General features: G+C 61.5%; 110 protein-coding genes and 1 pseudogene (2 of these 111 running past the window's edge). 58 read left to right on the plus strand and 53 right to left on the minus strand.

The genetic code is table 11. The annotated features are described in order from the left end of the window. From ACQKKX_RS02590 to ACQKKX_RS02625, 8 genes are all read left to right on the plus strand, one after another. Positions 1-991: the 3' portion of an NAD(P)/FAD-dependent oxidoreductase gene (locus tag ACQKKX_RS02590; protein WP_427568497.1), read on the plus strand. The gene continues 188 nt to the left of window position 1, outside the view; 991 of the gene's 1,179 nt are visible here — the last part of the coding sequence; its start codon lies off the left edge, out of view; the stop codon is at positions 989-991. 102 nt (positions 992-1,093) lie between these two features. Next, on the plus strand, positions 1,094-1,801 hold the full coding sequence (locus ACQKKX_RS02595) for a DUF1045 domain-containing protein (RefSeq protein ID WP_427568498.1): 708 nt from the start codon (positions 1,094-1,096) through the stop codon (positions 1,799-1,801). A gap of 122 nt (positions 1,802-1,923) precedes the next feature. Continuing rightward, complete coding sequence (gene puuE, locus ACQKKX_RS02600) at positions 1,924-2,853, plus strand: allantoinase PuuE (RefSeq protein ID WP_427568500.1); 930 nt, start codon at positions 1,924-1,926, stop codon at positions 2,851-2,853. Beyond that, positions 2,850-3,347 carry a 2-oxo-4-hydroxy-4-carboxy-5-ureidoimidazoline decarboxylase gene (gene uraD, locus ACQKKX_RS02605; RefSeq protein WP_427568502.1) on the plus strand — a complete coding sequence of 166 codons (498 nt, stop codon included), beginning with the start codon at positions 2,850-2,852 and terminating at the stop codon, positions 3,345-3,347. The genes puuE and uraD overlap by 4 nt, the downstream gene beginning before the upstream one ends. Positions 3,348-3,474: 127 nt before the next feature. Then, entirely contained in the window at positions 3,475-3,975 is a 501-nt protein-coding gene (locus ACQKKX_RS02610; protein ID WP_427568504.1) for an ureidoglycolate lyase, read from the plus strand. Continuing rightward, a complete protein-coding gene (uraH, locus tag ACQKKX_RS02615; protein ID WP_427568506.1) occupies positions 3,972-4,328 on the plus strand; it encodes a hydroxyisourate hydrolase in 357 nt (118 codons plus the stop codon). Before ACQKKX_RS02610 ends, uraH begins: the two co-directional genes overlap by 4 nt. 366 nt (positions 4,329-4,694) lie before the next feature. Continuing rightward, on the plus strand, positions 4,695-6,032 hold the full coding sequence (locus ACQKKX_RS02620; protein ID WP_427568508.1) for an MFS transporter: 1,338 nt from the start codon (positions 4,695-4,697) through the stop codon (positions 6,030-6,032). 238 nt (positions 6,033-6,270) lie between these two features. Further along, positions 6,271-6,552, plus strand: coding sequence for a hypothetical protein (locus ACQKKX_RS02625; protein ID WP_427568510.1), 282 nt, complete (start codon positions 6,271-6,273; stop codon positions 6,550-6,552). Between the two features lie 66 nt (positions 6,553-6,618). Here ACQKKX_RS02625 and ACQKKX_RS02630 read toward each other — a convergent pair whose 3' ends face one another. The 4 genes from ACQKKX_RS02630 to ACQKKX_RS02645 all read right to left on the minus strand — a co-directional run bounded on the left by ACQKKX_RS02630 (position 6,619) and on the right by ACQKKX_RS02645 (position 11,635). Further along, a complete protein-coding gene (locus ACQKKX_RS02630) occupies positions 6,619-7,770 on the minus strand; it encodes an alpha-hydroxy acid oxidase (RefSeq protein WP_427568512.1) in 1,152 nt (383 codons plus the stop codon). A gap of 130 nt (positions 7,771-7,900) precedes the next feature. Next, the gene (gene guaD / locus ACQKKX_RS02635) at positions 7,901-9,211 is read right to left on the minus strand and encodes a guanine deaminase (protein ID WP_427568514.1); all 1,311 of its coding nucleotides are present in this window, start codon (positions 9,209-9,211) and stop codon (positions 7,901-7,903) included. A gap of 8 nt (positions 9,212-9,219) precedes the next feature. Beyond that, on the minus strand, positions 9,220-10,461 hold the full coding sequence (gene puuD, locus ACQKKX_RS02640; RefSeq protein ID WP_427568516.1) for a urate hydroxylase PuuD: 1,242 nt from the start codon (positions 10,459-10,461) through the stop codon (positions 9,220-9,222). Positions 10,462-10,717: 256 nt separating this feature from the next. After that, positions 10,718-11,635 carry a LysR substrate-binding domain-containing protein gene (locus tag ACQKKX_RS02645; protein ID WP_427568518.1) on the minus strand — a complete coding sequence of 306 codons (918 nt, stop codon included), beginning with the start codon at positions 11,633-11,635 and terminating at the stop codon, positions 10,718-10,720. Between the two features lie 151 nt (positions 11,636-11,786). Between ACQKKX_RS02645 and ACQKKX_RS02650 the strand changes: the two genes are divergently transcribed. Continuing rightward, positions 11,787-12,014 carry a hypothetical protein gene (locus ACQKKX_RS02650; protein ID WP_427568520.1) on the plus strand — a complete coding sequence of 76 codons (228 nt, stop codon included), beginning with the start codon at positions 11,787-11,789 and terminating at the stop codon, positions 12,012-12,014. A gap of 13 nt (positions 12,015-12,027) precedes the next feature. Here ACQKKX_RS02650 and xdhC read toward each other — a convergent pair whose 3' ends face one another. Continuing rightward, positions 12,028-12,855, minus strand: coding sequence for a xanthine dehydrogenase accessory protein XdhC (gene xdhC, locus ACQKKX_RS02655; RefSeq protein ID WP_427569329.1), 828 nt, complete (start codon positions 12,853-12,855; stop codon positions 12,028-12,030). Positions 12,856-13,057: 202 nt separating this feature from the next. On the opposite strand from xdhC, the gene ACQKKX_RS02660 reads away from it, so the two are divergent. Together ACQKKX_RS02660 and ACQKKX_RS02665 are read left to right on the plus strand one after the other, a co-directional pair. After that, entirely contained in the window at positions 13,058-13,972 is a 915-nt protein-coding gene (locus ACQKKX_RS02660; RefSeq protein ID WP_427568522.1) for a DMT family transporter, read from the plus strand. Positions 13,973-14,045: 73 nt separating this feature from the next. Further along, positions 14,046-14,309 carry a hypothetical protein gene (locus tag ACQKKX_RS02665; RefSeq protein ID WP_427568524.1) on the plus strand — a complete coding sequence of 88 codons (264 nt, stop codon included), beginning with the start codon at positions 14,046-14,048 and terminating at the stop codon, positions 14,307-14,309. A gap of 3 nt (positions 14,310-14,312) precedes the next feature. Here the strand turns inward: ACQKKX_RS02665 and xdhB are convergent, their stop codons facing one another. From xdhB to ACQKKX_RS02685, 4 genes are all read right to left on the minus strand, one after another. Then, positions 14,313-16,649: a xanthine dehydrogenase molybdopterin binding subunit gene (gene xdhB / locus ACQKKX_RS02670; protein ID WP_427568526.1), complete on the minus strand. Its 2,337-nt coding sequence runs from the start codon at positions 16,647-16,649 to the stop codon at positions 14,313-14,315. Between the two features lie 2 nt (positions 16,650-16,651). Beyond that, the gene (xdhA, locus tag ACQKKX_RS02675) at positions 16,652-18,124 is read right to left on the minus strand and encodes a xanthine dehydrogenase small subunit (protein ID WP_427568528.1); all 1,473 of its coding nucleotides are present in this window, start codon (positions 18,122-18,124) and stop codon (positions 16,652-16,654) included. A gap of 154 nt (positions 18,125-18,278) precedes the next feature. After that, positions 18,279-19,124, minus strand: a complete 846-nt coding sequence (locus ACQKKX_RS02680; RefSeq protein ID WP_427568530.1) for a glycosyl transferase — start codon at positions 19,122-19,124, stop codon at positions 18,279-18,281. A gap of 218 nt (positions 19,125-19,342) precedes the next feature. Further along, on the minus strand, positions 19,343-20,446 hold the full coding sequence (locus tag ACQKKX_RS02685) for a methyl-accepting chemotaxis protein (protein WP_427568532.1): 1,104 nt from the start codon (positions 20,444-20,446) through the stop codon (positions 19,343-19,345). Between the two features lie 256 nt (positions 20,447-20,702). Here ACQKKX_RS02685 and ACQKKX_RS02690 point away from each other — a divergent pair, with 256 nt between their 5' ends. Further along, the gene (locus tag ACQKKX_RS02690) at positions 20,703-20,912 is read left to right on the plus strand and encodes a hypothetical protein (protein WP_427568534.1); all 210 of its coding nucleotides are present in this window, start codon (positions 20,703-20,705) and stop codon (positions 20,910-20,912) included. A 104-nt stretch (positions 20,913-21,016) separates the two neighbouring features. Continuing rightward, the gene (gene glpK, locus ACQKKX_RS02695) at positions 21,017-22,522 is read left to right on the plus strand and encodes a glycerol kinase GlpK (RefSeq protein ID WP_427568536.1); all 1,506 of its coding nucleotides are present in this window, start codon (positions 21,017-21,019) and stop codon (positions 22,520-22,522) included. 28 nt (positions 22,523-22,550) lie between these two features. Here glpK and ACQKKX_RS02700 read toward each other — a convergent pair whose 3' ends face one another. Both ACQKKX_RS02700 and ACQKKX_RS02705 read right to left on the minus strand, forming a co-directional pair. After that, on the minus strand, positions 22,551-23,141 hold the full coding sequence (locus ACQKKX_RS02700; RefSeq protein WP_427568539.1) for an SH3 domain-containing protein: 591 nt from the start codon (positions 23,139-23,141) through the stop codon (positions 22,551-22,553). 19 nt (positions 23,142-23,160) lie between these two features. Next, complete coding sequence (locus tag ACQKKX_RS02705) at positions 23,161-23,655, minus strand: invasion associated locus B family protein (RefSeq protein ID WP_427568541.1); 495 nt, start codon at positions 23,653-23,655, stop codon at positions 23,161-23,163. Positions 23,656-23,993: 338 nt separating this feature from the next. Between ACQKKX_RS02705 and ACQKKX_RS02710 the strand changes: the two genes are divergently transcribed. After that, positions 23,994-25,316 (plus strand): serine hydrolase, encoded by a 1,323-nt coding sequence (locus ACQKKX_RS02710; protein ID WP_427568543.1) that lies wholly within the window; start codon positions 23,994-23,996, stop codon positions 25,314-25,316. Between the two features lie 179 nt (positions 25,317-25,495). Here the strand turns inward: ACQKKX_RS02710 and ACQKKX_RS02715 are convergent, their stop codons facing one another. Next, positions 25,496-25,939, minus strand: a complete 444-nt coding sequence (locus ACQKKX_RS02715; RefSeq protein ID WP_427568546.1) for a DUF5330 domain-containing protein — start codon at positions 25,937-25,939, stop codon at positions 25,496-25,498. Positions 25,940-26,404: 465 nt separating this feature from the next. Here ACQKKX_RS02715 and ACQKKX_RS02720 point away from each other — a divergent pair, with 465 nt between their 5' ends. Next, a complete protein-coding gene (locus ACQKKX_RS02720) occupies positions 26,405-27,994 on the plus strand; it encodes a sensor histidine kinase (RefSeq protein ID WP_427568548.1) in 1,590 nt (529 codons plus the stop codon). Continuing rightward, positions 27,966-29,000 carry a peptidoglycan-binding protein gene (locus ACQKKX_RS02725; protein WP_427568551.1) on the plus strand — a complete coding sequence of 345 codons (1,035 nt, stop codon included), beginning with the start codon at positions 27,966-27,968 and terminating at the stop codon, positions 28,998-29,000. Before ACQKKX_RS02720 ends, ACQKKX_RS02725 begins: the two co-directional genes overlap by 29 nt. Before the next feature lie 30 nt (positions 29,001-29,030). On the opposite strand, the gene ACQKKX_RS02730 is transcribed toward ACQKKX_RS02725, so the two are convergent. Next, positions 29,031-29,261, minus strand: a complete 231-nt coding sequence (locus ACQKKX_RS02730; RefSeq protein ID WP_427568553.1) for a hypothetical protein — start codon at positions 29,259-29,261, stop codon at positions 29,031-29,033. Between the two features lie 199 nt (positions 29,262-29,460). On the opposite strand from ACQKKX_RS02730, the gene ACQKKX_RS02735 reads away from it, so the two are divergent. Then, positions 29,461-29,814: a DUF1491 family protein gene (locus ACQKKX_RS02735; protein WP_427568555.1), complete on the plus strand. Its 354-nt coding sequence runs from the start codon at positions 29,461-29,463 to the stop codon at positions 29,812-29,814. A gap of 49 nt (positions 29,815-29,863) precedes the next feature. Here ACQKKX_RS02735 and ACQKKX_RS02740 read toward each other — a convergent pair whose 3' ends face one another. Next, positions 29,864-30,787, minus strand: coding sequence for a DUF2336 domain-containing protein (locus tag ACQKKX_RS02740; protein WP_427568558.1), 924 nt, complete (start codon positions 30,785-30,787; stop codon positions 29,864-29,866). 221 nt (positions 30,788-31,008) lie between these two features. Between ACQKKX_RS02740 and ACQKKX_RS02745 the strand changes: the two genes are divergently transcribed. Continuing rightward, positions 31,009-31,482, plus strand: coding sequence for a hypothetical protein (locus tag ACQKKX_RS02745; RefSeq protein ID WP_427568560.1), 474 nt, complete (start codon positions 31,009-31,011; stop codon positions 31,480-31,482). A 47-nt stretch (positions 31,483-31,529) separates the two neighbouring features. After that, on the plus strand, positions 31,530-31,715 hold the full coding sequence (locus tag ACQKKX_RS02750; RefSeq protein ID WP_427568561.1) for a hypothetical protein: 186 nt from the start codon (positions 31,530-31,532) through the stop codon (positions 31,713-31,715). A gap of 52 nt (positions 31,716-31,767) precedes the next feature. Here the strand turns inward: ACQKKX_RS02750 and ACQKKX_RS02755 are convergent, their stop codons facing one another. After that, the gene (locus tag ACQKKX_RS02755; protein WP_427568563.1) at positions 31,768-32,310 is read right to left on the minus strand and encodes a DUF1254 domain-containing protein; all 543 of its coding nucleotides are present in this window, start codon (positions 32,308-32,310) and stop codon (positions 31,768-31,770) included. Continuing rightward, on the minus strand, positions 32,303-32,890 hold the full coding sequence (locus ACQKKX_RS02760; RefSeq protein ID WP_427568564.1) for a DUF1214 domain-containing protein: 588 nt from the start codon (positions 32,888-32,890) through the stop codon (positions 32,303-32,305). The genes ACQKKX_RS02755 and ACQKKX_RS02760 overlap by 8 nt, the downstream gene beginning before the upstream one ends. 306 nt (positions 32,891-33,196) lie before the next feature. On the opposite strand from ACQKKX_RS02760, the gene ACQKKX_RS02765 reads away from it, so the two are divergent. After that, entirely contained in the window at positions 33,197-33,559 is a 363-nt protein-coding gene (locus ACQKKX_RS02765; RefSeq protein ID WP_427568566.1) for a hypothetical protein, read from the plus strand. Positions 33,560-33,784: 225 nt separating this feature from the next. Here the strand turns inward: ACQKKX_RS02765 and ACQKKX_RS02770 are convergent, their stop codons facing one another. Continuing rightward, the gene (locus tag ACQKKX_RS02770; protein WP_427569330.1) at positions 33,785-35,989 is read right to left on the minus strand and encodes a transglycosylase domain-containing protein; all 2,205 of its coding nucleotides are present in this window, start codon (positions 35,987-35,989) and stop codon (positions 33,785-33,787) included. A 297-nt stretch (positions 35,990-36,286) separates the two neighbouring features. On the opposite strand from ACQKKX_RS02770, the gene ACQKKX_RS02775 reads away from it, so the two are divergent. The 5 genes from ACQKKX_RS02775 to ACQKKX_RS02795 all read left to right on the plus strand — a co-directional run bounded on the left by ACQKKX_RS02775 (position 36,287) and on the right by ACQKKX_RS02795 (position 41,153). Next, positions 36,287-36,745, plus strand: a complete 459-nt coding sequence (locus tag ACQKKX_RS02775) for a YcgN family cysteine cluster protein (RefSeq protein WP_427568568.1) — start codon at positions 36,287-36,289, stop codon at positions 36,743-36,745. A gap of 146 nt (positions 36,746-36,891) precedes the next feature. Next, positions 36,892-37,998 carry a helix-turn-helix transcriptional regulator gene (locus ACQKKX_RS02780; protein ID WP_427568569.1) on the plus strand — a complete coding sequence of 369 codons (1,107 nt, stop codon included), beginning with the start codon at positions 36,892-36,894 and terminating at the stop codon, positions 37,996-37,998. A 145-nt stretch (positions 37,999-38,143) separates the two neighbouring features. Then, positions 38,144-40,516 carry a heavy metal translocating P-type ATPase gene (locus tag ACQKKX_RS02785; protein WP_427568571.1) on the plus strand — a complete coding sequence of 791 codons (2,373 nt, stop codon included), beginning with the start codon at positions 38,144-38,146 and terminating at the stop codon, positions 40,514-40,516. Then, a complete protein-coding gene (gene cueR, locus ACQKKX_RS02790; protein WP_427568573.1) occupies positions 40,513-40,959 on the plus strand; it encodes a Cu(I)-responsive transcriptional regulator in 447 nt (148 codons plus the stop codon). Before ACQKKX_RS02785 ends, cueR begins: the two co-directional genes overlap by 4 nt. Then, positions 40,956-41,153, plus strand: a complete 198-nt coding sequence (locus tag ACQKKX_RS02795) for a heavy-metal-associated domain-containing protein (protein ID WP_427568575.1) — start codon at positions 40,956-40,958, stop codon at positions 41,151-41,153. The genes cueR and ACQKKX_RS02795 overlap by 4 nt, the downstream gene beginning before the upstream one ends. A gap of 40 nt (positions 41,154-41,193) precedes the next feature. Here ACQKKX_RS02795 and ACQKKX_RS02800 read toward each other — a convergent pair whose 3' ends face one another. Continuing rightward, positions 41,194-41,415 carry a hypothetical protein gene (locus ACQKKX_RS02800; RefSeq protein ID WP_427568577.1) on the minus strand — a complete coding sequence of 74 codons (222 nt, stop codon included), beginning with the start codon at positions 41,413-41,415 and terminating at the stop codon, positions 41,194-41,196. A 162-nt stretch (positions 41,416-41,577) separates the two neighbouring features. Then, complete coding sequence (locus tag ACQKKX_RS02805; RefSeq protein ID WP_427568579.1) at positions 41,578-42,615, minus strand: AbrB family transcriptional regulator; 1,038 nt, start codon at positions 42,613-42,615, stop codon at positions 41,578-41,580. 396 nt (positions 42,616-43,011) lie between these two features. Between ACQKKX_RS02805 and ACQKKX_RS02810 the strand changes: the two genes are divergently transcribed. After that, positions 43,012-43,620, plus strand: coding sequence for a DUF2026 family protein (locus tag ACQKKX_RS02810; RefSeq protein ID WP_427568581.1), 609 nt, complete (start codon positions 43,012-43,014; stop codon positions 43,618-43,620). Between the two features lie 159 nt (positions 43,621-43,779). Here the strand turns inward: ACQKKX_RS02810 and ACQKKX_RS02815 are convergent, their stop codons facing one another. Continuing rightward, a complete protein-coding gene (locus ACQKKX_RS02815) occupies positions 43,780-44,445 on the minus strand; it encodes an outer membrane protein (protein WP_427568583.1) in 666 nt (221 codons plus the stop codon). Positions 44,446-44,855: 410 nt separating this feature from the next. On the opposite strand from ACQKKX_RS02815, the gene ACQKKX_RS02820 reads away from it, so the two are divergent. Further along, entirely contained in the window at positions 44,856-45,749 is an 894-nt protein-coding gene (locus ACQKKX_RS02820) for a DMT family transporter (protein WP_427568585.1), read from the plus strand. Positions 45,750-45,855: 106 nt separating this feature from the next. Here the strand turns inward: ACQKKX_RS02820 and ACQKKX_RS02825 are convergent, their stop codons facing one another. After that, positions 45,856-47,814 (minus strand): methyl-accepting chemotaxis protein, encoded by a 1,959-nt coding sequence (locus ACQKKX_RS02825; RefSeq protein WP_427568587.1) that lies wholly within the window; start codon positions 47,812-47,814, stop codon positions 45,856-45,858. Between the two features lie 385 nt (positions 47,815-48,199). On the opposite strand from ACQKKX_RS02825, the gene ACQKKX_RS02830 reads away from it, so the two are divergent. The 7 genes from ACQKKX_RS02830 (at position 48,200) to sbmA (ending at position 55,256) form a co-directional block, all read left to right on the plus strand. Next, complete coding sequence (locus ACQKKX_RS02830) at positions 48,200-49,243, plus strand: SMP-30/gluconolactonase/LRE family protein (protein ID WP_427568590.1); 1,044 nt, start codon at positions 48,200-48,202, stop codon at positions 49,241-49,243. A 314-nt stretch (positions 49,244-49,557) separates the two neighbouring features. After that, the gene (locus ACQKKX_RS02835; RefSeq protein WP_427568592.1) at positions 49,558-50,019 is read left to right on the plus strand and encodes an SRPBCC family protein; all 462 of its coding nucleotides are present in this window, start codon (positions 49,558-49,560) and stop codon (positions 50,017-50,019) included. Between the two features lie 216 nt (positions 50,020-50,235). After that, positions 50,236-51,297 carry an LLM class flavin-dependent oxidoreductase gene (locus ACQKKX_RS02840; RefSeq protein WP_427568595.1) on the plus strand — a complete coding sequence of 354 codons (1,062 nt, stop codon included), beginning with the start codon at positions 50,236-50,238 and terminating at the stop codon, positions 51,295-51,297. A 60-nt stretch (positions 51,298-51,357) separates the two neighbouring features. After that, positions 51,358-52,113, plus strand: coding sequence for a type I methionyl aminopeptidase (map, locus tag ACQKKX_RS02845; RefSeq protein WP_427568597.1), 756 nt, complete (start codon positions 51,358-51,360; stop codon positions 52,111-52,113). Positions 52,114-52,210: 97 nt separating this feature from the next. Then, positions 52,211-53,392, plus strand: a complete 1,182-nt coding sequence (locus ACQKKX_RS02850) for a YbfB/YjiJ family MFS transporter (protein WP_427568599.1) — start codon at positions 52,211-52,213, stop codon at positions 53,390-53,392. After that, positions 53,389-53,766 (plus strand): DNA/RNA non-specific endonuclease, encoded by a 378-nt coding sequence (locus ACQKKX_RS02855; RefSeq protein WP_427568601.1) that lies wholly within the window; start codon positions 53,389-53,391, stop codon positions 53,764-53,766. Before ACQKKX_RS02850 ends, ACQKKX_RS02855 begins: the two co-directional genes overlap by 4 nt. Before the next feature lie 215 nt (positions 53,767-53,981). Next, a complete protein-coding gene (gene sbmA / locus ACQKKX_RS02860) occupies positions 53,982-55,256 on the plus strand; it encodes a peptide antibiotic transporter SbmA (RefSeq protein WP_427568603.1) in 1,275 nt (424 codons plus the stop codon). A gap of 272 nt (positions 55,257-55,528) precedes the next feature. On the opposite strand, the gene ACQKKX_RS02865 is transcribed toward sbmA, so the two are convergent. Then, a complete protein-coding gene (locus ACQKKX_RS02865) occupies positions 55,529-56,569 on the minus strand; it encodes a polysaccharide deacetylase (RefSeq protein ID WP_427568605.1) in 1,041 nt (346 codons plus the stop codon). 230 nt (positions 56,570-56,799) lie between these two features. On the opposite strand from ACQKKX_RS02865, the gene ACQKKX_RS02870 reads away from it, so the two are divergent. The 4 genes from ACQKKX_RS02870 (at position 56,800) to ACQKKX_RS02885 (ending at position 59,865) form a co-directional block, all read left to right on the plus strand. Continuing rightward, on the plus strand, positions 56,800-57,471 hold the full coding sequence (locus ACQKKX_RS02870) for a tetratricopeptide repeat protein (protein WP_427568607.1): 672 nt from the start codon (positions 56,800-56,802) through the stop codon (positions 57,469-57,471). Positions 57,472-57,514: 43 nt separating this feature from the next. Beyond that, positions 57,515-58,939 (plus strand): ribosome biogenesis GTPase Der, encoded by a 1,425-nt coding sequence (gene der / locus ACQKKX_RS02875; RefSeq protein ID WP_427568609.1) that lies wholly within the window; start codon positions 57,515-57,517, stop codon positions 58,937-58,939. 340 nt (positions 58,940-59,279) lie between these two features. Further along, positions 59,280-59,633, plus strand: coding sequence for a hypothetical protein (locus ACQKKX_RS02880; protein ID WP_427568611.1), 354 nt, complete (start codon positions 59,280-59,282; stop codon positions 59,631-59,633). Positions 59,634-59,742: 109 nt separating this feature from the next. Next, entirely contained in the window at positions 59,743-59,865 is a 123-nt protein-coding gene (locus ACQKKX_RS02885) for a hypothetical protein (RefSeq protein WP_427568613.1), read from the plus strand. A 91-nt stretch (positions 59,866-59,956) separates the two neighbouring features. On the opposite strand, the gene ACQKKX_RS02890 is transcribed toward ACQKKX_RS02885, so the two are convergent. The 7 genes from ACQKKX_RS02890 to ACQKKX_RS02920 form a co-directional block, all read right to left on the minus strand. Next, positions 59,957-60,997 carry a glycosyltransferase family 4 protein gene (locus ACQKKX_RS02890; protein WP_427568615.1) on the minus strand — a complete coding sequence of 347 codons (1,041 nt, stop codon included), beginning with the start codon at positions 60,995-60,997 and terminating at the stop codon, positions 59,957-59,959. Between the two features lie 269 nt (positions 60,998-61,266). Next, complete coding sequence (locus tag ACQKKX_RS02895) at positions 61,267-62,190, minus strand: sugar kinase (RefSeq protein ID WP_427569331.1); 924 nt, start codon at positions 62,188-62,190, stop codon at positions 61,267-61,269. Between the two features lie 239 nt (positions 62,191-62,429). Continuing rightward, positions 62,430-63,425 carry an ABC transporter ATP-binding protein gene (locus tag ACQKKX_RS02900; protein ID WP_427569332.1) on the minus strand — a complete coding sequence of 332 codons (996 nt, stop codon included), beginning with the start codon at positions 63,423-63,425 and terminating at the stop codon, positions 62,430-62,432. A 7-nt stretch (positions 63,426-63,432) separates the two neighbouring features. Beyond that, a complete protein-coding gene (locus ACQKKX_RS02905; protein ID WP_427568617.1) occupies positions 63,433-64,440 on the minus strand; it encodes an ABC transporter ATP-binding protein in 1,008 nt (335 codons plus the stop codon). 1 nt (position 64,441) lies between these two features. After that, complete coding sequence (locus ACQKKX_RS02910) at positions 64,442-65,359, minus strand: ABC transporter permease (protein ID WP_427568619.1); 918 nt, start codon at positions 65,357-65,359, stop codon at positions 64,442-64,444. Next, positions 65,356-66,279 carry an ABC transporter permease subunit gene (locus ACQKKX_RS02915; RefSeq protein ID WP_427568621.1) on the minus strand — a complete coding sequence of 308 codons (924 nt, stop codon included), beginning with the start codon at positions 66,277-66,279 and terminating at the stop codon, positions 65,356-65,358. Before ACQKKX_RS02915 ends, ACQKKX_RS02910 begins: the two co-directional genes overlap by 4 nt. A gap of 146 nt (positions 66,280-66,425) precedes the next feature. Continuing rightward, positions 66,426-68,018, minus strand: coding sequence for a peptide ABC transporter substrate-binding protein (locus ACQKKX_RS02920; RefSeq protein ID WP_427568623.1), 1,593 nt, complete (start codon positions 68,016-68,018; stop codon positions 66,426-66,428). 282 nt (positions 68,019-68,300) lie between these two features. Here ACQKKX_RS02920 and ACQKKX_RS02925 point away from each other — a divergent pair, with 282 nt between their 5' ends. Further along, positions 68,301-69,944: an alpha-glucosidase family protein gene (locus tag ACQKKX_RS02925; protein WP_427569333.1), complete on the plus strand. Its 1,644-nt coding sequence runs from the start codon at positions 68,301-68,303 to the stop codon at positions 69,942-69,944. Between the two features lie 9 nt (positions 69,945-69,953). Here ACQKKX_RS02925 and ACQKKX_RS02930 read toward each other — a convergent pair whose 3' ends face one another. Further along, positions 69,954-70,859, minus strand: a complete 906-nt coding sequence (locus tag ACQKKX_RS02930) for an AraC family transcriptional regulator N-terminal domain-containing protein (RefSeq protein ID WP_427568625.1) — start codon at positions 70,857-70,859, stop codon at positions 69,954-69,956. 226 nt (positions 70,860-71,085) lie between these two features. Here ACQKKX_RS02930 and ACQKKX_RS02935 point away from each other — a divergent pair, with 226 nt between their 5' ends. Further along, positions 71,086-71,208, plus strand: coding sequence for a hypothetical protein (locus ACQKKX_RS02935; RefSeq protein WP_427568627.1), 123 nt, complete (start codon positions 71,086-71,088; stop codon positions 71,206-71,208). 176 nt (positions 71,209-71,384) lie between these two features. Here the strand turns inward: ACQKKX_RS02935 and ACQKKX_RS02940 are convergent, their stop codons facing one another. From ACQKKX_RS02940 to ACQKKX_RS02955, 4 genes are all read right to left on the minus strand, one after another. Beyond that, a complete protein-coding gene (locus ACQKKX_RS02940; protein WP_427568629.1) occupies positions 71,385-72,626 on the minus strand; it encodes a saccharopine dehydrogenase family protein in 1,242 nt (413 codons plus the stop codon). Positions 72,627-72,694: 68 nt separating this feature from the next. Then, complete coding sequence (locus tag ACQKKX_RS02945) at positions 72,695-73,792, minus strand: carboxynorspermidine decarboxylase (protein ID WP_427568631.1); 1,098 nt, start codon at positions 73,790-73,792, stop codon at positions 72,695-72,697. A gap of 108 nt (positions 73,793-73,900) precedes the next feature. Continuing rightward, positions 73,901-74,155 carry a type II toxin-antitoxin system RelE family toxin gene (locus ACQKKX_RS02950; protein WP_427568633.1) on the minus strand — a complete coding sequence of 85 codons (255 nt, stop codon included), beginning with the start codon at positions 74,153-74,155 and terminating at the stop codon, positions 73,901-73,903. Further along, positions 74,152-74,352 carry a hypothetical protein gene (locus ACQKKX_RS02955; protein WP_427568635.1) on the minus strand — a complete coding sequence of 67 codons (201 nt, stop codon included), beginning with the start codon at positions 74,350-74,352 and terminating at the stop codon, positions 74,152-74,154. The genes ACQKKX_RS02950 and ACQKKX_RS02955 overlap by 4 nt, the downstream gene beginning before the upstream one ends. A 187-nt stretch (positions 74,353-74,539) precedes the next feature. Here ACQKKX_RS02955 and ACQKKX_RS02960 point away from each other — a divergent pair. Then, positions 74,540-75,111 (plus strand): annotated as a pseudogene (locus ACQKKX_RS02960) (alpha/beta fold hydrolase); the annotation flags it as partial. 139 nt (positions 75,112-75,250) lie between these two features. On the opposite strand, the gene ade reads toward ACQKKX_RS02960, so the two are convergent. Then, positions 75,251-76,945: an adenine deaminase gene (ade, locus tag ACQKKX_RS02965; protein WP_427568637.1), complete on the minus strand. Its 1,695-nt coding sequence runs from the start codon at positions 76,943-76,945 to the stop codon at positions 75,251-75,253. Positions 76,946-77,086: 141 nt separating this feature from the next. On the opposite strand from ade, the gene ACQKKX_RS02970 reads away from it, so the two are divergent. Next, a complete protein-coding gene (locus ACQKKX_RS02970; protein ID WP_427568639.1) occupies positions 77,087-77,512 on the plus strand; it encodes a thiol-disulfide oxidoreductase DCC family protein in 426 nt (141 codons plus the stop codon). Between the two features lie 60 nt (positions 77,513-77,572). Here ACQKKX_RS02970 and ACQKKX_RS02975 read toward each other — a convergent pair whose 3' ends face one another. From ACQKKX_RS02975 to choX, 7 genes are all read right to left on the minus strand, one after another. Then, positions 77,573-78,676, minus strand: a complete 1,104-nt coding sequence (locus tag ACQKKX_RS02975; protein ID WP_427568641.1) for a branched-chain amino acid ABC transporter substrate-binding protein — start codon at positions 78,674-78,676, stop codon at positions 77,573-77,575. A gap of 280 nt (positions 78,677-78,956) precedes the next feature. Continuing rightward, a complete protein-coding gene (locus ACQKKX_RS02980; protein WP_427568643.1) occupies positions 78,957-80,678 on the minus strand; it encodes an ABC transporter ATP-binding protein in 1,722 nt (573 codons plus the stop codon). Positions 80,679-81,164: 486 nt separating this feature from the next. Then, positions 81,165-81,482, minus strand: coding sequence for an ArsR/SmtB family transcription factor (locus ACQKKX_RS02985; RefSeq protein ID WP_132271970.1), 318 nt, complete (start codon positions 81,480-81,482; stop codon positions 81,165-81,167). A 137-nt stretch (positions 81,483-81,619) separates the two neighbouring features. Continuing rightward, the gene (locus ACQKKX_RS02990; RefSeq protein ID WP_427568646.1) at positions 81,620-82,354 is read right to left on the minus strand and encodes a HugZ family protein; all 735 of its coding nucleotides are present in this window, start codon (positions 82,352-82,354) and stop codon (positions 81,620-81,622) included. Between the two features lie 52 nt (positions 82,355-82,406). Continuing rightward, on the minus strand, positions 82,407-83,513 hold the full coding sequence (gene choV, locus ACQKKX_RS02995) for a choline ABC transporter ATP-binding protein (protein WP_427568648.1): 1,107 nt from the start codon (positions 83,511-83,513) through the stop codon (positions 82,407-82,409). Next, positions 83,510-84,352: a choline ABC transporter permease subunit gene (gene choW, locus ACQKKX_RS03000; protein ID WP_427568650.1), complete on the minus strand. Its 843-nt coding sequence runs from the start codon at positions 84,350-84,352 to the stop codon at positions 83,510-83,512. The genes choV and choW overlap by 4 nt, the downstream gene beginning before the upstream one ends. Positions 84,353-84,430: 78 nt before the next feature. Next, positions 84,431-85,384 carry a choline ABC transporter substrate-binding protein gene (choX, locus tag ACQKKX_RS03005; protein ID WP_427568651.1) on the minus strand — a complete coding sequence of 318 codons (954 nt, stop codon included), beginning with the start codon at positions 85,382-85,384 and terminating at the stop codon, positions 84,431-84,433. A gap of 346 nt (positions 85,385-85,730) precedes the next feature. Between choX and ACQKKX_RS03010 the strand changes: the two genes are divergently transcribed. Both ACQKKX_RS03010 and ACQKKX_RS03015 read left to right on the plus strand, forming a co-directional pair. Further along, positions 85,731-86,678: a hypothetical protein gene (locus ACQKKX_RS03010; protein WP_427568653.1), complete on the plus strand. Its 948-nt coding sequence runs from the start codon at positions 85,731-85,733 to the stop codon at positions 86,676-86,678. Next, positions 86,671-87,825, plus strand: a complete 1,155-nt coding sequence (locus tag ACQKKX_RS03015) for a DUF2333 family protein (RefSeq protein WP_427568654.1) — start codon at positions 86,671-86,673, stop codon at positions 87,823-87,825. Before ACQKKX_RS03010 ends, ACQKKX_RS03015 begins: the two co-directional genes overlap by 8 nt. A gap of 177 nt (positions 87,826-88,002) precedes the next feature. On the opposite strand, the gene ACQKKX_RS03020 is transcribed toward ACQKKX_RS03015, so the two are convergent. After that, complete coding sequence (locus tag ACQKKX_RS03020) at positions 88,003-88,725, minus strand: response regulator transcription factor (protein ID WP_427568656.1); 723 nt, start codon at positions 88,723-88,725, stop codon at positions 88,003-88,005. A 348-nt stretch (positions 88,726-89,073) separates the two neighbouring features. Between ACQKKX_RS03020 and ACQKKX_RS03025 the strand changes: the two genes are divergently transcribed. Genes ACQKKX_RS03025 through ACQKKX_RS03035 form a run of 3 tightly spaced genes read left to right on the plus strand, consistent with a single transcriptional unit; the run spans position 89,074 to position 91,589 of the window. Beyond that, positions 89,074-90,753, plus strand: a complete 1,680-nt coding sequence (locus ACQKKX_RS03025; protein WP_427568659.1) for a formate--tetrahydrofolate ligase — start codon at positions 89,074-89,076, stop codon at positions 90,751-90,753. 57 nt (positions 90,754-90,810) lie between these two features. After that, positions 90,811-91,236: a HEPN domain-containing protein gene (locus tag ACQKKX_RS03030; RefSeq protein WP_427568660.1), complete on the plus strand. Its 426-nt coding sequence runs from the start codon at positions 90,811-90,813 to the stop codon at positions 91,234-91,236. Continuing rightward, the gene (locus tag ACQKKX_RS03035; protein WP_427568663.1) at positions 91,215-91,589 is read left to right on the plus strand and encodes a hypothetical protein; all 375 of its coding nucleotides are present in this window, start codon (positions 91,215-91,217) and stop codon (positions 91,587-91,589) included. The genes ACQKKX_RS03030 and ACQKKX_RS03035 overlap by 22 nt, the downstream gene beginning before the upstream one ends. Here the strand turns inward: ACQKKX_RS03035 and ACQKKX_RS03040 are convergent, their stop codons facing one another. After that, positions 91,590-92,807: an extensin family protein gene (locus ACQKKX_RS03040; protein ID WP_427568666.1), complete on the minus strand. Its 1,218-nt coding sequence runs from the start codon at positions 92,805-92,807 to the stop codon at positions 91,590-91,592. 313 nt (positions 92,808-93,120) lie between these two features. On the opposite strand from ACQKKX_RS03040, the gene ACQKKX_RS03045 reads away from it, so the two are divergent. Both ACQKKX_RS03045 and ACQKKX_RS03050 read left to right on the plus strand, forming a co-directional pair. Beyond that, entirely contained in the window at positions 93,121-95,310 is a 2,190-nt protein-coding gene (locus ACQKKX_RS03045; RefSeq protein ID WP_427568668.1) for an anthranilate synthase, read from the plus strand. Beyond that, entirely contained in the window at positions 95,264-95,812 is a 549-nt protein-coding gene (locus tag ACQKKX_RS03050; RefSeq protein WP_427568670.1) for an N-acetyltransferase family protein, read from the plus strand. The genes ACQKKX_RS03045 and ACQKKX_RS03050 overlap by 47 nt, the downstream gene beginning before the upstream one ends. A 22-nt stretch (positions 95,813-95,834) precedes the next feature. On the opposite strand, the gene ACQKKX_RS03055 is transcribed toward ACQKKX_RS03050, so the two are convergent. Further along, entirely contained in the window at positions 95,835-96,401 is a 567-nt protein-coding gene (locus ACQKKX_RS03055) for a dual specificity protein phosphatase family protein (RefSeq protein WP_427568672.1), read from the minus strand. A 266-nt stretch (positions 96,402-96,667) separates the two neighbouring features. Between ACQKKX_RS03055 and ACQKKX_RS03060 the strand changes: the two genes are divergently transcribed. After that, positions 96,668-97,546 (plus strand): cation diffusion facilitator family transporter, encoded by an 879-nt coding sequence (locus ACQKKX_RS03060; RefSeq protein WP_427569334.1) that lies wholly within the window; start codon positions 96,668-96,670, stop codon positions 97,544-97,546. Beyond that, the gene (queF, locus tag ACQKKX_RS03065; protein ID WP_427568674.1) at positions 97,543-98,007 is read left to right on the plus strand and encodes a preQ(1) synthase; all 465 of its coding nucleotides are present in this window, start codon (positions 97,543-97,545) and stop codon (positions 98,005-98,007) included. The genes ACQKKX_RS03060 and queF overlap by 4 nt, the downstream gene beginning before the upstream one ends. A 160-nt stretch (positions 98,008-98,167) precedes the next feature. Here queF and ACQKKX_RS03070 read toward each other — a convergent pair whose 3' ends face one another. Both ACQKKX_RS03070 and ACQKKX_RS03075 read right to left on the minus strand, forming a co-directional pair. Next, the gene (locus ACQKKX_RS03070; protein WP_427568676.1) at positions 98,168-98,974 is read right to left on the minus strand and encodes a DUF2076 domain-containing protein; all 807 of its coding nucleotides are present in this window, start codon (positions 98,972-98,974) and stop codon (positions 98,168-98,170) included. A 105-nt stretch (positions 98,975-99,079) separates the two neighbouring features. Next, complete coding sequence (locus ACQKKX_RS03075; protein WP_427569335.1) at positions 99,080-99,667, minus strand: HupE/UreJ family protein; 588 nt, start codon at positions 99,665-99,667, stop codon at positions 99,080-99,082. Positions 99,668-99,893: 226 nt separating this feature from the next. Here ACQKKX_RS03075 and ACQKKX_RS03080 point away from each other — a divergent pair, with 226 nt between their 5' ends. Further along, positions 99,894-100,478 carry an ATP-dependent Clp protease proteolytic subunit gene (locus ACQKKX_RS03080; RefSeq protein WP_427568678.1) on the plus strand — a complete coding sequence of 195 codons (585 nt, stop codon included), beginning with the start codon at positions 99,894-99,896 and terminating at the stop codon, positions 100,476-100,478. Between the two features lie 81 nt (positions 100,479-100,559). Here ACQKKX_RS03080 and ACQKKX_RS03085 read toward each other — a convergent pair whose 3' ends face one another. After that, the gene (locus ACQKKX_RS03085) at positions 100,560-102,854 is read right to left on the minus strand and encodes a bifunctional diguanylate cyclase/phosphodiesterase (RefSeq protein ID WP_427568680.1); all 2,295 of its coding nucleotides are present in this window, start codon (positions 102,852-102,854) and stop codon (positions 100,560-100,562) included. A gap of 202 nt (positions 102,855-103,056) precedes the next feature. Between ACQKKX_RS03085 and ACQKKX_RS03090 the strand changes: the two genes are divergently transcribed. After that, positions 103,057-104,235 (plus strand): benzoate/H(+) symporter BenE family transporter, encoded by a 1,179-nt coding sequence (locus tag ACQKKX_RS03090; protein ID WP_427568682.1) that lies wholly within the window; start codon positions 103,057-103,059, stop codon positions 104,233-104,235. Positions 104,236-104,241: 6 nt separating this feature from the next. On the opposite strand, the gene ACQKKX_RS03095 is transcribed toward ACQKKX_RS03090, so the two are convergent. Then, positions 104,242-104,805 carry a hypothetical protein gene (locus ACQKKX_RS03095; RefSeq protein WP_427568684.1) on the minus strand — a complete coding sequence of 188 codons (564 nt, stop codon included), beginning with the start codon at positions 104,803-104,805 and terminating at the stop codon, positions 104,242-104,244. A 106-nt stretch (positions 104,806-104,911) separates the two neighbouring features. On the opposite strand from ACQKKX_RS03095, the gene ACQKKX_RS03100 reads away from it, so the two are divergent. After that, positions 104,912-105,037 (plus strand): hypothetical protein, encoded by a 126-nt coding sequence (locus ACQKKX_RS03100; protein WP_427568686.1) that lies wholly within the window; start codon positions 104,912-104,914, stop codon positions 105,035-105,037. A 156-nt stretch (positions 105,038-105,193) separates the two neighbouring features. Next, a complete protein-coding gene (gene leuA / locus ACQKKX_RS03105; RefSeq protein WP_427568687.1) occupies positions 105,194-106,900 on the plus strand; it encodes a 2-isopropylmalate synthase in 1,707 nt (568 codons plus the stop codon). Between the two features lie 70 nt (positions 106,901-106,970). Here the strand turns inward: leuA and ACQKKX_RS03110 are convergent, their stop codons facing one another. The 3 genes from ACQKKX_RS03110 to ACQKKX_RS03120 form a co-directional block, all read right to left on the minus strand. Further along, positions 106,971-107,801 (minus strand): anti-sigma factor family protein, encoded by an 831-nt coding sequence (locus tag ACQKKX_RS03110; RefSeq protein ID WP_427568689.1) that lies wholly within the window; start codon positions 107,799-107,801, stop codon positions 106,971-106,973. Positions 107,802-107,805: 4 nt separating this feature from the next. Beyond that, positions 107,806-108,270, minus strand: a complete 465-nt coding sequence (locus ACQKKX_RS03115; RefSeq protein WP_427568691.1) for a sigma factor-like helix-turn-helix DNA-binding protein — start codon at positions 108,268-108,270, stop codon at positions 107,806-107,808. Between the two features lie 87 nt (positions 108,271-108,357). After that, positions 108,358-109,350: a metallophosphoesterase family protein gene (locus tag ACQKKX_RS03120; protein WP_427568693.1), complete on the minus strand. Its 993-nt coding sequence runs from the start codon at positions 109,348-109,350 to the stop codon at positions 108,358-108,360. A 42-nt stretch (positions 109,351-109,392) separates the two neighbouring features. On the opposite strand from ACQKKX_RS03120, the gene ACQKKX_RS03125 reads away from it, so the two are divergent. Together ACQKKX_RS03125 and ACQKKX_RS03130 are read left to right on the plus strand one after the other, a co-directional pair. Next, the gene (locus ACQKKX_RS03125; protein ID WP_427568695.1) at positions 109,393-109,881 is read left to right on the plus strand and encodes an NUDIX domain-containing protein; all 489 of its coding nucleotides are present in this window, start codon (positions 109,393-109,395) and stop codon (positions 109,879-109,881) included. Positions 109,882-109,969: 88 nt separating this feature from the next. Beyond that, positions 109,970-110,128 carry a hypothetical protein gene (locus ACQKKX_RS03130; RefSeq protein ID WP_427568697.1) on the plus strand — a complete coding sequence of 53 codons (159 nt, stop codon included), beginning with the start codon at positions 109,970-109,972 and terminating at the stop codon, positions 110,126-110,128. Positions 110,129-110,156: 28 nt separating this feature from the next. On the opposite strand, the gene ACQKKX_RS03135 is transcribed toward ACQKKX_RS03130, so the two are convergent. Beyond that, positions 110,157-111,146: a glutathione S-transferase family protein gene (locus ACQKKX_RS03135; RefSeq protein WP_427568699.1), complete on the minus strand. Its 990-nt coding sequence runs from the start codon at positions 111,144-111,146 to the stop codon at positions 110,157-110,159. A 254-nt stretch (positions 111,147-111,400) separates the two neighbouring features. Between ACQKKX_RS03135 and ACQKKX_RS03140 the strand changes: the two genes are divergently transcribed. After that, a protein-coding gene (locus ACQKKX_RS03140) for a GNAT family N-acetyltransferase (RefSeq protein WP_427568701.1) crosses the window boundary here: on the plus strand, positions 111,401-111,693 show its 5' portion. Its footprint extends 223 nt past the window's final position; the window shows 293 of its 516 coding nt (coding positions 1-293); it begins with the start codon at positions 111,401-111,403; its stop codon lies off the right edge, out of view.

The following is a 111,693-nucleotide window of genomic DNA, read 5'->3' on the forward strand; positions in this document are numbered from 1 at the left end:
GCCGCATATGCCCGACAAGTGGAATGAAAAGAAACAGTTCCAGTTCGAAGCGCTGGTGCGACTGGAGGACGAGGTCGCCCGTCTGGAACGCGAAACCGGTCTTTCCTGCGGCTATCGCCGCTGCGGCCGTCTGATCCCGCTGCCGAAACCGCATCTGGTCGATATCGCCCGCCGCCATGCGCAGGATGCCGAGGCCCGCTGGCGCACTGAAGGCCGGCAGTTTCACTGGCGCCTGTTGGAGAGGACGCCGCATCCCGGCTGGCTGGATCCCGCCATGGCTGAGGCGGGCGTGGTCGAGGACACGCTTGCGGGGCGCGCATCGCCGCGTCGCTTCTGCGCGGCCCTTAGCGCTTCGTTGAAGGCGGCACGCCATGTGCGCATCATCGAAAACAACGGCGTCGTTCGTCTCGACCCGGATGCGGCAATCCTGGCCGACGGCCACCGCATTGCCTTCGGTCACGCCATCGTCGCCAGTGGCCACGAGGCCTTTCCCTTATTGACAAGCCTTGGACCCGCATTGCCGCGCCCGCTGGGCCTGCCCGTGAAGGGCCAGTCGGCCCTGTTGAGGGCGGATGTCGATATCGCTCTTCCCGTCGTCTTCCTGAAAGGCCTCTATGTGGTTCCGCACGAGGGCGGGACGGTTGCGATCGGCAGTACCAGCGAGGATACCTTCGACGACCCGGTCTCCACCGACGCGCAACTCGAGGCCCTGATCGAGCGTGCGCGGCAGATTTCGCCGATGCTGACCGATGCGCCGGTCGTGGAGCGCTGGGCGGGCTTGCGACCGAAGGCGATCGATCGCGATCCCATGGTCGGGCGGCATCCCGACCATCCCCGCATCCTGGCACTGGCCGGCGGCTTCAAGGTCAGTTTCGGCTTGGCCCACAGGCTGGCCGATTCGGTTCTTTCCGCGCTCAATGGCTGTCCGCTGGGGGTGCCGGACAGCTTTTTGTTAAGCAATCATCTCACAGTCGCGCGAACAGGCGCCTGAACCTTCCGAATCGTCGTCTTCCTGTTACGCAAATCACCTAACCCGGCATTCGGGGATGATTGAGCAATGCGTGAAAAGCAACCGAAGCCAGGAACATGACGCATGCGCTATTCGATCAATTTTACGCCGCCGGCGCACGACCCGCTGACGCTCGGTGCCGCCCAATGGCTGGGTCGTCACGTCTTTTCCGGCGCGGCGCTTGATCATCCGGCGCTGCGCGGCTTGAGCATCCATGATATCGCCTTCAACACGGCCCTGCCGCGCCGCGCCGGCTTCCACGGCTGCCTGCGCCCCAGTTTCCGCCTGGCGCCGGGAACGAGCGAGCAGGAATTGCTGCGCGAACTGATGCGTTTTGCCGGTCGGCACCAGCCCTTCACCCTGCCGCAGCTCGAAGTGGTGCGGATCGCCAGCCAGTTCGCGCTGGCGCCCGTCATTCCGTCGCAAGCCATGCATCTGCTCGCCGGCGCTGTTGTCACCGAGTTCGAACGATTTCGCCTGCCGATGCCGGATGACGAGATCGAACGGGCGGATCCCGGCAATCTGTCGGCCGGCCAATTCGCCAACATGCTACGCTGGGGCGACCCCTATGTGATGGATGAATTCCGTTTTCACATGATGCTGACGGGGCCGCTGGCGCCCGCCGATCTCGGGCGGTTCGAAACTGCGCTGCGCAGCTATTTCTCGCCACTCCTGTGCGACCCCGTCGAGGTCACCAACCTTGCCTTGTTCGTGGAAACGGAACAGGGTGCGCCGCTGACTGTGCATTCGCTGCATCCGCTCGGCCGCGTCTCTGCCCGCAAGACCGCCTGACACGGTTGCCCGATAAGACCGCGCTATGAAACTGTCCGACAGGTCCGCTTGGCGCAAAACATCCATCTCGACAGCGATGCCGGACGGCTGATACCGTTCAGAAAAAGCATCGAGGGGATGCCATGCTGCTGCCGATCGAAACGCCGCGCAATTTCGTCGGGTACGGGCGCACGCCCCCCGATCCCCAATGGCCTGGCGGCGCCCGTATCGCCGTCCAGTTCGTGATCAATTACGAGGAGGGCGGCGAAAGCTGCATTCTCGATCAGGACAAGGCCTCGGAAAACCTGCTGTCGGAAATCGTCGGTGCGGTGGCCTGGCCCGGTCAGCGCAATCTCAACATGGAATCGATCTATGAATACGGCGCGCGTGCCGGGTTCTGGCGGCTGTGGCGGCTGTTCACCGAGTTGAACGTGCAGGCCACCGTCTATGGCGTGACATTGGCCATGGCGCGCAACCCGGAGGCGGTTGCCGCCATGCGCGAGGCCGGGTGGGAGATTGCCAGTCACGGCTATCGCTGGCTGGAATACAAGGATTTTTCCGAGGCGCAGGAGCGCGCCCATATCCACGAGGCGGTACGCCTGCACACCGAGCTGACCGGCGAGCGGCCCTATGGGCTCTATCAGGGAAAGCCTTCGGAAAACACGCTCCGGCTTGCCATGGAGGAGGGCGGATTTCTCTATTCTTCAGATAGTTACGCCGACGACCTTCCCTATTGGGTCAAGCGTGCTGATGGCAAACCCTTTCTCATCATCCCCTATACGCTGGATGCCAATGACATGCGATTTGCAACGCCGCAGGGGTTCAATGCTGGCGACCAGTTCTACACCTATCTCAAGGACACGTTCGACACGCTCTATCGCGAAGGCTTGGACGGTGCGGCGAAGATGATGTCGGTCGGGCTGCATTGCCGCCTGATCGGTCGTCCCGGCCGGATGGCGGCGCTGCGGCGGTTTGTCGATTATGTTCTGGGCCATGACAAGGTCTGGATCCCGCAGCGGGTGGAAATCGCCAGGCACTGGCACCAGCATCATCAGCCGGCAGGTAACCCATGACGGCGCGCGCGGACTTCGTTCGGATCTTCGGCGGCGTGTTCGAGCACTCCCCCTTCATCGCCGAGCGGGCTTATGACGCGGGCTTCATCACCGTGCCACTGACCGCCAGGCGGCTGCATGACGGCATGGTGCTGGAGTTTCGCAATGCATCGCGGGAGGAGCGGCTTGGCGTGCTGCGCGCCCATCCCGATCTCGCCGGCCGGCTCGCCATCGCCGGCGATCTTACCGAGGACAGTCGCCAGGAACAGGCGGGGGCAGGGCTCGACCGGCTGACGGCAGAGGAATACGCCCGGTTCAACGAACTCAACGACGCCTATCGGCGCAAATTCGGGTTTCCCTTCATCATCGCCGTAAAGGGGCTGGACCGAAACGATATTCTTGCCGCCTTCGAACGCCGTATCGGCAACGGTTTTGACGAGGAATTCGATACGGCGGCGCAGCAGGTGGAGCGGATCGCGCTGCTGCGCCTTCAAGCCCTGCTGCCCGGACCATGAACCGCATGGCAGACGCTGCAACCGCGCCGCCCGCGTTTACGATCATCTCGGCGGCGCCGTGCCATCGATCTGGGGCAAAGGCGCGTAGGCTGGTAGAGCATACGAGAGCCAGAAGCGAGATCGTCGATTGACCGAGACCCTTCCCATCCATCCGTTGACGCGTGACGCCTTCGCCCCCTTCGGCGATGTCATCGAGGCCGATCCCGCCAGAAGGCGGCTCATCAACAACGGCACCACCGAGCGTTTCCATGCGCTTGCCGAAGCCGTCATGTTGGGCAGGGCGGACCGGCTGATCTTCAACATCTTTCGCGGACAGGCCCGGACTTTCCCGCATGTCATCGACATGATGGAGCGCCATCCATTCGGCAGCCAGAGCTTCGTGCCCTTGTCGGGCCGGCCGTTTCTGGTGGCGGTGTCGAAGGACGAAGACGGGGTCCCAAGCAGGCCACAGATTTTCCTCGCGCAAGCCCATCAGGGGGTGAACTACTTTGCCAATTGCTGGCATCATCCGCTGATGGCGCTCGGCCAGACCAGCGATTTCCTGGTGGTCGATCGCGACAATCCGCAGGACAATCTCGTCGAATTCTTCTTCGAGACCCCTTATATGATCGAGGATCCGCACCTATGACTGGCCTCACCACCCATGTGCTCGACACCGCCCGCGGTGCGCCTGCCGAAGGTCTGGCAATCACGCTTTATCGCCTCGACGGCGAAATCCGAGAAAAGGTCACCGAGGTCGTGACCAACGGCGATGGCCGTATCGACGGCGGCCCGATCCTGAGTGGCGACGCGTTTGTTGCCGGCACCTATGAACTTGTCTTTTACGCGGGCGATTATCTGCGTCGGCACGGTGTGATGCTCGCCGACCCGGCCTTTCTCGATGTCATTCCAATCCGTTTCGGGATATCAGACAGTGCGGCGCATTATCATGTGCCACTACTTCTTTCGCCCTACGGCTATTCCACTTACAGGGGCAGCTGACGCGTTTCCCGCGATTGCCGATATTCATGGAAATTGCGCCGCGCTGGAAGCGGTGCTCGCGGATATCGCGGCGCTTGCCATCCGCGACGATGCGCGACAATCAGGATCGGCCAGCCGCCTACGACCATATGGCGATGTCGCGGATGGCGGCCGACAACGGCTGGCCGGGCTAGACAAGAGCGTTGGCAACCCGACGGATGGCCTCATGGATGGTTTGAAATCGCCCAAGGCAGGGAAATTATGCGAGGCGCCTGTGGGTTGGCGCTTGTTTAGGCTTGTCAATGGCCCTTGAATGACGCAATGCGGGAAAACGCCCTTGCGCCCGCGCAAGCCGGACTTCCTGCAGTCAAACGACCGGATCATGCCATGTCCCCGACATCCCCCGGCGCCGCACCGCGCCGCCTAACCCGCCAGGATTTTCGCACGCTGGCTCTGGCCGCGCTCGGTGGCGCGCTGGAATTTTACGATTTCATCATTTTCGTCTTTTTCGCCGCCGTGATCGGCAAGCTGTTCTTCCCGGCCGACATGCCGGAATGGCTGCGCCTGATCCAGACTTTCGGCATTTTCGCGGCCGGCTATCTGGTGCGCCCGGTCGGCGGCATCCTCTTGGCACATTTCGGCGATCTCTTTGGCCGCAAGCGGGTGTTCGCCTTCTCCATCCTTCTGATGTCGCTGTCGACGCTCGGCATGTCAGTCATGCCGACCTACGCGACGATCGGCGTGCTGGCGCCGATCCTTCTTATCGTCATGCGCATCTTGCAAGGTGCGGCAATCGGCGGCGAAGTGCCCGGGGCCTGGACCTTCGTGGCCGAACACGTGCCCTTGCGTCGGGTGGGCTTTGCCTGCGGCTTTCTCACCTCGGGCTTGTCGCTAGGCATTCTTCTCGGGTCCTCGATCGCCACAGTGATCAACACCGTGTTCACGCCCGAGACGATCGAAGCCGGCGCGTGGCGCATCCCCTTCCTGCTCGGCGGCGTTTTCGGCCTTGTTTCGGTCTGGATGCGTCGCTGGCTGCAGGAAACGCCTGTTTTCACCGAGATGAAGGAAAGCCGGGTTCTGGCGCCGGAACTGCCTTTGAAGGCGGTGCTTCGCGATCATACGCGCGGTGTCATCGTCTCGATGCTGCTGACCTGGGTTCTGTCTGCGGCCATTGTGGTCACCACGCTGATGACCGCGACGCTGCTGCAGAAGCTCTACGGCTACACGGCCCAGCAGTCGCTGGCAGCCACCAGTTTCGGCACATTGTTCCTGATCGTTTCCACCCCGGCGGCCGGCGCGCTTATCGACCGTATTGGTTCGGGCCGTTTCTTCGTGATCGGCGGCGTGCTGTTCGGCGCGGCGACCTGGGCCTTCTACAGCTATGCCGGCACCTCTCTTGCTCTGATGTTTGCGCTTTACGCCGTCATGGGCCTGGCGGTCGGCTTTGTCGGCGCCGTGCCCTATGTCATGGTGCGCGCCTTTCCCGCGCATGTGCGTTTTTCCGGACTGTCCTTCTCCTACAACGTGGCCTATGCGATTTTCGGCGGCCTGACCCCGATCGCCGTCACGTCCATGCTGGCCGTCAACCCGATGGCGCACGCTTACTACCTGCTGTTCATCGCAGCTCTGGCCATCGCGCTTGGCATCTATCTGAGCCTGCGCGGCAGCGCGGTGGAAGCAAGCGCCGGGATCGAGGAACTGACGCTGCGGGTGGCCGGTTCCTGACCGGGCCCTGACCGGCCCCTGACCGGTCGCCGGGTGTCCCTGATTGCGCAGGGCCGGCTCTAGGCCGGCCATGCGCGCGGGAGGGGATGTCGTGCCCTTTCCGCTCTGCTCACGCAGCGATCATAGTCGTTCAGGACCGCACCGTCCCAGCCGTTTCGCCGTTCGCCCATGGTGGAACCAAGCCGACGTTTCAGCGTTTTCCGGTCTCTTCCAGTCATTTTGAGAGAAGGAAAGCGTTTTGGCACGAGATCTCAACTCCACCGTAGAAGCCCTGCAGGACCAGCTGTCGCAGATCCGGTCCATCCTGCAGCGGCAGGCCCGTGACACGGCATCCGAAGCGTCGTCCTTCCTCGCACCGCGCGCCAACCGCCTGTCGAAGGAATTGCGCGACGAGGGCTGGGGCCTGGCGCAGGCAGTCCGCCGCCACCCAACAGCAGCCAGCGGCGCTGTCTTCGGTGCTCTCGCGCTCGGCGCCGTGATCGGCCTGTTCCTGTCGGGTGCGGTACGCGATCACGACTAAGGTTGCCTGACAAGAAACCTTTCCAAAAGGGCCTGCTGCGGGAAACCGGGCAGGCCCCGGGCAGGCCTATGCGTGAAAAGGATTTTCGGCGATCACGCCAGCATCAATATCCTGAATGTCGCGCTTGCCGCAAAGCGCCATGGTGATATCCATTTCCTTTCGGATGATTTCCAGCGCCGCCGTTACGCCCGGTTTTCCGAGCGCGCCCAGGCCGTAGAGGAAGGGCCGTCCGATAAAGGTGCCGCGCGCGCCGAGCGCGACCGCTTTGAGCACATCCTGACCCGAACGGACGCCGCCATCGAGGTGCACTTCCAGACGATCGCCGACCGCTGCCACTATCTTGGGAAGCATGCTGATCGACGAGAGTGCGCCATCCAACTGACGGCCGCCGTGATTGGAGACGATGATGGCGTCGGCGCCGGTATCGGCGGCGGCACGGGCATCGTCCTCGTCGAGAATGCCCTTGATGATAAGCTTCCCGCCCCAAAGATCCTTGATCCAGCGGATATCATCCCAGGACAGCCGCGGGTCGAACTGTTCCGCCGTCCAGGCCGACAGCGATGAGAGATCGGAAACATTGGAGGCGTGGCCGACGATATTTCCGAAACCGCGACGCGAGGTGCGCAGCATGTCGAGGCACCAGAAGGGCTTGGTAGCCAACTGCATGGCGCTGTTCAAAGTCCATTTCGGCGGCGCGGAAAGACCGTTGCGAAGGTCCTTGTGGCGCTGGCCGAGGATTTGCAGATCGGCGGTCACGACCAGCGCCGAGCAGCCGGCAGCCCTTGCCCGTCCGATCAGCCGTTCGACGAAGCCGCGATCCTTCATCACGTAGAGCTGGAACCAGAAGGGTTTGCTCGTCACCGAGCGCACGTCCTCGATCGAGCAGATGCTCATCGTCGACAAGGTGAAGGGGACGCCGGCCTCCTCGGCTGCCTTGGCTGCCAGCATTTCGCCATCGGCATGCTGCATGCCGGTCAGGCCCGTCGGCGCAAGCGCCACCGGCATCGAAACGTCGTGACCGATCATCGTGGTGGCAAGCGACCTGTCGGTCATGTCCACCAGCACCCGCTGCCGCAGCTTGATCCTCGAAAAATCATCCTCGTTGGCGCGATAGGTGCTTTCCGTCCAGGCGCCGCTATCGGCGTAGTCGAAAAACATCTTCGGCACCCGTCGACGCGCCATGGTTTTCAAGTCGGCTATGGTCAGCGGCTTGGACATGCAAATTTCCCTCCCTGTATGCCCTTCGAGAGGTAGCATATCGGTGTGGCGAGGAAACGGGAATTCGACAGTCCCGTCTTTTTTGACAGCCGATGCAGGTGTTTATCGCGTCGCGTGTCGGCGGCGAGCCTCAAAGCGTGGCTTTCATTGCCCGGCCAGCCACATAGGTTTCCACCACCGCGCGGTCGTCGCCCATGGTCTGCAACAGGAACAGTTCTTCCGGCAGCGTTGCGACCGTTTCCATTCGCAACGCCATTGCCGGGGTCGCGCCGGCATCGAGCACGACGAGGTCCGCCGTCGAGCCGACGTCCAACGTGCCGATATCCGCTTCCATGGACAGGGCCTCGGCATTGCCGCGGGTCATCAGATAAAAGCTTTCGAGCGGGTTGAGGCGTTGGCCCAGCAATTGCTGGATCTTGTAGGCCTCGTCCATGGTCTTGAGCATGGAATAGCTGGAACCGCCGCCGATATCCGTGGCCACGGACACGCGGACCGGTTTTTCCCGTCCCGTCAGCGCCTTCATTGGGAAAAGACCGGAGCCGAGAAACAGGTTGGAAGTCGGGCAATGGACGGCGATCGATCCGGCTTGCGAAAGCACGTCCATCTCGCGCTCGGACAGATGAATGGCATGGCCGAGCAGGGTTTTTCTGCCGAGAAGGCCGTAGCGGGCGTAGATGTCGGTATAGTCCTTTGCCTCCGGATAGAGTGCGCAGGTATAGTCGATCTCCTCGCGGTTTTCGGACAGATGCGTCTGGATGAAGAGGTCGGGGAATTCCTCTGCCAGCGCCTGTGCTGCCTCCATTTGCTGCGGGGTGGAGGTGATGGCAAAGCGAGGCGTGATGGCGACGTGGTTGCGCCCCTTGCCGTGCCAGTCATGGATCACCTGCCGGGTTTCGTCATACCCCATTTCCGGCGTATCGAGCAGGCCCTGCGGCGCATTGCGATCCATCATCACCTTGCCGCCGACCATGCACATGTTGCGCTTCAGCGCCTCGGCGAAAAAGGCATCGGCAGAGGTTTTGTGAACCGAACAGTAGGCGACGGCGGTGGTGGTACCGTGGCGCAGGAATTCATCGTAGAAACGCGTGGCGATCCGGGTGGCGTGATCGCTGTCGACGAAACGGCATTCCTCCGGAAAGGTGTAGGTATTCAGCCATTCGAGAAGATTGGCGGCATAGGAGGCGATGACCTGCATCTGCGGAAAATGCACATGCGTATCGATGAAGCCGGGCAGGATCAGATGCGGGCGGTGATCGATCTCGACGACATCGTCCGGCGCCCCGACCTTCACGGTTTGATAATCGCCGACAGCCGAAATCCGACCGTCCTCACCGACAAGCAGGCCTCCGTCACGATCGTAGCGGTAGCTGTCGCCATCGGTGAGCGCGTGGGGTGCGCGAAGGAAGGACAGAAGGCGTCCACGGATCAGGGTGCTGGTCATGTTCTGCTCTATCTCGCTGCCAGGCTGCTCTCATACCAGGCAACCAGCAGCTTGCGTTCGTCGATCGTCAGGCCGGTCAGATTGCCGGGCGGCATGGCGTGGCTTCTTCCCGCCTGGATGTATATGTCGCGGGCATGGGCGGCAACCTGCGCCGCGGTTTCCAGTCCTACCGATTTCGGCGGGAAGGTAATGCCCTCCCAGACCGGTTCGGCGGCGTGGCACATGGAACAGCGACTGGCAACGATGGCCCGCGCCGCCTCGAAATGAACGTTGGCGGCAAACTGCTGGTCGCGCGATGTCATGCCGGAAAGCTCGGCTGTTTCGCGCTCGCCCGTCAGCACTTTCGGTACGGTCGATAGCCAGATGATGGCGATGAAGATCAGCACGGTCGCCAGCCACGTCCATGTCGGTCTGCCCTTGCGGGCATGGGTGGTGTTGAACCAGTGCCGGATCGTGACGCCCATCAGGAAGACCAGCGCCGCTATCACCCAGCTGAACTGGGTGGCGAATGCCAGCGGATAGTGATTGGACAGCATGAAGAAGATGACGGGCAGCGTCAGGTAGTTGTTGTGCAGCGAGCGCTGCTTGGCGATGCGACCGTATCTGGCATCCGGCACGCGCCCGGCGATCAGGTCGGCAACGACGATCTTCTGGTTGGGAATGATGATGAAGAAGACATTGGCCGACATGATGGTGGCGGTAAATGCGCCCAGATGCAGGAAGGCGGCGCGGCCGGTGAACACCTGCGTAAAACCCCAGCCCATGGCCACGAGTGCCGCATAGAGCAGGATCATAAGGCCCCATGTGTTGTTGCCGAGCGGCGACTTGCATAACTGGTCGTAAAAAATCCAGCCGACCGACAGCGATGCCAGCGACAGGCAGATGGCCTGCCATGGTGCCAGATCCATGACCGTCCGGTCGATCAGGAACAGGTCGGCGCCGCCGTAATAGACCACGCAGAGCAGCAGAAATCCCGACAACCAAGTGAAATAGCTCTCGTATTTGAACCAGGTCAGATGTTCCGGCATCTGCACCGGGGCAACCAGATATTTCTGGATGTGGTAAAAGCCGCCGCCATGGACCTGCCACTCCTCGCCATGGGCGCCGGGCGGCAGGTGCGGGCGTTTGACCAGACCCAGATCGAGGGCAATGAAGTAGAAAGACGAGCCGATCCAGGCGACGGCGGTGACGACGTGCAGCCAGCGCAGCGCAAAGCTCAGCCATTCCCAGGCGATGGCGTATTCGTACATTCGGGTTCCCCTATTGTTCCCCTTTTCGATAGAGTGCGAGAAAAAGCGCCGCGAGGGAAGGGATATCGCTCTTTAAGCGTGGCCGTTGCAGGTGGGGTCAGCAATCCGGTGGCAGATGCAGGCAAGGGTTCTTGCGGATCGGAGTATGGGTTTTGGCCGTCCAACAAAGCAGTGTGGGCGGTTCGTCTCCAAAAGGCAGTTGGCGCCGCGCGCCTCACCGCATGAGGCCGCGGACAGAGGGACTCATCGCTTGGCGTCAATCCCTGAAGGTCGGCATCATCCTGCGCATGAAATCGCGAAAGGCACGGATTTTCGGGGACTGGCGTCGGGCTTCGGGATAGACGAGCCAGTAATGGCTTCCATCGGTTGCCATCAGATCGAAGGGCTGGATGAGGCGACCAAGCGCCACTGCGTCCGCATAGAAATCTGGTTTGAGGATGGCAACGCCCTGACCGGCCATGGCTGCCGAGGCGTGGAAGGATTGCGCGCCGAACTGGCTGGACGGCCCATTCCTGAAATCCGCATCGGGCAGGCCGGCCGCTGCAAACCAGACCGGCCACCAACCGTCGTCGGGATCGATGATGCGCAATTTCAGGAGGTCGGCCGGCGTGTGAACCCCGCCGATCGAGCCGGCCAGCGCCGGGCTCAGCATCGGCGTGAACTCGCTGCGCATCAGGAAATGCGACCGCAATCCCGGCCATTCGCCCTTGCCCGAGCGGATCGCGACATCGCCCTCGCTGCGGGTGAAGTCGACCACGGTCTGCGAGGTCTCGAGGCGCACGGCAATGCCTGGATTTTCCACCTGAAACGTGCCGATGTGCTGGGCCAGCCAATGCGAGGCGAAAGTGGCCGTTGTGTGAATGGTGAGCGTGGATTCCGACCGGTCGCGAACGCCGCCAACGGCTTCGCTGATGGTCTGAAACGCCTCGGAGATTTTCGGTGCCAACCTTTCTCCGGCGGCGGTTAAGGTCAGTTGTCGGGGCCGGCGCAGAAACAGCGGTTCGCCGATCGCATCTTCCAGAAGCTTGATCTGGTAGCTGACGGCTGTCTGCGTCAGGCCGAGATCGCTCGCGGCCCGGGTGAAACTCATCAGGCGGGCGGCCGCCTCGAAGACGCGCAGGGCATTGAGCGGGAATTGACGCGACAGTTTCATGGATAAGCTCTCTTGATCCATTCGCCCGGTTATTCGATTGGAATACGGCCGGCTTCAGGCGCACATTATCCTCACATACATCAAACGCAAGCCTGCTTAGCCCTGGCAGCTCTCTACCGGAACCTCTGGTTTGCCGGATGGGCGTCCTGTGCCCGCAACAAGGAGAATGGTCATGCTGTCGATCCTCAGACTAACGACGTTTCGGATCTGGCCACGGGTGGGCAAGGCGGTGTTGCGGCGTGCCGGACATACCCATCCGCTGGATCCCGAATGCATGCCCGAGAGTCTGCTGCGGGATATTGGTCTGGCCGATGGCCACGGCGGGCGCGGCGCAAGCCTCGAGCGCAACGGCTCCGGGTCGCGGCCGGTACGATCCATGCCGTTGCGTCCACCGCTGTGATATGGCTGTCAGGTCATGGAGGCGGGCACAGCGACAGCGGTTCCATCGCCGCTCGCTGCGCATAAACACCAAGCAGTTCAGCCGCCACCAGAGCTGCGATCACTTCCGGGCGTTTGTCGCGCACAAGGCGGCCGCCGATCGGCAGGGTCAGATTCGAAAGCAGGCTGCGGCTTTCGCCTTCGCGTTCCAGCCAATGCGCGAAGGCGGCGCGTTTGGTGGCCGAGCCGATCATGCCGATATAGGCGAGGTCCTTGCGGGCAAGGGCGGCGCGGGCAATGAGAAAATCGAGCGCATGATCATGGGTAAGAATGAGCGCGGCACTGCCGGCCTGCATTTCTTCGACCTCCGCTTCCGGCAGCGCCGTCAGTTTCCGGTCGATGTCGGGCGAGGGCGTCAGCATTTCCGCGGCGCGGGTTTCGATGACCCGCAGCCTGAAGGGCAGTGGAGCCAGCGCCCGGGTCACGGCACGTCCCACATGGCCGGCACCGAAAAGGGTGATCTGCGGCAGGGTTTCGCGCTCGTGTTCGAGGCGATCGCCAAGGGTCCGGGCAAGGGCCGGCGTCATCGTCCTGAAGATCAGCCGCGTACGGCCACCGCAGCACTGGCCGATTTCGGGCCCGAGCGGAATATCCATGTCCTCCCGGCCCTTGCCGGCGATGAGGGCACGGGCATTGTCTATCGCCATGTATTCGAGCTGGCCGCCACCGATCGTGCCGGCCACGGCCGCGCAGGAGACCAGCATGAAGGCGCCGGCATCACGCGGGGTCGAACCCTTCGCCTCCGTCACCTCGACGAGGACGCATTGAGGATGTTCTGCAATGAAATCGAGAGCGTGCGTCAACGGCATGAGCCGAGTGTAACACCCGTTCGGCGCCTTCGCATCATGCCTTTTCTAGGGGCGTGCGGCGCCCCATCCGGCCAAGGCGTTGCCGCGCACGGCGATTGCGCCTTTTACGGTGCGGTGAAGGATCGAAGAAGGCCATGGCGGAACGAACGCACATCGGGTAAGCCTCATCCCATCTCAACCTGTGATGTTGCCGCGCATGAAGTCCCGTGACCTTGCCATCTACGTCTTCCTCGCTCTCGCCTGGGGTCTTTCCTTTCTCCTCGTCGTCAAGGTCGTCGACGCGTTCAGCTTCGTTGCTGCAACCTCGATCCGCGCCTTCATCGCTTGCGGTACATTGTTCGCGATCGCCAGACTGGGCCAGCGGCGGCTGGATTTCGGCGATGGCTGGCGACCGTTCGTTGTGGTCGGCGCGACGACTGTTGCCGGTCAGCTGCTTGGACTTTCCTATGCGACACCCGTGATCGGCACCGCAATGGCCGCCATTCTGGTTGCGTCCATTCCCTTGCTGTCGATGGTCATCAGCCAGATATGGGGGCTGGAGCGGATGAAGCCGAGCGGCGTGACGGGACTGGTGCTCGGCATTGCCGGCATCGTGCTGTTGGTGGGGTTTCCGGCGGTGCCGGTGACGGGGGAATTCGTGTTGGGCTGCGCGGCAGCGCTTGGCGCCTGTCTGTCGGCCGCTTTTGGCAGCAATTACGCCAGTCTGAAACTGAAACATACCGGTCCCTGGGAAGTGACGATCGGCTCCTTCCTCTTCGGCGGCATGATTTCGGCACCGTTCCTGTTCGCCGTTCCCGTGCCGCGCCTGCAGAACGCCATCGACATTCTTTACCTGATGATCTCCGCCTGCGTGATGAGCGCGACCACCTATGTGCTCTATTTCAAGCTGGTCGGATCGATTGGCGCCACAAAGGCCATCAGTGTGGAATTCGCGGTTACGGTCGTTGCGGTCTTCATAGGTGCCATCCTTCTGGACGAACCGCTCTCGACCGTCCAGGTCGTTGGCGCTGCGATCATCATTCTCGGTTGTGCGCTGGTGCTCGGCCTGTTTCCCCGGCAAAGGGGCCGGGTTGCTGCAGTTCCCTTGCCGCATCAGGACGGCGTGCCGTAGCAATCGGAAAACGAGTTGCATTTTATGAATGCGCTCAACTCAAAACTTGGGTTTGCACGACATACTGCGTGCCATGAGCAATTTCGCGATCGCAACAGTGCTGATTTCTGGATCGGTATTCATGGCAACGGGTGGCTACACGCTGCTGCCGCGCAGCACCTATGATCCCGCCTGCGATATCAAGGGCAATATCTCGTGGAATGGTGGCCAGAAGATCTATCACGTTCGGGGCCAGAAGAATTACCAGGACACCAGAATCCGTGTTCTGGATGGCGAACGATGGTTCTGCTCCGAAGACGAGGCCAGGGCTGCGGGATGGCGAAAAGCCGGACGCTAATCCTCACATCGCCTTCAACCGCTCCACCGCCATCAGCACTCTTTCGGGCGTGGCTGGTGCATCCAGCTTTGGGCAGACGCTGTAATCGGCAATGCTGGCCACGGCCATGGAGATCGCTTCCAGAACCGAGATCGCCAGCATGAAGGGCGGTTCGCCTACGGCCTTGGAGCGGCCGATCGTCGGCTCGGCGTTCTGCGACCACCCCGCCAGCCTGACGTTGAAGATCCGCGGGCGGTCGGAGGCAAGCGGAATCTTGTAGGTGGAGGGCGCATGGGTTCGCAGCCGCCCCTTGTCGTCAAACCACAATTCCTCGGTCGTCAGCCAGCCCATGCCCTGCACGAAGGCGCCTTCGACCTGGCCGATGTCGATTGCCGGGTTCAGGGATTTGCCGACATCGTGGAGAATGTCGGTGCGGTCGACCATGTATTCGCCGGTCAGCGTATCGATCGAGACTTCCGACACGGCCGCGCCATAGGCAAAATAGTAGAAGGGATGGCCGCGCCCGGCTGCTCGGTCCCAGTGGATTTTCGGGGTCTTGTAGAAACCGGCGGCAGACAGGTGCACGCGGTCGTAATAGGCAGCCCGCACCAGCGTGTCGAAAGGCACGATTTCCGCGCCGATGCGAACCCGGTTGGGCAGGAATTCGACGTCGTCCTTGCCCACCTGCCATTGCCGGCAAGCGAAATCCACCAGCCGGTCCCTGATCTGTCGGGCGGCGTCGTAAGCGGCCATGCCGTTGAGGTCGGAGCCGGAAGAGGCGGCGGTGGCCGACGTATTGGGCACCTTGCCGGTCGTCGTCGCGGTGATCTTGACGCGTTCGATATCGACATTGAAGGTATCCGCCACGACCTGCGCAACCTTCGTGTACAGGCCCTGTCCCATCTCCGTGCCGCCATGGTTCAGGTGGATCGAGCCGTCCTGATAGACATGGACGAGGGCCCCGGCCTGGTTGTAAGCGGTCATGGTGAAGGAAATGCCGAATTTGACCGGCGTCAGGGCAATGCCCTTGCGGATGACCGGGCTTGTCTCGTTGAACGCGACGATGGCCTGGCGGCGGGTGCGATAATCGCTCGAAGCCTCCAGTTCCTCGACCAGCCGCAGGATGATGCTGTCTTGCACTTCCTGATGATAGGGCGTGGTCGTGCGGCCCGTTCCCGGCGCGCCGTAGAAATTCAGCTTTCTCACATCAAGCGGATCTTTTCCGAGCGCATAGGCGATCTCCTCGATGATCCGTTCCGCCCCGAGCATGCCCTGCGGTCCACCGAAACCGCGAAAGGCGGTGTTGGAAACGGTATGGGTCATCAGTGGTTTGGAGGTCAGCCGCACATGCGGATAGAAATAGCTGGAATCCGCGTGGAACAGCGCCCGGTCCGTCACCGGGCCGGAGAGATCGGCCGACCAGCCGCAACGTGCCGCGTAGGTGCTGTCTACCGCATGAATGCGGCCCTCCTCGTCGAAGGCGACGTCGTAATCGACGCGGAAATCATGGCGCTTGCCGGTAACGACCATATCCTCGTCGCGGTCGGGACGGAATTTCACCGGCCGCTTGAGCGTCTTGGCCGCCAGCGCCGCAAGGCAGGCAAACAAATTGCCCTGCGTTTCCTTGCCACCGAAGCCGCCGCCCATGCGCCGTGTCCTGACCTCGACGGCATGGTTGGCAATGCCGAGCACATGCGCGACCATATGCTGGATTTCGCTCGGATGCTGGGTGGACGACCAGACCAGCACATCCTCGTCCTCGCCCGGCATGGCAAAGGCGATCTGCCCCTCGAGGTAGAAATGCTCCTGGCCGCCGATCGCCATCGATCCCCTTATCCGCAGCGGCGGCTTGTCGATTTCGCTGTCCGGGTCGCCGCGCAAAAGGGTCATCGGCTGGGTCACCAGCGCGCTGCCGGCTTCGATCGCGCCTTCGATATCCGACCAATGCGGCAGGTCGCGATAGTCGATCTTCGCCAGCCGCGCCGCGCGTCGCGCCTGCTCACGCGTTTGCGCGATGACGGCAAAGATCGGCTGACCGTGGAAGCGCACGTCCTTTTCGGCGAGCAGCGGCTCGTCATGCTGGCCGGTCGAGGCTATATCGTTGAAGCCCGGCACGTCCTGCGCGGTCAGAACGGCGATCACGCCCGCCGCCTTCCTGACCGCGTCGAGATCCACCGAGAGGAGTTCGGCATGGGCGCGATCGGAGAGCCCGAGCGCGCCGTGCAGCGTGCCGGCGGGTTCGGGAATGTCGTCGATATATTCGGCACTTCCGGTCACATGCTTATGTGCCGAGTCATGTCTGAGCGCGACATGCATGGCGCCATGGGTGACGGTTCTGTTTTCGGCGACGGGCTTGTCCATGCTCAGACGTCCTCCATCTCGAAGCGCTTCAGCGTCACCGGCGCGCCGGCGGTTTCCAGGAAAAAGCGGGTCAGGAGGTTTTTCGCCGTCAGGCTGCGATAGGCGGCGCTGGCCCGCCAGTCGGTCAGCGGCTGGTAATCCGTATCGAAAGCGTCCTGCGCCATGCGCACGCTTGCCCAACTCCACGGTTGGCCGAGCAGGGCCGACTCCACCGCATGCGCCCGCTTGGGGGTTGCCGCCATTCCGCCGAAGGCGATGCGGATGCTTTCGACCGCTCCCCGACCATTCAGGAGCAGATGAAACGCGCCGCAAAGCGCGGAAATGTCCTCGTCGCGGCGCTTGGAAATCTTGTAGACACGGAAGAACGCGTCTTCATGCGGCCGCGGCACAAATATGGTTTCGACGAATTCGCCCGGCCGCCGGTCCTGTCGCCCATAGGCGAGAAAGAAATCCTCGAGAGGCAGCCGTCGCGTGCCTTCGGCCGAACGCAGCGTGACGCTGGCGCCAAGCGCGATCAGAGGCGGCGGCATGTCGCCGATCGGCGAGCCGTTGGCAATATTGCCGCCGATCGTGCCGGCATTGCGCACCTGGGCGCCGCCGATCCGCTCGATCAGGTCGGCGAGCGCCGGGATCTCGATCGACAGCGTCGCAAAGGCGCGGGCATAGGTCACGCCTGCGCCGAAGGTGATGCCGGCATTATCGGTGTCGATCCTCTGGAGTTCGGCAAGCTGGTTGATAAAGACGACGTGATCCAACTGACGCATCTGTTTCGTCGCCCAAAGTCCGACATCAGTGGCGCCGGCAACGACCGTCGCCTGCGGTGCCTGCGCCAGGGTTGCAGCCAGCGTCTCGACGCTGCCGGGAATGACGGATCGCTGCCCTTCCTTTTCGACCAGGATCGTGTCGTTGGAGGAGGTTATCGTCCACAGCTTGGCCATGATCTCCGCCCGCTCGCGTTCGAGCGGATCGAACAGCGCGCTCGGACGAGTTCGCGACACCAGTTCGGCCGCCTTGACGATCGGCTCGTAACCCGTGCACCGACAGAGATTGCCCTGAAGAGCGATTTCGATCTCGGAACGGTCCGGTTCCTCGTTCGACAGCCACAGGCCGTAAAGCGACATGACGAAGCCGGGTGTGCAAAAACCGCATTGGGAGCCGTGACAATCGACCATCGCCTGCTGCACCGGATGAAGCGTCCCATCCCGTGCGGCCAGATGTTCGACAGTCACCACATGGGTCGCATGCAGGGAGCCGATGAAACGGATGCAGGCATTGATACTCTCATAGACCAGCCGGCCCTCGGCCAGCCGTCCGACGAGAACGGTGCAGGCGCCGCAATCGCCTTCCGCGCAGCCTTCTTTGGTGCCGGTCAGGCGCCTGCGCAGGCGCAGATAGTCCAGCAGCGTTTCCGTGGGCGCGAAGTCGCCGAGATGGATTTCCTCGGCATTCAGCATAAACCGTATGACTGAGCTCATGGCGTTCCCCTTGGGCCCCGCACCGTTCCCGGCGTCTTATGGCCCTCAAGTCCCGATCCTATTGCGCCCCGCCTTCGCCGTCGACGGAAATATGCAGTCCTCTAAGGACTGCCGCGCCGGCCGCGGTTCTTGCCGGGGGGGCGCGGCCGGAAGATCAGCCTTCGTGCCAGTGGTCGTTGATCCAGGGCGTGGGAAGGATGTAGTGCCGAAGATAGCGGAACACCCGCTTGCCGTTGCGCAGGTTGGCATTGAGACTGCTGCGCACATGCCCAAGCGGCGAACGCAGCGTCTGTCCGCCGAAGCGACCCTCGGCGGCATGGTTAGGGTTCAGGCCGCGGGGAAACAGCACGATGCGGGCGCTCTGGGGCAATGTCGGTGCCAGCAGGTAGTTGAGCGGGAAGGGCCAGCGACAATCCTGGCGGAAATGCAGGACCGCCTTGCGCGGGAAAAACTTGACGCCGCCCGGTGCGTTGCGGGTTACGAAGCGCTGCTCGAAGCGGTATTTGTCGGCCGTGCCCTGGGGATCGGCGTTGAAGCGGTGAAACAGCGGCTCAAGCTTGCCGACCGGGAAGCGCAGGACGGAGGACTGGCCCAGCCGCTCGAACGGCGTCGTCTGATTGCGGGCCATGAACACGTCGTCGGCTTCCCCGACTTCAAAAAACGGGTCGAGCGAGCCGACAATCACGATATCGAGGTCGAGGAACAGCACGGTGCCTTTGAGTGTGCCCAGTTCGCGGTTCCATAAACGGGATTTGCCCCAGATGCCAAGCGTGCGGCTCGGCAGCTCTTCGACGCCGAGCGGCGGCAGATCCTCGCAGAGGATGTCGGGGTTGAGCCCTGTGCGGACGTCGGTAAAGCAGGTGAAGGTGAAGGGCGGGGTAATGTTGCGTTTCACCATCGCGTAAAGGCGGTTGATGAAGGGGGTGCCGTATTTCGTGCCCCAATTGATGCAGATGACCTGCTTGACGCCCGCAGACTGGCTCAAAACTGTATTCGGCATTTCAAAAGCTCTTCCATTGGCGATGCTGCATCCCGACTCCTGCGCACTTTCAGGGTCTTTCGAACGCTGCTCTTTTACGCTTATTGCCGAATGCCGACCAGCTCTCTGTAAAACACAAAATGTGGCGTAATGTTGTCAGTTAACAGATGGTAAAAATACTGAAAAAACGACGATTTTCCACTGTTTAGACTCAAGTTGCAGCCTTTTTGCCGAAAAGCTCACGCGATGTCGAGCGCCTGGCGGATGGCCTCGTCACTTTCCATCCGCTGCACTACCACGCCGTGCCAACCCAACCCGTCGTAATCTTCGTAACCGAGCGTCCTGGCATAGGCGACGATCGAGCCGTTGTTGTCGTAGTAACTCCCCGAGGCCTGGCCGTTCTGTCCGGCCAGCATGAAATGCGAGAACATCAGCGCCGGATCGGTGCTGGCGATCACCCGGCTGTCGCCATCGATCAGCATCACCGTGGTGCGCTCGGCCGTCTGCGGCGGCAGATTGGCTTCCTTTTCGACGATGGCCTGTCCCTGATTGCGCCAGTCGAAGTAAACGCCAAGCGTGCCGAGCAGCGCCCCATCGGTCTTGCCGCCTTCGCGTATGCCGGTCGCGTAGACCAGCGCGTGATGATTGTCATGCACTGCGCTCGGCTTGACGGTATCGACGATGTAATCGTCGCCGCTTTTCGTGCGGCGCGCGGCCTCGAACCACGGGTCGCCGGCGAGCGACCGGTTGGCCAGCTTTCGCTGGAAAGCGGGATTGGCGGACGCGACGATCCTGCCGGAAAGATCGGTGACCACGAGATCGAGATAAACGGTATAGAACCGGTTGATGACCGCAAGCCGTTCGCCGGCGAAAGCAAGCCGCTCCGGGGTCGGTTCGGCCAGCGCCTGCCATAGCGCCGTATCGGTCGCCCACCAGCGCACGTCGGCGGTGCGCTCAAAAAGGTTGCGGACGATCAGTTGCACCAGTGTCTGGGCAAGATCCGTCAGGCGCACGCCCTCCATCTCGGTGACGAGCGCCTCCGCCATCCGGCGGTTGAGACCGATCCGGCCTACGACATTGCTTTCGAACTTGGCGGCAATGTCGGACGCCATCTGTGCCAGCCGCTGCACCTCGTTGGCGACCACCGCAAAACCCTTGCCCATGTCTCCAGCGCGCGCCGCCTCAATCAGGGCGTTGATGGCCAGAAGGCGGATTTGCCGCACCACATGGGTATTGTCGGCGCTGAAGCGTTCAAGGTCCGTGCCGATGGCTTCGGTCACGAGAAGCACCGAACGTGGCGTCGCGCTCTGCTTTTCCTGACCCTGTGCTTCAAGTGGAATCATGGCGACACCCTGTATCCAGCATTTATTTATGTGAGGTTTTATCATCTTTGCAAGCCCGCCATTAGCGAACCGTTAACGATAATGGCGATTTCTGGTCGTTTAGGGTTTGGATAGAGAGATGATGTCGGTCATGCCATTTCGACACGCTTTTCCGGTCCAATCGTTAAACTCCAAGCTTTCCCTTTCAGCCGGCATCAATTTCGTTGAGGTATCACTACGGTGATCGGAGGAACGCCCTATGAAAGAGGTGGATGACATGAGCCGGACCGCTGTTGCGGATGGTTTTAAGCGCGAGACCGCCTACAACCACAAACCGTCAATCCTGTCGCTGATCATCACGGTTCTGTTCGTGATGTTTCCGCGCCTGCCGATGCGCTGGTTGCCGCCCGTGCCGCAGCCCGCGGCAGACACGCCACCCCAGCGCAATTCGGGTCATGACGACGCGCCGCGGATTGCGGCCGAGTAAGCCCCGCCGTTTCGAAGGAATGATGCCGGTGGCCTCAGGTTGACAGGCGTCATTCGCTTCTGCTCAAACCAAGTCCGGTCATTTCGGGCTTGAGGAGGAGCGGTATGGCGGCTGGCAAAAAGTATGTTCTGGCGATCGACCAGGGCACGACATCGACACGCGCGATCGTCTTCGACAAGTCCATGAACATTGCCGGGTTTGCTCAGGAAGAATTCCCGCAGATCTTTCCGAAATCCGGATGGGTCGAGCACGACCCCGAAGACATCTGGGCAAGTGTGTTGTCGACGACCCGCAAGGCCATCGCTCAGGCCGGTATCCTGGCCGGACAGATTGCCGCCATCGGCATTACCAATCAGCGTGAAACCGTCGTCGTCTGGGACCGGGAGACCGGCAAGCCGATCCACAATGCCATCGTCTGGCAGGACCGTCGGACCGCCCGCGATTGCGACAGGTTGAAGGCGAGGGGGCTTGAGAAGAAATTCGCCCGCCGCACCGGTCTTATCCTCGACCCGTATTTTTCCGGCACGAAACTGTCCTGGCTGCTGTCGAACGTCAAGGGCGCGCGGGCGAGAGCGCAAAAGGGGGAACTCTGCTTCGGCACGATCGATACGTTCCTGATCTGGCGCCTCACAGGTGGGAGCAGTTTCGTCACCGATGCCACCAACGCGTCGCGCACGCTGATCTACAATATTGCCGAAAACCGCTGGGACGAGGATCTTCTCGAAATTCTCGACATCCCGGCCGCCATGCTGCCGGAAGTTAAGGACTGCGCCGCCGATTTCGGGGTGACGGAAGAAGGGCTGCTGGGTGCGCAGATCCCGATCCTTGGCGTTGCCGGCGACCAGCAGGCGGCGGTGATCGGGCAGGCCTGTTTCGAACCGGGCATGGTCAAATCAACCTATGGCACTGGCTGCTTTGCCGTGCTGAATACCGGCACGCAGATGGTGCGCTCGAAGAACCGGCTGCTGACGACGATCGCCTACCGGCTTGACGGCAAGACCATCTATGCGCTGGAAGGCTCGATTTTCATCGCCGGTGCTGCCGTACAGTGGTTGCGTGACGGGTTGGGGGTCATCGACACGGCGTCGCGAACCGGAGAACTAGCCGCGAAGGCTGATCCGCAGCAGGCAGTCTATCTGGTGCCGGCCTTTACCGGCATGGGCGCCCCGCATTGGGATGCGGATGCGCGCGGTGCGATCTACGGTCTGACCCGCAATACGGGACCGGCGGAATTTGCCGCCGCCGCACTGGAGGCCGTCTGCTTCCAAACCCGCGACCTGCTCGATGCCATGCACAAGGACTGGCGGTCCGCTTCCGGCGAAGTCACCGTGCTGCGGGTGGATGGCGGCATGGTCGCCTCCGCTTGGACCATGCAACGGCTGGCCGACCTCCTCGAGGCGCCGGTCGATCGCCCGACCATCCTCGAAACGACTGCGCTCGGTGCCGCCTGGCTTGCAGCCAGCCGCGTCGGTCTTTGGCCGGATCGACGGACCTTTGCAAAGACCTGGGCCTGCGAGCGGCGCTTTGAGCCGGAGATGGACAACAAAACCCGCAGCGCCCGGCTGAAGGGCTGGAAGGAAGCGGTGCGGCGCACGTTGAGCCGCGGCTGAATGCGTGCAAGCGGCCAAGAGCAAGCGTCTATTCGATCGTTTCACCGGGATAGACGCCCCAGAGGGACGCCTGTTCGACATAGCCTCTGACGCCCTGCCGCGCCAACGTGACACGACACCACTGGCCGTCGCAATGGTCGAGGGACATGCGCACGCGTGCCTTTAGTTCGGCAACTACGCCGGCGTGTTTGGAAGGCGAGCGATAGAGCGGTGCCACCGTGTCGATCCACGGTCCGACGACTGCGGTGCGCCGACCCGACAGAAGCGGCGCATACATCCAGCCGCTGATGCCGTCGTAATCACGCACTTGGCGCCAGTTGCCGAACTCCTCGGTGATCTCCATCGGCAGACCCTGCGCCTTGTAGACGAAGCGGCTGCCGTAATCGGTGGAGGGGCCGATACGCATGCGCGAACTGGCGAATTTCAGGGACACGTAGCGCGGCACGGGATAGCCGGTCTCGCGGCCCTTCTTCCAACCGGCATTGAAGGCCGGGGCGGCTTCGGCCGGATCGCTGAGGCTGGCCGGCCCGATCAGGGCAGCGGCAACAGCGGTTGCCGCCAAGGCCGCCGCCGAGATGGCCACCGCCAGCCCGCGACGCGATTTGTGATGGCTCGGCATTGTGGGGCGGCGTGCAGCGTCAATTGCAGCGATCGGCTTCGTTGAGCGCGGCGGTGACGCCGGACAGCGAATACGAGTATTGCGTATTGGTGCCACGCGCCGACGTGGCGCTGAGGCTCATGCTGCGCCCGCCGCGCATGGCGGTAATCATCGCCGGCTCCCGGTCCTTGTTGCGCACCCAGGCGGCATTGTCCTTCGGCTGCATGTCGAAGCTGTTGCCGTCAATATTGACGGTAATGTCCGAGGTCGTGCGCAGGTCGTAGCCCATGATGGCCTGCGGCATGATGGTGCCGCCGCCCTGCGGTGCGACGATGAAGAAATTTTCGCCGTGATTGACGGAAGCGGGCTGTGCCGACGTTGGCACGCTCAGCGCGTAGCAATGTTTGCGGCCGCCGCTTTCATAGGAATAGACGCCCCATGCATCGAACTGCTTGATGCGGGCCGGCTGTGCCTGTGCAACGGCGGCGCCGAGGAGAGTGACGGAAACTGCGGCGGAAATGGTCTTGACGAGCATCGGATGTCCCTGACGAGATAGAGTTGGCATGAAGGTCTGGACAGACCGGCCGGCGAAGCCCGATCAAAGGCGGGCGAGGTTACTCATTAGTTAAAATTTGAACGGCACGCAGTTCAACGCGCCTCACGAAGCCGTGAAGTCGCCGCAATGCTGCCGTCTGGTGGTCATAGACCCATGTGCAATAGACGGGTAAGGCGACACGGAACGCGAAAGCGGGGACAATTGGCCAAGACGATTGCATCGATCGATCCCCAAAGGATAGTCTGCCGCGTTGCGCCGGGTTGGCGGATCGCACGGCGCGGCCGCGCCGCCAAAGCATCGATGGGACTGTTATGTGCATGAATTTTTTGGCCCGCGGCCGCTTTCTCGTCCTCTTTGCCGGCCTTTTCCTGACGCTGCTCGGGCTATCCGCCACCGCCGCCCGGGCGGGCTACGCGCATTTCATCGTCGATGCCGCGACGGGTGAAGTGTTTGCGGCAGAAAATGCCGATACGGTCAATCATCCGGCGTCGCTCACCAAGATGATGACGCTCTATCTGGGTTTCGAAGCGATCCGTCAGGGGCGGCTGTCCTGGGACGAGCAGATCATCATGACGCCGAACGCAGCCGGAAAGATTCCTTTCAAGCTCGGCATCGGCGCCAACAAGCCGCTGACCTTTCGCGAAGCCGCCTATGCAACCGCCATCCGCTCCGCCAATGATGCCGCGCAGGCGATCGGCGACCATCTGGGCGGCAGCGAAGAGAATTTCGCCCTGATGATGACGGCCAAGGCGCGCGCGCTCGGCATGCGCAGCACGGTCTTTCGCAACGCCTCGGGCCTGCCCGACAAGGCGCAGGTGACGACGGCGCGCGACATGGCGGTGCTGGCTGCCGCGCTGATCCGTGATTTTCCGCAGGAATACGGCATCTTTTCGGAGCGCTCGTTCCAGTTCCGCGGCCGCACCATCCGCGGGCACAACAACCTGATGTACCGCTATGCCGGCATGGATGGCGTCAAGACGGGCTATGTCGATGCATCCGGCTACAATCTCGTCAGCGCCGTCAACGACAATGGCCGGCGGATCATCGGCGTGGTGATGGGCGGCAAGAGCGCCCGCAGCCGCGACGCCCAGATGGAAGCCCTGCTCGACCGGGCGCTCGGCCGCGAGACGCTGGTGGCCGGCGCGGGGGGCAAACGCCCTGCCGCCGGCGTCGCCGTGCCGACGCCGTTCCGTGATCCGTCCACGACCGAGGTGCTGGCGCAGACAAAACTGGCGGCAAGGTCCGGCACCGGGCTTCCCGGTGTCACACAGTCTGCGGCTGCGCCGTCGCTTGCGCTTGGCGCGCAGGCGCGTTCCAGCGCCCATGACGGCATTGCCGCCGTTTCGCCGGCCGCACCGGGTGCGGTGCCCGTGTCCGCGGATCCGAAGGGCTGGCGGGTGCAGATTGCCGCTGCCGCGAGCCGCAGCACCGCATCACGGCTGTTGACCCGGGCGCAAGCCATTCTGGCCGATCATTTCGGCTCTGTGGCGCCGCTTATTCATGAAGCCCCGCGCACGGAGGGTGGTTCGATGTTTCGCGCGCAGCTGGTGGGTTTCGGGGATCGCAAGGGCGCCATGGATGCCTGCAGCGCGCTGCAGCACTATGCGGTCGACTGTTTCGTCATCCAGGGCTCCGGCTGACGGCATTCGTTTCACGGCCGCTGCGGCGTTCGTCCGCCGACGACGGGCCCCAAACCGGCTGGCGAGACTATTCATGACAGCGGTGGCGCCGTCGAGGCGCGGGTTCGCGCATCGATCGCCAATCATCCGGTCCGGCTATGCCGATGGCGGCGCAAACCGGGTTTCAAAAATCTTCGGGCTTAAGGGTGCGGACGGCGCATCGGCACCGGAATATTGATGACAGTTCCGGTGAAAACTGCATCCGCCGGCTGTGTTGCGTCTGCCGCAGGCTTTTCAGGCATGGGCTGCTGAACCGGGTTGGGAAGGATGGGGCCGGTCGCCGCCGTCGCCGAGCCGTTGTCTGCGAGGCTCTTGTCCAGAAGTTCGTAGGCCACGCGCGCACCTTCCTTGGCGCGGTAGCCGAGCGCGGTAAAGGTTTCCGCGCCCTTGATGCAGACATCCGGCTTTTCCACGCAGAGCGAGGAGACATAGTCGTAGGCGCCAGTGGCGGCCGAAATCGCATTGGTCATCTCGAACGGGCGTGTGCTCCCGGTTCCGTTCGTGTCGTCGCCATGGGTGCCAAAATAGGAAAGGGCCACCAGGCCAAGACCGAAATAAGCGCTACCCTTGATCAGAAACCACATCTTCTTGTCCGTTTCGCCCTGTTTCCGGCTGCCGGTTCTTGCCCGGTTCTGATGCTCACACTAGGCATCATCCCCGAATGCCGACTTAGAGCAGAGCCCGCGATTTTCGCAAAATTTGTATCGAATTTTATCTTTTCAAATGCCTGTGTTTATTCGAGACGGATTCAATGCGTGTTTGCGTCAAACTTTAGCGGTCTCGGTTAAGCATAATTGTGGCGCTCCGCGCTGAAGTCACGGGCTTTGGCGGCCGATATCGCCGCCGCAATCGTTAACGCATGGCGGAAAAATAAGGCAAATCCGTTGCTTACGCGCCGTTAACCATGTTCGGAAAAGGCCCTCCAAAAAGCGTCCGAAAGTCACGTTTGGCCATCTGCGTCGGGCGGGGGGAGGGTGTTTTTATCCTTTCCTTAAGTCGCGGACGCCTATTGTCGACCTCATGAAAACCGTGAATTTTTGGGTCCGGGCGTGCGTGTATTGAGTAACATCGGCTTGAGGGTGGTCGCTTCCGTCGACCACACCGCGGTTCGCTGGCTACGGCACCTCGGTGAGGGCGATGGCGCCCGTGCGGGCGAGGTCCTCGCCTTGCGGTGCCTTGCCTTTGCGGCCCTGCCTTGCTTCGTCGTCGTTCCGCTGCTTCTCGTCACCGTCATGACGCCTTCGTTGGCTCTGCCGCTTGGCGTGGCGATCGTGCTGTCATTCTTCCTGGCGCTTGCGACCGCGGTGATCGCGCTGCCGCGGTCACGCAGCGCCGCAGAAACCGGCCCGGTGCACGATATGGAGCAGATCATGTTCGATGCCTGCCCCGGTCTCCTGCTTTATGCCGATGCTTCCGGCCGCATCCAGCGTGTCGGCGGACGCGAGCGCTCCCTCATGCCGGCTTTGCTCGTTGAGCCCGTTGGGCTCAATCTCTCCGACATCGTGCATGTCTCGGACCGTATCGGCGTCGTTCAGGCCCTCGATGCGCTGCGCCTGGGTGGTGATAGCGTGCAGGTGGATGCCCGTATCGAGCGTCCTGTCGATCCGCAAAACGGTCGGCAGTTCCTGTCGTCGCGACTTGACATGACGGCGATGCGCGGCCCTGCCGGCGATCTCTGCGCCGTTTTCGTGCAGTTGCGCGACGTGTCCGAAGAGATGATGCTGCACGAGGAGATCCGCCTGGGCGCGGAAGAGGTACGCTCCGCGCATGAGGCAAAATCGCGCTTCCTTGCGGCAGTCAGCCACGAGCTGCGCACGCCGCTCAATGCCATTCTCGGTTTCTCCGATGTTCTGCAGGGTGAATATTTCGGCACGCTCGCCAATGACCGGCAACGCGAATATGTCGGCCTGATCCGCCAGTCGGGCGCGCATCTTCTGTCGGTGGTCAATACCATGCTCGACATGAGCAAGATCGAGGCTGGCCGTTACGAGCTGCTGACGGAGCCTTTCGCGATTGGCGATGCCGTCGAGGCCTGCCGCGCAATGCTCGATCTGCAGGCGCGCGAAAAGGGCGTGACGCTGACCGCCCGCATCCAGCGCGGCCTGGGTGAGATTACCGCCGACCGCCGCGCCCTGCAGCAGGTGCTGATCAACCTCGTCGGCAACGCCATCAAGTTCACCGAGGCGAGCGGTGTCGTGTCGGTCGATGCCGCGTTGGTCGGCACCGATCTGGTGCTGACGGTCAGCGATACCGGCGTCGGCATTGCCGCCGACAAGCTTAGCCAGATCGGTCAGCCCTTCGTGCAGGTTCAGGATCACTATACCCGCGCCCACGAAGGCACGGGCCTTGGCCTGTCGCTGGTCAAGGGCCTTGTGGCGCTGCATGGTGGCACGTTTGCCATGGCAAGCCATCCGGGTGTCGGGACGGTTGTGACGATCGTATTGCCGGCCGACGGGTCCGGGGTCCTGTGTGCGGAAGATGCCGCGGAGATCCCCTTCGAGTTTCCACCGCGCCTGACCTCGGCTGTGGAAAATCAGCGTCTTCTTGCTCATGACAAGATTGTACGGGTAGAAACCGAGCAGACTTACATTCAGGCACAGGACTTTGCGGATGAGCGCGCAGAAGCGAAAATCGCCTGATCGCAGGAAAGGTTCGGCAAAAGCCCGTGTCCGGGAGCCGGCTCTTTTCATTCAGGCCATCCAGGCGGTCGGCAGCTTTGCCGCGCGCTATCCGCGCGTGATCGGCGGGGGCGCGTGTTTCGCCATCATCTTCGGTTTCGTTTCGGCCAATGCCCTCTGGTATCAGCCCGGCGGCCATCCATCGCCTTTCCTGCGCACGCGCGATATCGATGATCGCAACGGCATTCCCGGCTACCGTCTCGCGCGCCCGCAGCCTCCGGCGGATGTCACCACCTTTCGGATCGAGCGGGCCGGCGACGCCAGGCTGACAACGGCAACGCCGGTCGCCCCCGGGAGGCCGGCGCCCGCGGACGCGCTCGTCGCCGATATCCAGCGCGAACTGGCGCGGCGCGGCCTCTACGACGGCAGCACTGACGGCGTGATGGGAACGCGCACCGAAGCCGCCATTCTCTTCTTCGAACAGATGGCCGGTCTGCCGCAAAGCGGTGCGCCGACGCAGAACCTGCTCGCCGCACTGAAAACTGAGCGGGGTCCGGCGGCGCCCGAGGTGGCCGCGATCCCACCTTCCGCGCCATCAGCAACCATCAGCCCCTCGACGGGCGGTCCAGAGAGCGCCAATCCCGTGCCGAAGCCGCGCCCCGTGGAGAGCCTTGGGGGCGAGGATCCGGTCGCCGCTGCCATCCGCGCGGCGGAAAGCGGTGTGGCAACGCCGGCCGCCATGCCGGCAAAGGCGACGGGTGCCAATCCGCGACCGGAACCGGCCTCCCTGCGCGACATGGATCATCGCGCGGCACCGGCCGCCGGCGGCTTTCCCTCGACGGACATGGTGCAGCAGATCCAGCGCGGACTTTCCAATATCGCTTATGCCGATGTGTCTATCGATGGCGTCGCCGGTTCCCAGACCAAGGCGGCGATCCGTCACTTCGAACGGCATTACCGCCTGCCAGAAACCGGCGAACCGAACGAACTGGTGCTGCGGAAGCTGAAGTCGATCGGCGCGCTGTAGGGCGCCTTGGCATGAGGCAAGGACTGAGCTTCAGGGCCGCTGCTGGGCAAAGACAATCATCTGCCAGACGACGGGACCGCGCAGGTCATGGCGATGATGGTTCATCGGCAGGGCGGCGTTCTTGGCCACGACCGTCTCGTCGCCGCAGGTCTTGCACCGATAGATGCCGCCATTGGCGACGACCTGACCGGGCTGCCAGTCGCGGTCGAAGGCCGGGACCCTGGCCTCGTGCAGAAACGCGGAATATTTGAACTGAGCCATTGGCGGACCTGTTGCCGGCCGGCGCGCGCTTGGACGCTGTCGCGCCTGGCCGGATGAGCGGCGACCGGCGAACTATGCCGCCACGTCCGTTGACATTTGATGAAAAGGTCGCGCTCACGAAACGATCGAGCGGGGCGAAGGGGCATGCGCGATCGGTGTTGTGACTTCCGATTTTCGGCGCGATCAGCTAAGGGCAGGCATGCGCATCCGTTCCGACATTTTCGTTGCCGCCCTGATCCGTCGGACCTTTGCCGCCGGCGGGTTTGCCGCGATTGTCCGCAAGGGCGCCGAGGAGGCGGGAGCGGTGTTCATTCGCCAGCGTTTTCGCGATGGATCGGAAACCGTGTATGGTCCCGCGCCGCAAAGCTTTTCAAGCAATGAGGATCATGGCGCAAGGCGATTCGAGATCAGGCTTTCCCGGGTGCAGGCGCCTGCGGCCGAGGCCGTGGTGGCCCGCGAGGCGCGGTTCGATACGGATCTGTGGGTGGTCGAAGTCGAACTCGACGATGTCGGCGATCTGTTCGAAGTCGTGAATACGAGCCAGGATTTCTGAGGTGCGCCGCTCACTGGGTAGATGAGCGCGGCGTCGGCAGTGGGTATGCCTAGCGGCGGCCGGCCGCGAGGCGGACAGGCGTCTCGATGCCAGCCCCGGCAGCTGCCGGACGCTGGTCGTAGGTATAGCGGTCTGCTCGGCCCCAGGCTTCGACCCGGCGTCCGCACTGGTCGCTATCAAGACCGTCCCAGAGGCGCTCCGAGCGCGGCACGTCGCCTTCGCATTCGTCGAGATGGCGGTAGAAGCGCTCAAGAACGAGCAGCGCCTCCGTGCGTGCCATGCTCATTCCCTTCAGCGTGGTGGCCAGCTGCTGGCCGGAAATGTCGAGCATGATCCGTTCGGCAAGCCAGCGGCTGGCCGACAGTGCATCCGCCAGGGCCGTTGCAAAGAGATCGGCCTCGCGGTTGCGCGCAAACCGCACCAGCAGTGCTTCCTGGATCGGCGTCAGGGTACGAAGGCCGAGCCGGTCGTCCTGCGGGCGCACGACATGAGCCGCCATGGTGCGCAGACGGGCGCGCAGCGCTTCGTCGTCTGGCGATGGTGACCGGGTCTCGATGCTCTCGACAAGCGGAGGTTTCTGCTGTGCAGCTGCTGGCAGGCCCGACGCGTCCTGCCTTCCGTCCGACGCATGACGCAAGCCGACCAGAGCGTCGACAACCGCCGGCGAAAGGTTTTCCCGGCGCACGATCGCCCGGGCATGGGCGGCGCCTTGCGTGCGTGCGATCATGACCAGCGTGGCGTCGTCCAGGCATTTCGATGCGGTGATGAACGGCGCGGAAATCGCAATCGGCTGGCTTGCGATGAAAAGGGCGACGGCGGAGGGAATATTGGCGCTTTGCGACAGGGCGGCTACCGCCTGACGGCGCGCCTCTTCGCTGGAGGCCCGATAGAGCGGCTCAAACAGCTCGGCAAACTGGCGCAGTTCCGACTTGGACGGACGTTCGAGCGCCTCAAAGCTCGTGACGGTGGCCATCAGAACCACATCCTTCCTGCGCATGGCCTGCGGCCTTTCAAGTTCCCGAAACCGGTCCACGGATACTTCCAACAACGCAATACTTTGACACCGAAACCGCCGGACAGAACGCGTCCGGTCGGGGAACAGGTTTGCAACATCATTCGCACAGCACGGTTAGGCCGGCTGCAAATTCTGTCTCACCTTGAAACAAATGATAGGCAGGTCAGGGTTAACGAGCGATGAAAATCTGGCCGCTTTCGCGACAGTCATCCGCTTTCAAGCGTGGTGGTTCCGCTCGGTCGCGGGGCGCGATTTTTTTGTTTTCCGAGCGAACCGAAATCGCATTCATGCGTTTTCCCCCGAGGCATCGCGACGGCGCAAGCCTGGCACAACTTTTAATATGGATAAAGTCGTTTATTAGCGTTAGCGAATTGTTAAATATCCTGTCCGAAACTGGTCGTGTGACCTGGAATATAAGGGTTGTTGGCGATTTGAAGCTCAGCGACCCTCGGTTGTCCGGGGCATCAGGCGCCGAAAGCCGCGAAGGCGGCAGCTTCGGTTTCAACGCCGATCCAGAGCTGGCATCGCGGGCCGGGTTCGGAAACAGGATGGAAATGTCGCTAAGTCCGGTCACGAGGAACGGACATGCTGGCGAGAAAGGCGCAGATGTCCCCGGAAAGGGGATGCGCCGGCCCCTGAAAAGGGCAGGGTGAAACTGGTCCGTCCTTCATCCGTCTCGAAACCCCTATGGAGACGCACAATGGCTGAGATCATTGTTCTTGCGAAATGGCGTGAAAAGCATTCCGGTCGTGCGGCGGCCCGATCGGCACAGACAGCGCAGGCGGTGACAGGCGAGATCCTGATCTATACCGGCGTACGTTACGAGCGACATGAGCCGGTCGAGGCTCGCGCGACTGACATCGTTGCTGTGCGGGCTGAGATCTAAAGTAGGCCGGGATTTGTGAGCTTCGCCGGGTGGCGGCCCGGGCGCAGCGAGCCTATTCGCTTGGCAGGCATTCGGCGGACGAAAGGAAGGCGGCGGCAAGTGGCCGTATGCTCGGCTGCGGCGCCATGGCGCGCAAGACCGCATAGCCCTGCGTCTGCGACGTCTCGACCAGAATAGATCGATCGAGACCCTCGGGCATGGCCTTGCGCAACGCCGTCGCTTGAAGCGGCGTGGCTACGATCACGTCCAGCCTGCCACCGGATGCGGTACGGTCATTGATCGAAAAAACCTCGTTGGATGCCGGATCGTATATCGCCAGCGACCAGAACGGGACGTCGTCTCCCGCTGTCAGCTCCACCGGCCGCTCGTCGAGCTCGAAGGCGCAGACGGCGGTTTCGAGGAACGGGTCCTCCTGTGCAAGACCGGCACTGTCAGGCTTCTGATCGAGAATGTGGAAGGTGAAGGCCTCGCCCTCGGACAGCACGCGGCTATAGGCATCGCGATCGCTGAAATGCGGCAGGGACAGTACGATGACAAGATGCAGCAGCGCCGCGCCCACGAGACCGACGGCGATGGCAAGCAGGATCCTAAGCATTGCCGCACCCGATCTTTTCGACCTTCGGCATGGCCAGGTCTATCAGTCCGGAACTGCCCGCCGTCGGCGTATCGAACAGCGTCAGCACCAGCCGGAACGGCTGGCCCGCTCTGACGGCCAGCCAGTTGCCTGGGTGGGCGGAAGCGGAAATGTCGATCACGAAATCGCCGTCCCGGTCCCGCAGCACGGTGCGCGAATTGAGCGCTTCTGGCAGTTCCGCGCTTTCCGATGGCGGGCGACCGTTGGCGTCGTTGGTAAACAGCGACCACAGACGGGCAGGTGGCGTGTGGCCGCTCATGCGGTAGGTGCAGTTTCCGTCAAGGCGGGCACCGTTGTCATCCACCGCTGCCATGAAGGTCAGGCCTTCTGCGGTGCCGTAAAGCAACTTGCCGGCATTGGCACGGTGCGACTTTGCGTAGGGATCGGCCGCAGCCGTCTGCGCTTGCGGAAAGGCCTCCCAGGCGCCGAGCCTGATAGCACCAAAACCGATCGTGGCATCGAGCGCCACCAGCGTCGACCAGATGCCGCCGCCAAAGGCGATAGCGAGCGAAAGGGCAATGAGAAGGGGGAGACGCAGCACGTTCTATTCTGGACCTCGCAAACGGTGGGCGACGATTAGCATTGATTCTGTCTGGAAGGAACTGCAAAGGCCCGGTCTTTGCCGTTCGAAAGCGCAGCGTAAGTTTATGACCTGAAGTCGATACCGTTCTCACTAGAACAGTAAGTCTTGTGAATATATCGACTTTTATCTCCCGGTTTATCGGCGTATTAGATGTCCTTTGATACCGCCTTTTATTGAAGGGGTATGGGAATGAAAACGAGAGTATTTATTATATTTGGGGCGTCCTATGCGACGTTATTGTCAGGCCTGACAGGCGCGGACGCGATGCTGTCACGCTTTGCCGACTGGGATCCTTCGGCGGAAGGGATCGACAATCTGTTCGGGGTGCTCTTCTTCACCGCGGCGATCCTCGTGTCGATGACACGGAAGGTACATGCCGTATTCGGAGGCGTGCCGGATGCTGTCGCCTTTCGCGGCAGCCTGTCGCAAAACCTGTGGAGCCTGACGGTCGGCATCGTGATCGTCACGACCCTGGTCAACCTGTCGTTCACCATCGCCTCTTCCTGGTCGGCGACCGGGGAAGTGGTCTGGCCATCGCCGTTGCGCACCGCCATCCTTTGCCTGGTTCACGGCATTCTGGCGCGCGTCGTCATCACCGAAAGCCTGGAACGGATGCGCTACGCCTGAAGACTGTTGCCGGCCGGGGTTCGCAGGCGCTGACGACAACGCCAATCCGGTCGGTACGGCGTCACCCACGAGGGGGTGAATCCCCGCACTGCGCGTTGCGTGCGGACTTTTGTCTTTCCTGCGTTTCTCTCCTGCGGGCTGGCGCGCAAGCGGGTTGGCCCGCGCACGCGTCAATCGCCCGGAAAGTCATGAAGCCATTCGCACGGGAACGCTGGCAGCCGGGTTTTACGGCTTGGCGTCCAGCTTGATGGGGGTCACTTTCGCCGGCGGTCTGTGCGGCGGAGCAGCGTCGGAAACCGTGCCAGGGGTGCCTGGCCCCGCGACCGTTTCTGCGCCCGCGCCTGACGATATGTCCGCCACCGCCGGGCCTGCGCCCTTCAGTCTCTCGGAAATGCCGCGCAGCACCCGCGAGGTCTCGGCCGATAACGTCCGCGGCCGCGTCAAGGCCGGCACGTCGCCCGCCTTGTGGCCAGCATCTGCCACGGCCGGACCGGTGGCATGGTTGCCGTGCGGCAAGGGGTTTTCGATGCCGGGGATCGGCTTGAGTTCAATGCCCTGATGCGCGTAGTCCATCAGCTTCTTGAAGGTCATGGCCGGAAGCGCGCCGCCGGTCATGTTGTTCATCGAGGTGAAATCGTCGTTCCCGAACCAGACCGCGCCGGTATAATTGCCGGTGAAACCGATGAACCAGGCGTCACGATAGCTTTGCGACGTGCCGGTCTTGCCGGCGGTGACGACGCCGCCATCGAGCGCTGCGCGCCGCGCGGTGCCGATGACCGGGATTTGCGTCAGGATGCGGTTCATCGACGACGTGGCTTCCTGCGACACGACGCGTTGCGCCGGCGGTTCGTCGCGGGCGAAATCGTAGAGGATCTCGCCCTCGTAATTGATCACCTGCTCGATGCCGTGCCGTCGCGACTGCAGGCCGCCTGCCGGCATGACAGCATAGGCGGTGGCCTGGTCCATCACGGTCACTTCAGATGTGCCGAGTGGAATGGTCTTGTCGCGGCGAAGCGGCGTTTCCACGCCCATCTTGATGGCCGTATCGGCAATCACGCCGGTCCCCAGCTTTTCCTTGGCGAGCCGGACCGGGACGGTGTTGAGCGACTGCGCCATGGCGTTCAACAGGCTGACCCTGCCCTTGTAGGAGCGGGCATAGTTTTGCGGCGACCATCCATTCCAGCTGATCGGAGCATCGGAAATCATGGTTTCCGGCGTGAAGCCATTTTCCATGGCGGCCGTATAGGTATAGAGCTTGAAGGACGAGCCGGGCTGGCGCAGCGCCTTGGTGGCGCGGTTGAACTGGCTTTCGCCATAATCCCGGCCGCCGACCATGGCGCGCACCGCGCCGCCGTTTTCGATCATCACCAGCGCGCCCTGCTTGACGCGGTAGCTTTCGCCGAATTCGCGAAGGCCCGATTCCACCGCGGCCTCGGCGGCCTGCTGCAAGCCTGTATCGACCGTCGTGCGCACGATGACCGAGCGCTGATGGATCTTGCCACTGGCGGCCAGACGCTGCACTTCGTCGAAGGCCCAGTCGAGGAAATAGTCGGGCGCCGTCACCTTGGCGCGGTCGATGGCGGTTGCCGGGTTGCGGCGGGCCGCAACGACCTGGCCCTCGCTCATCATGCCGCTCTGCACAAGGTTGGTCAGCACTTCCGCGGCACGGGCACGGGCGGCGGGCAGGTTCACATGCGGCGCATATTTGGCAGGCGCCTTGAACAGGCCGGCCAGCATAGCGCTTTCGGCAAGGTTTACCTCGGTGAGGTTCTTGCCGAAGTAGAACTGCGCCGCCGCCGCCGCGCCGAACGTGCCGCCGCCCATATAGGCGCGGTCGAGATAGAGCGACAGGATTTCCTTCTTCGACAGGTTCACTTCCAGCCAGACTGACAGGAAGGCTTCCTTGATCTTGCGCTCGATCGAGCGTTCGTTGGTCAGGAACAGGTTCTTGGCCAGCTGCTGGGTCAATGTGGAGCCGCCTTGCACGACGCCGCCTGCTCTGGCGTTTTCGGACAGGGCACGGCCAAGACCGATGAAATCGATGCCGTAATGATCGAAGAAGCGGCGGTCTTCGGTCGCAAGCACCGCCTTGATCAGATGATCGGGCAGTTCGTCGACCGGCACCGAATCTTCGTGAATGATGCCCCGATGACCCACGACATTGCCGTAACGATCAAGAAAGGTGACGGCAAAATCGCCGTGATTGCGCCAGTCTTCCTTGGTTTCCTCGAATGCGGGCAGGGCAAGCGTCAGCAGCACGACGGACCCGGCGGTGCCGAGCGTCATTGCTTCGCCGGCCAGTTCGAAGCCGACGCGCTTCCAGCCGCGCACGCGAAAACGGCGGAAGAAGATGGTGATCTCTTCCCAGGTCTCCGCCAGCTTGAAGCCGAGGTTCCATACCGTGCTGTCGATCCAGCTGTCGAGCTTCAGGAAAAAATGACGCTTGCGGCGCGGCCTCGCCTTCTCGGCGGTCCTGACCTGTTCAGATCCGTCGTCCTTGGCTGTGTTGCGGCTCTCTTCGGAGCCATTGTCGTTCTGCACGCCGGCGCTCCCACGTCTGTTTTTTTATCCGAGCCTTGACGCCTCCCTTAGGAAGGATCAAAAGCGGCCAGCATCTCCCATAGGAAGCATTAGCTTATAAAAGGTTGACCGGCGAGATATGACGCGCTGCCGGTCCCGCTTCCGGGTAAATTATTTGCGATCCGCGTTGCGAAAATAAAACAAATCATGGCCGATGAATTCTGGAAGACGAAACAGCTGGAAGAGCTTTCGCCCGTCGAATGGGAAAGTCTCTGCGACGGCTGTGGTCTGTGTTGCCTCAACAAGCTGGAGGATTGGGACACGGGGGCGGTGGCTTTTACCTCCGTTGCCTGTCGCCTGCTTGACGGCTCGACCTGCCGCTGTCGCGACTATCCCAACCGACAGGCGATCGTGCCGGATTGCATTCAGCTGACAGCGCAGGAGGTGCGTGAGATTGGCTGGTTGCCGCCGACCTGCGGTTATCGGCTGGTGCGCGACGGCGAAGACCTGAAGTGGTGGCACCCGCTGATTTCCGGCGACCGCGAAACCGTGCATGTTGCCGGCATTTCGGCGAGGGGTCGCACGGTCAGCGAGACGGAGGTCGATGTTGATGACTTCGAGGACTATCTCGTGGACTGGCCGATGCATGTTGGGGAAAAGGCCTGAACCGGCACCCGGCCGGACAAAGCCGTTGAAACAAACGGATGCCTCCGGCAATTTAGCGATGTATTGCTGACGTGTGTCGTGCTAGAAAGACAACCGTGCATAGGGAGCCGGCACGGTTCGAGATCCGGCGCGTCGCGGAAAAGGTCATGAGGGCTGAAGACACGTTGGCCGATCGTCTCTACGAGGCGGCGATGATCCCCGAAATGTGGGAGGATGCCTGTGGCGCCCTGGCGGCCACCGTCGGGTCTTCCACGGCCTCGATCTTCACCGTTGATACGCTCGGCAAGCACCGTTTCGTCACCACGTCCAATATCGCCGATGCTTTTGGCGCCTTCATCGAAAGCGAGCACCGCTTCAACAATCTGCGCCCGATCCGGGCGATGGAACGGTTCCCGTTCTCGTTTGCCCGCACGACCGATCTGATGACGCCGGAGGAATATGCCGGCGATGCGATCAATCGGGATTTCATCCATCCGCACGGCATGGAATGGGAGGCCGGCTACGCGTTTCAGGAGCCGACCGGGCATATCGTCGTCATCTCGCTGATGCGGGCCTTCGGGCTCGCGCATTTTTCCGTCGACGACCTGCAGACGCTCAATCGCCTGAAACCGGATATCGCCCGGGCGGCCTATATGGCCTCCCGGCTCTCGTTCAAGGAAGCGCGCTCGATGACGCAGACGCTTTCCATGCTCGGCCTGCCGGCCGCGGTGATCGGCGATGCAGGTCAGGTTCTCGTCACCAACCCGGAACTTGACGCTCTTACGCCGCGCATTCGCACCGTTGCCGCCAATCGGCTGATCGTCGACAATCCTGGCGCCCGCGCGCTGCTGGAGGATGCGATTGCCCGTTACCGCGGGCAGGCGCAACCCACGGTCCAATCCGTCCCGATACCCGGATACGACGGTGCGCCGCCGCTGATCGCTCATCTTCTGCCGATCCGCCGTGCCGCCCGCGACATCTTCTCGCGCGCCATGGCGTTGCTTGCCGTCACCGAGGTCGCGCAGGTCGGGCCGCCGGACATGCGGGTTCTGTGCGGCCTGTTCGATCTGACGCCGGCGGAGGCACGTGTCGCGCGCGGCATGGCGCTTGCGCAGACGCCTGAAATGGTGGCGGCCGCACTGGGCGTTTCGGTGGAGACGGCGCGGTCGCATCTCAAGCGCATCATGCGCAAGACCGGCACCACACGGCAGGCGGAACTCGTGCTGTTGCTGTCGGGGCTGAGCACGCCTGGCACCGGGCCAGGCGGCAATTGACGACGTGCGCAAGCGGATGTCGTCTTGACCTGCAGTCCTTCAGTCCGCCTGCTCAGAGCGGCGAGTGGCATTTTATCCAGGGCGGCCCTTGACCTTCCCATGATGGGAAGGCCTACATGAGGTGGCGAAAGGATGCCAGTTCGCCATGAAAACCACCTTTGCTCCGACCAATACATCCGTCACGCCATTCGATGTCCTGACCATCCCTGTCGATGGGATGACCTGCGCCTCCTGCGTGCGCAGGGTCGAGACCGGTGCTGCCAAAGTGGTTGGGGTGGAAAAGAGCACCGTCAATTTCGCCACGAAAAAGCTGACCATCGAGACGGGTGCGGGTTTCGACCCGGAAGCACTGTCCGCGGCCATCCACAAACTCGGGTTCGAAATTCCGCCGGGCGCCTTGCCGGTCCGGCGGGTCTCGGACGAGGCCAGAACGGCGTCGCGGACGGAGGTTGAGGAAACGGTCTCAGCGGAAAAGGCGGCATCTCGCGGCGTGACGGGATCTGATGCCGATCAAAGTGAAAAACATGAAATTCTCCTGAGGCGCGATTTCGTTATCAGCCTCGTGCTGACGCTGCCGCTCTTTCTTTTTGAAATGACCGGGCATCTTTACGCACCCTTCCATCACTGGCTGCTGGCGGCGGTCGGGCCGCAGATCCTGCATTACGGGTACTTCGCACTGGCGACGCTCGTGATTTTCTGGCCCGGCCGGCGCTTCCTGCAACTGGGCCTGCCGGCGCTGCGCGGCCATCCCGACATGAATTCGCTGGTCGCCCTCGGCGTGCTCGCGGCCTATGGCTATTCGCTGGTCACGACCTTTGCGCCAACATTGCTGCCCATCGATGCGCGCCATGTCTATTACGAGACGGCGACGGTGATCGTTACGCTGATCCTGTTCGGGCGTATGCTGGAGGCCCGCGCCACCGGGCGTACCGGTGAGGCGATTGCCAGGCTTGCGGGGCTGCAGACCAAAACCGCCCGTGTGGAGCGGGACGGCGAGGTGGCCGATATTCCCACGGCGCAGGTCGCGGTCGGGGATATTGTCGTCATTCGGCCCGGCGAGCGCATTCCGGTCGACGGCGTCGTGATCGATGGGCGCTCGCATGTGGACGAGGCGATGATGACGGGCGAGCCGCTGCCCGTGGAGAAGGCGGCCGGCGCAAAGGTCACGGGCGGCACGGTGAACGGCACCGGCAGCCTGCGTTTTCGTGCCGAAAAAGTCGGGGGCGACACCGTTCTTTCCGGGATCATCCGGTTGGTGGAACAGGCACAGGGCGCGCGATTGCCCATCCAGGCGCTGGTCGACCGGGTCACGGCATGGTTCGTACCGGCGGTCATGGTCATCGCCGCGGCAACCTTTCTCGTCTGGTGGCTCGTCGGTCCGCAGCCTGCGCTTACCCATGCCCTGATCAGCGCGGTGGCGGTGCTGATCATTGCCTGCCCCTGCGCGATGGGGCTTGCCGTGCCGGTCTCGATCGTGGTCGGTGGCGGGCGGGCGGCGGAGCTTGGCGTTCTGTTTCGCAAGGGCGAGGCGCTGCAGTCCCTCTCCGGTATCGATCTCGTCGTGATCGACAAGACCGGCACCGTGACGACGGGGCGTCCGGCCTTAACGGATCTGGTCGTCGCGGACGGTTTCGACGCCGACGAGGTTCTGGCGCTGCTTGCAGCGGTGGAAAGCCGGTCCGAACATCCGATCGCACAGGCCATTCTCGAAGCGGCGAAGGTCAGAGGGCTCGCGTTCGGCGCGGTCGCAAACTTTCGATCCGTCACCGGATACGGCCTGTCGGCACGGGTTGATGGAAAAGACGTTTCCATTGGTGCCGAGCGCTTCATGGAGACGCTGGGTCTGCCGGTTTCGATCTTTGCGGATGCCGCGCGGCGGCTGGGCGGCGAGGGCAAGTCGCCCTTCTATGCCGCGATCGATGGCAGGCTTGCGGCGATCATCGCCGTTGCGGACCCGTTGAAACCGTCGAGCGCGGCGGCGCTCGCCGCCTTGCAGGCCGAGGGGATCGACGTCGTCATGGTCACGGGCGACAATCGCCGCGCCGCAGAAGCCATTGCCGCGCAGGTCGGCATTGCGCGGGTGGTGGCGGATGTCCTGCCTGCGGGCAAGGTGGATGCGATCCGGGAACTTCGCGCGGGCGGCCGCAAGCTTGCCTTTGTCGGGGATGGCATCAACGACGCGCCGGCACTGGCGCAGGCCGATATCGGCATGGCCATCGGCACGGGCACGGATATCGCGATCGAAAGCGCCGACGTGGTTCTGGTCGGCGGCGACCTTGCCGGCGTGCTGGGCGCCATCGCCATCAGCCGCGCGACGATGAACAACATCCGCCAGAACCTGTTTTGGGCGTTCGGTTACAATGTGGCACTCATTCCGCTGGCCGCCGGACTGTTCTATCCGGCCTTCGGCATCACGCTTTCGCCCATGTTCGGCGCCGGCGCGATGGCGCTTTCGAGCACGTTCGTGCTTGCCAACGCATTGCGGCTGAAGACGGTAAGGATTGGAGACGTAAGATGAATATCGGACAAGCCGCGGAGGCGTCGGGCGTTTCGGCCAAGATGATCCGCTACTACGAGGATATCGGGCTGATTGCACCGGCGGCCCGCAGCGGCAACAATTACCGCATCTATGTCGAGGATCAGGTGCATGTGCTGCGGTTCGTAAAGCGTGCCCGCTCGCTGGGCTTTTCTCTGGAGGAGACTGAAGCGCTGTTGAAATTGTGGCAGGACCGTAGCCGCTCAAGCGCTGCGGTCAAGGAGATCGCCACGGCGCATATCGATGATCTGGAACGCCGCATTGCCGAGATGCAGGGCATGGTGAAGACGCTGAAGAACCTTGCCCATTGCTGCGGCGGCGACCACCGCCCCGAATGCCCGATCCTCGACGACCTGGCGGGCGACAGGCCTGATGCGGACGTTAGCCCGGCCTCTTTACCATTTCAGGAAGGACGATCGACATGATCACCGTCTTCACCATACCCGACATGACCTGCAGTCACTGCGAAAAAACCGTGCGCAATGCGCTCGGAAACGCCCTGCCAGACGCTGCCGTCAGCATTGATCTCGCCAGCCATCGCGTGACCATCGAGGGCGACGCCGCAAAGGCGGAAGAAGCCATCCGCGGTGCCGGCTATTCGCCGCAGCGGCTGTCCTAGTCCCGAGCGTCGTCCGGCTGCCGGCCTCTATCGGCAGCCGTCACAGACGCAGCATGGCGTAATCGGTATAGGCGTTGACGAACAAGGCTCGCGCCAGCGCCCGGTCTATTTCCTGGTTCAGGCAACGCTCGCAGGCATTGATGGCCAGCCTGTATTCGTCGATCGGACCTTTGCCGGCGCAATCACGCAGGTAGCGCAAAGCGCCCTTGGGTCCGAAGATCGGCTGTTCGGCCCCGTCATCATCGAGGACGTAGACCGGCATGCTCCATCTCAGCTCGAAATCTACTCTGACAACCGCGTCCATAGCAAAAGCCTCCCCGTGCCATGCGTTCGCAAATCAGGCCGCCCCTTAAAATACCACGGGTTCGCGCGACTGTCCTAGAAAATTCGATTTATCTAATAAAATGCCGGATAGGAGCATGTGTCAGGATATGCGGGCATCGGGGCTGTTGCGTGACAGAAGGCGGGCCGTGGCGGGTCCGGTAATCACGACGAAGATGAACCGCGTCACCTGCATGGCCATTACGAAGGGCACATCGACGTTGGTCGAGGCCGCGATGATGGCAACGCTATCGGCACCGCCGGGGCTGGTGGCCAGATAGGCGGAGAGGGGATCAATCCCGGCAAAATGAACCAGTCCTGCGGCAAAGCAGCCGCAGATGCCGATCAGCGCAAAAACCGAAACCAGCACACGCGGCAGCGCGCGGGCGGCATGAGCAACGACTTCCCGGGTAAAGCGCATGCCGATGCCCCAGCCGATCGCGGCAAAACTGAGCGCCAGCAGCCATGGCGGCAGCACGATCGGCATGACGCCGGAAAATTTGAGCACCATGCCGACCGCCAACGGCAAAAGAAGCGCGCCGCCTGGCAGTTTCAGCCGCAGACCCACCCATGCCGCGGAAAGCGCGGCGATGACCGTTGCTGCAACGGCGATCCAGTCGAGTGACGGAAACCAGATCGTGGCCTGCTCCTCGACGGTGGTCACGCCCATGAAACGCGCGACGATGGTGGCAGCAAGGACGACGCAGACGACCCTGACATACTGCATGAAGGCAACGAGCCGCATATCGGCGCCATAGCCGGCGGACATCAGCGTCATGGCGGCGGCGGCGCCGGGAGAGGACCCCCAGATGGCTGTCGTGCCGGGGAAAAGCCGGGTGCGCGCCATCAGCCAGCCGAGAAAGGCTGCCGCAATCACGGTGGAGAGGACGCCGATGACAAAGATCGGCCAGTCGGATTTGAGTTCGCTGAACAGCGAGGGCGGCATGTTGCTGGCGATCAGCATGCCGACGACGGCCTGGGCGGCGGTAAAGCCACGCGCGCCGATGCGCACGCCGGCCCCCAACGTCGCCATCCACACCGCCATCGCCATTGGTCCCAGCAGAAGTGCTGCCGGCAGGTGCATGAGTTCGAGAACGGAGACGAAGACAGCCGATCCGATCAGGAGGGCGCACCAGCGCAATGCGACCGGCCATGTTCTCGGTCGCCTCGGCCAAAAGCGCCGCTTCGCTGGTATTTCTTCGGTCAAGACATGCTCCGTAGGTGCGCCGGACGCTATCCGGCACAATCTGAAAAACCGGCTTTGCACAGTCTGGGATAAAAGCGGTGGATCGTCGCCGCCTTCTTCGTGGTAAACATGTTCTCGGACACCGCGCAAGGCTGCCAGGGCCAAAATCGATGTCATGCCACCGATCAGTGACGCAATGTTGTTACGACACCGCGAAAGTGGAAGGTGCTTGACATGCTGAGGCGAGGCGGGCCGGGCGCCCTGCGATTGCCGTCCGGTTCTGCGTCGGCGTTTACATCCGCGGCGCACTGGCATACTCACCGGGCGAGTTGAAACGAGCGAGCAAGATACATGCTGATCAAGCAGAGCGACTACCACCGCATCTACAAGGTGATCCACAGCCTGCTCAGCGCCAATAACGCCGATCCGGCGACGGCGAGCATGTATTTCTCCACTTTCGGCGCGTTCATTCTCGAACACAATTTCAAGATCAAGGCGAAACCGAAAGGCGGTCTGGCCGCCTATAATCTCGGTGGCACGCTGATGCTGTTCGCCGACCACCGCGAGGACGGGTTCGTCACCGGCGCCGGCGATCATTTTCACTGCTGGGTAGAGGCCGAAGGCTGGGCGATTGATTTCATGGCGCCGGCCTTTCCGCAGACGGCGCCCGATCTAAACCTGCCGGCCAGAATGTTCCAGCGGCCGTTGACGGACATGGCGGGTGATATCAACCAGCTGACGCAATCAGGCGATTTCTACTATCAGGCCGAAGCTGCGGCGATGTCGCGCCGGTTCGCAGACTGGCACAGCCAGGGCGCTATCGGTGATCTCGCCTCCATCGCGGCGGGATGGTTCCGCAAATCACCAAGGCAGATGCCGGCCTCGCTGTCGCTCAGCGATCGCGATGGTGTGTCGAGGGTCGTTGCGCTTGCCGGCAACGGTCTTTCCGGAAGCTGGTAGCGCATCTCGCCTGGCGCGGTGATAAGGTGTCCCGCCAGGATGCGGTCACCTACGCGGGATGGGTATCGGGCCGTTCCGCCCGACTCGCCAAAAAGACGTGCAAAAGAAAAGGCAGCGGAATGGCTTCCGCTGCCCCTGCGATTATCGATCGTGTGACGATCAGAACTTCACGCCGATACCAACATTGACGACATGCTGGTCGAAATCGACATTGACGCCGCCAAGATCGCCGCTGCCGAAGTCGTTGTAGCGGTATTCCGCACGGCCGAAGATGTTGTCGGTGAAGGCATAGTCGACACCGGCGCCGATGGTCCAGCCATGCAGCGTGTCGTCGGCATCGCCGACCGGCGTGTTGGCTTCGATGTTCGTCGCGGTCCAGCCACCTGCGATATAGGGCAGCGCGCGGTCCATAGCATAGCCGAGACGTGCGCGGGCCGAACCAGAGAAGCCGGTCTCGACATCAGTGCCGGCGCCAACCGATTCCTCGTTCCAGTCGTAGTTCAAGTCGCCTTCAAGGCCGACCACGAAGCCATTCGACATCTGCCAGTTATAGCCGACAAAGCCACCGAAACGGCCACCATCGAAATTTTCAGAAAAGCCGCCGGGCGCGGCGCTGAAGTCACCGTTACCCCAGCCATAACCGCCATGCAGACCGACATAGGGGCCGCTCCAGGTAAAGACCGGCGCGGTTTCGACGGCGATCGGCGCTTCCGGAATCTGTTCGACCGCATCGGCGGCGCGGGCGGCCGTGGTCGCGCCGAGCGTCAGAGCGGCTGCAAAAATACCAGCCAGGGCGGTGCCGGCTGCGGGGGAGAATGTCTTCATGGATTTTTCCTCTCGGGTATCGTGACAGGCAAATGCCTTGCTGTTCGAACACTCCAGCCGCGGCTCCCAAGCCAAGTCGCGACGGACCATCACGGCGTGCAAACGACGCAGCCGGGCGTTTGTTCCCTCAAAGAGGATGCAAAAGATTTGTGCCGGTCTTCAAACGCATCGGCATGGTTCACGTAGGCCGTCACGGCCGTGGTTGCGGTTTGCACACCGGGCCGTGGCCTGAGCCCCGGGATGCGGTACATGGTCAGGGCCAGAAACGTGCGACAAACTGGCCTGATGACGCCAAAACCTGTAGGAGCTGAGTCACTATCCATCGCACCCGTAGCAAGGCGCAAACCGGCCGCGACCGCCTCGACCTGCACCCTACAGGAGCCGCCAGAACCGATGAATAGCGAAACACCATGAATACCAAAACACGAGGTTATCTCTACGTCCTGCTCGCCATCACTATTTTCGCAGGCCAGGACGCGTTTTCAAAACTGCTCGGTGACAAATACCCGCCGATCATGGTGACGATGATCCGTTTCTGGGCGTTTGCGGTGTTCGTAACGCTGATGGCCGCAGCCTCTCCCGGTGGGCTGCGTGGCGCCATCGTGACACGGCGGCCGCTTCTGCAGGTCGTCCGCGGCATGCTGCTGGTCAGCGAGGTCGTGGTGGTGGTGATATCCTTCACGATCGCGGGTCTTGCAATGACCCAGTCGATCTTCCAGGCGACGCCGCTGATCATCACGCTTCTGTCCGTGCCCCTTCTCGGCGAAACGGTGGGCTGGCGGCGCGGCCTGGCGCTTGGGGCAGGCCTTGTCGGCGTGCTGATCATCCTTGATCCGACGGATGTGCATTTCGATATCCGCTTGCTGCTGCCGCTTGCCGCCGGTTTCATGTTCGCGCTCTACAGTATCGCGACGCGCGCCGTCAGCCGGGACGATTCTGCGCTGACGAGCGTGTTTTACGCAGGCGTCGCAGGGGCGGCCTTCGCGACGTTGGTCGGGCCCTTCTACTGGACACCAATCGCGCTGGAGGATTGGCCGGCGATGGCTGCTTTGTGCATTTGCGGCGCCACCAGCCATTACTTCATGATCAAGGCCTACAGCCTGTTGAGCGCCGTCGAGGTGCAGCCGCTGACCTATCTTCAGCTCGTCATGGGCGTTGCCGTGGCGGTCGCGGTCTTTGGCGAGACGGTGACGCTCAACATGGCGATCGGCGCTGCAATCGTCGTCGGAGCGGGGCTGTTCACGGTCTGGCGGGAATATCGGCTCGGCATCCGTTCGGCCAAGGCGGACGTGCCGGACGCCTGAACACCGCGTCGTCGCACCCCCAGAACAAAAACGGCCGCAGGGACAGATCCTGCGGCCGTTTCGTTTCAGATCAGTCCTCCGGCGGACAGGCCGCCGGATGTCTTACTCAGAATTCCTGCCAGTCGTTGGTCTGGGTGTCGACGGCCAGCGCGGCATTGCCGGAGAAGGCGGTCGCGACCTTGTTGGCCAGCTTGCGGGCAGGGGAGGCAACCGGGCGAGCCGATTGCGGAGCTGCCTGCGGCGCGGCCGAGCGGGGAGCGGAAGCAACCTGCTGCATGCGGACATGCGACAGCTTGAACTGGGCGAGCAGGGCGTTGAGCGCTGCGGCATCGCGGGCGAGACCGTGGCTTGCTGCCGTCTGCTCTTCCACCATGGCGGCGTTCTTCTGGGTGTCCTGGTCCATCGAGTTGACGGCGGTGTTGATCTGCTGGAGACCGGAAGACTGTTCCTGCGCGCTTTCAACGATAGCGTTGACGTTGCGGTTGATCTCCTGGACTTCGCCGACGATGGTCTCAAGCGCCTTGCCGGTTTCGCCGACGAGGTGAACACCGTTCTGGACCTGCTGGTTCGAGGCGGTGATCAGCGTCTTGATTTCCTTGGCGGCGTTTGCGGAACGCTGAGCCAGTTCGCGCACTTCCTGGGCGACGACGGCAAAACCCTTGCCGGCTTCACCGGCACGTGCGGCCTCGACACCGGCATTGAGCGCGAGCAGGTTGGTCTGGAAGGCAATGTCGTCGATGACGCCGATGATGTTGCCGATCTCGCCCGAAGACTTTTCGATCTGCTCCATCGCCTTGACGGCGTTGGCAACGACTTCACCGGACTTTTCGGCGCCCTGACGGGTGCGGGCAACCAGCGCGCCGGCTTCCTGTGCACGGCGGGCGGCGTCCTTCACCGTGGTGGTGATTTCTTCCAAAGCGGCGGCGGTTTCTTCGATCGAGGCGGCCTGCTGTTCGGTGCGCTTGGCCAGATCGTCGGCGGCCGACTTGATCTCGCCGGAACCGGCTTCGATGCTGCGGGCGTTTGCGGCGACTTCTTCAAGCGCTGCCTGAAGCTTGGACGCCGAGGCGTTAAAGTCGTTGCGGACGCCGTCGAGCGAAGCTGCGAACGAACGTTCGATGCGGTGCGAGACATTGCCGTCTGCGAGGCTGGACAGTGCTTCGGCAAGGCTCTCGACGGCGAACTTGACGTCTGCGGCCTCACGCGCCTTGGCGGCTTCGCGGTCGATGCGTTCCTGTTCCGACAGGCTGCGGTTGTCTTCGGCTTCCTGCTCCAGGCGCTGGCGCTCCAGGGCGTTGTCACGGAACACGGCGACGGCTTCTGCCATCTGGCCGATTTCGTCCTTGCGGTCGAGACCGTCGATGTCTTCGCGGGTTTCGCCGGCAGCGAGCGACGCCATGCGTTCACGCAGACGCGCCATCGGAGCGGTGATGCCATTCTGGGCGATCGTCAGGGCCAGAACGATGGCAACGGCGATGCCGACCAGCATGCCGATGATGGCGAACTGGATGGTCGAGGAAACCTCGGCCGACAGCGCATCGCCGCCGTTCTTGATCAGGTCTGCCATGGCGCCGTTGCTCGCGCCGAATTTGGGCGACAGTTCAACGATAGCCTTGTCGAGATCGGACTCGAGCGCGGAAACGCGCGCATTGTCGCCGGCAACGTGTGCCTTCAGCAGTTCGTCGCCAATGCCCTTCAGCTTGTCGGCGCCGGCCAGTAGTTCATCGGTGGCGGCCTGACGGCTGGGGACGAGGCCCGGAACCTGCGCCAGACGGCCGCGGGCACCGGTGATTTCCTTGCCGAAACGCTCTGCGAAATCCTTGAAGGCAGGCGACTGCGGATCCTGCGCCAGCGCACGGGTGAGCCAGGTGGTTGCCGTCCACATGCCGGCGGCACCGCGCGGAACGAAGGTCGCGGCCGTGCTCTCGTGATGCAGGAAGTTTGAATAGGACTGGTTGGCCGCGCTGAAGCGCTGGGTCACAAAGAGAAGGCCGGCAAGCGAAATGACGGCAAGGATGGCGATGGCCATCAGAAACTTTGTCTTGATCTTCAAATTCTTGAGCATTGGAAAGCCTCAGAAGCACGCGGGGAGGGAGGATAGCGCGTGGCGAAAAACAGAATTAAGGAGTCGTCTGATGAAGACGGCACGCATCATGCGCACGCGGCGACCTGACCGATCGCAATGTCCTTGAAGCGAGAAATAGGTGCATTGTCATAAGAAAATCTTACACTTGGCGCTGCTCGCGACAATTTTCGAAAATTTGCTGATACCTGCCTCTTTCTCGCCTGATTTTCATCTGCGCGTAACCATCCGGGCAATAGGCAACCAGCTGTTTGTTGCAGTGCGGGAGGTGCGTCGGTAGATCCCGGCAGGGCCATGATTTTGCCTGCCTCACGCACGGGGGCAAACTGATATGAAATCAAAAATCCGTTTTGAGGGACCTTTGAACGTGGACATTTCCCGCCGTAATATCATGTCGCTGGGCGTTGCTGCCGCCGCGACCGCCGTCACCACCAAGATTGCCTCCGCACAGGCGATCAGCTTCACGCCCAGCCCGATCTATCCGGATCCGGCCATCCAGGTGCTCGACCCGAGCTTTGCCAAATACCGTGTTGCCAGCGCCTCGCTGGAACAGGTTGCCACCGGCGCCCGCTGGCTCGAAGGCCCGGTCTATTTCGGTGATGGCAAGTACTTGCTGGTCAGCGATATCCCGAACAATCGCGTCATGAAGTTCGACGAGACCAACGAGACCTGGAGCGTCTTCGACGCCAACTCGAACTATGCCAACGGTCATTGCCGCGATCGTCAGGGCCGCCTGATCTCGTGTGAGCACCTGACCCGCCGCGTGACCCGCACCGAGCATGATGGTTCGATCACGGTTCTGGCCGACAACTACAAGGGCAAGAAGCTGAATTCGCCGAACGACATCGTCTGCAAGTCGGATGGTTCGCTGTGGTTCACCGACCCGCCGTTCGGCATCGGCGGCATGTGGGAAGGCGAAAAGGCGGAGGCCGAGCTGCCGCATTCCGTCTACCGGATCTCTCCCGAAGGCGAACTGACGCTCATCACCGACGAGCTGAAAGGCCCGAACGGCATCGCATTCTCCGAAGACGAAAAGAAGCTTTACGTCGTTGAAGGCCGTGCACAGCCGTTCCGCATCGTCTGGTCCTATGACGTATCAAAGGATGGCAAGACGGTCTCCAACAAGAAGGCGCTCATCACCGCCGAAGACAATGGTGGCCTTGATGGTTTCAAGGTCGACGTCGATGGCAACCTGTGGTGCGGTTGGGGTTCGTCCGGTGCCGCCGGTGCCAAGCCGGAAGACCTGAACGGCGTCAAGATCTTCAACAAGGACGGCAAGGCCATCGGCTTCATCAAGCTGCCGGAGCGTTGCCCGAACCTCGTTTTCGGCGGCAAGAAGAAGAACCGCCTTTACATGGCGTCCAGCCATTCGGTCTACGCGCTCTACGTGGAAACCCGCGGCGCCGTCTGATCCGACGCGGACCTTTTCGTTTGAAGCTGCGAGTGGGGCTGGACCGGAAACGGTCCGGCCCCACCGTCGTTTCGCGGCCCGGATCTCCCTGGGACGGCCAGAACGGCGGCGAAGACGGGTTATCGAGGCCCGCTGGAGTTCGGGTGGACGTCGGATATCGACGCGTTTAACTTCCCGTCTCTCCCCCTGCGGCCACGGTCGAGACCGTACCCGGATCCGGTGGTGAAAAATGTCCTGCCCTGGCGGTTTCCGGCCGGCTCACCGCGTCCTAGGTAGAGATTGGAAACGCCGTGTTTCAAACGCCGGAGGACGCCATGAGCGCCAGATATCAGTTACAGATCGTCCGCGAGTTCGATGTGCCGGTCGAGAAGCTTTTTCAGGTCTGGGCGACGCCCGAACGCTATGGCGAGTGGTTCTGCCCGCTGCCGTGGAAAGTCACCGAAGCGCGTCTGGATCTGCGCAGCGGCGGCGAAAGCTATATTCTGATGGAAGGACCGGATGGCCAGAAAATCCCCAATACCGGCGTCTATCTGGAGGTCGTGCCGAACCGGAAGATCGTTTTCACCGACGCCTACACCAGAGCCTGGGAGCCGGCGGAAAAGCCGTTCATGACGGGCATCATCGAATTCGAGGATCTGGGTGGCGGCCGTAGCCGCTATACAGCGTCCGCATTGCACTGGAACGAGGAAGACATGGAAAGGCATCGGGACATGGGTTTCGAAGAGGGTTGGGGCACGGTCGCCGGCCAGATGGCGGATATCGCGCGGACCCTCTGAAACCTGCCGAAGCCTCTCCCTATGCGTCCGCGGTGCCCCTGGTGGTCGGGGCAGGCAGGGCCAGCGGAACCGGACGGCTTTTGCCACAACAGCTGTCCCCGTCATGCCGGCCGGCCGACCCATCGACATGTTCGAAGAATGCGTTCGAAAGTTTCCGATTTGTCCTGAAGCCTGCCGGTCGCTATCTGAGAGGAACGAACAACGGATTGCGAACGAATGGAACTCGGTCTCTATACCTTTGCGGATGTCGATCCTGATGCGGCGAACAAGGGCGCGGAAGCGCATCGGCGCCTGAAAGACCTGCTTGAGGAAATCGAGCTTGCCGATCAGGTCGGGCTCGACGTGTTCGGGCTTGGCGAACACCACCGCGCCGATTACGCTGTCTCGTCGCCATCGACCGTGCTGGCGGCGGCCGCCATGCGAACGAAGACCATCCGGCTGACGAGCGCCGTATCGGTTCTCTCCTCGGAGGAGCCGGTGCGGCTGTTTCAGCAATTTTCCACGCTCGACCTTCTTTCCGACGGCCGTGCGGAAATCATGGCAGGGCGTGGGTCCTTCATCGAATCGTTTCCGCTGTTCGGCTACGACCTGGGCGACTACGACCAGCTTTTTTCCGAAAAGCTCGACCTGCTTCTGGCCATTCGCGAACAGGAAGTGGTTCGCTGGAGCGAAGGCCGGCTGCGGGCGCCGATCAACGGCCGTGGCGTCTATCCGCGCCCGTTGCAGCAGACCCTGCCGATCTGGATCGCCGTCGGCGGCACGCCGGAATCTGTGGCCCGCGCAGGGGCGATGGGACTACCGCTTGCCATTGCCATCATCGGCGGCGAATACCGGCGCTTCAAGCCGCTGTTCGATCTCTATCACAAGGCGGCCAGCCATGCCGGTCAGGATGCCGCGCTGCTGAAGACCAGCATCAACGTGCACGGTTTCATCGCCGATACGACCGAGACCGCTGCCGACCAGTTTTACGGGCCGCAGGCGCAGGTCATGGACCGGATCGGAAGGGAACGGGGTTGGGGGCCGACCAACCGGGCGCATTTCGATGCGGCGCGCGGCCCGCAAGGCAATCTCTTCCTCGGCGCGCCCGAACTGGTGGCCGAAAAGATCGTTGCGGCCCATCGTCTGTTCGGCAACGACCGCTTTCTCCTGCAGATGGCGATCGGTGCGATGCCGCATGCGCAGATCATGCGCGGCATCGAGCTATACGGAACGAAAGTCGCGCCCCTGGTCAGAAAGGAATTGACCGGATCGGCAGATGGGGCGAAACCGGCCGCTTGAGCGCGCGCCGGAAGCCGGGATGAGCGACGCGGTGGATACGATGATAGGAAAAACGCACGCATGGTGATCTCCACCGAAGAAGAGTTGCAGAAGCTCAAGGCCGTCGGGCAGCTTTGCGCCGTCGCCGTCGAGACCATGGCGAAAGCATTGGAGCCCGGCATCACCACCCGCGAACTCGATCTGATCGGCCGCAAGGTGCTTGAAGACAACGGTGCCCAGTCGGCGCCGGAGTTCTGCTACGAGTTTCCCGGCGCGACCTGCATCAGCGTCAACGAGGAAGTGGCGCACGGCATCCCTGGAGACCGCCGCATTCAGGCCGGCGATCTCGTCAATATCGACGTTTCGGCGGTGAAGGACGGATTTTTTGGCGATACCGGTTCGTCCTTCGCCGTGCCGCCGGTCAGCCGGCAAATCGAAAAGCTCTGCCGCGACGGTCGCCGCGCGCTGTGGACGGGATTGCAGCAGGTCAAGACCGGCAAGCCGATCGCCGGCATCGGCAACGCCATCGGCGCATTCGCGCAGAAGAACCGCTATACGCTGATCTCCAACCTTGCCAGCCACGGCGTCGGCCGCTCGCTGCATGAGGAGCCGAAGGAAGTCTCCACCTGGCCCGACCCGGACGAGACCCGCATCATGGAGGAGGGGCTTGTCTTCACCATCGAGCCGTTCCTGTCGCTGGGCGGCACCTGGGCCGAGGATGGCGGCAATGGCGATCCGTGGACGCTTTACAGCGATCCGCGCGCGCCGACGGTGCAATACGAGCACACGATCGTGGTGACGCGCAACGGCCCGATCATCCTGACCCTGCCGAATTGACGATTGGGCGGGAACCGCCAGAGGCGGCGTTCCGCTGATTGCAGCGATCAGAATTTGTGGTTTGTCAGCCGCAAAGGGCGGTGCAATAAGCCGCCGTATGTCTTCTTCCTCCTCTTCTTCATCATCGCTTTCGGTGGGGCTTGCGGGCGCCGTCACCATGGCCGGCGTCATGGGTTTCGGCCGTTTCGTCTATACGCCGATCCTGCCGGGCATGATCGCCGGCATTCCGCTTTCGGCGGCCGACAGCGGCACGATCGCGGCCGGCAACTTCGCCGGTTACCTCTTGGGCGCCATTCTTTCGGCTTATGGCTGGGCGGCAGGGCGTGAACGCAGCGTCGCGCTTTTCGGCATTTTCGCCAGTGCGCTCCTGCTGATGGCAATGGGGTTGACGACGTCGGTTGCGGCCTTCACCGTCATCCGGTTCATGGGCGGCATGGCAAGCGCGCTCGCCATGCTGTTTACTTCGTCGATCGTGATGCTGCATGCGGTGTCGCGGCCGGCAATCGGCAAGCTGCATTTCGGCGGCGTGGGTGCCGGCATCGCATTGTCGTCGGTTCTGGTTCTTGTCCTTAACGCACTGAGCGGCGATGCCGCACATGGCTGGCGCGCCAACTGGTTCGCCTCCGGTGTCATCGTGCTCGCCATCTTTTTCTTCGTGCGGCATTATCTGCCCCGACCCGCGGCCGATACTGTGGCACAGGCCGAACCGCCACTCGTCTGGCGCGCGCCGCTTACCCTGACGGCCGTGTCATACGGTCTTTACGGCTTTGGCTATGTCATTACCGCCACCTTTCTCGTCGCCATTGCCCGCATGGGCCATACCGGCGCGCTGGTCGAGTTCATGGTCTGGTGCGTGGCCGGCTGTGCCGCAGCAATCTCGCCCTTCGCCTGGAGCCCGGTTGTCCGCCGGCTGGGTCTGGGAGGTGCGTATCTCGCGGCGATCGTGCTGCTTCTTGTCGGGGTCGTTGCCTCGGTCGAACTGCCACCGGTGGCGGGCACACTGGTCGGCGGTCTGCTTCTTGGCGCCACCTTCATGGTCATCACGGCATTCGGGCTGCAGCTTTCCCGTCGCTTTTCACCGCACAGCCCGCGACGTGCGATCGCCGTCGTCACTGCAGCTTTTGGCGCAGGCCAGATCCTCGGACCGCTGGTCGCCGGCTTCGTCGCCGAGCGCACCGGCAGCTTTACCGCCCCTTCGCTTCTGGCCGCCGGCGCGCTTGTCGCTGCCATCGCGCTCGCCGTTCCGCTGAGGGTAAGCGGTGAGACCTTAACCAGATGAGCAGCCTTTCGCTGACGGCGCAGGCGATGTCGAGCCGGGCGGTGAAGCGGCTGCAGCCACAGGCCATTCCCAGAATGAGGGGCAATCCGCGGCTGGGCCTTGCCCTTGGCTACGTCGACATGCAAGGGGCGGGGCTCTTCAGCCGCGGTCACATGACGCGGCGCGAGGATCCCAGCTGGGGAAGCCCTTCGGTTGCCAGGCAGGCCGATGCCGACACGTTCCACATCACCAATGCCGCGCCGCAAAGGCAGGGTTTCAATGGCGGCATCTGGCTCGATCTCAGCGCCTACGTGGCCCACGATGTGATGCGGGGGGCGGGCAATACGCTCGGGGTGCGTCTGACCTCGGTTTCGGACGCGTTTCTGCGCAGCTGACGGCAGCCGGGGACGCCACGGGGAGGCGGCGGGAAACGATCGCGATTCCGCCCACCCGTCACGCGATCATTCCCCGCAATTGCGCGAAAACCCATTTCCTTACAATTAGGTAACAAACCGGGTGGGCCATTGCCGCCTTCTTGGACTTGCCTTAGTTTCGCGCTTATGGTCGCCGCGACCATCATCAGATTCGAACTCAGGAAAGCCGTCGCTCCGTGTTCCACTCCTTCTTCCCCCGCCCTAAACTGTTCTTTATCTCGGCCTTCGTCTGGGCGATGGTCGTAATCGTCTCCTGGTATTTAGGAGGCTCTCAACTAGGTACCTTGATCGGTTTGGGCGCGCCCCAGGGTGATGCGCCGCCGATCGGCATCGCACTGTTCTGGTCGACCCCCTTTTTGTGGTTTTACCTCTATTATGCCGCGGCCACGGCGATTTTTGCCGCGTTCTGGTTCTGGTTCGCGCCGCATCGCTGGCAGAACTGGTCCGTGTTGGGCAGCGCGCTGATTATCTTCGCGACCTATTTTTCCGTGCAGGTCAGCGTGGCGCTGAACGCCTGGTATGGGCCCTATTACGACCTCATCCAGCAGGCGCTTGCCAAAACTGCGCCCGTCACCGCAGAGCAGCTGTATCTGGGCTTGGTCGGTGTCGTTGGCATCCTGTTCCTCGCCGTCACTGTCGGTGTCCTCAACCTGTTCTTCGTCAGCCACTACATTTTCCGGTGGCGCACGGCGATGAACGAATTCTACATGGCGAACTGGTACAAGTTGCGCCATATCGAAGGCGCATCGCAGCGTGTTCAGGAAGATACGATGCGGTTCTCATCCACCGTCGAGGGGCTGGGCGTCGGTTTCGTCCGCTCGATCATGACGCTGATCGCCTTTCTGCCGGTTCTTTTCACCTTTTCGGAAACCATTTCGGAACTTCCGATCATCGGTGAAATCCCGCACGCCCTTGTTTGGGCGGCCGTTGTCTGGTCGCTGTTCGGCACCGGGTTTCTGGCGCTGGTCGGCATCAGGCTGCCCGGGCTCGAATTTCGCAACCAGCGGGTTGAAGCGGCCTACCGCAAGGAACTTGTTTATGGCGAGGATCACGAGGACCGGGCCCAGCCTGCCACCATGGCGGAATTGTTCGCGAACGTTCGAAAGAACTATTTCCGGCTCTATTTCCACTACCTGTATTTCAACATTGCCCGCATTTTCTATCTGCAGGCCGATAACATCTTCAGTCTCGTCGTGCTGATCCCGTCCATTGCCGCGGGCAAAGTGACGCTCGGTGTCTTCACACAGATCGGCAACGTCTTCGATCAGGTGCGCGGTTCGTTCCAATATCTCATCAATTCGTGGACAACCATTGTCGAACTGCTGTCGATCTACAAGCGCCTCAAGGCGTTCGAAGCTGCCATCGATGATGCGCCCCTGCCGGTGATCGATCAGCATTATCTGCAGCGCGAAGCAGAGGGCGGCGAGCTCGCGGCAAACAAGCCGACCTGACGACCACTCCACAGGATGTGACCGTTCTGGCCGCGTCTGGCGATAAGCCCGGCGCGGCTTTGTTTTGCGCATGGCGTATATTCGCAACGACGCAAACGGCCATTGCGGCATCGCGGCGCCGGCCCGGATGTCGACCAAGATCGTGAGCGTGCCGGGAGAGACTGTGGCGAAGACCGCGAAGGCAAGCTCCAGCAGGCAAAACTTTGTGGCCTGCTCTGGTCATGCGCATGCCATGACGTTGCGGTGCTGCCTGGGAAATGGTCTTCCCGTGGTTACAGCCCGGAGGACGGGGTGGTGGCGGGCGCTACTGGACGCAGTCCGGCCGATTTCGTGGTTTCCGGCTGAGGAAGCATCGCAATTGCCTGCGAATGGGTGACGCAGGCAACGTCGCCGCGGCCGCAGACTTCGGTCACGAGCCGTTCCATCGCCCGCCAATAGGCGCCGGCATTCATTTCCACGAAATGAAGGCCGATCTGCAGCGGAATGCGCTCGCCCTCATACTGCCGGTCGAAGGCTGTCTTGAAGGCGGAATAGGCACGCTCCTCGAATTCCGCTGAGCGGCTGGGGTTTTCGATGCCGGCCGAGTGCCGGATGAAGAGGTTATAGTCCATGGCGATGATCGGCCGCTGCCTTGGACCTTCCGGAATGGTCGGCAGGCCGAAACGGAAAACGCCGTCCTTTTCCTTCGGCACTTCCGGGCCTCTCGTCACCGGGCTCGCATCATAGACAAAACCGGCCTCCCGCTCGGCTTTCATCAAGGCCGGGCCCTGGCTGAGATAGGGTGCGCGGAAACCGCGAATGTCGGTTCTGACAAAATCCTGCCATCCGGCCGGTTCCTGGTCACCGGCGTCATTGGCGCGCCATGCATCGGCAAGAACGGTGCGGAACGTCGTCAACTCCTGCATCCACTGCTGCGTCGTCCATTCGCCGCCGTCGAAATGGCCGCAGGTGTGACTGGCGATCTCGTTTCCTTCCTGGCGCGCCTGCCAGACATGGCCAAGCCGGATGCGGGCCTCCTCTTTTGTCTGGGCGAAACCGATATTGGAGCGGCCGGGCTTTTGCCCCGGACCCTGGTAGGTCTTTGCCGAAGCGCGATCGATGACGAGCGTGCAGGAGAGGAAATAGGTGAAACGCGCGTTGCTGCGCTTGGCAATATCGCGACTGCGCTGCCAGAGATCGTTATTGCCGGCGCCGTCAAACGAGATCAGCAGCAGCTGTTTCGGCTTATCCCCTGCCATAGCGGTAGATGCGAGAGATGCGGCGGGCAGGACGGCAAGCAGGGCGCGAGCGACGACGGAAGGGACGCGGAACATAAAAACCTGTCGAAAATCATTTTCGGAACGGAAACCTTGCGAGCGCTTCTGCGTCGAGATTGCGGCGAAGCTTTGTGCGCGCAAACAAAAATGCCACCGTCCGGCGACCCCATACTGCCGGTTCGGCGTTAACAAGCTTTCGTGAAATGCAGGAAGGGCCTTACATCATCGGCAAAATGCGCTAGAAGGCGGTCTTTCCGCATTCAGGGGCCCGGCGGCCGGAGACTGGCATGGCACATAACGACGATAGCTTCATTCGCGAAGTGAATGACGAACTGCGCTCGGAGCAGATGAACAAGGCGTGGAAACGCTTTGGCCGCATCTTCATCGGTGCGGCCGCAGTTCTTGTCATCGCCGTCGCCGGCTATCGGGCCTATGAATACTGGCACTCCAACAATGCGTCGGCCTCGGGCGACCGCTTTGTCACGGCGCTGGATCTTGCCGGCGACCAGAAGAATGACGAGGCCATTGCGGCGCTTTCCGAGATCGAAAAGGACGCAAGCGGTTCGTACCCGGTTCTGGCCAAGCTGCGGGTGGCGGCACTTCAGGCGGAAAAGGGCGACAAGCCGGCCGCCATCGCGGGTTTCCAGATGATTGCCAAGGACAATGGCGTGCCTGCCCTGGTGCGCGATGTTGCCCGGCTGCGCGCAGCCTTCCTGATGGTCGATACGGCCGGCTATGAGCAGGTGGCCGCCGAGGCCGAAGTTTTGAGCGGCGACGGGCAGGCGCTGCGCCATTCCGCCCGCGAAGTACTGGGCCTTGCCGCCTATAAAGCCGACAACATGAAACAGGCAAAGGACTGGTTTACCCAGATCACCAATGCTGCGGATGCGCCGCGCCCCGTCGCTGCCCGCGCGCAGATCATGCTCGACAACATCGCCGCATCCGGCAAGGCGCCCTGATTTCAGTAAGTCTGAGCGCGCGTAAGGAAGAGAAAGACACGCTATGAGCTTCACCGTCGCCATTGTCGGACGCCCGAATGTCGGCAAGTCGACGCTGTTCAACCGGCTGGTTGGCAAGAAGCTCGCGCTCGTCGACGACACGCCGGGCGTGACGCGTGACCGCCGTCCCGGCGATGCCAAGCTGGTCGATCTCCGCTTCACCATTATCGATACGGCCGGTCTGGAAGAGGCCGGTGCCGACACGCTCGAAGGCCGTATGCGCGCCCAGACCGAGGCCGCGATCGACGAGGCCGATCTGACGCTGTTCGTTGTCGATGCCAAATCGGGCCTGACACCGCTCGACAAGACGTTCGGCGAACTTCTGCGCCGCAGCGGCAAGCCGGTCGTGCTGGTTGCCAACAAATCGGAGGCCAAGGGCTCTGACGGTGGTTTTTACGACGCCTATACGCTCGGTCTCGGCGAACCGGTGCCGATCTCGGCCGAACACGGTCAGGGCATGATCGACCTACGCGATGCGATCGTCGAAGCGATCGGTGAAGAGGCGGCGTTTCCGGAAGAGGTCGACGAGGCCGAAACCGATGTCGATGTACGCGACAGCGATTTCGACGACGAGGACGAAGACGCCGATTTCGGCTACGACGAGACGTTGCCGCTGCGCGTGGCCATCGTCGGTCGTCCGAATGCCGGCAAGTCGACGTTGATCAACCGTTTCCTCGGTGAAGACCGGCTTTTGACCGGCCCGGAAGCCGGCATTACCCGCGACAGCATTTCCGTCGAATGGGACTGGCGCGGCCGTACCATCAAGATGTTCGACACGGCCGGCATGCGCCGCAAGGCCCGCGTGCAGGAAAAGCTGGAAAAGCTGTCCGTCGCCGATGCGCTGCGCTCCATCCGTTTCGCCGAAACCGTCGTCATCGTCTTCGATGCGACCATTCCCTTCGAAAAGCAGGATCTGCAGATCGCCGACCTGGTGCTGCGCGAAGGCCGCGCCGCCGTTCTCGCCTTCAACAAGTGGGACATGATCGAGGATCCGCAGGCGGTCCTGGCTGATCTGCGCGAAAAGACCGAGCGACTGCTGCCGCAGGCGCGCGGCATTCGCGCCGTGCCGATTTCCGGCCAGACCGGTTACGGTCTCGACAAGCTGATGCAGAACATCGTCGAAACCGACAGGGTCTGGAATAAGCGCATTTCCACGGCCCGGCTGAACCGCTGGCTGGATGCGACGACGACCCAGCATCCGCCGCCGGCGGTATCGGGACGCCGTCTGAAACTGAAATACATGACGCAGGTCAAGGCCCGCCCGCCCGCCTTCATGGTGTCCTGCACGCGTCCCGATGCGCTGCCGGAAAGCTATGTGCGCTACATGACCAACAGTCTGCGCAGCGATTTCGACATGCCCGGCGTGCCGATCCGTATCCATTTCAAGGCCGGCGACAATCCTTTTGAAGGGCGCCGCCGCAAGCGCTGAGCGCACGGAAAATCGAACGCGTCACCCATTTGGGTGGTGACGCGTCCCAGTCCATCGTCTGATATGCCGGAGCCGACGTGAACGCGCCTCTCGGTCGTCGCGCTTGCGTCTCGGCCGGTTTGGTCGCGTGCGTTCGTATGCGTTTCGTTCCGGTCCAAGTATCGGTTGCAGCCCGCGTCCTCAGTTTTGCAATTTCATCCACATTCATAATTCCGTCATGGCACAATTTTGCTTTGGTCGCTGTGCATGCACGCGCCGGGGCACGGATATGTTCAACGGGTTCACAGGGTTAAGGGCTGTGGGCCGTCTCTGGCATGACGCCAGCAGAGAGGGGAATGAAATGGTCGGCATGATCCTTGCGATCATTCTTGGCATGTCTTTCAGCCCGGGCAAACCGGTCGAGGAGACCATCTTCACGCATCGCCCAAGCATTGCGGTCAAACCCGGCAGCGCCTTGCTCCTGAAAGGAGTGCGTGGCCGCAATTGTACCGATCCTGCGCCTGAATGGGCCGAGATCGCGGCACAATTGCCGCCTTCCACAACTGGCACGTTTTCCGATGGGGGTATCGGTACGGTGCTCAGTCGTAGATGCGGCAAGGTGGTGCCTGCGCGTGGTATCAGGTTTACCGCCACGACGAAGGGTCGCGAAAGACTGAGCGTGTTCCGGGACCGGGTCGCCGTCACGGTGTTCTGAACCGCTTCTTGTTTCTCGCATTGGAAGCAGGCAGGGGCCGCCAAAACCTCTGCTTGCTTTTGTCCCGCGTCTGTGTTGGACTGCCCTCGGCTTGTTGCTCTGGGAGGGGATGGCAAGCCGTTTCGATCCATGGGAGGAGAAATCCATGATCATTGCAGGTCTCGTCGCAGCCATCTGTCTGGGTATCGGAAGCGTTCTGTTCTTCCATTGGCGCGATGAAAATATCGGCTGACCGGACTCCTCAAGGCGACCTCATGGGCGGTTGATGGCTTGGCTGCCATCGCGCCCGCTTGCCGTATTGGACGCCCTCTATGTCTGGCGGGTCACTCCGCCGGCGCCGGCAGCGCCTTTGCGCCCTGCGCCTTGAGAACGTTCATCAGGAATTGCCGCGATGCTGCTTCCCAGGTGAACTTGCGCGCGTGCGAGCGTGCATCCTCGCGTCGGCAGGCGAGGGCATTGAGGCACGCCTCGCGCAGGTCGTGATGAAGCGCGCCCGCCCCAGATCCCTCCTCGATGATATCGACCGGGCCCATGACCGGATAGGCGGCAACGGGCACGCCGCTCGCAAGCGCCTCCAGGATCGTGTTGCCGAACGTGTCCGTCTTTGAGGGGAACACGAAGACGTCGGCCTGTGCATAGGCGCGGGCGAGGTCCTCGCCGGTCTTGGTGCCGGTGAACAGGACATCCGGATATTTGCGCTGCAGCTCGGCGCGATCGGGTCCATCTCCGACCACGACTTTCGAACCGGGCAGGTCGAGATCGAGAAAGGCCGGCAGGTTCTTTTCCACGGCGACGCGTCCGACCGTCATGAAGATGGGGCGGGGCAGGTCGAAGGGGCGGTCGTCCTGGTCCATCGGATGAAACACCGTCTGGTCGATGCCACGGCTCCAGCGTAGAAGATTGTTGATGCCGAGCTTGGACAATTCCCGCTCCAGGCTCGCGGTCGCCACCATGCAGCCATTGCCGGCATTGTGGAACCAGCGCACGAAAGCGTTCAGCCATCGCAGCGGAATGGGAAAGCGGGCCGCTACATATTCCGGGAAACGGGTGTGATAGCTGGTCGAAAACGGCATGCTGTTCTTCAGGCACCAGCGGCGCGCCATGAGGCCTAACGGTCCTTCGGTGGCGATATGCACGGCCGTCGGGCCGGATGCCTGTATGGCTGCGGCGACCTGCCAATAGGTTGCCACCGACAGGCGGATTTCGGGATAGGTGGGGCAGGGCACGCTGGAAAAATCCTGCGGCGTCACCATCGCGACATCGACGCCCATGCGGGTGAGTTCGCGATTGGTGTTTTCGATCGAGCGGACGACGCCGTTGATCTGCGGATACCAGGCATCGGAAACGATGGTAATTCTGGTCATGACCGGCTTGAACCCCTTGTGCCCGTCGATTGCCGCAACTCGCCGACTCGGAGGCTTTGTCGCGGGCTGGCTGTTCTATCGCCGAGCTGTGTGACAGGCGGATGTCGGCCACTGTTCCACGAAGGGTTCGGCGCTTGGGCGACGCGGTTTGCGCGCGCGATATCCTGTGTGGTCTTTGGAGCCTCCGGGCTCAGATCAACGGCCAAAGACAACGCGTTCAGACCATCCGGCAGGTCTTTCCAAGACTGTCCTGACAGCTCGGCCGAATTTCAGCGCGGCAATAGTCCGGGATCGATCAGCGCACCGTGATGACCGATGACGGTGGCGGCGACGGCGGCGCCATGGGTCGCAGCTTTCGCCGGTGTCTCACCGGTCAGCAGGCGTGAGAGGAAGCCGCCATTGAAACTGTCGCCGGCGCTGGTCGTGTCGACCGCCGCCTTTGCCTCGACCGCCGCCACGTGCTCGACCTTGCGGTCGAAACTGAGCGTCACCCCGCCGGGGCCGTCCTTGACCACGACCGTGGGCACGCCAAGCACATGGTAACGGGCGATGGTGGCAGCTATATCGACATCGCCGAAATGGGCCTTTTCATCATCGAAGCTCGGCAGGACGAGGGTCGCTGCGCGGGCGCCGGCTTCGATCGTCTTGAGCATGGCTTCCTTGCCTTCCTCGCCAACTGGCCATAGGCGCGGCCGGATGTTGGGATCAAAGGCGACGATTTTTCCGGAGGCCTTGGCGCGGCGCAGTTCGGACAATAGCGTGTCAACCGCTTCCGAGGCCAGGATGCCAAGCGTGATGCCGGAGAAATAGATCAAATCGGCGGCTTCGATTGCCGTGCGCAGATGGTCCGCGTCAGCGGCCAGTTTTTTGGCGGCGGCGGTATCGCGCCAGTAGCTGAACGTGCGTTCGCCGTCCTTCAGGGTGATGAGGTAGAGACCGGGCGTTTTGCCGGGGATGCGGCGGATATGGCTGATGCCTATGCCGGCCTTTTCCATCATCGCCAGCATTTCGTCAGACATCGGATCGTCGCCCAGCACCGTAAAATAGTCGACCGACCAATCGGCCGGGAGGCAGGCGCGGGCATACCAGGCGGTGTTGAACGTGTCGCCGGCAAAGCCGCGCCGCAATAGGCCATCGCCCGCCTGCGACAGTTCCACCATGCACTCGCCGATCGATAGAAACTTTCCGCCCAAAATCGCTCTCCCAACAATTTTCGTCATTTGGCGATACGCGATGACGGTTTGGGAGGCAAGGGTGGAGTGGAACTCGGCTTGATGGCAAACCTTGCAGTCTCCGATTTCGTCATCCTAGGGCTTGTCCCTAGGATCTAACCACGCAGATGATATCAGGCCGTTGCAGATCCTCGGCACAAGGCCGAGGATGGCGATGGAGAGGTTTGCCCCCCTTTGTTTACAGGCAGAGACCGAAAGCCTCAAACCTCTGCCGGCCGGTCCATGTGGTAACACGCGGCCGACTGGCCGGGGCGCACCCGTTCGGTCGGCGGCATCTTGGTGCGACAGATATCCGTCGCTTTCCAGCAGCGCGGCTGGAAGGGGCAGCCCGGCGGCGGGTTCATCGGCGAGGGCGGATCGCCCTGCAGGCGGATGCGCGAGCGTTGGCGGGCGAGTTTCGGATCCGGGATCGGCGCCGCTGAAAACAGCGCCTGCGTATAGGGGTGCGCCGGAGCGCTGAACACGGTGGCACAGTCGCCCGCCTCGACGATCCGGCCGAGATAGAGCACCAGCACATCGTCCGAGATCAGCCGCACGACGGACAAGTCATGGCTGATGAAGATCAGCGTGAGGCCGAACTCCTTGCGCAGCTTGCGCAGGAGCGTGATCACCTGACCCTGTATTGATACGTCGAGCGCCGAGACCGGTTCGTCGCAGACGATCAGCTTCGGCCGCGTGATGACGGCGCGGGCAATGCCGATACGCTGCGCCTGGCCGCCGGAAAATTCGTGCGGATAGCGATTGATCATTTCCGGCACGAGGCCGACCGCGTTCATGATCTCGCGAACGCGTTCCAGACGCTGGGCGCGGCTGAGCTTCGGCTCGAACACGGTGAGCGGTTCGGCGATGATGTCGCCCACCGTCATGCGCGGATCAAGCGAGGCGATCGGATCCTGAAAGATGATCTGCATGTCGCGGCGGGCCATGCGGATCTGTTCTTCCGAAAGATCGAGCAGGTTCTTGCCCTGCCAGACAACCCGACCTTTCTGGGCGCGGATCAATTGCAGGATCGAGCGGCCGAGCGTGGATTTTCCGCAACCGCTTTCCCCGACGATGCCGAGCGTGCGGCCTTCCTTCAGTTCGAACGAAACGTCGTTGACGGCCGTCAGTATGGTCGGCTTCTTGAAGAAGGACTTTGCCTGGATCTCGAACTGGGTGGTGAGGTTTTCGACCTTGAGCAGGGTCGGAGCCGCCAATGTCTGATCAAGCATGGGTCAACAGCTCCTCACGACGCGGGAAGGGGTGGAAACAGGCGGCGCAATGCTGCGGCGCCAGTGTTTCGAGCTGAGGCGGACGATCGATGCAGTCGTCCTGAACCTGCGGACAGCGTGGCGAGAAATTGCAGCCCTTTGGCAGATGCTGCAGGTTCGGCGGGCGGCCGGGAATGACGACGAGTTCGTCGACATCTTGATCGGGACGCGGGATCGCCGCATGCAGTGCTGCCGTGTAAGGGTGGGCCGGCTTTTCGAACAGTTCGTCGACCGGGGCTTCTTCCACGATATTGCCAGCATACATGACGGCAACACGATCGGCGAGGCCGGCGACGACGCCGAGATCGTGGGTGATCATCAGCAGTGCCGTGTTCATCTCAGCGGTCAAATCGTTGAAAAGATCAAGAATCTGCGCCTGAATGGTGACGTCGAGCGCGGTGGTCGGCTCGTCGGCGATCAGCAGTTTTGGTTTGGTGAGCAGCGCCATGGCGATGACGATGCGCTGGCGCATGCCGCCCGACAGTTCATGCGGGTAGAGATTGAACCGACGGGTCGGGTCAGGGATGCCGACGCGCTTGAGCATATCCAGCGCTTCGGCGCAGGCCGCTCTGGCGGTGAAGCCGCGGTGAATCTCAAGCTGTTCGGTCAGTTGCCGGGAGATCTTGAGAGATGGATTCAAGGCGGTCATGGGGTCCTGGAAGACCATGGCCATGTCCTTGCCGCGCACCTTGTCGAGTTCGCGGGGGTTCAGCGCCAGCACGTCGCGGCCTTCGAGCAGCGCCTGACCGGAGGTATGGCCGTTCTTGGCAAGCAGGCCCATGATGCCGAGAAAGGTCTGGCTTTTACCTGAGCCCGATTCACCGACGATGGCGATACGTTCGCCGCGACGGACCGTCAGGTTCATGTTCGAGACGGCCTTCACGTCGCCATCCGGCGTCTTGAAGGTGATCGAATAGTCCCTCAGTTCGAGAAGGACGTCTTTTTGCGTCTGATCTGTCATATCAGCGATCCTTCGGGTCGAACGCGTCGCGCAGGCCGTCGCCGATGAACAGCAGGCTGAGCAGAAGCGAGACAAGGAAGATGGCCGGAAAAGCGAGAAGCCACGGCATGCTTTCCATGGCGTCGGTGCCTTCGGCAATCAGCGTGCCGAGCGAGGTCAGCGGTTCCTGAACACCGAAGCCGAGATAGGACAGGAAGCTTTCCGTCGCGATGATTTCCGGCACGGTGAGGGCGGCAAAGATGACCACCGGTCCGACAAGGTTCGGGATGATGTGCTTGGTGATGATTTTGAGTGGCTTCTGTCCGGAGGCGCGGGCGGCCTCGACGAATTCGCGGTGTTTGAGCGACAGCGTCTGACCGCGCACGATACGGGCCATGGTCAGCCATTCCAAAGCGCCGATCGCTGCGAAGAGCAGGTAGACGTTGCGGCCAAAAATGACCATCAGCAGGATGACGAAGAGGATGTATGGAAGGGCGTACATGATGTCGACGAAGCGCATCATGATGGCATCCAGCCGTCCGCCGAAATAACCGGAGATCGCGCCGTAGAGTACGCCGATCACCATCGAGACGAGGGTGGCGACGAAGGCGACGGCGAGTGAGACGCGGGTGCCGTAAAGCACGCGGGCTAAAAGATCGCGGCCGTTCGGGTCGGTGCCAAAGTAGTGGCCGTCTTCCCAGGAGGGCGGGGCGCGGAAGGCGGCCCAGTCCGGGTCCTCGTAATTGTGCGGGATCAAATACGGGCCGAGGAAGGCGGCGAGGATGAGGAGTGCCAGGACGATGATCGAAACGACCGCCGCCTTGTTGCGACAGAGCCTGCGCATCGCGTCTTTTGTCAGCGAACGACCTTCCGGGGAAAGACCTTCCGCTTCCAGCAGTTCGGCCGCGAGCAGCTCTCTTTTTGCGGGATTGAGGATCATCTGCTTCTCACTTTCGGGTCAAGCCAGGCATAGGCGATATCGACGATGAGGTTCAGGAAGACGATCAGCACCATGTAGAAGATGACCGTGCCGAGAACCATGCCGTAATCGCGGTTGAGCGCGGCCGTGATAAAGTAGCGGCCGATGCCGGGAAGCCCAAAGATGCTTTCAACAACCAGCGAACCGGTGAGAAGATAACTTGCCGCCGGGCCGAGATAGGAGACGACCGGCATCATGGCGGGTTTCAGCGCGTGGCGCATGACGGTAAGGCGCGGGCCGATGCCCTTGGCCTTGGCGGTGCGGATGAAATTCTGGTTCATCACCTCGATCATCGAACCACGGGTGATGCGCGAAATGCGCCCCGCATGCGGCAGCGCCATGACGATAACGGGCAGGACGAGGAATTTCAGCGATCCATCCCCCCAGCCGCCGACCGGAAGCCATGCCAGCTGGATGCCGAAGACGAGTTGCAGGATGGGCGCGATGAGGAAGTTCGGCAGAACGACGCCCACCAGGATCATCGCTCCGAGGATATAGTCCGGCATCTTGTTCTGATAGAGCGCCCCAAGACAGCCGACGGCAACGCCGATGACGATGGCAAGCACGAAGGCGGTCAGGCCGAGCGTGAACGTATAGGGTAGGCCGACCATGATCTGCTGCGCGACGTTGAAGTCCTCGCTCGAGAAGGAGGGGCCGAGATCGCCCTTGAGAAGGTCGCCGACGTAATAGAGATACTGCTGGATGAGCGGCTTATCGAGATTGTAGTGGGCCGCAAGGTTTTGCAGGATCGCCGGCGGCAGCGAACGTTCGCCATCGAACGGGCCACCGGGCGCGAGACGGAGAACGAAAAAACAGGCCGTCACGGCGATCCACAAGACCGGGATCGTCGAGAGCAGGCGACGGAAAGCGTAACTGAGCATGATTGATACGGATCGGGCGTTGTCATCCGGCACTCTGCCTGAAACCCGGTAGGATTTCGGCCGGCAGACATGCAGCATCGAAAGGTGCTGCAGCGCCGTGCGCAATGAACGCAAGACGCTGCGAGACGAAGAGCCCTGACTCCCTGTTATTCTTTGATCGAGAGCCAGCGCGTGCGGTGGATATCCTTGACGTTGTCTTCGAAGCCCGAGATTTTCGGGGATACGACGTTCTTGGACACATAGTAGTAGATCGGCAGCGCCGCGCTGTCATCGAGCGCGATCTTCTCGGCCTGCTTGAACATCTCGGCGCGCTTTTTCATGTCCTTTTCCAGGTTGCCGTCCTTGATCAGCTTGTCATAGTCGGCATTGGACCAGCGGCCGTAGTTCATCGGAACGCCTGTCACGAGCAGGTTCAGGAAGTTGTCCGGGTCATTGTAGTCGGCGAGCCAGCCAGCACGGCCAACCTGCACGTCACCGCGCTGCAACTGGTCGTAATGGACCTTGGTTTCGGCATTCACGAGTTCGACATTGACGCCCAGCGGTTTCCACATGGCGGCGATCGCAACGGCGATGCGTTTGTGGTTGTCGTTGGTGTTGTACTTGAGCTGCAGGGTCAGCGGCTTGTCCGGGCCGAAACCGGCTTCGGTGAGAAGCTTCTTGGCTTCCTCGACCTTCTGCTTGTAGGGCTCATCCTTCCACGAGACGTAGGCGGGCTCATCATAATTGGCCGTGCCCGGCGGGACCCAGGAATAGGCCGGCAGTTCGCCGGTGCCGAGAATCTGCGGGCCGATCACTTCGCGGTTGATCGCCATGGACAAGGCCTGGCGAACGCGCTTGTCCTTGGTAGGCTCGGCCTGAGAGTTGATGACGTAGTAATAGAGGCCCGAGAACGGCGCGACATGCGCCTGACCCGGCAGGTTCTTCTGCATCCAGGCGTACTGGTCGGTCGGGAAGTCGGTGAGGATATCGAATTCGCCGGCGCGGTAACGCTTCAGAGCAGCCTCCTGATCTTCCAGCACGAAGAATTTCGCACCGTCGATTTTGAGGTCGGCCGTGCCGTAATACTGATCGTTCTTGACGGTGGTGACGTGGCTGCCCGGAACCCATTCGACCGGCTTGTACGGGCCGTTGGTGACGATCGTGCCGATCTTGACCCAATCGGCGCCCTTGGCCTCAACGAGATGCTTCGGCAGCGGATAGGCCGTGTAATGGGTCAGCGAGTCAAGGAAGTAGGGCGTCGGGTTTTCGAGCGTGATCTCGAGCGTCTTGTCGTCGATGGCCTTGACCCCGAGCTGGCTGGCATCGGCGATCTCGCCCTTGTTGATCTTTTCAGCATTCTTGATCGAGTATTGCAGGTAGGCGTAATCGGCGGCGGCCTTCGGATCCATCAGGCGCTGAAAGGCGAATACGAAGTCACCGGCGGTCACGGGCTGCCCGTCCGACCACTTGATGCCGTCACGCAGCTTGAAGGTGTAGACGCGGCCATCATCGGACACGGTCCAGCTTTCCGCCTGGCCGGGGATTGGCTTGACCTTCGGATCCTCGGTCACGAGGCCTTCGAAGATGTCGCCGGCAATGCGGTTTTCCCAGTCACCGGACAATTTCTGTGGATCGAGCGACTGCGGGTCGCCGCCATTGTGGATGTTGAGCGTCGCCGCCTCGACCGATGAGAGGGCGGAACAGGCCAGCAATGCGCCAAACACTGCCGTTGCCAGAAATTTCCTGCTGGAATGATACATGGGAAAACCCCCACCTTTCCAAGGCTTCGAAGCCTTTTTCGTTTATGTTCCCGTTTTTCCGCGTTGCAGAAAGCGGCAGACTAGTGCTGCGACTGCGACATTGTAACCCCCCGAATTCTGGGGGTGTATGTAGCCGCAATCTTTGCGATGCCATCAATCTTGCGTCAGTCCCTTCGGATTACCGGCCAGAACCCCATTACGGCGCGGCCGGCCACCCTCGGTTGCCTTTTGACCGCGGGGGCTTATTTGGAGACTGACGAACTCCAAGAGAGGTATATGCTGATGATTTCGCAGGCAGACATCCGATCCGATTGGTGGCGCGGCGCCGTGATCTATCAGGTCTATCCGCGTTCCTTTCAGGACACGACGGGTGACGGTCTCGGCGATATCAGAGGCATAACCGAGCGGCTCGGCCATATTGCCTCGCTCGGCGTTGACGCGATCTGGCTTTCGCCCTTCTTCACCTCGCCGATGGCCGATATGGGCTATGACGTTTCCGATTACTGCAATGTCGATCCGATGTTTGGAACGCTTGCCGATTTCGACGAAATGCTGGCGGAGGCGCATCGTCTGGGCCTCAAAGTCATCATCGATCAGGTAATTTCCCACACGTCCGACCAGCATCCCTGGTTCATCGAAAGCCGTTCGAGCCGGACCAATGCCAAGGCCGACTGGTATGTCTGGGCGGATGCCAAACCGGACGGAACGGCGCCGACCAACTGGCTTTCGATCTTCGGCGGCCCGGGTTGGGAATGGGACGGCGTGCGCAAGCAATATTACATGCACAATTTCCTGATCGCCCAGCCGGACCTGAATTTTCACAATCCGGATGTGCAGGATGCGATGCTCGATACGATCCGCTTCTGGCTGGATCGTGGCGTCGACGGTTTTCGCCTCGACACGGTGAACTACTATTTTCACGACCGGCAGCTGCGCAGCAATCCGCCGATGGTTTACGACACCGATGGCGCCGGCATGGAAACCGACACCAATCCATATTCGATGCAGAACCATCTCTATGACAAGACGCAGCCGGAAAATATCGAATTCCTGAAACGGTTCCGCAAGCTGCTCGACAGTTACGAAGGCCGCGCCAGTGTGGGTGAAGTGGGCGACGGGCCGCGCTCGCTGAACACGTTGGCGCTCTACACGACTGGCAATGACAAGCTGCACATGTGCTACACGTTCGACCTTCTGGGGCCGGCTTTTTCGGCCGGCTATATCCGCAAGGTCATGCAGACCGTGCTCGACACGGTTGTCAACGGCTGGGTGTGCTGGGCGTTTTCAAACCACGATGTGGTGCGCCACGTTACCCGCTTCATCGAAAACCCGCAGGAGCAGGAACGCGTCGCGAAAATCTCGGCGACGCTGATATCCTCCCTGCGCGGCTCGATCTGCCTCTATCAGGGCGAGGAACTGGGCCTGACCGAGGCGGTGCTTTCCTTCGAGGATCTGCGCGATCCCTACGGCATCCGCTTCTGGCCGGCCTTCAAGGGGCGTGACGGATGCCGCACGCCGATGGTCTGGGAAAGCGCAAAGCCACATGCGGGCTTCACCGAGGGCACGAAAACCTGGCTGCCGGTTCCGGCGGAGCATGCATCGCGCGCCGTCGATACGCAGGAGGGGCTGGAGACGTCGGTACTGGCGCATTACCGGGCGACCATCGCGTTCCGCAAGGCGCACCCGGCGCTGGTCGATGGCGACATGATCTTCCTCGAGACCAATCAGGATCTGCTGGCCTTCATCCGCGAGAAGGGCGGTGAAAAGCTGCTCTTCGTCTACAATCTCACGCGCGAACCGCAGACATTCACGCTACCGAAGCGGTTGGGCGATGTAATGCCGGTGGATCTGCCGGGATTCATCTCCAAGCTCGACGGCGGCGCAGTCAAGCTCGATGCGATCGACGCTTTTTGCGCGCGTGTTTGAGCGCCTGTCTCATGCGTCGGCATAGCTGTTCGGTTCACCCCGCACCCTCGAAATGTCGCGGATGGGCGGAGCGCCGAACAGGCGGCGGTATTCGCGGCTGAACTGCGAGGGGCTGTCGTAACCGACGCGATGGGCGGCGGTGGCGGCGTCAAGCGCTTCGGCCAAAATCATGCGCCGGGCTTCCTGCAGGCGCAGCTGTTTCTGGTACTGCAGCGGGCTCATGGCTGTAATTTCCCGGAAATGCTCGTGCAGCGAGGACGAACTCATGTTGGCTTCGCTGGCGACGCGATCAATGGAAAAGGGCTTGTCGAAATTGTCGCGGATCCAGGTGATCGCACGGTTGACCTGCTGGAGCCGGCTTTCCGGCATCAGCATGCGGCGCACCTTATGGGCCTGCTCGCCGCGCATCAGCCGGTAAAGCAGTTCGCGTTCGGCCAGCGGGGCAAGGAAATCGATGTCCTCCGGCGTGTCGAGAAGGTGCGTCAGGCGCAGGGCCGCGTCGAGAAAGCTGGGCGAAGCCTCGCTGACGCAAAGGCCGGTACCGCAGCGGGCGGTGCCAGTCTCGGCCGTGCGCGGCATTTCCATCAGCAATGAGCCGAGCGCCGGCATGTCGAGCGTCAGCAATAGCGACATATAGGGTTTTTCGGGGCTCGCCTCGACGATGCGGCTGATCACCGGAAGTTCTACCGACACGACGAGATGGCGACCGGCACCGTATTCATAGGTGTGATCGGCCAGCGTCACATGCTTGGTGCCCTGCACGACGATGCACAGCGAAGGCTGGGTGACGCTGCGGATCGGTTCGGTGGGGTTGGAAATACGGATCAGCGACAGGTTCGGGATTTTTGTGGGATGGACGCCGTCGCAATCGGTGTGTTGTGCAATTTTTGTGACAAGCGTTGCGAGATGATCCATTGCATTGTCTCCAGTCCGTATCGCGAATATCCGTCGATTTCGATAATCTTCCTTACCGCCTGCTGTGCTTCCACGCCAGAGGTTCGAAAGAGCTTTCGGAGAAATGTGCAATCATTCCGGAGGTCTGGTCTACCGCGTGAGGCGCAGGCTGGCGCATAAAACACTCACCCGGCAATGAAAGCCGGTGCCTCTCAACGTAAACACAAACCAACCAGAGGAGACGGTCATGACCGCATGGAACCAGCTTTTGCAAACCGCTCGCCGGATGGTGAGCAAACTTGTCCATTTTATCGCGCACCAGCTCGCCGAGCGCCGCGCCGCCAAGCCACGCAGGTATATGAACGGGTAACGTTCTCCTGCGTCTTCCTTCGAGCTTGTCCCGAGGATCTGACCTGCTTGCAAGAGAATTGAAAAGCAGCGGATACTCGAACAGGCCCGGGCATGACGACAAGAGACCTAAACCGAAAAGGCCCGCGAGCGCTCGCGGGCCTTTCGTCATTTCAGCAGTTGGTCAAGGCCCGCATCTCAATCGAAATGCAGTTCGCGCTCGCCCTGCTCGTCGCGGATGCAGGTCTGCAGGCCGATCTTGTTAAGGATGTTGAGGAACGGGCGCGGGGCCAGTTCTTCGACATTGGCCATCTTCTTCACATCCCATTCGCCCGTTGCCACCAGCATTGCTGCTGCGACCGGGGGAACACCGGCGGTGTAGGAGATGCCCTGAGAGCCGACTTCGTTGAAGGCTTCCTTGTGGTCGGCGACGTTGTAGATGAACACCGTGCGTTCCTTGCCGTCCTTCAAACCCTTCACGAAGTCACCGATGCAGGTCTTGCCTTCGTATTCCGGCGCCAGCGAGGACGGATCGGGCAGGCAGGCTTTTACGACCTTGAGCGGCACGACTTCGTCGCCATTGGCAAGCTTTACCGGCTGTTCGGAGAGGAGGCCGATGTTCTTCAGCACGGTGAAGACGTTGATGTAGTGATCGCCAAAGCCCATCCAGAAGCGCACGTCGGCGCCTTCCATGTTCTTGGCCAGCGAATGCACTTCGTCATGGCCGCAGAGATAGGCGCGGCGGGTGCCGACGACCGGCAGGTCGTAGTCCTTGCCGATTTCGAACATCTTGTTGACGTTCCACTCGCCGCCCTGCCACGAATAAACGACGCCGGTGAACTCGCGAAAGTTGATTTCCGGGTCAAAGTTGGTGGCGAAATATTTGCCGTGGCTGCCGGCGTTGATATCGACGATATCGACGTCGGTGACGGTGTCGAGATATTCGTCCTTGGCCAGACGCGCATAGGCGTTGACGACGCCCGGATCGAAACCGGCGCCGAGGATGGCGGTGATGCCCTTTTCCTCGCATTCGGCGGCACGCTTCCACTCGTAGTTACCGTACCACGGCGGGGTCTCGCAGATCTTGTTCGGCTCTTCGTGGATGGCGGTATCGATATAGGCGACGCCGGTATCCATGCAGGCACGCAGCACCGACATGTTCAAGAAGGCGGTGCCGACATTGATGACGATCTGGCTGCCGGTCTTGACGATCAGGGCCTTGGTGGCTTCGATGTCGAGCGCGTCAAGCGCGTGACCTTCAAGCACGCCTTCCTGCTTCATCGCCTTCTTTTCATGAACCGAAGCAATAATGGCGTCACATTTCGACTTGGTGCGCGATGCGATATGAATATCACCGAGGACATCGTTGTTCTGCGCACACTTGTGGGCAACGACCTGTGCGACGCCGCCGGCGCCGATGATGAGCACGTTCTTTTTCATTCTGGGGACCACTCCTTGCGTCCAATCGTCAGACGAGTCTGTTCCTGTGGGCCTTTGGCCCTTTCTGATCAGGATAGGCTCTGTTCGTAGTCCGTGTAGTCAAACTCACGGACCGTCCTGAGGCTGCCATCCAGTTCCCGGATGGCGATTGCCGGCATTTTCACGCCGTTAAACCAGTTTTTCTTGACCATCGTGTAGCCCGCGGCATCCTGGAACGAGATGCGGTCGCCGACCTCTACTTCTTCGGGGAAGTCGAATTCTCCAAAGATGTCTCCGGCAAGGCATGACTTGCCGCAGACCATCGCACGATGGGGTCCCTGGTTGGGGTGAACCTTGGCATTCTCACGATAGATCAGGAGATCCAGCATGTGCGCTTCGATGGAACTATCCACCACGACAAGGTTCTTGCCGTTGTAAAGTGTATCGAGGACGGTGGTTTCCAGCGTCGTCGATTTTGTGATCGAGGCTTCGCCCGGCTCGAGATAGACCTGAACGCCATATTCGCCGGAGAAGCGCTTGAGGCGCTCGGCAAAGGCATCGACCGGGTAATCATCGCCGGTGAAATGGATGCCGCCGCCGAGCGAGACCCATTCGGCCTTCTTCAGGAGCGGCGCAAACTTTTGCTCGATATCGCCGAGCATGCGGTCGAACAGGGCAAAATCCTTGTTCTCGCAGTTGTTGTGGATCATGAAGCCGGTAATCATGTCCATGACCGGATCAACCTTCGCCAGATCCCATTCGCCGAGGCGCGAGAAGGGACGGGCGGGATCAGCCAGATCGAAGCTCGAGGACGAAACGCCGGGGTTGAGGCGCAGGCCGCGGGTAATGCCGGACGACTGGCTTTCGAACCGCTGCAACTGGCCGATCGAGTTGAAGATGATCTTGTCGGCGTGCGACACGACCTCGTCGATCTCGTAATCGGCATAGGCGACGGAATAGGCGTGCGTTTCCTTGCCAAAACGTTCGTGGCCGAGGCGGACTTCATTCAGCGACGAGGAGGTCGTGCCGTCCATGTAATCGCGCATGAAATCGAAGACCGACCATGTGGCGAAGCACTTCAGCGCCAGCAATGCCTTGGCGCCCGACTTCTCACGTACAGTGGCAATCCGTTCCATGTTCTGGAGCAGTTTTGACTTGTCGATGAGGTAGTAGGGTGTTTGCAGCATTTCGTTCGGGTGACCTTCTTACAGTTCCTCTAAAAGGTAAGGGGGCCTATTGCCTGACGCAGATGACATCTTCAAGACCCAACACACGATTGTTTGCCGGAAAGGCGGTTACTTCACGAGCTTGTCGTAATCGGCATGTGAGCCGATCCAGAACCAGATGAAGTCGTCGTCTTGCCTGATCGCGAGCGCGCGCCACGATTTTCCCACTCGGGCCGACCAAAAACGACCCAGCGCCTTGAAATGCAGCGAAGGGTGTCTGGGGTCGGTTTTGAGCAGTTCGAAATTGGTGTCGGCGAGTTTTTGCACATGTCGCGGCAGCCGGCGGTATGTGTCCCAAAAACCGGCCGTGGCATGATGGTTCACAGGGGGCGCGTCCGTCGGGCTTCAAACTCCGCCAGGGCGCCCTCGGCCAGACCGTCGAGTTTTCCAGAGGTACTGTCACTCTCGATCCGTTCATCCCAGCGCGCGGCTTGAAAGGAATCAAACCAGTCGGAAAAGGCCTCCAGTTCCTCGCCAGTCAGTTCGGCTACGGATTTTTCGATCTGTTCAAGCTTGGTCATGTCGGAACTCTCAATCGTGCAGGCAAGCACGATATAGCAGAATGCCGGGTTGTGTTGAAGTTCAGCCTTTCGGCGAATTGCAATCTGACAGTTCGTCATATCGTGACACAGTGCCCGGCTCCCACAATGTCCGGTCGCCTCCAAAACATTCGCATGCATTTAACCCTTTACACCGGGGGGGGAAATCATGGGCAGCAATTTCATTAGGACCACGGACGGTACGCAGATTTTCTACAAGGACTGGGGCTCGAAGGACGCCCAGCCGATCGTTTTCGATCATGGCTGGCCGCTTTTGGCCGATGACTGGGATGCACAGATGCTGTTTTTCCTCCACGAGGGATATCGCGTGATCGCCCATGACAGGCGCGGCCATGGCCGTTCCAGCCAGTCCGATACAGGCAATGAGATGGACACCTACGCTGCCGATGTAGCCGAACTTGCCGCGCATCTCGATCCAAGGGACGCCATCCAAGTCGGTCACTCGACTGGTGGTGGCGAGGTGAAGGGCTATGTCGCCAAATTCGGCCAGCCGCGGGGCCGGGTGGCCAAGGCGGTGCTGATAGGGGCGGTCCCGCCTGTCATGGTGAAATCGGACAAAAATCCGAGAGGCTTGCCGCTCGACGTGTTTGATGATTTTCGCAAGGTGCAGGCCGCCAACCGGGCGCAATCCTTCATCGAGATGCCAACCGGCCATCCTACGGCTATAGCTGGCCGGGCGCGGAAGTGTCAGAAGGTGTCATTCGCAACTGGTGGCGGCAGGCTGGCGTTTTTTAGGCGTAGCCTCTCGTTCGTCATGCTCGGGCTTGTCCCGAGCATCTGCTGCATTGTCTGTGATGCATGGTCAGATCCTCGGCTCAAGGCCGAGGATGACGGAGGAGATGGAGGTTTTCCCCGCTCATCAAATCAGCTCAAACCTATCGACATCCACCATCCCCATATCCGAAATTTTCAGATGCGGGATGACCGGCAGCGGCAGGAAGGCCACTTGCAGGAAGGGTTCTTCCAGAGTCGTTCCAAGGGCATAGGCCGACTTCCTCAAGTCGTGCAGCGTGTCGCGTACCCATTCGTAGGGTTCAAGACTCATCAGGCCGGCAACGGGCAGCGCGATCTCGCCGGTCACCTTGCCGTCTTCCACGACGACAAAACCGCCCTTGATTTCGCCCAGCCGATTGGCCGCCAGTGCCATGTCGTCTTCTGAGACGCCGACCACGCAGATATTGTGGCTGTCATGGCCGACGGTGGAGGCGATCGCCCCCTTCTTCAACCCAAAACCCTGCACGAAACCGTTGGCGTGGTTGCCGTTCTTGCCGTGTCGCTCGATGACCGCGACCTTGATGATGTCGCGCTCCAGATCGACGCCGGTCTGGTTGCCGGAGGCGGGCAGGCGGTAACGGCGGTGTTCGGTGATGATTTTTCCAGGCATGACACCGATCACAGGCGTTTCACCCTCGGCGAAAGGCACGCCGAAATGCATGGCCTGCACGGGCCGCGCCTTGACGCTGTCGAGGCCGACTGGCACGACCGGCTTGCGGGTGGCAAACAGTTCGTCGGTGACCTTGCGACCGGCGGAAAACACCATGTCGGCCTTGCAGTTTTCAAGGCTGTCGATGATCACGAGATCGGCGCGCCAGCCGGGTGCGACAAGACCGCGATCCCGCAGGCCAAAAGCCTTGGCGGCGGAGATGGAAGCGGCGCGGTAGACCGCGAGCGGTTCGACGCCGTTAGCGATCGCCGTGCGAATCATGTAGTCGAGATGGCCCTGCTCGGCGATGTCGAGCGGATTGCGGTCGTCTGTGCAAAGCGCCAGATAGGGCGACAGGCGTTCGGTGAGGATCGGCATCAGCGCGTGCAGATCCTTGGAGACCGAGCCTTCGCGCACGAGAATGTGCATGCCCTTGCGGATCTTTTCGAGCGCTTCTTGCGCCGTCGTGCATTCGTGTTCGGTGCGGATGCCGGCGGATAGGTAGCCGTTCAGATCGTTGCCGGAGAGAAGCGGCGCGTGGCCGTCGATATGGTCGCCGTAAAAGGCGTCGAGTTTGGCCAGGCAGATCGGGTCCTTGTGGATGACGCCCGGGAAATTCATGAACTCGGCAAGGCCGATAACCTTCGGGTGATCGCGGAAGGGCAGCAGCTTTTCGATCGGCAGATCGGCGCCGGCGGTTTCCAGATGCGTGGCGGGCACGCAGGAAGAGAGCTGGACGCGGATATCCATGATCGTCTGCTCGGCGCTATCGAGGAAGAACTGGATGCCCTCGGCGCCGATGACATTGGCGATCTCGTGCGGATCGCAAATCGCGGTCGTCACGCCATAAGGCAGCACACAGCGGTCGAATTCATGCGGTGTGACGAGAGAGGATTCGATGTGGAGGTGCGTATCGATGAAACCCGGAACGACGATCTTTCCAGAAATGCCGATCTCTGTCTTGCCGGTGTACTCGCCGCAGGTGCCGACGATGCGGTCACCGCAGATGGCAATGTCCGACGCGACCAGTTCGCCGGTGACCAGATCGAAGAACTGCCCGCCCTTTAGCACGATATCCGCAGGTGCGCGACCGGTGCCCTGGTCGATCAACGTTTCGAGGCGGTGGCTCATGGAAGGCTCCTGAAGCTGAAATGATTCCCCTATTTACCCGCTTGAGGCCGAGCCGGGGAGGGGCATAACCAGGATAGCGCCGGTTTGCCCTGCAGCCGAATTGCGTTGTGGAGGCGGCAGGTGAGCGCTTATGGTGCGACCATGAACACACAGAAGCCTTCCGGCCCGCATTCGCAGGGGCCGATCATCGTTTTCGACGCCGAATGCGTCCTATGCTCCGCCAATGCGCAATTCGTGTTGCGCCACGACCACGGGCACCGGTTTCGGTTGGCGTCGATGCAAGGCGAGGTCGGAGCCGCGCTCTATCGACATTTCGGCATCGATCCCGCCGATCCCGAGACGATGATCGTGGTCGAAGGCGGCCGGGCCTTGCGCGACAGCGAGGCCGTGCTTGCCATCTATGACGGTCTCGGCTGGCCGTGGAAAGCGCTGACCGGCCTGCGGCTTGTGCCCCGCGGCCTGCGAGACCCGCTCTATCGGCTGATCGCCCGCAACCGCTACCGCATTTTCGGGAAGCGCCAGACCTGCTGGGTGCCGTCGCGCGAGCATGCGGATCGTATGCTGTAAGGGAAACCAAAAACGGGCGCCAGAAGGCGCCCGCTTCGATATCAAATTCGACGGTGCGGATTACTCGGCGGCGACGGTCTTGCCGCCTTCCCACTTGTAGACGGAGAAGCTCTGCGAGGTGAGGTCGCCGGTTTCGCCGTAGGTCAGTTCGCCGATGGCGGTCTTGATGGCGGTGCCGTCCTTCAGCGCTTCGGCCACGGCCTCGGCGTCATCGGTGCTGCCGGCCTTGGTGATGCCGGCGGCGATGACTTCGACGGCCGCATAGGTGTTCAGCGTAAAGGCTTCGGCCGGGATGTTGCGCGCGGCAAGCGCATCGGCGGCCGTCTTGCTGTCGGCATTCTTCAAAGCGTCGGCGGCATTGGTGTAGATCGTGCCGTTGGCCGCGTCGCCGCCGGTGGCGATGAATTCGCTGTTCGACAGGCCGTCACCAGCGATCAGCTGCACAGTCATGCCGGCGTCCTTCATCTGACGCACGAGGAGCCCGGCTTCCGGATGATAGCCACCGAAATATAGCACGTCGACGCCCTGCGATTTCATGCGGGTGACGAGCGCGCTGAAATCCTTGTCGCCGGCAGTCACAGCGTCGTTGAAGACTTCGGTCACGCCGGCGGCGTTCAGCGAAGCCTTGAAGGCGTCGGCCAGGCCCTTCCCGTACTGACCCTTGTCGTTGAGGATGGCGATCTTCCTGTCCTTGAACTTCTCGACGACGTAGGCAGCGGCAACTTCCGCCTGCTGGTCGTCACGACCGCAGGTGCGGAAAATGGTCGACAGGCCACGCGTCGTCAGTTCCGGCGAGGTGGCGGTAGGGGTCACCATCAGCGCGCCGTTTTCGGAAAACACGATCGAGGCGGGAACCGATACGCCTGAGGTGACCGGACCGACCACGAAGCGGATGTCGTCGGCGATCAACTGATTGGCGGCGGAAACACCCTGCTTCGGATCACCAGCATCGTCGGCAATCTTGAGGACCAGCTTTTCGCCGTTGACACCGCCCTTCTTGTTGATTTCCGCGACAGCCGTTTCCGCGCCGTTCTTGATCTGGGCGCCGATGGCGGCGACCGGGCCGGTGAGCGGCGCCATCAGGCCAATGGTGATGTCGGCATGCGCGAGAGGCGCAAAAGCAAGCGTTGCGGCGAGCGTCGCGGTGATCGTCTTCAATGTCATTTTCGTCTCCATGGGGCACGGGCCTCCCAACCCGTATGTTCATCGTGTCGCAGCATCGCTCCGTGATCTCCCGACATGATTTTGTCGTTCAGAAGCCGGGCAGCCGTGACGGTCCATCCGCCGCGCGGCCATGTTTGGCTCGCAGGCAGTCGGCAATTTTTCTAGAAATAATCGCCGCGCCGCGCAAGAAGATAACCGAAAGGACCGCGGTCTTGTTGTATTAATTCAAGGCTTTTCACGGCGACGTGATGGGCACTGACGCACGGTCGACAGGTCGACGTCAGGCGACCGCACCGAACTGCGCCTCGTGGAGGCGGGCATAGGCTCCGCCCCTGGCAAGCAGGGCGGCATGCGAGCCCTGTTCAAGAATGCCTTGCGGCCCCATGACGACGATCCGGTCGGCATTGCGAATGGTAGCGAGACGGTGCGCCACGATGAGCGAGGTGCGGCCGCGCGACAACTCTCCGAGCGCCTGCTGGATGGCATATTCGGTGGCCGAATCCAGCGCCGAAGTGGCCTCATCGAGAATGAGGATCGGGGGATCCTTCAGGAAGATGCGGGCGATCGCCAGACGCTGCTTCTGGCCACCCGACAGCTTGACGCCGCGCTCGCCGACCGGCGTGTCGAGACCTTCCGGCAGCGACAGGATGAACTCGTCGAGAGCCGCACGGCGCAGCGCCTCTATGATTTCCTCGTCGGTTGCGCCAAGACGGCCATAGGCGATGTTTTCGCGGATGGTCGAGCCGAACAGGAAGACATCCTGCTGCACAAGGCCGATCTGGTTGCGTAGCGACGCCTGGGTCATGTCGCGGATACCGATGCCATCGATCAGGATCGCGCCGGCGTCGACCTCGTAAAAGCGCGGCAGGAGAGAGCAGAGTGTCGTCTTGCCGGCACCCGATGCGCCGACAAAGGCGATGGTTTCGCCGGGCGCGATCTTCAGGTTCAGGTGCTCGAAGACTTTGGACTTGCCGTCATAGCTGAAAGCGACGTCGCGGTATTCAATGGCGCCGGTAAGGTGCTCGACTTCGCGCGCATCCGGTTTGTCAGCGATGTCGGGGGCGGTGTCGATCAGTGCGGTGAAGCGGGAGAAGCCGGCGATGCCCTTCGGATAGGACTCGATCACCGAAGTGATCTTGTCGATCGGGCGGAAGAAGACGTTGACCAGCAGCAGGAAGCCGACAAAGCCGCCATAGGTGAGTTCACCCTGGATGACCAGATAGGTGCCGAAGATCATCACCATCAGCTGCACCAGACGGGTGCTGAGATAGCTCATGGTGATGCTGGCGGTCATGTAGGCGTAGGCGTTGAGCTTGGTGGTCTTGTAGCCTTCGTTGTTGGCGGCAAACAGTTGGCGCTCGTAATCCTCGTTGGCAAAGGCCTTGACGACGCGGATGCCACCGACGCTTTCCTGGATGCGGGTGTTGAAATCGCCGACCTGTCGGAAGAGCTTGCGCCAGTTGGTGGTCATGCGGGCGCCGTAGCGGCTGACCAGCCAGGTCATGAAGGGCACGATGATGGTGGTCATCAACGCCAGCTTCCAATTCACCGAAAACATTAGGATGAAGGCGCCGATGAAGGTCATGACGGCGATGAACAGGTCTTCTGGGCCGTGATGGGCGACCTCGCCGACCTCTTCCAGATCCTTGGTTACATGGGTGATCAGCTGGCCGGTGCGGTTGTTGTCGAAATAGCGGAAGGACAGTTTCTGGATATGGTCGAAGGCCTGGCGGCGCATGTCGGTTTCGATCGAGATGCCGAGCGCATGGCCCCAGTAGTTCACCACCGCCATCAGACCGGTGTTGAAGACATAGATGACGAGGAGGGCGGCGGCCGTCGCCGCGATCCAGCCCCAGTGCTGCTCGGGGAGAAGATCATCGACGAAAAATTTGACGGCGATCGGAAAGCAGAGCTCCAGCAGGCCGGCCAGGACCGCACAGCCGAAATCCAGGGCAAACAAGCCCTTATAGGGTGCGTAATAGGAAAAGAAGCGGCGTAGCATGAAGTCTCCGGCAGGGGATGAAGCGCGAGACGGGCGAAGAATGGTACGCGCAACCGCGAACGCGGCCGGCACGCTCTGCGCCTGCCCGACGGATACCTTGATCGTATCGCAGGCCTTATAGGCAGGCTTTCGCGGCCTGTCATCCATCTAATGTTTGGAATATGCCGGTGCGCAGAGCTTGCGGTGGATGCAGGACAAGGACGGCGCGCTTTCGGCTGTCCGCTGTTCATCTCCGTCGCCCGGCGGCAGGGCCGAGTGACCGACAATGCCCGGATCGTCTGGATGTCGCGGCACGGGAGGGGCGCGACCGGCCGGCAATCCGGGTCCCGCCGCAGACCCGCATGCCAGATGTCATTGCCCCCGATGCGAACAGACCCGGCATCGCGGTTTGAAGACCGCGCATCCCGGGTTCACGCGTTCTGCATCTCAATCACCTAATTTAGAAGCTTCGCGCCAGGGTAGTTTTCCCCCGTGGTAGCGCTACCATCAGGCGGCGGTTTTTTTCCGTTCCGGTGCGCAATAGATGGTTTCAAGGGTTTCGAGGACCTTGAGTACCGATTCCGACGAACTGGAATAGTAAATCGTCTGGGCATCGCGACGCGTATTGACCAGCTTCTGTGCGCGCAGCTTGGACAGATGCTGGGAAAGTGCAGACTGGCTGAGGCCAACCTGGTTTGCGAGTGCGCCGACGGCCACTTCGCCCTTGACCAGGCAGCAGAGGATCATCAGGCGTTTGGGGTTGGCCATAGCCGACAGAAGGCCAGCGGCCGTCGTCGAGTGATCGGAAAGTGACATCGTGTCCATGTCTTTAAATCGTCCCCTCAAATAGGAAAGCAGGTATCAGTTGGGTTGATGTAGGTATCATTGATCGTGATCGGTTCGAGGCCGAAAATTTAGCAAGCTCGGTGATGGATTGTATATCCCTAAATTTAGCGTAGCGTCTATGATGTTTTAGCAAAATTAAAAATACGATCGATAATCTCGTTTGGGCTGAAAACAGGCGTTTCAAACTCGCATCTGACAAGAATATCGCCCCGAACCAGTTCGAAACCGGCCATATCGGCACCGGAAATGCGCCATCCGCCTGTCTCCGGCATTTTCAGAAAATGCGCCACGGCCTCCGCCTGCTCGTCCATCGTCCCTGTTAATTCTTGCGGGTGTAACCATTCTGCCGCAACGGACGCGCCGCGAATCGTCAATTCCTCGCCGCTCAACTGGTACGCTTTGCCAAATCCCCCATTGAGCGCGGCGGAAACCGGCACCAGCCTGAAGAAGCCGAAGTCGGCAAAGTCGACATAAAGTTCCGCCTTGCGATGGCGGGCAACGAAACGGGCGCGGATGCGGGCGTGATCGTCGCTGTCGCGCGCTACCGGTTCTGCGGTGCAAAAGACAGTTATGCGGGCATGCGCCAGCGGATCGCCCTTGCCCGGCTCGCCGGCAAGGAGTGAGCAGCGGGGATTGTTGCGCAGGGCAACGGTGTGGCCGGCGAGCGCCGATACCAGGATGACCGGCACGCCATCGACATCCATCCCCAAAAGCGCGCGGCTGACGGCCGGAAATCCGCTCTCGGCATCCAGCACGGCGAGCGACGCATAGCGCGCGCCACGCAACAGGCGACGGGCAAGCTTGCGCGCTTCGTCATCGGTTTCGCGAATGGGGGAGGGCTTGTCCTGCATCTCTTATCCTCGGTCACGCCGATGCGTCGGCCGGCGCAACGGCATGGACGTCTCAGCGTCGGCGATGGCGCGTCAGGCCGGCAATCACGTCATCGGCGGTGATGGTGCCGACGACGGCGCCGTTGTCAATGACGCCGATCAGGCCGGGCTGGCGGGCCATGGCGTCGAGCACATCGACGAGCGGCGTTGCAGCCGGCGCCGTGGCGGTCACGGGAACGCCGGCATCCGACACGCCCGCGCGCATGACGTCGGCGGCGGTCAACATCGCGATCGGGTTCATGTTGGCGACGAAATCGGCGACATAGCGATCGGCCGGTGCCTGCACGATCTGTTGCGGCGTGCCGCACTGGATGATGCGGCCGCCTTCCATGATGGCAATGCGGTTGCCAATGCGAAAGGCTTCGTCGAGATCGTGGCTGACGAAAAGGATGGTCTTTTTCAGGCGGCGCTGGAACTCCAGGAGTTCGTCCTGAAGTTTGGTGCGGATCAGTGGGTCGAGCGCCGAAAACGGCTCGTCCATCAGCAGGATCGGGGCGCCGGTGGCAAAGGCGCGGGCCAGGCCGACGCGCTGCTGCATGCCACCGGAAAGCTCGCCAACCTTGCGATCCGACCATTTCGACAGGCCGACGAGCTGCAACTGTTCGGCCACGCGCGCCTGCCGCTCGCTTGCCGGCACATCCGCCAGTTCGAGGCCGAAGCCGACATTTTCCGCGACCGTGCGCCACGGCAGAAGGCCGAACTGCTGGAATACCATGGAGACGGCGTGCATGCGCAGATGGCGCAACATTTTCGCATCCGCTTTGTAGGGATCGACCGGGCCGTTCTCAGTGGCGACGGTGACGCGGCCGCGCACGACCGGGGCAAGACCGTTAACCGCCCGCAGAAGGGTCGACTTGCCGGAACCGGACAGACCCATCAGGACGAGGATCTCGCCCTCGCGAACGGCAAGAGATGCCCCGGCAACGCCCATCACGATGCCAGTCTCTGCGCTGATCTCGTCGCGTGTACGGCCCTGATCGACCATCGGCAGGGCGCGCTGGGGATTGTCGCCGAAAATGATGTCGACGTTTTCGAGCCGGACGCAATCGCGCGGTTCTGTCGCGACCGGCGATGTCGTTGACGTCGTCGACGTCACGGTGGCAGTGGGTGAGGTCGTCATGAAGCGCCTCCCGGCGATGTACGGAACATGCGGTCGAGGATGATGGCGAGAATGACGATGCACAGGCCCGAATCGAAGCCGCGCGCGACATTGACGGTATTGAGCGCTCGAAGCACCGGCACGCCAAGCCCGTCGGCACCAACCAGCGCCGCGATTACCACCATAGAAAGCGACAGCATGATCGTCTGGGTGAGCCCGGCCATGATCTGGGGCGTGGCAAAGGGAAGCTCGACCTTGCGCAGGATCTGCGCCGGGGTGGCGCCGAAGGCGACGGCCGCTTCCGTCAGCGCGGCCGGCGTCGAGATGATGCCGAGACGGGTGAGACGGATCGGGGCCGGAATGGCGAAGATCACGGTGGCGATCAATCCCGGCACCATGCCGAGGCCGAAGAGGATCAGGGCGGGGATGAGATAGACGAAACTGGGCAGGGTCTGCATCAGGTCGAGGATCGGCCGCATGGCATTGTAGAGCCAGTCGCGACGGGCGGCGGCGATGCCGAGCGGAATGCCGATCAGCATGCTCACGAAGGTCGCGGCGCTGACCAGTGCCAAGGTCTGGGTGGTTTCCTCCCAGTAACCCTGGTTGAAGATGAAAAGAAAGCCGGCAAAGGTAAAAAGGGCAAGCGCTACCGAGCGCCGAAGACAGTATGACAGCCCGGCAAAAACCGCCATGACGACAAGCGGATGCGGGGTCTCGAGCACCCATAGCAGACCGTCGATGACTGATGACAGAACGGCCGAGAGCCATCTGAAAAACCAGTAACCGTGTGTCGTCAGCCAGTCCACAACGGCCTTGGCCCAGGCACCAATGGGAATACGATGATCTTCAAGCCAATCCACGACAGACCTGCCATCCAGAGAAAAAGAAAGGACGGGTAGCCGGGGCGGCGAAGCCTGCCCCGGTCATGGAATTCGGGCTTAGAGGCCGAGCTCTTCCTTGACGGCGGCAAGGCCATCCTTGCCGTCAAGCGTGGTGACGCCGGCAAGCCAGGGCTCGATCGTCTTCGGATTGGCCTTCAGCCAGGTTTTGGCGGCATCGTCGGCATCCTCGCCGTCATCGAGAATCTTGCCCATGATGGCATTCTCCATGTCGAGCGAGAATTTCATGTTCTTGAGCAGGGTGCCGAGATTGGGGCATTCGGTGACATAGCCGCCGCGCGCGACCGTATAGACGGTTGCGCCACCGTAGTTCGGACCGAAGACGGTCTCGTCGCCGCCGGCGAGATAGGTGATCTCATGGGCGACGTTCATCGGATGCGGCGCCCAGGCGAGGAAGACGATCGGCTTGTCCTCCTTGTCGGCGCGGGTGACTTCGGTCAGCATGCCCTGTTCGGAGGACTCGACCACCTGAAACCCCTTCAGGTCGAACGTGTTCTTGTCGATCAGCGACACGATCATGCCGTTGCCTTCATTGCCAGGCTCGATGCCGTAGATCTTGCCGCCGAGCGCGTCCTTGTGGGCGGCGATATCCTTGAAATTCTTGATGCCGAGCTTGGCGCCTGCGGCGTTCGTGCCGAGCGTGTATTTCGCGCCTTCGAGATTGACCGCGATCTGCTCGATCGACTTGTCGGCAAGGTAATCCTTCAACGCACCGTTTTGCGCCGGCATCCAGTTGCCGATGAAGACGTCGATATCCTTGTTCTTCATCGAGGAATAGGTAACCGGCACGCCGAGCGTCTTGACGTCGGCCTTGTAGCCCAGCGCTTCAAGGACAGTCACGAAGGAGGCATTGGTGGCGGCAAGGTCCGTCCAGCCGACATCGGAGATGCGCACGGAGGCACAGCTTTTGGCATCGGCGGCCTGCGCCGTTTGCGCAAGAAGGAGCGCCGAGACGGTGGTAGCCAGAATGGTCGAATATTTGATAAGGCGCATGTTTGAGCTCCCGTTCTTTTTTGTTCCCGGCCATTATGAATACATCCGGGCCGCACGCAAGCGCGCGCAAAAACGGCAAGGGAGCCGGGGTATTTGCGACATCGAGCGCCTCCCACCCGATTCGATCGACGATCAAAGGATGACAGGGCCTGCCGCGACACGATGAGTGCGACAGCCTTGGGCGGATTGGCTGCCCGCAGTGCCCGGAAGAGATGCTGCCCGGGCTGTGCCCGCAATGGTGGCGTCATGGTGCCGCTGCGTGTCGATTGGCGCCACATGTCCTTGAAACCCTCTGGTATTTTGCCTGTCCATGCTTATGTCTAGCGAGCAAATAGAGGGTTGCCCCATGGCCAGACGACATCCTGCCGACGACGAGCTTGCACGAGCGCTGACCATGCTGTCTGCAATCGAGGAAGCGACGGCGCATTGGCTGCCGCCAACTGCGCCGGTGTTCCCGGCCGACGGGCGCGATCGTGACGCCGTGGCAGGCGACGAAGCTTCGACTTCTCCCGCGGGGTCCGCGCCGGCCGCTGCCGGCTTGATCGAAGCGATCGAAAGTGCCGGTTCGGGCGCCTCGCCGTTGGTGCGTCTGGTCCGTCGTATCGACGACGCGATCGGCGCCATCATCGCCAGGGCGGACGATCGCAAGAGCCTGCGTTCTCACGAAAAGCTATGGCGCCGTCTGCGCTTCGGCAGCGAGGTTGCCGAAAGAAGCCGCCGCGACGCCGCCCTTTCGGACGAAATGGTTGCGGTTCTGGAACGAGCGGCAAGCCTTACCGCCGCATTGGCACGCCATCGGCAGGTGATGAAAACGCATTTTGCGCTGTTTGAGAGTGACCTCGACCGCCGTCTGGCCCAGGCCAAGTCAATGGAAGGCGACAGCATGTCGGAAGCGATCGGGCAGTTGGGCGATCGTCAGAATCTCGTCGAGGGCCTGATCCGCCACGAGGCGGCGTGCAACGGTCTCTATCATAAGCTGGGCATTGAAGCCGAGCGCGGCATCGTGGTGCTGCGGGCGCTGGCAGGCAGCACACCGCAGTCGCTTGCGGATCGGTTTCCCGCGGATGCCCGCCATACGCTTTCCCCGCTTCTGACCCTTTGCGAGAAAAACTTGCTGTCCATGCGCGATATGAACAATCGCAGACACGCGGTCGACGACAGGTTCCGACACCGTTTCAATAGGCCGTCCGGACGGCCGGCCAGCTCCGCGCTCGTCTCGCAGCAGGGCGTTCAGACGCGACAGCACACGCCCGACACGGTGACCGACACAGGAGCAGTAAACGCCGATGCTTGATCCGATCCTTACCTTCTTCCGGCGTCTGTTCGCCGGCCTGATGCGGTTCTTCGCAAATATTTTCGCGCGTTTCGGCCGGAACCCTCGTGGCGCGGACGGTGGCGGGGCCAGGCGGCGCAGCTGGATCATCCGCGGTCCGATCCTGGCCGTCTTGGCGCTGGTGGTCGGTCTGTACGGCTATTTCTTCTACCAGACGCAGGTCTGGACGGATTTCGATCCCGATTTCGTCGACAGTTATCGCTTTTCGGAGCGGACGGTGCCGGCGGGACAGACACTGGCGACACCCGCTCCCGCCAGCGTCGACGCACCGACAGGAGCAGTCGCGCCGCCGCGCCAGTGCCAGTCCTCCGCCATCGTCGATGTCGCCGCCGATCTCACCGACCGCAATGTCAACCGGAATGCCTGGATTTCCTCCATGCTGCTCTACCGGGTGGGGCTTTTCGGCATCGACTGGGATCACACGCCCTTCTTCGACAACAAGGCGTCCTTCCAGCGCGGCGTCAACCAGGCTGTGCGCCGCACGACGGTGGAACTGGTCGACAGTCTGGCCCGCATTCGCGGCACGTCCGGCATCGACAACAACCTGCAGGATGCGCGCAACAATCTGCAGTTCGACGAATATGCCTGGTATTTCGGGCTGACGCCGTTTGGTCCCAAAACGCCGACGCCAAGCTATTACCGGGCGGCCATTACGAGTCTCAAGAAGTTCAATGTCGATCTTGCCGCCTGCGTGACGACCTTCGACAGCCGCGCCGACAATCTGGTGCAGTTCGTCGACCGCATCGCCAATGACCTCGGCAGCACGACCGCGATCCTGCGCGAGCGTTCGGAAAACCACAATGGGGGCTGGTTCGATACGCGCGCGGACGACCGGTTCTGGTTTGCCTACGGTCAGCTCTACGGTTATTACGCCGTGCTGTCGGCCGCCGGCGCCGATTTCAGCCAGGTCATTCGCGAGCGCAATCTCGGCCCGCTCTGGACCGATACGCTCGGCCAGTTCAAGGCGGCGCTGCGCATTCAGCCGACGATCATTTCCAATGGCCGCGAAGACGGCATGATCATGCCGACCCATCTTTCAACGATGGGCTTCTACATGCTGCGGGTGCGTTCCAACCTGGTGGAAGTGCGTTCCGTTCTGGATCGCTGATCACGGTCGCAGCGCCCGGGCCAACCGCCGGATTTCCTCAGTCTCATGGGGAGGAGGGCCGACCTTTGGTGGCCCTCCTTGGACGCGGGGCTGTGCTGGTCTTGGTTCCGGCATGCGCGGCCAAGGCCTGCTCGACCCGGAGCGGCAGGGTGTCGCGCAATCCATGCGGCTGAGGCTTCAGGCAATCAGCTTCAGCCGTATCGCCTTGGCGACCAATTGCGTGCGGTTGACGCAATCGAGTTTGCGTATCGCATTGGTCAGGTAGGCATTGATCGTATGATCCGAGAGCGACAGGATATTGCCGATTTCGTTGGAAGTCTTGCCCTGCGAGGTCCAGCGGACGACCTCAAGTTCGCGTGCCGTCAATGGCGGCGCAATGGCACGGGGTTCATGACGGCGCAGACGATCGAACACGTCGAAGGCATGCAGCGCGATCATGCCCAGTTCATTCAGTTCAGCCTGGGCGAGCGGCTGGCGCGTGCCGTCGAAACGCAGGATGAAGCGATTGCCATCGACCGAATGCAGCGGCATCGCCGCGGTGCAGACAAGGTCGTAGATGCGCAGCAGCGCCAGCGTCTGCGGATCGAAGGCAAGGTTATGCGTGTCCGCGGCATCAATTGACCAGCTGACGGGGAGGGCCGACCCGAGAAGAAGCGGCCCGAGCGGACAGCGCCGCATCAGCCGCTGGCGATCGAACTCACGGACATAGTCTCGTGACCAGCTCGTCTCGACGATCAGCGGCGCCAGAAGGATATCGTCCGGATCCGGCGACGCCAGCAGGGTGACGTGTCTGAAGCCGAACTCGACGGCCACCTTCTTCAGGGCGGAGATGACGCCCGAATACGATTCCGAGGAGGAAATCTCCTTGTTCAGAGCCGCTTGCCGTTCGATTGTGATCATGGCGATCCCGAAACATGACACCCAATTATGTTGGGGCGCAACGATTATACCAAAAAAGCTTCGATGCCAGCTTATTTTTTCAGTTTTAAGGCTTCAAAAACATGCTGCGTGGGCTTTTGCTCAAAATTTCATGTTATTTCAGGGTTTTATGTTCGTGGATGGGGCGGTTTTGCGGCAACATCCGAAAGTTCTTCTGCATTCGACACTATAGCTGCCACCAATTCTTGCGATCGTGATTTTCTATCGATTGATAGACGAAGATGTTTGATGGGGATGGTGTTGCGTGCACCCTTGCCGTATGGGGCCATATCGCGATTTAGTCCGCCTGCCATTCAAGGAGATGACATCTTGCCGTCCATAGCTTCCGACATCGAGATCGCCCGTGCCGCGACCCACAAACCGATCATGGAGATCGGTGCGGGTCTCGGGATCGCGCCGGAGGATCTCGTTCCCTACGGTCACGACAAGGCGAAGGTGAGTGCGCAGTTCATCAACGCGCAAGCGCACAAGCCAGATGGCAAGCTGATCCTGGTCACCGCGATCAACCCGACACCGGCTGGCGAGGGCAAGACAACCACGACCGTCGGGCTCGGAGACGGGCTGAATCGCATCGGCAAGAAGGCGGTGATCTGCGTGCGGGAGCCCTCGCTCGGTCCCTGTTTCGGCGTCAAGGGCGGTGCCGCCGGCGGTGGTTATGCGCAGGTCGTGCCGATGGAGGATATCAACCTGCACTTCACCGGCGATTTCCACGCCATCACCTCGGCGCACAATCTTCTCGCCGCGATGATCGACAACCACATCTATTGGGGCAATGCGGAGAATATCGACGTGCGCCGGGTTACCTGGCGCCGCGTCATGGATATGAACGACCGGGCGCTGCGCGAAATCGTCGGCTCGCTCGGCGGTGTGTCCAACGGTTTTCCGCGCGAAGGCGGTTTCGACATAACCGTCGCGTCGGAAGTGATGGCGATCCTCTGCCTTGCGTCGGATCTCGATGATCTCGAACGCCGTCTCGGCGATATCATCGTCGCCTATCGCACCGACAAGACGCCGGTTTTTGCGCGTGACCTGAAGGCCGATGGCGCGATGGCGGTGCTCCTCAAGGATGCGATGCAGCCGAACTTGGTGCAGACGCTCGAGAACAATCCAGCTTTCGTCCATGGCGGTCCGTTTGCCAATATCGCGCATGGGTGCAACTCGGTGATCGCCACAAGGACGGCCCTGAAACTGGCCGATTACGTGGTGACCGAAGCCGGGTTCGGCGCCGATCTTGGCGCGGAAAAATTCTTCGACATCAAATGCCGCAAGGCCGGCCTGCGGCCGGATGCGGCCGTGATCGTCGCCACGGTTCGGGCGCTGAAGATGAATGGCGGTGTCGCCAAGGAGGATCTCGGCCGCGAGGATGTCGAGGCGCTGACGCGCGGCTGCGCGAACCTCGGTCGTCACGTCGCCAATGTCAGGAAGTTCGGTGTGCCGGTCGTGGTCGCCATCAACCACTTCATCTCCGACACCGATGCGGAAGTCCAGGCGGTGAAGGATTACGTCGCGCATCTGGGCGCTGAGGCGATCCTGTGCCGCCACTGGGCCGAAGGATCGGCAGGCATCGAGGAACTTGCCTGGAAAGTCGTCGAGATGGCACAGTCGGGCACGGCAAACTTCCAGCCACTCTATCCCGACGACATGCCGCTCATCGAAAAGATCGAGGCGGTGGCCGCCAAGATCTATCACGCCGGCGAGGTGACCGCGACCAAGGCGGTGCGCGACCAGTTGAAGGCCTGGGAAGAACAGGGCTACGGCAGCCTGCCGGTCTGCATGGCCAAGACGCAATATTCCTTCTCGACCGATCCGAGCCTGCGCGGTGCGCCGGAAGGCCATGTCGTGCCCGTGCGCGAAGTGCGCCTGTCGGCGGGCGCCGGTTTCGTGGTCGCCATTACCGGCGAGATCATGACCATGCCTGGCCTGCCGCGCTCGCCTGCGGCGGAGCGGATCGCGCTGAATGAGCAAGGGTTTATCGAGGGGTTGTTCTAAACGCCTTGTCGCCAAATATCGGTTGTATTATTCTCTCATGGATGCTGTGAGGGTGTGATGCCGTTTGGCTTGCGTGGTGACGTCCTGAAGGCTCTATCTGCGTCAAGGATAGAGGAAGCACGCATTCTTTTCGAACGCTCCCACTATTCGGGCGCGTTTTACCTGGCTGGATATGCTGTGGAGTTTTCCCTCAAAGCATGCCTGGCCAAGATGATCGAAGCGAATGCAATTCCTAGCAAGGCGTTCATCAACGACATTCACACTCATGACTATCTTCGTCTTGTGGGGTCGGCCGGTTTGAGAGGTGCATTGAAACAGGAGCAGGAAGCAAACCCTGCCTTCCATGCCAACTGGGCCATTGCAGCACAATGGTCACCCGAGGCCCGTTACGAGAGCACCGATCGCTCCAGCGCTCAACTGTTGTTGCTGGCAATATCCGACCCGGAACATGGAGTGTATCGATGGACAAAGAGCTTTTGGTAGCTGCCGGCCATGAAATGGTCCGAGCGCTCGATCACGGGTCGATAAAGCCCAAGGCCGCGTTATGGGTTTACTCCGCCGATACCGACATCTGGAAACTATGGGTAGTCCCGGGCGAAAAGAAGACGGACAAGATGGAGTTCTACCGCGAAGTCGCGGACGCCATTACAAAAAACCGGGACAGAATGCACGGCATTGATATCAGCGCAATCGAGATGGTCCCGGATGACAGTCCGGTGATCCAGGGCATGAAATTCTTTATGAAGATGCCTGGCCTTGGTAGTGCGTCGATGTCGAACAACACGGTCAATGGCGTCTATATACCCGATGGCGTAGTTCTTCGTATGGATGTCTGATTACCGGCAATACCTATACCCGTTCGTCCTATCCAGAACGTCTAGATGCAGATGATCCTGATGCGTCGCGTCGCTGCCGGGTGACAGAACCGTGGAAAAATACAGGCAGGCGGCTGCAGTGGCGGCGCGTTGGAAGGCGCCTTCCAGCGTCGAATCCTCCTGACGTGGCTTCATCTCGAACGTTTCCCCATTGTCAAGCCTGAAGGCAGCAACGTCGATGGCGTTGCCGCGCGCATGTTCCGAAACCTTGCCGCTGGACGCGCTGTTGCGCAGCCGGCAGGCATAGGTTGAGCCGGGCACGATGCCTGTAATCTTGCGGCCGGGCATGGCAACGCTCATCGCCGGCTGGACACTGTCCTTCATCCAGCTTGCCAATGCCTTCGCCGTCTTGCAGCGCATCTGCGCGCCACCGGTCTCGACACCGGGCAGAATTTCCTTCACCGCGATCGGCTGTTCGATGCCGCAGCCCGGCTCCTCGCCGGTGATTGCCGGAATGGTTTCAAACTTCGCGCCAAGGGCGGCGAGATCGGCGAGGCAGGCTTTCAGCTCCTCCGGATCTTCCTTTTTAAGCGGTGGCGGCGGGGGGCTGTCCGCTTTCTCTTCCTGCTTCTTGTCTTCGTCCGTTTCGGGCCGATCGGCCTTTCCCGGCTCTGCGGTCTTTCCCGGATCGTCCGTAACGGCGGGCGTTTCACCTTTCGGCTTTTCCTCACCCTTTTCCGGGTTTTCCGCTTCCGCAGCCGGTATCTCCGGTTTCGGGAGCGGTTTTGGAACGTCCTCGACCTTCATCGTCTCAGACGAAGCTGCCTCTCCGGTCGCTACGGGTGCCTTAGGCGCGGCTTCCGGCACGGGCGGTTCGTTTTGTGGCGCTTCCGTGACGGGCGGCTCTGCTGCAGCCGGCGTCCTGTCTTCAGTTTGGTTAGTAGGCGCGGCATTGTCATCAGGTTTCGTGCCGGGCTTCGGGAGAGGGACCGGGACAACCGCCGGGGTGGCGGCAGCGGCAGGCGCTGTGCCACGGCTTTTGGCAGGGCGCGCCCGTCGGCGTTCGGAGGGTTTGGACCGGGAGGACTGTTTCCTGACACCGATATCCTTCATGAAGCGATCGAAGGCATTGACCGGCACCACATCCGTGCGCTCGACGGCCGCAACCGGCGGGAGAGGTGGCGTTGCAGCACCGAGAGCAAGCGGCAGACAGGCGAAAACACAAAGGATTTGCTTCATCCTTCATCGGTCCTTTCATTCACGGCATACCGATTTCGGATGTCCGGCAGAGGGGAGAACGCAAAGGGCGCCGGTTTGGTCGCATCTACGGGGCAATAAATTGCCGCAGGAAACCGCTTGCATGCATTTCAAAGCCGCGCTAACAATTCGCCCCATGATGAACTCGATGAACATTGCTAACTGGTGGTGGGCACGCTGACGCGGCCTTGACCAGTCATGTCCATCGACAAGACGACGACAAGCCGCCCGAACCACGAGGCGGCTTTTTTATTGAGCCGCCGAGAGGATCGGGCAACCAATCCAGAGGCGGAACATGGTTACGGTAATCGAAGACGACGGTTCGGAAAGCTATTCGACGCGGGGCGGCATTCAGGTGCGCCGCCAGCGCCGGCCGGCGGAATATGCGACGGCCATCAGCAGTTATGTCGACAGGCTCGACGAGCATCGCGGGGCGGTCTTCTCCTCCAATTATGAATATCCGGGCCGTTATACGCGTTGGGATACCGCCATTGCCGATCCGCCGCTGGGCTTTTCCTCGAACGGCCGCAAGGTCTGGATCGAAGCATTCAACGGGCGCGGGGAGGTGCTTCTCGACTTCGTTGCCGATCGTCTGGCAAAAGAACCGGAACTGACGCTCGATGCTCGTAGCGACCATCGCCTCGACCTCACCGTCAATGAACCGACCCGTGCCTTTACCGAGGAAGAACGCTCGAAAATGCCGACCGTTTTCACGGTTCTACGCGCGGTTGTCGACCTGTTTCATTCAGATGCAGACAGCGCCATCGGCTTGTTCGGCGCTTTCGGTTATGATCTCGCCTTCCAGTTCGATGCGATCAAGCTTTCGATGGCGCGCCCGCAAGACCAGCGCGACATGGTTCTGTTCCTGCCGGATGAAATTCTCGTCGTTGACCACCATGCGGCCAAGGCCTGGGTCGATCGCTATGATTTTTCCAAGGATGGCGTAACCACCGAAGGTAAGGCTTCTGACATCGCCCCTGAACCGTTTCAGCGTACCGATGTCATTCCGCCCAAGGGCGACCACAAGCCGGGCGAATATGCAGCGCTCGTCACCCGCGCCAAGGAAAGTTTTCGGCGCGGCGACCTGTTTGAAGTCGTGCCGGGCCAGAAATTCATGGAGCGTTGCGACAGCAACCCGTCGCAGATTTCCAACCGGCTCAAGGCGATCAACCCGTCGCCCTATTCCTTCTTCATCAATCTCGGCCATCAGGAGTATCTCGTCGGTGCCTCGCCGGAAATGTTCGTGCGCGTGTCGGGCCGTCGTATCGAGACCTGCCCGATCTCCGGCACGATCAAGCGCGGCGAGGATGCGATTGCCGATAGCGAGCAGATCCTCAAGCTGCTGAATTCCAAGAAGGACGAATCCGAACTGACCATGTGTTCGGATGTCGATCGCAACGACAAGTCCCGCGTCTGCGAACCGGGTTCGGTCAAGGTGATCGGTCGTCGCCAGATCGAGATGTATTCGCGCCTCATCCATACGGTCGACCATATCGAGGGCCGTTTGCGCCCTGGCATGGATGCGTTTGACGGATTTCTCTCCCACGCCTGGGCCGTTACCGTTACCGGTGCGCCGAAACTGTGGGCGATGCGCTTTGTCGAGCAGAACGAGCGCAGCCCGCGCGCCTGGTATGGCGGCGCGATCGGCATGGTCGGCTTTAACGGCGACATGAATACGGGCCTGACGCTTAGAACCATCCGCATCAAGGACGGTATTGCCGAGGTGCGGGCAGGGGCGACGCTGCTCAACGACTCGAACCCGGAAGAGGAAGAGGCCGAAACCGAACTGAAAGCATCCGCGATGATTTCCGCAATCCGAGATGCACGCGCCGGCAATACGGGCAAAGCTGGCCGCGACGTGGCCAAGGTCGGCGAAGGCGTGAAAATTCTGCTGGTCGATCACGAAGACAGTTTTGTCCATACGCTCGCCAACTATTTCCGCCAGACCGGTGCAGAAGTTTCCACGGTACGCACGCCCGTGCCGCAGGAAATTTACGACCGGGTCGACCCTGATCTTGTGGTCCTGTCGCCGGGCCCCGGCAATCCGAAGGATTTCGACTGCAAGGCGACGATCAAGGCGGCACGTGCGAAAAACCTGCCGATCTTTGGTGTCTGCCTCGGTCTGCAGGCGCTGGCGGAAGCCTATGGCGGCGAATTGCGCCATCTCGCCATCCCGATGCACGGCAAGCCGTCGCGCATTCGCGTGCTGGAACCAGGCATCGTGTTCTCGGGCCTCTCGCAGGATGTGACTGTCGGCCGTTACCATTCGATCTTTGCCGACCCGGCAACGCTCGATCGGGATTTCATCATCACCGCCGAAAGCGAGGATGGCACGATCATGGGCATCGAACACGCGAAGGAGCCGATTGCGGCCGTGCAGTTCCACCCGGAATCGATCATGTCGCTGGGCGGCGACTCCGGCATGCGGATGATCGAGAATGTCGTGGCGCATCTGGCCAGAAGGCGCGAGACGAAGGCGGCATGAGGTGACGGAAGAAATCGTCATCGAGCCGATCCGTGAGGATCATGTCGAGGGTTTTCGCGAGGCCCTCGACATCGTTGCGCGCGAGCGAAAATACCTCGTGTTTCTGGAGGCGCCGCCCGTCGAGGCGATGTTGTCCTTCGTTCGCGACAATATCGCCGCCGGGCATCCGCATATGGTGGCGGTGGCCGACGGCAGGGTTGTCGGCTGGTGCGATATTCGTCGTGGCACGCGGGATGCGGAAGCCCATAGCGGCGTGCTCGGCATGGGCATCGTCCCTGGTTATCGTGACCGGGGATTGGGGCGCAGACTGATGCTGGCTGCTTTGGAGTCCGCGAAGGCTGCGGGCATCCACCGAGTGGAACTGCATGCCCATGCGGACAATTTTCGGGCCATCGCACTCTATGAGAAGGTCGGCTTTTTGCATGAAGGTGTTGCGCGCGATGCGATCAGGATCGATGGGCGCTACATCGACAGTGTGCTAATGGCGTTGATTTTGGAGTAATCTCCGAAGTGAGGCGAAAGCGTCAACTCGGCAGGCCGATCAGCTTTTCAAAAGCTTCCCAGGTGTCATCCATCGCATAGGCGCTGAGGAACGGCAGGCTGATATGGCCGTAAATCGGTGAGAGCTGCCATTCGGCGGTTTCCTCATCGACGCCGGCGATCTGCTGTAGATACATCACCGATGCCAGTCCGGTGCGGTCGGCGCCGGCCTGACAATGGACAAGGATCGGGCCGGGGGCGGATCGCATGACCTGAACAAGTGCCCGGCTTTGTTCGGCCGTCAGTTGTTTGCGTGATGACATGCGAAAATCGATATGCGTGAGGCCGAGCGCTTCCGATTCCGCGATTTCCGCCTGATACCAGTCACTGGTGGGGTTGGCCCCGCGCAGATTGATCACGGTCTTGATGCCGTATTGCTTGGCGTAGCGGGCAAGCGCTTCCGGTGATGGCTGCGCCGAGCGGTAGAACTTGCCGGGGATGATCTCGTGAAAATTTTCCGTCAGCTGCAGGGCGCCGAGATATCCGCCGCCGCACATGAGGAGAGTAGCGAGCGCGAGCCCGCATCTGCAGGCATATGTTCTGAACGTCATTGTTGTCCACCGGCGCCAAGCTGCATCGTCCAGGTGACGGCACCAAATGGCACTCTGGTTCTCGCGTATCATGATCTCGACCGCGGCAAAATTTTGACAATCAGGCAAATCTGGAGCATACCCGCCGTTAATCCGAAACCGCCGCCGCGATACGATCTCGCTGCGGCGGTTTCGTCGTTTTTGGCATGGCGTTCTGCAAATCATTCGCAGACGCATTTGGGGATTTTGACGTGGTGAAGGACGACAAGACCGTCGAGCGGCTGGCGATGTGGGGCATTCCGATCTCGATCGGTGTGCTGGGCCTCAAGCTTGGCGCATGGTGGGTTACCGGTTCCGTGGCACTGCTTTCGGATGGTCTGGAATCGCTGGTCAATGTTGCCGCCGCCTTCATCGCCTATTTCGTCATCCGTTATGCGCAGCGACCCGCCGACGAGGATCACCAGTTCGGGCACCACAAGGCCGAATATATTTCGGCGGTTCTTGAGGGCGTGCTGATTGTCGTCGCTGCTCTGCTGATTATTCAGGAGGCGTGGCAGGCCGTGCTGGCGCCCGCCATGCCGGAGGCGCCGTGGCTCGGTCTTGGCATCAATGCGATTGCAGGGGTGATCAATGCCGTGTGGGCGACCACGCTGATCCGCGCGGGCAGGGCGCATCGCTCGCCGGCTCTCAGTGCCGACGGCCAGCATATCATGTCGGATGTCGTGACTTCGGCGGGCGTGTTCGTCGGCCTCGTTCTGGCGGTGCTGACCGGTTACGCCATTCTCGATCCGTTGCTCGCCATCTTCGTCGCCATCAATATCCTTTGGCAGGGCTACAAGGTCATCAGCCATTCGCTTGGGGGGCTGATGGACAAGGCGCTGGAACCGGAGGAAGAGACGGCGGTCCACGAGGCGATCACCAACCATTGCGGCGGCGCGCTCGATGTTCACGACCTGAAATCGCGTCGGGCGGGATCGGCGGCTTTCATCGATTTTCACCTTGTCGTGCCGGCGAAAATGACCGTGCGCGAGGCGCATGAGATCTGCGACCGCTTGGAAGATGCGATCAAAGCGGTTATTCCCGGCGCCACATTGGCGATCCATGTCGAGCCCGAGGGCGAACACGCGCATGGACAGACTGTCTCAATCGAAGGAATTGGCAAATGACGATGACGGATGTCAGCGGGCTGTCGCAGCTCGGCAAACAGGTGGATGCACCCAAAAGCCCGGAGGAGGCGGTGCTTGAGCGCGTGCCCAACAGCAATCAGGGCATGGATTACGTGACGCGGTTCACCGCGCCGGAATTCACTTCGCTCTGCCCGATGACCGGGCAGCCGGATTTTGCTCATATCGTCATCGATTACATTCCCGATGCGTGGCTGGTGGAATCGAAGTCGCTGAAACTTTTCCTCACCTCGTTTCGCAATCACGGTGCGTTTCACGAAGATTGCTCGGTCTATATCGCCAAGCGCCTTGTCGAACTGTTGAACCCCAAATGGCTGAGGATCGGCGCCTACTGGTATCCGCGCGGCGGCATCCCGATCGACGTGTTCTGGCAGACGGGTGATATTCCGGCCGGCGTCTGGCTGCCGGATCAGGGCGTGCCGACCTACCGCGGACGTGGGTGAGGAACGGTCCGGCGCAGCCGGAGCAATCGATCCAGTGGATCGATTGCGGCGACGAACGCACCGAGCTCAAGCGAGGGGCCGGGATAGGTTGCCTCCCTTGCAAGAAGAAGCGCCGGAACGCATCCCTCCGGCGCTTTTCTCGTTCGCGGCATGATGACGATCAGACGTCGAGACTGTCGTCGCTGCCGCCGAAATCGTCATCGCCGTAATCCGAAGCGCCATTTTCGTCACCGCCGTAATCGGCCTGCTCGATATTGCCGTCATCGGAAACCTGCGCATCTCCATTATCGGCGTCATCGCCGTAATAGTTGTTGATCACCGTCTCCTCGATCGGTGCGCCGCCAAAGGCTGCCGCACCTTCCGCCGCCGAACCCCAGCCGAGGCCGGAAACGTGATTGCTGAAAATGCTGGAAAGAGAATTGGCCAGCAGCATGCCGCCTGCCACGCCTGCCGCTGTGCCAAGCGCACCGCGCAGAAAGCTGCCGCCTGCCGATGGCGCATAGGGCTGGGAGCCGAAAGACTGGCTGCCACTCCATGGTCCGCTTCGCTGCTGTGGTGCACGATAGTCGGTGTTGTCGTCGCCGCTATTGCCGCGATAGGCCTGGTTCGGAACGGGAATGCGGTCAGGCCGCTCGTTGCTCCAAGGTCCGGTGGTACCGCTACCTTGCCTTGGCTGTTCGCCGTTGCCGAATATGGAACTCAGAAAACCGCCGCTGCCCTGGCGCTGGTTGCCGGCGGCCGTTTCCAGGTCTCGCAGGCGCGCTTCCAGTTCCTGGATGCGGTGGGAAGCTGCTTCGAGCCCCTTCTCCTGAACGATGACGGCCTGCGCGAGATAATAGGCGGCGTATGGCTGACGACGGGTCTGGTCTTCAATCAGCATTTCCGCTTCGCGGTCGCGCGGGCTGGAGGATGCAGTCTGGACGCGGTCGAACAAGGCGGTGAGAAGCTGGCGTTCTTCGGGTGACATATCGGCCTCCTTGGCGGTGATATCATCCACGAAGTAGGAGTGGATCGCGGCTTTTCAAAGCGCGACCCGTTACATTCTGGTCATGCGAAGCCGACGTGTTTCGGGTCAGCCGAAGACCAGTGACACGCCGAGGAGGGCGGTGATGACGCCGAAACCGCGCGTCAATACGGGGTTGAGGCGGGCAATGCCGATACCGAGCCCGATGCCGGCTGCATGCAGAAGCCCGGTGGCCATGACAAAGCCGGCGCCGAACTGCAGCGCGCCGGCCGATCCGAGCTCTCCACCATGGGCATGGCCGTGGAAAAGCGCAAACAGCCCGACGAGTGCTGCACAAAAGGCGACCGGGGGTCTGATGGCCATGGCGACCAGCAGGCCGAGCGCGATAACCGATGCGAGAATGGCCGGCTCGACAAAGGGAAGGTCGATGCCGAAAACGGCGAGTACGAAGCCGAGCGCCATCGTGCCGACGAAAGCTGCCGGGACCATCCATAGGGCACGACGGCTAACGCTATCTTGCGCGATCTGCGCTGCCCACAGCCCTACGGCTGTCATGACGAGGATGTGGTCCATGCCGAAGAGCGGGTGGGAAAAGCCCGCCATGAACGAGCCGTGCTCGTGCGGATCGAGATGGGCGAAGGCCGGCGCCGTTGCGACGGCAAACATGACGGCTGTGAGTGAAAGACGCTTCAAAATCGGCATGGATGTTCCCCTGTTGTCTCCGTCCCTGCGCATGTCTGCGCCATCGGCCGGTCCGACAGCCAGATTAGGCGCAGGGATTTTCGGCGTCGATGGGCAAAATGCCGGTGGTGCACTGGGGATAAGCCTGCCGTGCCGAATTCACCTTAACCCCATTCGCACATTGTTTTAACGGCCCGAACGCATTATGTGCGGTATCGACACGTCCATGCTGGAGACACTGATGAACGACGAAAACGAAGACGACAAGACGAAGGAATTGCCGCTCGGCAAGGAGACTGAAGCCAATCTCTTCAAGTCCCGCTCGATCTTCATCTATGGTGGCATCACCCAGGAACTGGCGCAGAAGGTCTGCACCCAGCTGGTTGCCCTTGCTGCCGCCGGCGACGAAGATATCCGCATCTACGTGAACTCGCCCGGCGGTCACGTGGAATCGGGCGATTCCATCCACGACATGATCAAGTTCATCAAGCCGAAGGTCTGGATCATCGGGACCGGCTGGGTCGCTTCCGCCGGCGCGCTGATCTATGTATCGGTGCCGAAGGAACGCCGTATCGCTCTGCCGAACACCCGCTTCCTGCTGCATCAACCGTCCGGCGGCACACGCGGCATGGTTTCCGACATCGAGATCCAGGCCCGCGAAATCATCAAGATGAACCAGCGCCTGATCAAGATCTTCGCCAAGGCCACCGGCCAGTCGGAAGAAAAGATCGCCAAGGACATCGATCGCGACTACTGGCTCGGCGCCGAAGATGCGGTCGAATACGGCCTTGTGTCGCGCATCGTGGAGAGCCAGTCGGAAATCTGATCCGATCGGAACGAATTGCTAGTAAAATCCCCCGCCGGCGTGCCGACGGGGGTTTTTTTATGGCTTGGCGAATGCTGAAAATCAGGCCGACTGGCGGCTGCGGGAAAACAGGTCACCGCGCTCCGCCTGCCAGGTTTCGGCGAATTCGACGAAGGCTTCGGCCGACATCGGCTTGGCGAAGGCGTAACCCTGCAGGACATGGCAGCCGAGGTTGCGCAGGATGTCGACATGCGCCGCGGTCTCGACGCCCTCGGCGACGATCTCGATGCCCTGGCTTCGGCCGATCTCGATGATCGCCGCCACCAGCCGGTGTTGCGACCCCGTCGCCTGGAGCGGCGTGATCAGGCGACGGTCGATCTTCAGGCGTTTCGGATCAAGGTCGAGCAGGCTGACGATGGAGGCGTGGCCGGAGCCGAAATCGTCGATCTCGATATCGATGCCGATATCCTTCAACTGGCCGATCACCGAGCGCAAAGCCTTGTCCTGGCCGTCGAAGGAAATCGATTCCAGCAGTTCGAAGGACAGGCTGCCCTTGGCAATGTTGAGGCTGGAAATCTGCTCCAGCAGATTCTCGTCCTTCAGACGCTGCGCCGAAATATTGACCGACAGATGCGGAATGGCGAGGTCCCGGGCCCGCCAGCGCGTCGCCTGGAACAGCGCCTTTTGCAGAATGATGGCGTCGATATCGCCTGAGCGGTGCAGGCCCTCGGCAATATCGAGAAACTTGTCGGGCGTCAGGAGGCCGCGTGTCGGGTGTTGCCAGCGCGCGAGCGCCTCGACGCCGACGATGTCGAGGCTGCGGGCGTCGAACTGCGGCTGAAAATAGGGAACGATCTGGTCGTTTTCGATGGCGACCAGCAGTTCGTCGGAACTGCGTTTCGTATGGATGGCGGCCAGAAGCAGGTTTTCTGAAAAGATTTCAGCGCGGTTGCGACCCCGCTTCTTTGCCTCGTAGAGTGCGACATCGGCGTTGATGAGCAATTGCCGCGAATCTTCGCCGTTGGCGGTCTGCGCCGCGACGCCGGCACTGCAGCCGACATGGCATTCGTGGCCGGCAATGACGATCGGGCGTGCCAAAGCTTTCACCACGGACCGCGCCAGGTGCACGGCACGCGCCTCCGCTTCGCGGCCGCTGGTGACCAGTACGAACTCGTCGCCCCCGATCCGGGAGGCGAATTCGTCGCCATGAAGCAGGGATTGAAGCCGAACCGTAGTCTGGCGCAGTACCTCGTCGCCGGCGGCATGGCCGAGCGTGTCGTTGACCTCCTTGAAGCGGTCGAGATCGATATGGACGAAAGCCAACCGGTCATTCTGCGAGGCCGTCTCGGAAGCGTCCATGAACTGATCGAGAAACCGCCGGTTGGGCAGGCCGGTCAAGGCGTCGTGCAGCGACTGATGTTCGAGCGTGCGGCGCGCTGAGCGCAACTCGTCGTTCTGCGTCTGAAGCTGCTCCTCGCGCTGTTGCAGCGTCTTGATATGCCCGTGCCGTTGGCGGATCAGCAGCCCGACCCAAAGGGTGGGAAGCAGCACGGTCAGCACGATCAGGGCGCAATAGATGTAAAGCCGGCCGATATCCGGGGGCGTCGTCTGCCAGCCGGCCTTCGGCCGCGCGGCCAGATACCAGGTGTCGTAGCCCAGATCGATGCGGGTACGGACGACATCAGCCGAAAACAGGGCTGAATCGCCGAAGAACACGTCCTTTTGCCGCGGCACATGCCGGCGCGCAATGGCGATTTCCAGTGTCTGGCGCGCGGTATCGACATTGCTGTCGCGCATCAGGCGATCGATATCGATGACCGTCGATACGATGCCCCAAAAATGGCCGTTGGATTTGCGGAAGACCGGGTAGCGGGCAAACAGACCCTTGCGGCCCTGAACGAGGTTGACCGGTCCGGCAATCGTCGTGGTGCGGCGCCGGATCGCCTCCGTCACCGAGACGGACTTCTTGGGATTGGCGGTGTAATCCTGTCCGAGGATTTCACGGTTCTCTTCCAGGGGATAGATCATCCGTACGACGAGATCCGGTGCCGCCGCGACGTTTTTCAGCTGTGACGGGTGATCGAATATCTGTTCGGCGAGCGCTCCGAACTGCGCCTGCGTGAGATCGGGAGTGGTGGCGATGGCGGCCACGAGCCCGTGGATCAGATTGACATTGCCGTGGATGTTGGTTTCGAGGGTGGCGGATACCTGCGCCAGCTGTTCGGACGCGGTCAGCCTCTGCATGCCCATATGGCGTTCGTGCTCGTCCTGAACGGCGCGCACGATGCCCACGGCCACAACGGCCAGCACCAGAAAGGCTGGTACGATGTAGGCGAGATGGTTGACGCGACCAGAGAAGAAGTCCCTGAACGCCGGCGGCGACGGCAAAATTCTCATCCAAATGTCCCATGGAATATGCCGGCACTATGGGAAGAACCCTTTAATTTAGTCTGATTTTTATGTCTAGGAATTGGCAATCCGGCATAAGCCTGTGGATAGGGCCTGCCCGATTGCGGGCGTACCCGGCGCAGCCGTTGCGACCTTGCCTCCCATGGCGCGCTGTGCTCCTGCTGTCAGACTATCGAGACAGGGCTTCCCAATGCTGAAAGATTTCTCCGTCGCCGCCCTGTTCATGGGGTTCCTGACCGCGTTTGTAGGCTTCGTCAGTTCCTTTGCCGTGATCGTGCAGGGGCTTGCGGCCATGGGCGCAACATCCGACCAGGTGGCGTCGGCGCTTTTGGCGGTCTGCGTGGCGCAGGCCGTGCTTGCGGTGTTCTTCTCGATCCGTCACCGCATGCCGATCCTGATGGCCTGGACCACGCCGGGTGGCGCGCTTCTGGCGACGACCGGGATGATCGATGGCGGGTTTCCTGCCGCCGTCGGCGCCTTCGTCGTCTGCGGCGCGCTGATCACGCTGACCGGCCTGTTTCCGCCTTTTGCACGGGCGGTGCGGCTGATCCCGACGCCACTTGCCAATGCCATGCTGGCCGGCATTCTGCTTGGGCTTTGCTTGGCGCCGGTCAAGGCCGTTGCCTTCAACCCGCTGCTTGGGCTGCCGATCGTGCTGGCCTGGATGCTGGTTGTGACGCGCTTTCGTCTATGGGCCGTGCCGGCGGCACTCTTGGCTTTCGTTCTGGTCCTCGTCTTTGGTGTCGATTTGCCGGCGGATGCGATGGCGCAGGTGGCGGACGCCATTCACCCGCAGCTGGAATTCGTCGAGCCCGTCTTTACCTGGCACGGTTTCGTGTCGGTGGCGCTGCCGCTCTTCATCGTCACCATGGCCTCGCAGAACATTCCCGGCATTGCCATCCTCAAGGCGCATGGCTACACGCCGCCGCCCGCGCCGCTGTTTGCCTCGACGGGCGTGTTCTCCGCCATCGTCGCGCTTTTCGGCAGCGTCCCAGTCAATCTGGCCGCGATTACGGCGGCGATGTGCGCCAGCGAGGATGCCCATCCCGATCCCAGGCGCCGCTACTGGGCAGCGATCGTGGGCGGCAGTGCGTATATCGTGCTGGGCCTGATCGCCGGCGGCATCATCGCCTTCGTGTCGCTCGCGCCGCCAATCCTGTTGCAGGCGGTGGCGGGGCTCGCGCTGATCGGCGCACTGTCGAATGCGGCGCATGCGGCCTTTCAGGATCCGGTCATGCGGGAGGCCGCCGCCATCACCTTTCTGGTGACGGCTTCAGGGACAACGTTTGCCGGTATTTCCGGCGCCTTCTGGGGATTAGTTGCAGGGGGGCTTATGATAGCGTTGGCAAGAACGTTTCGGCGAGCGTGATCTGGCTTAGGAGATAACGCCTTTCATCTTCCTGTAAATCAATTTTGCCACAACCGCCGATGTTTTGTTTGTGTATCCCCCGTTGGCGAGCGTTTTCAGATGAGAAACAATCCACGCCTCATCCAGAAGCTCCCAGCCTCTCTCGTCAAAATGCAGTTTTAACGCATCTTGATCTGCCGTGCTTCGGAAATGTCCACATGCAAGGCCCAAGGTTATCTTCGGATTCGGTGCACAAGCCCCCATCTCTGTGAACTGCAAAGCAAGCCGATGTATGACGACAGTGCGTAGCGTCTCGTCTGTGAAAAGTTTATATCGGTTTGCACCTTTGGAATCTGGATCCATGAGGTCGCGGGCGACCACCCCGGCGCTGTCCAAATAACTTTTACATTCTATAATGCGCAAGGCGTTGGTTTGTGGGGCATAACCTACAACGTCGAGCTCCCACCGCGGTGCGCTGGGGCGCCCGATCAACCGCTTTTCTTCCTTGGTCAATTCCACCTTGACTTCAGTCTGCGTCCAGCAGCCCTCGCTCCACAACACTTCGCTGACAAGCTGCTCGAACGCATCCATCGATTTCTCCACTACCGTATCGCTGCGTTCTTTCGTGAGACACTGCGTACCAAAAGTCAAAAAGCCGTTCTTGCCACATCTATCCCTCACGGTTATAGATTCGGACATGACCATGACAGGCGCGATCATGTCCGACCGTTTTGCCGCCCGCAGCACCGCTACCGGGGCGACGGTTTTCGCGCCTCTCTCGCTTCTTGGCCTCGACCTTACACTCGGTTGCCGGGTCCGTTGAGGAGCGCCCGGCGGCCGACAAAGCCCGCCGGCGTAAGAGCTCCTCGCATCCAATCCCTGAAACAAGACCGGACCAGAAGGTCCAGCATCCGTAGTCGGAATGCCTCACGGCATCGAGCAAGATGCTCCTGCGGGTTGCCAAGCGAAGGACGAAGACATGGACAGCAAGATTTCCGCATCCACCAAGGGCATGCAGTCGGCAGGCGTTAAGTACCGCCCTTATCCGGCGATCAATATCCCCGACCGCACATGGCCATCGAAGACCATCGAAAAGGCGCCGATCTGGTGTTCTGTCGACCTGCGCGACGGCAACCAGTCGCTGGTCAACCCGATGGGGCATGACCGCAAGGCGCGCATGTTCCAGCTCTTGCTGGACATGGGCTTCAAGGAAATCGAGATCGGTTTCCCCTCTGCCTCGCAGACCGATTTCGACTTTGCCCGCTGGTGCGTGGAAGAGGGTGGTGTGCCGGAAGACGTGTCCTTGCAGGTACTGGTGCAGTGCCGGCCCGAGCTGATTACCCGCACCTTCGAGGCGCTGGAAGGCGCACACAGGCCGATCATCCATTTCTACAATTCGACCTCGGAACTGCAGCGCCGCGTCGTGTTCGCCAAGGATGTCGGGGGTATCAAACAGATTGCGGTCGATGCGGCCAAGATGATCACCGACATGGCTGCCAAGGCCGGTGGCGGTTACCGGTTCGAATATTCGCCGGAAAGCTTTACCGGCACGGAACTGGAAGTGGCGCTGGAGATCTGCAACGCAGTCATTGCCGAGGTGAAGCCGACGGCCGACAACAAGCTCATCCTCAACCTGCCGTCCACCGTGGAAATGGCGACGCCCAACATCTATGCCGACCAGATCGAATGGATGTGCCGCAATATCGATAATCGCGAAAACGTTATCATCTCGGTTCATCCGCACAATGACCGCGGCACCGGCATCGCCGCAACCGAACTGGCCCTGATGGCGGGTGCGGACCGCGTCGAGGGCACGCTGTTCGGCAATGGCGAACGCACCGGCAATGTCGACGTGGTAACGCTGGCGCTCAACATGTTCACGCAAGGCATTGATCCGGAACTGGATTGTTCCGACATAGAGCGCATCAAGGACGTCTACGAATATTCCAATGAAATGGTCATTCCCGAGCGGCATCCTTATGTCGGCGAGCTGGTCTATACGGCGTTTTCGGGCTCGCACCAGGATGCCATCAACAAGGGCATGAAGGCGATCAAGGTCGCCAACCATCCCGTCTGGGAAGTGCCCTATCTGCCAATCGACCCGCAGGATGTCGGACGTTCCTACGAGGCGATCATCCGCATCAACTCGCAGTCCGGCAAGGGTGGCATCGCCTACATTCTCCAGCAGGATTACGGCATCAACCTGCCGCGCAATCTGCAGGTGGAGTTCCGCGAGGAGATCCAGCGCATCACCGACGAGGAGGGCAAGGAGCTTTCTTCCAGGCGCATCTACGAGCGTTTCATCGAGCGCTATGTCGAGCAGCCTGAAGGGCGCCTCAAATTCCTCGATCACCAGACGTTCCCGGCCGGCATGGAGCACAAGAGCGTGAGGGTGGTTTCCGCAGAGATTACCGATAACGGCGTGGTGAAGACGATCGAGGGCAAGGGCACCGGCCCGATAGACGGCTTCATCAATGCGCTGTCGGCCTATCTCGGCATCGACCTGTCAGTGAACGACTATTCCGAACATTCGCTGCAGCACGGCTCGAATGCGTCTGCCATCGCCTATGTCGAGATGCAGCATCCGGGCGGAAAACTGTTCGGTGCCGGCATCAACACAAATATCGTGGCGGCCTCGCTGGAAGCGATCGTTTCGGCGGCAAACCGCGTGATCGCCGAACGCTGATCCCTGGTCAGGCGCCGGAAACAAAACGGCCCGGACGCGATTCCGGGCTGTTTTTGTTGTTGCTAGCGGCTTAAATCCGCCCGGCCACCTTCGCGGCGATGCCGTCGAGTTTCGCGTCGGACGAGGCGCCGGTGACGACGTAATCCGTCTGGTCGCGATGCCAGGCGATCAGGCCGATATCATCGCGTATCTGTTCGGCCAAGTTCTGGTCGTTGCCGACGAGATTTCGCGCAAAGCAGATCGAAACGATGCCGCCGTCCTCGTCGCGATAGACGAGTTGGCCAACGGGTTTGCCGGCGGCGGAAAACAGGCGGCCGCCGAGGAACTCCAGCTTGTCGGCGCTCAGATCGGGCACTCGGAAGGAGACGCCGGTCGTCGCCATCAGCCAGTCGACCAGATGCGGACTATCCGATGCCGGCACTTCGACGAGGTGATCCGTCTGGCGCGAAAAGACGCGGTGGTGGGTGGCGATATCTTCAAGCCAGCCGCTGGTAACGGGCATTGCAAGCTGGGCAAAGGTTTCCATCTGCGGGCGATTGCCGATCATGTAGCCGATTGCGCCGGCAGCCATCACGAGCAGGGCGCAGGCTGCGAATGCCTGACGGCGCGTCGGTTTGAATTCCAGCGCGGGGCGCTGGGATTGCGGCAGGCGCACGGCCTTGCGCGGCGGCGTCGCGGTCTTGATGTTGCGCACCAGCGTCAGCGGTACCGGTTCGCGCAATACCTGGGCAAAGGCCTGGATACCGAAATCCGAGCCGCGCCGCAGATCATCCTGCACGGCCCGCGCCTGCGGGTCGCTGGCCACAAGGGCCTCGATTTCCGCCTTGTCAGCCTCGTCCAGTTCACCGTCGAGCGCGGCGGAAAGGCGGGTGTCACGGGACAGATCGCGCAGATGCGGCATGGCTTCAGGCTCTCCGCTCGGCGGCAGTGACGCTCAGCTGGGCGAAATGCCGGCGAGCCATCAGCACATGCATGGCTACGGCCTCGGGTTCGATCGCCAGGATGTCCGCGGCCTGCGCATGGCTGTGGTTCTCGACCGCGACCAGCAGGAAGCTTGCCGCTGCCTCGGTGGGCAGGGCGAGAATGGCATCGTGATGGGCGAAGCCGTGGCGCAGTTCCTCATCCTTTGCGGCTGCCTGCTTCTTGCCGTCTTCCGCCCAGATGGCACGAATGAGCGAGAAGACCCAGCTTTCCAGTCGATCACCGTCATCCAGCCGCGGACAGTTCAGTACCGCGCGGGCGCAGGCTTCGCGGACCAGGCTATCGACCGCGTCCGGCTGCCCGCAGCAGGCCAGCCCAAAGCGGCGCAGCCTTGGCAGGAGCGAAACGAGGTCGCGTCTGATATCCGATACGTCTGACTGTGATGACATGTCCGTCCGATGCGTTGAGGGGTCAGTGCTGGCACGCGAATGGGGAGAATTTGCGATATAGAAACATTCCTGGCTTTCGCCAGGCTGTCATGGCGACGCCGGCGCCGGAGGCGGCACCTCTGCCAATGTCTCGGGTTGCGGAATGGCGGATACGGGTTCGCGGGGGTCGTTACCATAGAACAGGCGCGTATCGTCGAGCGTGATCGCGTCACCCGGCTCCGTCAGGCCGCGACGCTCGCAGATGAGGTTCCACGCGCCCGGTTCGCCGGTCAGTGTGAAGAGATTGTAGGCAGCGCGCGGCTTATGCCCGCCAGGCCCCTGCGAAGCCGAGGCGATGCCGACGACGGGAATCTGCCCGCCGCTATGGGTTTTCAGAAAATAGACGGTATCGAGATGGGTGTGGCCATGCAGGATCAGTTCGGCGCCGCCCATCGACATGGCCGCGTTAAAACGGCGGATGCCAATCATCCGCTTGTGGCTGGCCGCAGCGCCGCGGATCGGCGGGTGATGGATGAGGACGACGCGAAACAGGCCTTCCTCGCCGGCCTTCTTGAGAAGCTCTACCGTTTCGCGTGCCTGGCGGGCGCTGAAGAAACCGGTGGCAGAGAATGGCGGCGTCGCCAGAGATGTGGAACAGCCGATGATGGCAACCGGCCCGCGGCGACGCAGGGTCGGGAACACATGGTCGTCGTCCGACCACTGGGCGGGGCTGGCATCGCCGGCGATGAACGGATACCAGCGCTTGACCGACTTGTCGTGCGCGCCGGGCACGTAAGCATCGTGATTGCCCGGAACGACCGTTGTGGCCAGCGGTGCACCGACGCTTTCGAGCCACTCGCCCGCCAGCCGGATCTCGATTTCGGTCGCCAGATTGACGAGATCGCCGGTAATCATCAGGTGATCGGGGTGATGATCGCGAATATCGCTCAGCAGCAGATCCAGCGTGTTCACGAGCAGGTGCTTGCGCCGGTTGCGATGCCAGTTGATGAAGCCGGTTATCCGCTTGGAAAACAGCTCGCGCAAGGTTAACTGCGGAAGCGGTCCGAGATGGATGTCGGAAATATGCGCGAACCTGTACATGGGGACATGACATAGGGCCCACATGGCCAAGGAGCAAGCGTGATGAGCAACGAAGGCATTCCGGAAATTTCCCGTTTCAGCACGCGTCTGCTGGTATGGCTGCTGCATCGCTACTTTCTGCTCACGCGCAGCATGACCCTTGGCGTGCGCGCGGCCTGTTTCGACGAAGAGGGGCGGGTGTTTCTGGTGCGCCATACCTACCTGCCGGGCTGGTATTTTCCAGGCGGCGGCATCGAGCGGCGCGAGACGGCGCTGGCCGCGCTCGAAAAGGAATTGCGCGAGGAGGGCAATCTCGAAATCCTCGGGCAGCCGCAATTGCTGGGCGCCTATTACAACCGCACCACCAGCAAGCGCGATCACGTGCTTTTCTATCGCGTTACCGTCAAGCAGACGCAGCCACGAAGACCGGACAAGGAAATTGCCGAATGCGGTTTTTACGCGCTCGACGCTTTGCCGCAGGGCGTGACCAAGTCTACGCTCAGGAGACTGGAAGAATTATCAGGCGCCTGCGATGTCGCGCCGGAGTGGTAGTCTGCCGCCCATTCATCATTCAGCCAGAAGCTGCTTGCGGCAGCATGTATGTTCAAACACCATGTTCCTAATAAACGGGGAGCGGGACATGACGAAAATAGAGATGGCGATCGATCATCTGATGGCGACGCATAAGCTGGCAGTGCAGGAGCCGGAGTTCATGCTGGCCCATTTCATCGGTCTGGCGCTCGAGGAGGCAAAGGAAAAGCTGGTGCGGCGCCGGCGGTCGCGCGCCGCACTCAACTGACAGGCATCGGGGCTTCGTCGACGACCGGTCAGGCGTTTCCGGTCAGCCGCTCGCGGCCATGCGCCAGCGAAAGGTCGATTTCCGGGCCGACCGGCACGATGCCCGTCGGGTTGATTGTCCGGTGGCTGCGGTAGTAGTGCCCCTTGATATGGTCCATGTTCACCGTGCTGGCGACGCCGGGCTGCTGATAGAGATCGCGCAGATACCCCGACAGGCTTGGATAATCGTCGAGGCGCCGGATATTGCACTTGAAATGCCCGACATAGACCGGATCGAAGCGCAGCAACGTGGTGAACAGCCGCCAGTCGGCTTCCGTCGTCTTGTCGCCGAAAAGGTAACGGCTTGAGCCCAGTCGCTGCTCCAGCATGTCCAGCGTCGCGAACAGTTTCGCAACCGCCTCCTCATAGGCGTCCTGGGTAGTGGCGAAGCCGGCCCGGTAGACGCCGTTGTTGACGGTCGCATAGACGACCGCGTTAAGTTCATCGATATTACCTCGCAATGCTTCGGGATAGAAATCCGTGCTCGACCCCGTCAACCCGTCGAAGGCGGTGTTGAACATGCGAATGATCTCGGCGCTTTCGTTGGAGACGATCGTCTGCTGGTACTTGTCCCACAGGACGGGGACGGTAACACGACCGGAATAGTTCGGATCGGCCTTGAGATAGAGCTGGTAGAGATAGTCGAGCCCGTAGAGATCGTCACCCGTCGCACCGGCCGGCTTTTTGAATTCCCAGCCGTTTTCGAGCATCAGAAAATCAACGACAGACACGGAAATCAACGACTGGAGCTGTTTGAGCTCGCGGAAGATCAGCGTCCGGTGCGCCCACGGACAGGCATAGGAGACGTAAAGATGGTAGCGGCCGGCTTCCGCCTTGAAGCCGCTCTTGCCGGTCGGGCCTGCCGAGCCGTCTGCCGTCAGCCAATTGCGGAACTGCGACTGCGACCGCTCGAACCGCCCTTTGGTTGCCTTGGTGTCATACCAGACGTCCTGCCATTTGCCGTCGACGAGCATGCCCATGAAATTATCCTTTGCTGTTGTGCTGCATAAATACGGCAGGTGATGCGGATATCGAGGCGTCAATCTGCAAACACTGTGTTTTTGCATTGGACGCCCGAAAAAAATCCTGCTAACCGGCAGGTCACATCCATTCGGACCCTTTTAATGACCGCGCCAAGAGCCCTACGACGACGCTGATCCTTTGAAAAGACGCTGCAAGCGGCGTCAATGAGATCACCTGTCTTGTCCGCTCTTTTCTACGGCTTCGGTTCACCATGGCTCCGCAACTTCTCGCAAAACACGACCTTGTCTACCTGACGGAAGACGCATCGCATGACGACGTCATCGAACTGATCAATGCCGAGGCATTCGGACCGGGCCGGTTCGTGAAGGCGGCCGCCCGTATTCGAGAGCAGGGACCGCATGATCGCTCGCTTTCCTTCGTCTGCACGGACGATGGCGAGACCATCGCTTCGGTGCGGATGACCCCGGTTCTGGCCGGTCAGGTGCGGGGACACATGCTGGGACCGCTGGCGGTAAGGCCATCGCACAAGAACCGCGGCATCGG

Source organism: Neorhizobium sp. NPDC001467, assembly GCF_050275975.1.
In the GTDB taxonomy this organism is placed as follows: domain Bacteria; phylum Pseudomonadota; class Alphaproteobacteria; order Rhizobiales; family Rhizobiaceae; genus Neorhizobium.

What these genes read in the sequence shown, in the direction of transcription:
- ACQKKX_RS02595 (WP_427568498.1), top strand. Translation starts at nt 1,094, where the DNA reads ATGCGCTATTCGATCAATTTTACGCCGCCGGCGCACGACCCGCTGACG.
- puuE (WP_427568500.1), top strand. Translation starts at nt 1,924, where the DNA reads ATGCTGCTGCCGATCGAAACGCCGCGCAATTTCGTCGGGTACGGGCGC.
- uraD (WP_427568502.1), top strand. Translation starts at nt 2,850, where the DNA reads ATGACGGCGCGCGCGGACTTCGTTCGGATCTTCGGCGGCGTGTTCGAG.
- uraH (WP_427568506.1), top strand. Translation starts at nt 3,972, where the DNA reads ATGACTGGCCTCACCACCCATGTGCTCGACACCGCCCGCGGTGCGCCT.
- ACQKKX_RS02620 (WP_427568508.1), top strand. Translation starts at nt 4,695, where the DNA reads ATGTCCCCGACATCCCCCGGCGCCGCACCGCGCCGCCTAACCCGCCAG.
- ACQKKX_RS02630 (WP_427568512.1), bottom strand. Translation starts at nt 7,770, where the DNA reads ATGTCCAAGCCGCTGACCATAGCCGACTTGAAAACCATGGCGCGTCGA.
- guaD (WP_427568514.1), bottom strand. Translation starts at nt 9,211, where the DNA reads ATGACCAGCACCCTGATCCGTGGACGCCTTCTGTCCTTCCTTCGCGCA.
- puuD (WP_427568516.1), bottom strand. Translation starts at nt 10,461, where the DNA reads ATGTACGAATACGCCATCGCCTGGGAATGGCTGAGCTTTGCGCTGCGC.
- ACQKKX_RS02645 (WP_427568518.1), bottom strand. Translation starts at nt 11,635, where the DNA reads ATGGATCAAGAGAGCTTATCCATGAAACTGTCGCGTCAATTCCCGCTC.
- ACQKKX_RS02650 (WP_427568520.1), top strand. Translation starts at nt 11,787, where the DNA reads ATGCTGTCGATCCTCAGACTAACGACGTTTCGGATCTGGCCACGGGTG.
- ACQKKX_RS02660 (WP_427568522.1), top strand. Translation starts at nt 13,058, where the DNA reads ATGAAGTCCCGTGACCTTGCCATCTACGTCTTCCTCGCTCTCGCCTGG.
- ACQKKX_RS02665 (WP_427568524.1), top strand. Translation starts at nt 14,046, where the DNA reads ATGAGCAATTTCGCGATCGCAACAGTGCTGATTTCTGGATCGGTATTC.
- xdhB (WP_427568526.1), bottom strand. Translation starts at nt 16,649, where the DNA reads ATGGACAAGCCCGTCGCCGAAAACAGAACCGTCACCCATGGCGCCATG.
- xdhA (WP_427568528.1), bottom strand. Translation starts at nt 18,124, where the DNA reads ATGAGCTCAGTCATACGGTTTATGCTGAATGCCGAGGAAATCCATCTC.
- ACQKKX_RS02680 (WP_427568530.1), bottom strand. Translation starts at nt 19,124, where the DNA reads ATGCCGAATACAGTTTTGAGCCAGTCTGCGGGCGTCAAGCAGGTCATC.
- ACQKKX_RS02685 (WP_427568532.1), bottom strand. Translation starts at nt 20,446, where the DNA reads ATGATTCCACTTGAAGCACAGGGTCAGGAAAAGCAGAGCGCGACGCCA.
- ACQKKX_RS02690 (WP_427568534.1), top strand. Translation starts at nt 20,703, where the DNA reads ATGAGCCGGACCGCTGTTGCGGATGGTTTTAAGCGCGAGACCGCCTAC.
- glpK (WP_427568536.1), top strand. Translation starts at nt 21,017, where the DNA reads ATGGCGGCTGGCAAAAAGTATGTTCTGGCGATCGACCAGGGCACGACA.
- ACQKKX_RS02700 (WP_427568539.1), bottom strand. Translation starts at nt 23,141, where the DNA reads ATGCCGAGCCATCACAAATCGCGTCGCGGGCTGGCGGTGGCCATCTCG.
- ACQKKX_RS02705 (WP_427568541.1), bottom strand. Translation starts at nt 23,655, where the DNA reads ATGCTCGTCAAGACCATTTCCGCCGCAGTTTCCGTCACTCTCCTCGGC.
- ACQKKX_RS02710 (WP_427568543.1), top strand. Translation starts at nt 23,994, where the DNA reads ATGAATTTTTTGGCCCGCGGCCGCTTTCTCGTCCTCTTTGCCGGCCTT.
- ACQKKX_RS02715 (WP_427568546.1), bottom strand. Translation starts at nt 25,939, where the DNA reads ATGTGGTTTCTGATCAAGGGTAGCGCTTATTTCGGTCTTGGCCTGGTG.
- ACQKKX_RS02725 (WP_427568551.1), top strand. Translation starts at nt 27,966, where the DNA reads ATGAGCGCGCAGAAGCGAAAATCGCCTGATCGCAGGAAAGGTTCGGCA.
- ACQKKX_RS02730 (WP_427568553.1), bottom strand. Translation starts at nt 29,261, where the DNA reads ATGGCTCAGTTCAAATATTCCGCGTTTCTGCACGAGGCCAGGGTCCCG.
- ACQKKX_RS02735 (WP_427568555.1), top strand. Translation starts at nt 29,461, where the DNA reads ATGCGCATCCGTTCCGACATTTTCGTTGCCGCCCTGATCCGTCGGACC.
- ACQKKX_RS02740 (WP_427568558.1), bottom strand. Translation starts at nt 30,787, where the DNA reads ATGGCCACCGTCACGAGCTTTGAGGCGCTCGAACGTCCGTCCAAGTCG.
- ACQKKX_RS02745 (WP_427568560.1), top strand. Translation starts at nt 31,009, where the DNA reads ATGAAAATCTGGCCGCTTTCGCGACAGTCATCCGCTTTCAAGCGTGGT.
- ACQKKX_RS02750 (WP_427568561.1), top strand. Translation starts at nt 31,530, where the DNA reads ATGGCTGAGATCATTGTTCTTGCGAAATGGCGTGAAAAGCATTCCGGT.
- ACQKKX_RS02755 (WP_427568563.1), bottom strand. Translation starts at nt 32,310, where the DNA reads ATGCTTAGGATCCTGCTTGCCATCGCCGTCGGTCTCGTGGGCGCGGCG.
- ACQKKX_RS02765 (WP_427568566.1), top strand. Translation starts at nt 33,197, where the DNA reads ATGCTGTCACGCTTTGCCGACTGGGATCCTTCGGCGGAAGGGATCGAC.
- ACQKKX_RS02775 (WP_427568568.1), top strand. Translation starts at nt 36,287, where the DNA reads ATGGCCGATGAATTCTGGAAGACGAAACAGCTGGAAGAGCTTTCGCCC.
- ACQKKX_RS02780 (WP_427568569.1), top strand. Translation starts at nt 36,892, where the DNA reads ATGAGGGCTGAAGACACGTTGGCCGATCGTCTCTACGAGGCGGCGATG.
- ACQKKX_RS02785 (WP_427568571.1), top strand. Translation starts at nt 38,144, where the DNA reads ATGAAAACCACCTTTGCTCCGACCAATACATCCGTCACGCCATTCGAT.
- cueR (WP_427568573.1), top strand. Translation starts at nt 40,513, where the DNA reads ATGAATATCGGACAAGCCGCGGAGGCGTCGGGCGTTTCGGCCAAGATG.
- ACQKKX_RS02795 (WP_427568575.1), top strand. Translation starts at nt 40,956, where the DNA reads ATGATCACCGTCTTCACCATACCCGACATGACCTGCAGTCACTGCGAA.
- ACQKKX_RS02800 (WP_427568577.1), bottom strand. Translation starts at nt 41,415, where the DNA reads ATGCCGGTCTACGTCCTCGATGATGACGGGGCCGAACAGCCGATCTTC.
- ACQKKX_RS02810 (WP_427568581.1), top strand. Translation starts at nt 43,012, where the DNA reads ATGCTGATCAAGCAGAGCGACTACCACCGCATCTACAAGGTGATCCAC.
- ACQKKX_RS02815 (WP_427568583.1), bottom strand. Translation starts at nt 44,445, where the DNA reads ATGAAGACATTCTCCCCCGCAGCCGGCACCGCCCTGGCTGGTATTTTT.
- ACQKKX_RS02820 (WP_427568585.1), top strand. Translation starts at nt 44,856, where the DNA reads ATGAATACCAAAACACGAGGTTATCTCTACGTCCTGCTCGCCATCACT.
- ACQKKX_RS02825 (WP_427568587.1), bottom strand. Translation starts at nt 47,814, where the DNA reads ATGCTCAAGAATTTGAAGATCAAGACAAAGTTTCTGATGGCCATCGCC.
- ACQKKX_RS02835 (WP_427568592.1), top strand. Translation starts at nt 49,558, where the DNA reads ATGAGCGCCAGATATCAGTTACAGATCGTCCGCGAGTTCGATGTGCCG.
- ACQKKX_RS02840 (WP_427568595.1), top strand. Translation starts at nt 50,236, where the DNA reads ATGGAACTCGGTCTCTATACCTTTGCGGATGTCGATCCTGATGCGGCG.
- map (WP_427568597.1), top strand. Translation starts at nt 51,358, where the DNA reads ATGGTGATCTCCACCGAAGAAGAGTTGCAGAAGCTCAAGGCCGTCGGG.
- ACQKKX_RS02850 (WP_427568599.1), top strand. Translation starts at nt 52,211, where the DNA reads ATGTCTTCTTCCTCCTCTTCTTCATCATCGCTTTCGGTGGGGCTTGCG.
- ACQKKX_RS02855 (WP_427568601.1), top strand. Translation starts at nt 53,389, where the DNA reads ATGAGCAGCCTTTCGCTGACGGCGCAGGCGATGTCGAGCCGGGCGGTG.
- ACQKKX_RS02865 (WP_427568605.1), bottom strand. Translation starts at nt 56,569, where the DNA reads ATGTTCCGCGTCCCTTCCGTCGTCGCTCGCGCCCTGCTTGCCGTCCTG.
- ACQKKX_RS02870 (WP_427568607.1), top strand. Translation starts at nt 56,800, where the DNA reads ATGGCACATAACGACGATAGCTTCATTCGCGAAGTGAATGACGAACTG.
- der (WP_427568609.1), top strand. Translation starts at nt 57,515, where the DNA reads ATGAGCTTCACCGTCGCCATTGTCGGACGCCCGAATGTCGGCAAGTCG.
- ACQKKX_RS02880 (WP_427568611.1), top strand. Translation starts at nt 59,280, where the DNA reads ATGGTCGGCATGATCCTTGCGATCATTCTTGGCATGTCTTTCAGCCCG.
- ACQKKX_RS02885 (WP_427568613.1), top strand. Translation starts at nt 59,743, where the DNA reads ATGGCAAGCCGTTTCGATCCATGGGAGGAGAAATCCATGATCATTGCA.
- ACQKKX_RS02890 (WP_427568615.1), bottom strand. Translation starts at nt 60,997, where the DNA reads ATGACCAGAATTACCATCGTTTCCGATGCCTGGTATCCGCAGATCAAC.
- ACQKKX_RS02905 (WP_427568617.1), bottom strand. Translation starts at nt 64,440, where the DNA reads ATGACAGATCAGACGCAAAAAGACGTCCTTCTCGAACTGAGGGACTAT.
- ACQKKX_RS02910 (WP_427568619.1), bottom strand. Translation starts at nt 65,359, where the DNA reads ATGATCCTCAATCCCGCAAAAAGAGAGCTGCTCGCGGCCGAACTGCTG.
- ACQKKX_RS02915 (WP_427568621.1), bottom strand. Translation starts at nt 66,279, where the DNA reads ATGCTCAGTTACGCTTTCCGTCGCCTGCTCTCGACGATCCCGGTCTTG.
- ACQKKX_RS02920 (WP_427568623.1), bottom strand. Translation starts at nt 68,018, where the DNA reads ATGTATCATTCCAGCAGGAAATTTCTGGCAACGGCAGTGTTTGGCGCA.
- ACQKKX_RS02925 (WP_427569333.1), top strand. Translation starts at nt 68,301, where the DNA reads ATGATTTCGCAGGCAGACATCCGATCCGATTGGTGGCGCGGCGCCGTG.
- ACQKKX_RS02930 (WP_427568625.1), bottom strand. Translation starts at nt 70,859, where the DNA reads ATGGATCATCTCGCAACGCTTGTCACAAAAATTGCACAACACACCGAT.
- ACQKKX_RS02935 (WP_427568627.1), top strand. Translation starts at nt 71,086, where the DNA reads ATGACCGCATGGAACCAGCTTTTGCAAACCGCTCGCCGGATGGTGAGC.
- ACQKKX_RS02940 (WP_427568629.1), bottom strand. Translation starts at nt 72,626, where the DNA reads ATGAAAAAGAACGTGCTCATCATCGGCGCCGGCGGCGTCGCACAGGTC.
- ACQKKX_RS02945 (WP_427568631.1), bottom strand. Translation starts at nt 73,792, where the DNA reads ATGCTGCAAACACCCTACTACCTCATCGACAAGTCAAAACTGCTCCAG.
- ACQKKX_RS02955 (WP_427568635.1), bottom strand. Translation starts at nt 74,352, where the DNA reads ATGACCAAGCTTGAACAGATCGAAAAATCCGTAGCCGAACTGACTGGC.
- ade (WP_427568637.1), bottom strand. Translation starts at nt 76,945, where the DNA reads ATGAGCCACCGCCTCGAAACGTTGATCGACCAGGGCACCGGTCGCGCA.
- ACQKKX_RS02970 (WP_427568639.1), top strand. Translation starts at nt 77,087, where the DNA reads ATGAACACACAGAAGCCTTCCGGCCCGCATTCGCAGGGGCCGATCATC.
- ACQKKX_RS02975 (WP_427568641.1), bottom strand. Translation starts at nt 78,676, where the DNA reads ATGACATTGAAGACGATCACCGCGACGCTCGCCGCAACGCTTGCTTTT.
- ACQKKX_RS02980 (WP_427568643.1), bottom strand. Translation starts at nt 80,678, where the DNA reads ATGCTACGCCGCTTCTTTTCCTATTACGCACCCTATAAGGGCTTGTTT.
- ACQKKX_RS02985 (WP_132271970.1), bottom strand. Translation starts at nt 81,482, where the DNA reads ATGGACACGATGTCACTTTCCGATCACTCGACGACGGCCGCTGGCCTT.
- ACQKKX_RS02990 (WP_427568646.1), bottom strand. Translation starts at nt 82,354, where the DNA reads ATGCAGGACAAGCCCTCCCCCATTCGCGAAACCGATGACGAAGCGCGC.
- choV (WP_427568648.1), bottom strand. Translation starts at nt 83,513, where the DNA reads ATGACGACCTCACCCACTGCCACCGTGACGTCGACGACGTCAACGACA.
- choX (WP_427568651.1), bottom strand. Translation starts at nt 85,384, where the DNA reads ATGCGCCTTATCAAATATTCGACCATTCTGGCTACCACCGTCTCGGCG.
- ACQKKX_RS03010 (WP_427568653.1), top strand. Translation starts at nt 85,731, where the DNA reads ATGGCCAGACGACATCCTGCCGACGACGAGCTTGCACGAGCGCTGACC.
- ACQKKX_RS03015 (WP_427568654.1), top strand. Translation starts at nt 86,671, where the DNA reads ATGCTTGATCCGATCCTTACCTTCTTCCGGCGTCTGTTCGCCGGCCTG.
- ACQKKX_RS03020 (WP_427568656.1), bottom strand. Translation starts at nt 88,725, where the DNA reads ATGATCACAATCGAACGGCAAGCGGCTCTGAACAAGGAGATTTCCTCC.
- ACQKKX_RS03030 (WP_427568660.1), top strand. Translation starts at nt 90,811, where the DNA reads ATGCCGTTTGGCTTGCGTGGTGACGTCCTGAAGGCTCTATCTGCGTCA.
- ACQKKX_RS03035 (WP_427568663.1), top strand. Translation starts at nt 91,215, where the DNA reads ATGGACAAAGAGCTTTTGGTAGCTGCCGGCCATGAAATGGTCCGAGCG.
- ACQKKX_RS03040 (WP_427568666.1), bottom strand. Translation starts at nt 92,807, where the DNA reads ATGAAGCAAATCCTTTGTGTTTTCGCCTGTCTGCCGCTTGCTCTCGGT.
- ACQKKX_RS03045 (WP_427568668.1), top strand. Translation starts at nt 93,121, where the DNA reads ATGGTTACGGTAATCGAAGACGACGGTTCGGAAAGCTATTCGACGCGG.
- ACQKKX_RS03050 (WP_427568670.1), top strand. Translation starts at nt 95,264, where the DNA reads ATGTCGTGGCGCATCTGGCCAGAAGGCGCGAGACGAAGGCGGCATGAG.
- ACQKKX_RS03055 (WP_427568672.1), bottom strand. Translation starts at nt 96,401, where the DNA reads ATGACGTTCAGAACATATGCCTGCAGATGCGGGCTCGCGCTCGCTACT.
- ACQKKX_RS03060 (WP_427569334.1), top strand. Translation starts at nt 96,668, where the DNA reads ATGTGGGGCATTCCGATCTCGATCGGTGTGCTGGGCCTCAAGCTTGGC.
- queF (WP_427568674.1), top strand. Translation starts at nt 97,543, where the DNA reads ATGACGATGACGGATGTCAGCGGGCTGTCGCAGCTCGGCAAACAGGTG.
- ACQKKX_RS03070 (WP_427568676.1), bottom strand. Translation starts at nt 98,974, where the DNA reads ATGTCACCCGAAGAACGCCAGCTTCTCACCGCCTTGTTCGACCGCGTC.
- ACQKKX_RS03080 (WP_427568678.1), top strand. Translation starts at nt 99,894, where the DNA reads ATGAACGACGAAAACGAAGACGACAAGACGAAGGAATTGCCGCTCGGC.
- ACQKKX_RS03085 (WP_427568680.1), bottom strand. Translation starts at nt 102,854, where the DNA reads ATGAGAATTTTGCCGTCGCCGCCGGCGTTCAGGGACTTCTTCTCTGGT.
- ACQKKX_RS03090 (WP_427568682.1), top strand. Translation starts at nt 103,057, where the DNA reads ATGCTGAAAGATTTCTCCGTCGCCGCCCTGTTCATGGGGTTCCTGACC.
- ACQKKX_RS03095 (WP_427568684.1), bottom strand. Translation starts at nt 104,805, where the DNA reads ATGGATGCGTTCGAGCAGCTTGTCAGCGAAGTGTTGTGGAGCGAGGGC.
- ACQKKX_RS03100 (WP_427568686.1), top strand. Translation starts at nt 104,912, where the DNA reads ATGACCATGACAGGCGCGATCATGTCCGACCGTTTTGCCGCCCGCAGC.
- leuA (WP_427568687.1), top strand. Translation starts at nt 105,194, where the DNA reads ATGGACAGCAAGATTTCCGCATCCACCAAGGGCATGCAGTCGGCAGGC.
- ACQKKX_RS03110 (WP_427568689.1), bottom strand. Translation starts at nt 107,801, where the DNA reads ATGCCGCATCTGCGCGATCTGTCCCGTGACACCCGCCTTTCCGCCGCG.
- ACQKKX_RS03115 (WP_427568691.1), bottom strand. Translation starts at nt 108,270, where the DNA reads ATGTCATCACAGTCAGACGTATCGGATATCAGACGCGACCTCGTTTCG.
- ACQKKX_RS03120 (WP_427568693.1), bottom strand. Translation starts at nt 109,350, where the DNA reads ATGTACAGGTTCGCGCATATTTCCGACATCCATCTCGGACCGCTTCCG.
- ACQKKX_RS03125 (WP_427568695.1), top strand. Translation starts at nt 109,393, where the DNA reads ATGAGCAACGAAGGCATTCCGGAAATTTCCCGTTTCAGCACGCGTCTG.
- ACQKKX_RS03130 (WP_427568697.1), top strand. Translation starts at nt 109,970, where the DNA reads ATGACGAAAATAGAGATGGCGATCGATCATCTGATGGCGACGCATAAG.
- ACQKKX_RS03135 (WP_427568699.1), bottom strand. Translation starts at nt 111,146, where the DNA reads ATGGGCATGCTCGTCGACGGCAAATGGCAGGACGTCTGGTATGACACC.